Raw genomic sequence first — 113,576 nt, 5'->3', positions numbered from 1 at the left:
CCTTGTCTCTCTTGTCTGTGGGTGCCTACAGACAGAGCAGCCTGAAAAGGCTCAGCACGTTCTCGACACACGCGAGGGGGCATTCACGTCCGACGGCGTGACGACGCGCCTTCACCTCTATGATCGGGAAAATCTGAAGGCGGCCTTCGCGAATGCCGGTTTCGTGGACATCGCGTGTCGTGGGTTGGTTGTGCAGGGCGCAGCGCTCGGCCGTGCTGGCTGCGCGACCGCCATGCGAGCGGATGAGGAGGCTTTTCTCTCCCGCGACGCAGCTCTGGCGGACCATGAAGTCATGGCCGATTGCGGTCTCCATCTGTTGCTCACCGCGCGCCGCCCCTGACAACAGGGCAAGAAAAAAGCCTTTCCAGAAATCAGGAAGGGCTTTTCAAAAGGTCAGGCTGTGACCGACTTGCGTGAGAATATCGTGGCCAATCCATAGCACACGACCGCCGTACCGAGAGAGGCAAGCGCTGTCATGCGCTCGGACGGATTGGCCAGCATTGCCAGAAAGACCAGCACCACTCCGCCAATCGTGATGTAGTTGCACAGCGGAAAGAACGGCAGAGAGAAATCCGCCTTTTCCGTCCCTGCCCGACGCGCGGCATTGCGCACGACGATGTAGGACGTGGCGATCAGGCAGTAGATGAGCAGGATCAGGCCGCCGCTACAGCTCAGCAGAAACGCAAAGATCGTCTGCGGCGCAAGAATGGAGGAGAAAGCCACCAGCATGCCGGCCACGGAACTGACCGTGATGGCCATACGGGGCGCTTCATTGACGGATGCCCGTGTCAGGAAGGCCGGAGCATCTCCCTGATCGGCCAATTCGGTCAGGATGCGTGACGTGATGTACATGCTGGAGTTGAGGCAGGAAAGCACAGCACTCAGCACCGCAATGCGCATGATGAACGCCGCTCCGGGAATCCCCATCGCCACCATGGCCGCCACGAAGGGCGACTTGCCCGGCACAATGGCTGTCCATGGCAGGATCATCAGGATCAAGCCCACGGCCGCCACATAGAACAACGTGATACGCACGCCGAGGCTACGTGTCACACGCGCCACGTTCTTACCCGGTTCCGAAGATTCGGCGGCCGCCACTGTGGCGATCTCCGAGCCCATCATCGTGAAGAGAATGGTGGGAATGATCGACAGCAGCGCGATGACACCGTGTGGGAAAATCCCACCATGATGCAGGACGTTCTGAGCCACCGGCACCCCCGGCCCGAAAACATGCAGCACATAAAGAATGCCCAGCACCACAAAGGCGACGATGGTGAACACCTTGATGCTGGAGAGCCAGAACTCGCACTCACCGAAAATGCGCGGGGCAAAGAAATTGACGATCTTCATCGCTACCACGAGACCGACCGCCAGCACCCAGGCCGGGGCGTTGATCCAGTCCTGAAGAAGCAGTGCACCGGCGATCGCCTCGCTTCCCAGCACCACAACCCAGAAGAACCAGTAGAGCCAACCCGAGGTAAACCCGATCCGGTCACCATGCGCCGCGCGGATATATTCGACGAACGATCCACGTCCCGGGTCCGCCACCACCATCTCGCCCAACATGCGCATGATCATAATGATCAGCAGACCAACGAGCAGAAAACCCAGCAGGATGGCAGGCCCTGTGGCAGCGATGGCAGCGCTGCTTCCCACAAAAAGACCCGCTCCGATCGTGCCGCCCAGAGCGATCATGGCGATGTGCCGATTACGCAAGCCGCTGGGTGACGGGACCGCCGACGTGGAATTCCGTTCTGACATCAAAACATCCTCTGTTGCTGCATCATGTGCTGCTTGTGCAATGAATATCCCCACAAATCCATCAGAAATGTTTGTAGAAATACGCCTCCATGACCCCTGCGGTGCCATGAATAGGAGGCATTGGCTCGCCTCCCGGCACGCCGGATTTGGCCAGAGCCCGCCCTGACGGCCCTGCGAAGGCCACGCCACCGGCCAGTGCACCGGAGGTGTTGGCGTCGAACATGTATTCAGCCGTGAAATCGACTTCGTCCGAAATATGGCGATTGGTGGACGCCTTCAGACCCATCCCTGTCGTGTGAATCAGTGACAGATCATAGAAATGCACACCCACCTTGAGTTCGTCGTCCTTCTTGAACAAATGCACCGGAGGAATGCCTGTCAGATCGATCTGATGGATTTCAAGATCCGACAACGGTGCGAGATACATGCCCACAATTTCACCCGGCCAGTAACCGCCATACGTGTAACGACGTCCGTCATAGAGAAAAAACGTGTCATAGCCACGTTTCACCGTGCCGGTTGGATTCTTGTTTCCACTGAAACGAGTGTAGCGATAGAAAATATGCGGTTTCCACGGCAACATTGAGAACGTGTAGCCCGGCTCGAAAAACATCCCGTAAGCTTCTACGGATTTATAACCATTACCCGGATGGCGGTTCTCCTCCGCCACGAAGTCACCATAGAAAGTAAAGTTCTTGGAAATACCAAGCTGTTTGATCGGGATTGGTTTGCCACCCCAACTCAGGGCCGCCACGTTCATGCCATTACGATCCGCACGGGACGAATAATCGTATGTGGACGAGATATTGGCATCGCGCACATGGAAGTAAGTCAACGTGACATAAGCCTCGCGATCCTCATATACGGAGCCGCCTTTTCCACCCGGCTTGTTCCTGAACCACGTCACGTCGAACCCTTCGAACTTGGTCTGAGGGCGATCGTAGCCGCGATCCTGTTCGTTGTTGGTATTGTTCTCCAGCATGAAAACATCGGCGCGGAAGGAATCCGCCTCGAACTTGATGACACCGGGCCCCGCAAAAGCGTAACGCGGCGCATACCACCACGCGCCACGATCACCTGAACTGTAAGTGCCCTTACCGATCAGGAAGCCATCATCGACCTGAAAGCGCTGCCGCCCTCCCTCAATGATGAGCTTCTGATGGCCGCCTGCAATACGAAGAGGAATTTCGATGCCGCCATTGGCATCTTCCAGCGTGACCTGTCGCGGCGTGCCGGATGTCTGGGAGAGACTTTCGGCATCGCCATCGCCCAGCGTGGTCGACCCAATAGCCGAGATCAGACCAAAGGCACTGAATCCCCAGTTCGTGTCCCACTGTGCTGACAGCATGGGCTTGCCATACAGTTCGCCATAAGTGGTGTTGCTATTGCGCGTGTAGCGTCCCGATTTATGCAGGGCGTAGGAACCGCCACCGAAATTGGTGTTCGGAAGGTAAAAGGCGTCCCCACCGATATCCAACCCGCCTGAAATCGTCAGTCCCTTGACAGACACGATGGTGTGATCCGCACGCGCTGGCGTCACTTTCGTCGCAGCCAGAGCGGCCACCAGAAAACATGTGCCTTGGCGAAGCATACGACTTTTTGCAGTTTTTCCACCTTCTTTCCGGGTGCGAATCTCCCGGACGACAGAAGCATTGCGCCCGTGACGATGCACCTTTGCCTCGTTCCTGTCCGCATGCAGACCAAGCCGACCCATTCGCATTCATCCGTCAACAGTTGCGCCACAAGGCAGGTATCGTTTCTGTTTCGTTATTATTTTCACATGCCTGCCATGAATATCAACCCCTCACCTACCATATTAATCACGACAAAACATTTCTCAACACCAAGAGATGCGGTCAAAACCAAGATATTATCTGTAAATACAGAATGAAGATTCCACAAAAGTACGATAATATAAAATCAAAACCTGTTTGTTTGATAGTAATATTACAGAATATATTATTCTTATCGGAAATATTTTTCTTCATTAATTCTTCAACGAGAAACAATCGTTTTATCCAAGGCCATCTCAGCAACCACACGACGTCCACGATCACACAAAGGATTCTCTACTTCACCAGAAAGATGCATCTGCAAGGCTCTTGCCCTTCCTGCGTCACCACACCTGATTATGAAGGAGTCCAGAAACGTCTTGTCCGAGAGAATCGCCAGAAAACAGTTTGGATCACCACCTGCTGACACCAGTCGCACACCCTCCGATCGATCCGACTATCAACGAGGACAGTTCGCCATAAAATCTGTGAAATTGTGTGTCGGCTCTTCCCGTCACATGTCGGATTCCGTGGAGAAACTCCCGCATGTATCGACCCTGCAATGATCGACAGGAAAAGTGCGGGCTTCCAAAGAAGTTCACCAAAACGGGGTTTGGTGTGGCTCATATACTTCCCGACACGTTCCGAGGCTGCTTGATCTTTCCCTTATTGAAAAGCATATCCGACCCGATAGACGGAATACTGCCTCCTAAGCGTGAGTCACATTTTCTCATGCACACGTTTGCTCTCAACCTGCATCTCTTCGCGCAGTCTCAGGTCAAGCGCCGAAAGCGTTCCATCCATCAAAAGGATATGAGAATTGGAAACCATGACGCGCTGACGCTCAGATTCTGTTCATACCAAATATAATGGTGCTACTGAACACACTCAGAAATATCGAAGTATCAAAGGTACATCCTTCTTAAGATTCTCCCATATCTCAAATTGAATGACCTTCAGGATCGGCTTAAAACAAAAACGGGGAGAAACGCCTAAACGCCCCTCCCCGTTCACAAGCCATCTCCAAACCTTTACAGTTCACCCATAGCCTTTTCGAACTACACTATCAGGTCCAAAAATCTGACCTACGACGTATCGTCTTACAACCCACCCCGATAAAAGGTCTCTCCCAGTCAGTCAGGATGTAAAAACGATTGTCTTGTTGCCATTAAGGATCGTGCGCATTTCGATATGATACCGCACCGCACGTGAAAGAACCCGTCGCTCGATATCGCGCCCTTTTCGGATAAGATCTTCCGGACTGTCGGCATGCGAAATACGCTCCACATCCTGCTCGATGATCGGCCCCTCATCAAGATCGCGCGTTACATAATGCGCGGTCGCACCGATCAGCTTCACACCCCGGTTCCATGCCTGATGATAGGGGCGCGCGCCCTTGAAGCCAGGCAGGAAGGAATGATGAATGTTGATGCAACGCCCAGAAAGAGCGGCCGCCATCTCATTGGAGAGTATCTGCATGTAGCGCGCCAGCACGACCAAATCCGTGTGGCTCTCGCCGACCAGTTCGAGAATACGCGCTTCCTGCTGAGCCTTGGTGTCCTTCGTGACCGGCAGATAGTGGAACGGGATTCCGTAAAAATCCACATCCCTGTAAGTATCCTCAGGATGATTGGCAATAATGCCCACCGGATCGATCGGCAGTTCCCCAATACGCCAGCGGTAAAGCAGATCCACAAGGCAATGATCGAACTTAGAGACGAGGATCATCACCTTCGGGCGATAGGATTGGCAATGAAGCCGGTAGTCCATGCCGAACTCACGCGCCACCCCATCTACAATACCGCGAAGATCCGCTTCCGTACGCCCGCCCTTCACGACGTCGAACATGATCCGCATGAAGAAGCTGCCGCTGCCCGTATCATCGAACTGCTGCGCCTCGGTGATGTTCGCCCCAGCATCGAACAGCGTCTGGCTGATGGCGGCAACGATGCCCGGACGGTTGGGGCAACTCAGCGTGAGGAAATAGCCCTTGGTGTCAGGGCAAGGGGTCGTCATGCGTAATGGTCCGTTTCTGAAAAAGTATGGCCGTTCAGGGCGACAGAAAGATCATGAAACAGGCTGGAGGCAAAGCTCCGGAAGACAAGGAAGTCATAGGCTGGCGTCTGCGCTGTCTGCCATACGATGACGGGAATGTGCCCCGCCAGAGTGGATGCCACACAATCCGTGGAGAAAACCTGTCCATGCAGGTCGATGGGCAGCAAGCGGGTTGCGACTTCCCGTGCCCCCATGCCGGACAGCCTCAGGATTGTCCGGCTATCACCCTGCGATGTCAGCGCGCAAACATCGCCGCAACATTTTTGCAGCCGGGAGAAGAGTTCACCGCTGTCCTCCCCTACCACCAGCCACTGGGTAGGTCCGTTCCAGAGAAACGCGACGTTGCCATAGCTGGAGCGCACGGCACGCGACACATCTGGCAAATCCACGCCAAACTCCGCGCGCACGCGCCCAACAAGTTCGTCACGACCTGCGCCAGCAAATGCACCGAGGCTGACAATGCTGGTCGGTGGCACCAGTTCAAGTGTGACACCACCAACCGTCACAGGATCGGACACAACCGGTAGGGTGGCAGAAAGCAGATCAGCCATGGAGACGTTCTCCTTTGGGATCGACAAACACGGGATCGACGACACGCGCCGCAATGACCGCCCCTGCCAGTGGGTTGTGAACCGAGATGATCTCGCCATGACGGGCCGGTCCATCCGTGAGGAACCCCAGCCCGATCCATGACCCGACACTGGGTGACCACGCCACGGACGACAGCCAGCCCTGATCGGTTTCCGCCGTGGGAGCGGCACCCTGCGGCAGAAAATGCGATCCCGCCACAAGCGCATCCATCGGATTTACTGGGCGGATACCGATCAGCGTGGGCCGCTGCGGATCCGTCAAGGCTGGGCGTCGGGCCATCCGGGAGCCGATGAAATCCTTTTTCGTGGACAGCAGGCGCCCCATGCCCAGATCGTGTGCCGTGGTCTGACCGTTCAGTTCCGGCCCCGCCGGATGCCCCTTCTCGATACGCAGAACGCCTAGCGCTTCCGTACCATAAGGTGCGATACCGAACGGAGCGCCCACCTCCATCAACCGGCGGGCCAGCGCATCGCCATAGCGTGCCGGAACCGCCAGTTCATAAGCCATCTCTCCCGAGAAGGAGAGCCGGAACAGACGGGCCTTCACACCACCACAAACCGTCAGTTCGGCCGCCGCCATGTAAGGGAAAGCCTCATTGGACAGATCGAACGGCGCATCCACGATCTTGGCCAGCACATCCCGCGATTTCGGGCCTGCCACGGCCAACTGTGCCCATTCATCCGTCACCGAGATGAACTGCACGTCCAGTTCCGGCCACAGCCATTGATGACAGAACTCCAGATGCGCCATCACGCCGCCCGCGTTGGCCGTGGTGGTGGTCATCACATAGTGGTTCTCACCCAGACACGCCGTCGTGCCGTCGTCATAGGCAAATCCGTCCTCGCGCAGCATCAGGCCGTATCGCACACGCCCGACCGCCAGCTTCAGCCAGGCATTGACATAAACCCGATTGAGAAACTCCGCCGCATCCGGCCCCTGAATATCGATCTTGCCGAGCGTGGTCACATCGCAGAACCCCACGGCCTCGCGCACCGTGCGTACCTCACGACTGACCGTCTCAAGCCAGTCCTTTTCGCCCGCACGCGGGAACCACTGCGCACGCAGCCACAAGCCATTGGCCGTAAACACGGCGCCCTGCTGCTCGGCCCATTGATGCGTGGGCGGCAGACGTGTGGGCTTGAAATGACGACCACGATGCGCACCGGCCAGTGCGCCGATCGCCACCGGCTGTGTGGGTGGCCGGATCAGCGTCGTGCCAGTCTGCGGGATCGAACGTTCCGTTATTTCCGCCAGCAGCGCCAGCGCGTTCACGTTGGACGTCTTGCCCTGATCCGTCGCCATTCCCAGCGTCGTGTAACGCTTGAGATGCTCAACGGACACGAACCCTTCCCGTGCCGCCAGCCCCACATCCTTGGCTGTCACATCGTTCTGGAAATCGACGAATGCCTTGGCTTTTTTCGAAGCCGCCAAGCCCTTGAGCGCATGGAACAATGGGTGGATGGCATAGCTTGTCGGTTCTGCCTCCGGCAATGCGGGCAACGTTGCTTCGAACCCGCAGCGCACGGCAGCCCACTGACCTGCCATTGCGCCATCATGCAGCCCCTCGGCCGTGTCGAACACACCGGCCGCCGCACCAGCCGCCGCCATGCCCGGCGGCAAGGTGAATGGAAGGAAAGCGCAGAGATCATCATGCCATGTCGGGCGCGCGCCCTTATGAGTGGTCAGTGCAACATTGGGAGACCAGCCGCCCGACATGGCGACCAGATCACACGACACGGATTTCGCCTTGCCCGCCGCATCACGCACCAGAACGGCCTTCACGCCTGTCCGCCCGTAACAGTCAACAATCGCGCCCGAGGGGAAGAACCGCGCACCACATTTCGCTGCCACCTCGGCCGCGATGCTTGCTCCGCCCGGGCGGGAATCAACAATTGCTGCCACTGTCACACCCACACGATACAGATCCAGCGCCGTGCGGAGCCCGTCATCGTTACAGGTGTAGACCACCGCCCGGCGCCCCGGCGCCACACCAAAGCGGTTGATGTAGGTCCGCACGGCACCCGCCAGCATGACACCCGGACGGTCGTTGTGGGGGAATACCACCGGACGTTCGATCGCACCCGCCGCCATCACACATTCACGAGCGACAATACGCCACAGACACTGACGCGGCTGTCCGACACGCGGGACCGCCACATGATCCGCCACGCGCTCCACCGCACCATAAGTGCCGCCGTCATAAGTGCCGAACACACAGGTGCGCGTCATCACACTCACATCCGGCATCGCCTCCAGTTCGCGCCGGGCCTGCTCGGCCCACTGCCATGCGAGCTTGCCATCCAGCGCCATGTGCTCATCACGCAGACGCCCACCGACAAGACTGTCCTGCTCACACAGAATGACCCGCGCCCCCGCACGACCAGCAGCAAGAGCCGCCGCGAGACCGGATGAACCCGATCCCACCACCAACACGTCACAAAATGCCGTGGCTTTTTCATAAAGGTCCGGATCGCCCTCGTCCGCCGCACGCCCGAGACCGGCGGCCTTGCGGATGATCGGTTCGTACACCCTCTCCCAGAAAGATGCTGGCCACATAAAGGTCTTGTAGTAGAAGCCCGCCCCCAGAATGGAAGAGAACATTCCGTTCATGCCCAGAGCGTCAAAGGACAGATTCGGCCAACGGTTCTGACTGGTAGCGATCAGCCCGTCGAACAGTTCCGCCACAGTGGCACGGGTGTTTGGTTCCCGCCTTGCACCATCACGCAATTCCACAAGCGCATTCGGCTCTTCCGGTCCTGCCGAAAGCAGCCCGCGAGGACGGTGATATTTGAAAGACCGTCCGAACAGACGCACGCCATTGGCCAACAGAGCGGACGCCAGCGTATCACCCGGATGACCCGTGTAATCCTTGCCATCGAAAGAAAAATGCAGTGTTCGACTGACATCGACACCGTTGCCGCTTTTGACGCGAAAGGTCTGTCCGAAAGCAGCACTCATGAACCTTCTCCCTTGCCTTCAGGGCTCATACGTTCGGCAAGCATCACGTCACGGGCATTGCGGACATCCAGTATCTGGTGCGTGCGGGTGTCACGTGTCACCACAAGCCACGAGCGACAGCCAGCACCATGGTACCAAAGCTCCCGATGCGGGCCACAAGGATTATCGCGCAGATAGACATAATCCACCCATGCCTCTTGAGAGGCATCGGCGGAAGGACGGCGAACCGTGGCGTCACCTCTGTAGGTGAACTCCTCAAGACCACGGGAACCGCAAAAAGGGCAGGTCAGACGCATGAGAACCTCAATGCAGATTGGGCTGCGCGCCCATACCTTTTTCATCAATCACCGCACCGCGCGCGAAGCGATCCAGACGGTAGGCCACGGCCACGGGATGCGGCTCGTCACGGGCGAGAAGATGGGCAAAACACAGGCCGGAAGCAGGCGTCGCCTTGAAGCCGCCATAACACCAGCCCGCGTTCAGATAGAGACCGTCCACCGGTGTACGATCGATAATGGGACTGCCATCCATCGACATATCCATGATTCCGCCCCAATGACGCAGAAGACGCACACGACCGATACGCGGCATCAGCGCCATGCCACCCTCGCACACATCCTCGATCACGGGCATGTTGCCGCGCTGGGCATAGGAATTGTAGCCGTCGATATCGCCGCCGAAGACGAGACCGCCTTTGTCGGACTGGCTGATATAGAAATGGCCGGCGCCGAACGTCACCACGCAGTCGATGAAAGGCTTGAGTCCTTCACTAACAAATGCCTGAAGCACATGGCTCTCTATCGGCAGGCGCAACCCCGCCATCGCCGCCACACGTGAAGAATTGCCCGCACAGGCGAGACCGATCTTCCTCGCCCCGATAAACCCGCGTGTCGTCTCGATCCCGACAGCCCGCCCCTGCTCGATGCGAAGTCCCGTCATCTCGCAGTTCTCAATGATGTCCACGCCCAGACGATCCGCCGCCCGCGCATATCCCCACGCCACTGCGTCGTGGCGCACCGTGCCGCCGCGTTGTTGCAGCAACCCGCCCTTGATGGGAAAACGCGCATCATCGACGTTCAGGAAAGGAACTTTCGCGCGCACGGCGTCCTGATCCAGCAGAACGGCATCGGCCCCATGCAGGATCATGGAATTGCCGCGCCGGATATAGGCCGCTTTCTGCGCGTCGTTATGAAACAGATTCAGCACGCCACGCTGGCTGACCATCGCGTTGTAGTTGATGTCCTGCTCCAGCCCTTCCCAGAGCTTCATCGAGCATTCGTAGAACGGCTCATTGCCATGCAACAGATAGTTGGAGCGCACGATCGTCGTGTTGCGACCGACATTCCCGCCGCCAATCCAACCTTTTTCCACAACGGCAATTCGTTTTCCGCCATAACGCCGGGCAAGATAATACGCTGTCGCCAACCCATGACCGCCCCCCCCCACGATGACGAAATCATAGGCACTGGCCGGTTCGGCCTTGCGCCACGCCGGCTTCCAGCCGGTGTTCCCACGACATGCCTCCCAAAGAAGGGAAAACAGGGAGTAACGGTTGGTCTGCATGATCTTCCCACGCTCTGTCTTCATGTCGTGTAGGAAACGCATCTGCTTGAGACATGATAATTTTTTCTTATAATGCGCCATGGCCCTCTCCGACCTGCCCTTCGATCTCTCCTCCCTGAACGTGTTCCTGGCCGTTTGTGAGAATGGCAGCATGGCGGGAGCCGCCCGTGCCCTACAGGTGACACAACCCGCCATTTCCCAGACGATTTCCGAACTTGAAACACGGCTCGGCACGAAACTGTTCGACCGCAGCGTCCGCCCGCTTGCATTGACTGCCACCGGCACGGTCCTGCGTCAGCATGCAGCCGGGTTGCTGGCCGAGATGCGTCACATCGCAGTAGGCATTCAGGAGATGAAGCTGGGCCGCGTGCCGCAACTCCGCCTCGGCGTGGTGGACTCCCTTTCACGTGCCCTCTCCCCTCACCTCTCGGCCTTTATGTACGAGCGCGTGGGACGACTGGTGGTGCATGCCGGCTTGACGGAAACCCACGCAGCCGCCCTGCTGACGCGCCAGATCGACCTCGTCATCGGTGTGGACGAAATGGAGGATGTCGCCGGCCTCGAACGCTGGCCTCTGATCGAAGAGCCCTATCTTCTTCTCTGCCCCCACGACACGCCCGCACCGCAAAATACCGAAGACCTGCGCAAACTCATGCTCAGTCATCCTTTCGTGCGGTTTTCCCAACGCTCGCGCACCGGCACGGAAGTCGAGCGGTATCTGCGCCGCCTGAGAGTGGAAGTTCCCTTTCAACAGGAATACGATCTTCCCTTTGGCGTGTTTGCCGCCTGTCAGGCTGGCGGCATCGCCATCACCACGCCCCTCTGCCTGTATGAAGCCGGCTTCACGCCCAAATGCGGTATGGTCTGTCACCCGTTGCCCGTGGGTTCCTTCCACCGCCATCTCACGCTCGTCGTCCGACGACGCGAGTTTGGACGTCTGCCGCTCGATCTCACTCTCTACCTGCGCGAGCGCCTGAACACCGGCGTTCTGGCCGATCTCGCCACACTCTTTCCCGATTTTGTCGATCACATGCGGGTTCTCTCCTGATCCCGCCCACAGGACCTGACTCCGGAGACCCATCCTCATGCCCGCACCCCGCCGCAGCACCCAGCGAAAACGAACCGAGCGCAAAAGCGAAGATCTTGCCACAGGGTCTTCTGCCACGCCCACGCGCGAACTCACACTGGAAGAGTCCCTTGGCGCCCAGATCAGGGGCAAGCGACGCAAAGCCAATCTGACAGGCGCCGAACTGGCGAACGCAGCAGGCATCTCGCTCGGCATGCTCTCCAAGATCGAGAACGGCCAGATTTCGCCGTCACTGACGACGCTGCAATCGGTCTCCCACGCCCTGAACATCTCGCTCAGCCATCTTTTCGCCACAGCGGAAGAACAGCGCGATTGCTCTTTCGTGCGTGCTGGACAAGGCGTGTCCATTGAGCGACGCGGAACCAAGGCCGGCCATCAGTACAACCTTCTCGGCCATCTCCTGAGCGGTCCGGTCGTGGTGGAGCCCTATCTCATTACCCTGCATGAAGGGGCGGAACCGTATGTCAGTTTCCGACATGACGGAATCGAGGTGATCTACATGCTCACCGGCCATCTGATCTATCGCCATGGAGACCAGACCTACGAAATGGGACCGGGCGATACATTGATGTTCGATAGCCAGGCCCCGCATGGACCGGAAAAATTCCTCACCGGATCAATCAGCTACCTTTCCATCATCACCTATCCGCGCCACGTTGACTGACCAAAGATAACTTTCTTCATAGGAAAGGTTTATTCTTTTGCGTTGACAGTTACGGATCCGGTCTGTTTAGGATCGCACATCACAGACACTCTTCGGAGGTTTACACGATGTGCGGCATCGTCGGTCTCTTCATTAAAAATCCGGCTCTCCAGCCGGAACTGGGACGCCTTACGTCCCTCATGCTCAAGACCATGACCGAGCGCGGACCGGATAGCGCCGGTTTCGCGGTCTATGGCTCCCCCGCTTCAGGCCAGCGCAAGATGACTGTCCGCGGCATTACGGATGAGAATATCGGTGAATTTGAAGCCGGTTTCCTCAAAACAGCCGGCGGCACCGCCGATGCCGCCAAGCACAAAGATCATGTCGTCCTGACATATGCGTCCGAACTTGAACCGGCCATCCGGGCGTTCGTGAACAGCTTCGGACATGGCGTTCATTTCGCTGCCAGCGGTGAAAGCATCGAACTGTACAAGGGCGTTGGTCTGCCTGAAGACGTAGTGGCCCGTTTCGAACTTGAGAAAATGCAAGGCACGCACGCCATCGGTCACACTCGCATGGCCACCGAGTCCGCTGTCACCACGGCTGGCGCGCACCCCTTTTCTACCGGTCCGGACCAATGTCTCGTGCATAACGGCTCCCTGTCCAACCACAATACGCTGCGTCGGCGCCTCATCAACGAAGGTCTGACCTTCGAGACGGAAAATGACTCCGAAGTCGCCGCCGGTTACCTCTCATGGCGTCTGGCACAAGGCGACAAACTCGATCAGGCTCTCGAATCTTCCATTGGTGAGCTTGATGGTTTCTACACTTTCGTCGTCGGCACCCGTGAAGGTTTCGCCGTGCTGCGCGATCCGGTGGCCTGTAAACCCGCCGTCATGGCCGAAACCGACGACTACGTCGCCTTCGCTTCCGAATACCGCGCCTTCGCCGATCTGCCGGGCATTGAAAATGCAAAGGTTTTCGAGCCCGAACCACAGCGCGTCTATCACTGGGAGCACGCAGCATGAGCGGCACGCGCAACACACAGGTGTTCGATCTGAGCACGTCAAACCTGCGCGAACTCAACAGCAGACTTCAGAACGAAGGCCCTGACGCAGCGTGGGAGATTCAGAATCCCGTCGGTCGCCATGCATTGGCGGTCGGCCTGACACAGCCAATCTCCGTCACCATTGACGGCCACGCGGGCTACTACGCCGCTGGCATGAACCAACGCGCCAATGTCGTCATCACCGGCAATGCCGGACAGGGCGTGGGTGAAAACATGATGAGCGGCAGCGTCCATGTGAAAGGCAATGCCAGTTCCAGCGCCGGCGCAACGGCTCATGGCGGCCTGCTGGTCATCGATGGGGATGCCGGCGCACGCTGCGGCATTTCCATAAAGGGCGCGGATATCGTCGTGCGCGGCTCCGTCGGCCACATGAGCGCCTTCATGGCACAGAGCGGCAACCTCGTCGTGTGCGGTGATGCGGGAGACGCGTTGGGAGACTCCCTTTACGAGACACGAATCTTCGTTCGTGGAAACGTGAAAGGTCTCGGCGCGGACTGTGAAGAAAAAGAAATGACACCCGAGGATCTCGCCATCCTCACGTCGCTACTCTCCAAAGCGGGTGTCACAGACATTTCCCCCAGTGAGTTCCGCCTCTTTGGCTCGGCTCGCAAGCTGTACCATTTCCGCGTCGATAACGCATCCGCATACTGAGGCAGTCATGACCGAAAATCATCACGACGTGACGAAGACTTTCCCAAGGTATTCGGCCACGTTCGACGAATTCACCATCTCGCAGATCCAGCGTGCCGCCGCGACCGGCATCTATGACATCCGTGGCGGCGGCACCAAGCGTAAGCTGCCGCATTTTGACGATCTGCTCTTCCTCGGCGCGTCCATGTCACGTTACCCGCTTGAAGGTTATCGCGAGCGCTGCGGAACGGATGTCGTGCTGGGCACACGGTTTGCGAAGAAGCCCATCCACCTCAAGACACCTGTCACCATCGCCGGCATGTCCTTCGGCGCGCTGTCCGCGCAGGCCAAGGAAGCGCTGGGGCGTGGTGCGAGTGCCGTCGGCACCTCCACCACCACGGGCGATGGCGGTATGACGCCGGAAGAACGCGGTCATTCCTCTACGCTGGTCTATCAGTATCTTCCCTCGCGCTATGGCATGAACCCTGATGATCTGCGCAAGGCGGACGCAATCGAGATTGTGGTCGGACAGGGAGCCAAACCCGGCGGTGGCGGCATGTTGCTCGGCCAGAAAATTTCGGCCCGCGTCGCGAAAATGCGCGATCTTCCAGAAGGAATCGATCAACGCTCGGCCTGTCGTCATCCCGACTGGACCGGTCCTGACGACCTCGAAATCAAGATCGAGGAACTGCGCGAGATCACCAACTGGGAAAAACCGATCTATGTGAAAGTCGGTGCCAGCCGCCCGTACTATGACATTTCCCTCGCTGTAAAATCCGGCGCGGATGTCGTCGTGCTCGACGGCATGCAGGGCGGTACCGCCGCCACGCAGGAAGTGTTCATCGAGCATGTCGGTCTGCCCATTCTCGCGGCCATCCGCCCCGCTGTGCAGGCGCTTCAGGATCTGGGCATGCATCGCAAGGTCCAGCTCATTGTCTCGGGTGGTATCCGGACAGGTGCGGATGTCGCCAAGGCTCTGGCGCTGGGTGCGGATGCCGTCGCCATCGGCACCGCAGCCCTGATCGCACTGGGCGACCAGAACCCGGATCTCGCGGCTGAATATGCGAAGCTTGGCGCCAAACCCGGTACTTATGATGACTGGCAGGATGGTCGCGATCCGGCAGGCATCACCACTCAGGATCCAGAACTGGCCAAGCGCCTCGATCCGATCCTAGGTGGACGTCGCATCGCCAACTACCTCTCCGTCATGACCATGGAGGCGCAGACCATCGCCCGCGCCTGCGGCAAAAGCCATCTCCACAACCTCGAACCCGAGGATCTCGTGGCCCTCACCATGGAAGCCGCCGCCATGACGCAACTGCCACTTGCCGGCACCAACTGGTATCCCGGCAAAGCCGGTTTCTAAGGAGTTTCCCTCATCTGCGCCCTGCCCGCAGAGGCGGGGCGCGCCACTGGAAATGGATCGTATCAATGGCCGACAATCAGAAAAATGCGAGCAATCTTGCCGAAATTGCCCGTGAGAAGAACATCCGTTACTTCCTGATCTCGTTTGTGGATCTCTCCGGTGCCCAGCGCGCCAAACTCGTGCCAGCTTCCGCAATCGATGGAGCTGTTAAAAATGGCGCGGGTTTCGCAGGCTTTGCAGCCGCCTTCGATATGTCTCCCGCCGATCCCGATCTGCTCGCCATGGCGGACCCATCATCCCTCATCCAGCTTCCCTGGAAGCCCGAGGTGGCCTGGATGGCGTCCGACCTCGTGATGCACGGCAAGCTCGTCACGCAAGCGCCCCGCAATACGCTCAAGCGTCTGGTGGCCCGCGCAAAGCAGCACGGCATCGACGTGAAAACGGGTGTTGAGTGCGAGTTCTTTCTCATCACGCCCGACGGCAAGCTGGTGGCCGACGAATACGATGCCGCCACCAAGCCGTGCTACGATGCCTCGGCCTTGATGCGGCGCTACGACGTCATCGCCGAACTGTGTGACGCCATGCAACAGCTTGGCTGGGAGCCTTACCAGAACGACCACGAAGACGCGAACGGCCAGTTCGAAATGAACTGGAAGTATGCCGATGCGCTCGTGACCGCTGATCGGCACGTCTTCTTCAAGTTCATGGCCCGCTCGATCGCAGAAAAGCATGGCCTGCGCGCCACATTCATGCCCAAGCCCTTCATGCACCTGACAGGCAGCGGTTGCCACGCGCATATCTCCCTTTGGAAAGGGAGCGAAAACGTCTGCTACGATCCGAAAGATCCTCTGGAAATTTCGGCAGCGGGTTACAATTTCGTCGGCGGCCTGATCCACAATGCCGATGCACTGTGCGCCATCCTCAACCCTGTCGTGAACTCCTATAAGCGTATCAACGCGCCGCGCACGGTTTCGGGTGCCACATGGTCTCCCAACACCGTCACCTATTCCGGCGACAATCGTACCCACATGATCCGCGTGCCCGGTGGCGGCCGTTTCGAGATGCGCCTCCCCGATGGCGCCGCCAACCCCTACCTGCTCCAGGCCTCTCTACTTGCGGCCGGTCTCGATGGCATCGAGCAAAAGCGCGATCCGGGCAAGCCGCTCGACATCAACATGTACACCGAAGGGCACAAGATTACAGAAGCGAAGCGTCTGCCGCTAAATCTTCTCGACGCCATGCGCGCCCTCGACAAATCCACGGCTCTTCGTGGCATGCTCGATGACGGTCTGGTGGATCCCTACATCAAGCTCAAGCAGAATGAATGGAACGCGCATTGCGGCCATCTGTCCGAGTGGGAACGCACCGCCACCCTCGACTGCTAATTCCGAAAATTACTTCATTGGCCTCACATCATCAGTGCCCAGAACCTCTTTTTTACATATTCGTACGCGCATTTTATTGCGATATCGGAATATTATGGGCATGATGAAACAGTATCCCGCTTTCCGGCGGGACTCCTGCCGCATCCAATCTGCGGTTCGTTCTTTCCAGTTGCCTGCGCTTCTTCAGATGCAGGCCCCCACGAGGAGAAACTGCGCCCGGAGGGGCTGAGCCACCTACGGGCACCACGTCTCACCCCTTCCAGATACAGGATCACAGACGAATCATGCCCTTACGATACCTCCTGCTCTTCCTGTCCTGCTCTTTTCTTCTCGTCCCACCCGCTTTTGCCGCCGATGCGGAGCCAGCCTTCAACACTGGTGACATGGCGTGGATTCTCGCCTCCACCGTCTTCGTCTTCTTCATGCTTTTTCCGGGAATCTGCCTGTTCTACGGCGGCATGATCCGCAAGAAGAACGTGCTGAGCATGTGCATGCAGGGAATCACCGCAGGTTCGATCATCAGCCTCATCTGGTTCATCTGCGGTTACAGCCTGATCTTTACAGGCAACACACCGTTCATCGGTAGTCTCGACAAGGCCTTCATGAACGGCGTCACCCTGACATCCTTCCTTCCCGCCATTCCAAACCTGCCTGAAGTGACGTTCGCCATGTTCGAACTGACCTTCATCGCCATCACGCCCGTCATCGTTCTGGGTGGCACCGTGGAGCGCTTCAAATTCTCCACAGCCATGGTCTTCATGGCGTTGTGGGCCATCCTGATCTACTGCCCGGTCGGTCACATGGCATGGGGACCGGACGGTTTTCTCGCCTCCACCGGCGCGCTGGATTTTGCCGGCGGTCTGGTCGTGCACGTCACAAGCGGTTCCTCCGCCTTGATCGCCGCGATTATGCTGGGACGCCGCAAGGCCGACGGCGTGAACAGTCTGGCCCCGCACAACATGGTGCTTACCGTTCTTGGCGGCTGCCTGCTCTGGGGCGGCTGGTTCGGCTTCAACGGCGGTTCCGCCCTCGGCGCGAATGCGACAGCGGCCATGGCTCTTCTCAATAGCCAGATCGCGGCAAGTTCTGCTCTTGTGGCGTGGGTTCTGGCCGAGTGGAAACTGCATGGCAAACCCAGCATGCTGGGCGCAATCTCAGGTGCTCTGGCCGGGCTGGTCGTTATCACGCCGGGCTGCGGTTTCGTCACCCCCATGGGAGCGATGATCATGGGTATCCTCGGCGGCCTGGTCTGCCTGTGGGCCGTCAACTGGCCCAAGCACCGCTTCGGTTATGACGACGCGCTGGACGTGTGGGGCATCCACGGCATCGGTGGCGGTCTTGGTGCCGTGCTGACAGGCGTGTTTGCCTCCTCCTCCATCGGCGGCGAAGGCAAGGATGGTCTTCTGTACGGCAACTGGAAGCAGGTGCTCGTGCAAAGTCAGGACACCATTCTTGTGGCCGTCTACACGATGGCGATGACAGCCCTTCTGCTTTTCATTCTCGACAAGACCATGGGCCTGCGTGTCGATCCTGCCGTCGAACTCGAAGGTCTCGACCTTGCCGAACACGGCGAGACCATCCACACCTGACCCCGACGTAATGGCTGCGCCAACCCGCGCGGTCATTGCTATCATCCATAAAAAACCGGCCATAACAGGCCGGTTTTTTATCTCACACCTGAACAGCACTCACACATTCAGAGCATCGCGCACACGATACCACTGCTCGAAAAACGGTACCGTCATGGGCGCCACTGCCTGAAAAGGATGTGACGGGAACCGCAATCCGGTGAACTCCGAGAAGCCTTCCGCCTTTCCCATGACCTGCAACGCAATCTTGCGACCGAACCACGTCGAACGGGACACACCCGTACCACAATACCCCATCGCATAATGCAACCCATCGGGCGTACGCCCCAAATGCGGAAACTCATCGAATGTGTAACCGATCCGCCCGGACCATCCGTGGCTCACCGCCACATCGGCAATATGTGGAAAAACCTTGAGCAGATCGCGCGCCAGATGCGCATAGGCCCGAGGCTCCTCCTGCCCCGCATTGCGGCCCACACGCCCTCCCCAGACAATGCGCGGCTCATCGGGCGCTGTGCGAAAATAGGAAAACACGCGCGCCGAATTGCCGCAAACACGCCCTGACGGAAAAAGCGCCTTCAATCGCTCAGCTTCCATCGGCGCCGTCGCGATAAGGGCCGATGTCACAGGTACGATGCGCTTGCGGCAAAAGGCGTCGAATCCCTGTCGATATCCGTTGGTGGCGATGATGACATCCCGCGCCCACAGATTACCGCGTCCGGTCTGCACAAGAAAACCGCCCGGTTCGACCACAATGTCCGACACTGGCGCATGCGCGGCAATGCATGCGCCAGCCTGTATGACACGAGCGGACAACCCGGCGTGGTAGCGCCCCGGATGAAGAGCGGCATCCTGCGGAAGCACGGACCCACCGAAGAAGAAATCGGTAGCGATCTCCGTATGCTGCTCAGCCTTGGGCACCATGAACGACTCCACGCCGGCGTGACGACGCAGATCCTCCATGTCACGCGCCATGGCTTCGTAATGCTCCGGCCGCACCGCGCCGCGAAAACGACCGCACCGGGCAAAGAAACAGTCGATCTTCTCATCGCGCACAAGCGCATCGATATGATCGAGCATCGCCACGCCCTCACGCAGCATGGCCTCGGCCTTTTTCACCCCCATCATGTCGATGAGCGTTTGCACCCGGAATTTCTGGTTGCCCGATCCCACCTGACCGCCATTGCGCGTGGACGCCCCGAAACCCGGACGCGCCGCCTCCAGCACAACCACGGACCGCCCTGCGCGCGCCAGCGTCAAGGCCGCCGAAAGACCGGTGAAGCCCGAGCCGACAATGGCCACATCCACCCTTTCGGGCAAAAGCTCCTGAAAGCCAACATCGGCTGGCAGCGCCCGCCACCAGTAAGGTGTCATAGTGAGCGTGGAGACGTCACCCCGCGCCAGATCCGCCAACGTGGTCAGGGATTGCGATACATCCGGCACCCTAGTTTCTCCTGAATGCTTATTTCCCCACAGTAAAATAAGTTTCCAACTGTGTCTCGCCTAAATCCGTCCCTCCCGTATGCAAGACGGCCCGCTCACCTCGCCCCACGGATCAAGCTGCGCTAAACCCTCCCAAGCTTTCGTCCCACCAACCACCGGACAGTCCCCGTGAGCCTCACCGAAACCGCGCACGCCAAGATCAACCTCTACCTGCATGTCACGGGGAAGCGCCCGGACGGGTATCATCTGCTCGACAGTCTCGCCGTCTTCTCGGATGCCGCCGATCGCCTGACTTATGAAGCGTCCGACGCTCCTCTCAACCTGACCCTGGCCGGTCCCTTCGGAGACAAACTGGCCTCGGAAGCTTCCGACGACAATCTTGTAATGCGTGCCGCACGGCTGCTGGCCGATGGAACGGACGCCCGCCTGCGAGGACGACTGGTTCTGGAGAAAAACCTTCCCGTGGCCTCCGGCATTGGCGGCGGTTCGGCGGACGCTGCCGCCACATTGCGGCTTCTGGACCGGGCGTGGAACCTGAACACGTCCCGCGCGCGCCTTCTCGATCTCGCGGAAAAACTCGGTGCCGATGTCCCCGTCTGCCTCGTGCAACGCGCCACCCGTATGCGCGGTATCGGCGAACAGCTCGACCCGGCACCCGACCTTCCCCCCTGCGGCCTGCTGCTGGTCAACAGTGGTGACGCCGTCTCCACGCCTGCCGTGTTCAAGGCCCGGAATGCAGCGTTTTCGCCCGATGCCACGCTGCCCGACTCATGGCCCGATGTCGCCACCATGGCGCACGATCTCGCGCGGCTGAGCAACGACCTTGAACCCCCAGCGCGCGCCCTGTGCCCGAATATCAGCCTTGTGCTCGATACGATTGCCGCTCTTCCCGGCTGCCGTCTGGCCCGTATGAGCGGCTCGGGAGCGACCTGCTTCGGACTGTTCGACACAGCGCAGGCCGCGCAGAAAGCAGCGGAAATCCTGCACAAGCACGCCGGTCAGTGGTGGATTCACGCAGGCTCCCTGCTGCAAACTGCACTCTGAGAGATTTTCCTCGACACGCGAACGTGACGGAGCAGGTATCCGGCTGGCACACATCGTCACACGCCACCCCTCCCCTTGGATGGCGAGCGTGCCTATAGTTGCGAAAGAAGGGCTCAAGCGCACCGTTCCTGTTCGCCAGATCCTTCCGTCACAGGCTGTCGCAGGAGAACATATCGCATGACCAGGACGCCGGAGGCCAAGGACACGACCGCACAGACGGCCGAGACCACCAAGAAGCCCAGCACTCAGGCCGATCCTCACATCCATCTTGCTCCCTGTGGAGATGGCTCGCATGCCATGCTCACGCTTGAGATCGGTCGCAAGAAAATGGAAGTGGAACTTGATCAGGGAAAGATCACCGACCTGATCGTGGCACTCGGCGCCATGCGGCAGATGATGGGCGGCAACACCACCTCTTCCATTGAAGGCGCGAGCTTCACGCCCGTGCGGCACACAAGCTGGGCACTACAACTCGATCCCGAAGCGCAGGGATCAATCCTCGCCTTCCAGCACCCGGCCTTCGGTCCCATCGGTCTTGCCCTGACCGACACTGACGCCGCACGTCTGAGCAAGGGGTTGGAACTCCACCGCACGCTCAATGCCACGACCATGAAGGCCTCCGGCCCTCTCAACTGATCCACGCAAAACGACCGCACCCTCCTATTCAGAAACAGACAGAAGGGTGCGGCCATCTTCAGGTTGGAGGACGCAGAATGTCCTCCAACCCGAGCGCACAGGCTCAGAACGGCGCGTCGATATCGACGATGTTGATGAGCTTGTGGTTGACGAACTCCTTGATGCCCAGACCGATCAACTCGCGGCCATAACCAGAGCGGGCAATGCCACCGAACGGCAGATCCGCCTTGGGGGACAGCGGGTGGTTGATGAACACCATGCCCGTGCGGATCGCGTTGGCCACACGGGTACCGCGCACCTCGTCTTTCGTGAACACGGACCCACCGAGACCATAAGGCGAATCATTGGCGATGCGGATCGCGTCCGCCTCGTCCTTCGCACGATAGATCTGCGTGACAGGGCCGAAGAACTCCCAATGACGGGCCGGGTTGTTCGCATCCAGATTGGACATCAGCAGAGGCTGGAAAAAGGCGCCCGTCTCGGGAACCGGTGCGCCGATAACCTCGACCTTCGCGCCAAGATCCATGGCCCGTGTCACCTGATCGCGCAGATCGTCCACGGCCGCCTGCGAGGACAGCGGCGCCAGCGTCGTGGTCGGGTCCATCGGATCGCCCGCCTTCAGCGCGGCAACGCCTTCCTTATAGAGCGCAAGGAAACGGTCGTAGACAGCATCAGCGACAATCAGACGCTTGGCCGAGACGCACACCTGTCCCGCGTTCCAGTGACGCCCGATGACCGCCCAGCCTGCGGCCTTCTCCACATCGGCATCGTCCAGCACGATGAGCGCGTCCGCGCCACCGAGTTCCATGGTCGCCTTCTTGAGCGCCTTGCCCGCGATGCCGGCAATGACCGTGCCCGCACCTTCCGACCCTGTCAGCGCGATACCGCAGACGCGGGGATCGTTCAGGATCATGGCCGTGTGCGGACGCGCCGCATACAGGTTGCGGAACAGCCCTTTCGGCAGGCCGGCCTCTTCCATCAGGCCGTCAAAAGCGGCCGCGCACTGGGGCAGGTTCGATGCATGCTTGAGAAGCACAGCATTACCGGCCGAAAGCTGCGGCGCGAGGATGCGCACCACCTGATAGAACGGGAAGTTCCAGGGCTCGATCGCCAGAACGATGCCAAGCGGTTCATGCACAAGAACAGCCTGCCCCTCTGCCGGATCGGCCACTTCAAGCGGCTCGGGCTTGAGCAGTTCTTCGGCATTCTTGGCGTAATATTCGAAGATCTCGGCGGAAAGGATGACTTCCTTGCGTGACTCCTCGTACAGCTTGCCCATCTCCAGCGTGCCGAGACGGGCATATTTGTCGATGTCACGACGCAGAATGGTGGCCGCCGCATTCATGACCTTCGCGCGCTCGGCAAAAGACGTGTCGCGCCAGACCTCAAAGGCCGCGTGCGCTTCATTCAGCGCGGTTTGAACCTCAGCGTCGGTCGCATCGGCAAAAGTGGCGACCACTTCATTGGTGTAGGGATTTGTCGTAGCGTAAGCCATTGAATCCTCGTTCGTATTTTATATCGGCACTCGCGGGACACAGATCTGACTGTGCCCCCAAAAGAGCAGGTGAAAATCAGGCAGCGGTTTCCAGAATCCGGCGGCTCACTTCCAGCGTGACTTCGCCGTGTTCGCCCAGCGCGGTCATGTCATGCGCTTCCAGAAGCTTAAGAATATCCGTGATGCCATCGGGGCCGATGTCATAGGCCGACAGGCGCGTCGGCACGCCGAGACCTTCAAAGAAGCCCTCGGTCTTGCGAATGACCGCATCGATACGCTCGTCTTCGGAGCCTTCCGTCAGGCCCCACACGCGCTCGGCATACTGGAGCAGCTTGGCGCGCTTTGCCTCGCGGCAGACCTTCAGGAGCGCGGGGAACACGATGGCCAGCGTACGGGCGTGATCGATATGATACTTCGCCGTGATTTCATGACCGATCATGTGGGTGGTCCAATCGTGCGGCACGCCCGCGCCAATCAGTCCATTCAGCGCAAGGGTGGCCACCCACATGAGGTTGGAGCGCAGGTCATAATCCTCGGGGGCAGCGATAATCCGCGGCCCGATCTCAAGCAGACTCGACAGAAGTCCTTCCGAGAACCGGTCCTGCGCCATGCCGTCCACCGGATGCGTCATGTACTGCTCCATGACATGCACGAAGGAATCCACCACACCGTTGATGACCTGCTTCATCGGCAGGCTCATGGTCCGCATCGGATCGAGAACGGAAAAGCGTGGATAAACCAGCGGGTTTGAGAACAGCAGCTTGTCACCCGTGGACTGACGCGAAATCACGCTCAGACAGTTCATCTCGGAGCCGGTAGCGGGCAATGTGACGACTGTACCAAGCGGGAGCGCCTTCTTTGCCGCCTCACCCTTGCTGGTGAGAATATCCCACGGCTCGCCTTCGAACGGCAAGGCGGCCGCGACAAACTTGGTGCCGTCCATGACCGAACCACCGCCGACGGCCAGAAGGAAGTCGAGCTTCTCTTCACGCACCATCGCGACCGCTTTCATGAGGGTCTCGTAGGTCGGGTTCGCCTCGATGCCGCCGAACTCCCGAAAGGTGCGGCTACCCAGTGCCGCACGCACCTCATTGAGAGTGCCGCTGCGCTCAGCACTGGCGCCGCCATACAGCACCAGCACGCGGGCCTGCGGCGACAACTGTTCGTCCAGTTTCGCGATCATCCCTTTTCCGAAAATGATCCGGGTAGGATTGTAGAATTCAAAATTCAGCATTTTTTCATCCATTAGACCGGTCTATTAGATTAGACCGGTCAACTATTTAAATTCACCAGAAAGCCCGAGAAAGCTCCCTCCGAACTCCAGTTGAACTCAGATTTCCAGAAGGCGCTTCGTGGCCAGCCACGCCTGATCGAAAGGCAGGGAACTGTGGGTGATCTTCATCATCAGCGTGGTGCCAAGCCAGAGCTGATACACCGAGGCCGCCAGAATATCGGGCTCCATCGGACTGCCGACCGAACCTTCCTTCTGACCCGTACCGATCAACTTGCCCAACCGCTCGATGACGGTGGCTGTGCCCATTTCAAGAATGGACCGCATCCGCTCCGAAAGATCCGAGACTTCAGCCGCCAGTTTGACAATCAGGCATTTGTCCCCGACCTGCCCATCCAGTTGGGTGTCGCGCCAGAACCGGTAGTAGCGCGCAATCCGATCAGCCGCATTCCCTTCGGATTTGAAGAGAATGTCATCGAGCTTCTCCACGTATTCCTCGACATATATCCGGAGAAGTTCTTCACCGAAGGCCTCTTTGGATTCGAAGTAGTGATAGAAGGAGCCTTTCGGAATCCCGGCCACTTCCAGAATCTGTGAAATCCCGACAGCCGAAAAACCGCGCTGTCCCACAAGCGGCCATGCCGCCTTTAGGATATGCTGCCGGGCAGCGCGATGTTTCTCTGCGACTTTCATGAGTGTCTGTATATGAGCGGACAGAGACCGCGTCCAGAGGAAAATTAGACCAGTCGTCTATTTTCTTTCCAGCGCCGGTCGCATCCACAATTCATGACGGCTGCGGACAAGGCCGCCGCTTCACACGGCGGCCTTTTAATCCGGGCTTACTGATCGTCGTCATCGTCTCCCGGCGCGGCTGGTCCGGCATCGTTGGAGCCGTCCAGCGACACCGCCACAAACAGCGACTGTCCATCACGCAGAATGCGCAGCAGCACGGCATGACGGGCCTTGAGCGCCGCACTGACAGCCGAAACCGTAGCAGATGGTGTTTCCACCGCCTGATCGCCCACCGCCTGAATCACGTCACCCGGACGCAGACCGGCCTGATCGGCGGGAGAGCCGGGCTGGATGTCGGAGACGACCACACCATGCACGGAGCGATCGAGACCGAGCTGCTGGCGCACATCCCCCGTCAGAGGCGAGAGCGAGATGCCAAGCTTCTGTCCCTGCCCGCTCATGGAGGCATTGGCTCCACTGCCACCCGTGGCACCGGACTGACTGACGATATGCACCTTCAGATCTTTCGACACACCACCACGCAGCACGGTCACGGCCACATCCGTTCCCGGCACGATGGACGCCACCTTCACCGCCAGATGATGGGGCGTGTCCACCGGCTTGCCATCCAGCTTGACGATCACATCGCCCGTCTTGATCCCGCCCTTATCCGCCGGGCTGTCAGGCGTGACGCTGGCCACCAGCGCACCGGCCGGTGGCGCACCGGGACTGGTGGGCTTGATCCCGAGCGCGCTGGCCATGGACTGCGAGATGACCTGCGCCTCGACGCCCAGATAACCGCGCGTCACATGACCGGTTTTGCGCAACTGCGTGACGACGGTTTGAACGATGTCGGAAGGAATGGCGAAGCCAATGCCGATCGAACCACCCGAAGGCGAGAAGATGGCTGTGTTCACGCCGATCACCTTACCGTCCTGTGTAATCAGCGGACCGCCCGAGTTGCCACGGTTGATAGGCGCATCGACCTGAAAGAAGTTGTCATAGGGACCATCGCCAATATCGCGCCCCAGAGCGGAGACGATGCCCGCCGTGACCGTGCCACCCAGTCCAAAGGGATTTCCTACGGCAATCACCCACTCACCCGGCTGCACACCGTCGGATTCTCCAAGCTGCACGAAGGGCAGAGGATGACTGGAGGTGAGCTTGAGCAGTGCGATATCGGTCTTGGGATCGCGCCCGACCACACGGGCCTGCAATGTCGTGCCGTCATCCAGCGTCGCCGTCACTTTCGTCGCGCCCTTGACAACGTGGTTGTTCGTCACCGCGTAGCCATCGGCCGAAATGATGAAACCCGAACCACGCGCCTCCACCGTCTGGCGCTGCTGGGGCATCATCTGAAACGGAAAGGGAAAGGGGAAAGGCGACTGCTGCATGCCGTCTCCGCCCTCGATCGCGTCCGCCTTGATCATGGCCGTGATCGACACCACCGCAGGTTTGACCTGCTTCACCAGACTCACAAAGTCGGGGATCGTGCGGTTGGGGGTGACGGGCTGAATGGCGCCCGGTGCATCGGCGTGCGCCTGCGAAACGCCCGGTGCATCGGCGTGCGCCTGCGAAACGACCGGAACGATTCCGGATGAAGCCAAGGCAAAAATGCCCAGAGCGGCGAGAGCCCGACGGGTGGAGATACGGGACGTGCGGATCGACAGATTCTCTACTGGCATGTGTATTCCGATGATCCTCCTTGCAGCGACCGCCCACGCGGCCCGTCAAGGACATGAGGACAAACGGTGGCAACGACAAGAAGACGCCGCTCCTCCGTGACACACTACAGTGTACGGCCTTGTTGAACGGATGTCATACGCCGATATTAAACCTCTGTCAGAAAACGACATTCCAGAGGCTCACCTCTCTGTTTTCCGCTCACGTAACTTGCGAAAAAACTGCCGCAACACACGCGCAGTCTCCCGCTCGCGCACGCCTCCGACAATCTCGGGCCGATGTAAGCAGGCAGGTTGCTCCACAACCCGGGGGCCATGGACAATGCCGCCACCTTTCGGATCGTACGCGCCGAACACAACCCGCCCCACACGGAAATGCACCGCCGCCGCCGCGCACATCGGGCAGGGTTCCAACGTGACCACCAGCGTACAGCCCATAAGGCGGGATGAACCAAGCCGCCGTGCCGCCGCCCTCAACACAAGCATTTCCGCATGGGCAGACGCATCATGAGCGCCCTCCACCTCGTTGCCCGCCTGCGCCAGAATCTGCCCCGCACCATCGAGCACTACGGCCCCCACCGGCACCTCGCCCCGCTCGGCCGCTTTGCGTGCCTGTGCAAGCGCGATGTCCATGGCCGTGCAGGCCACCAGACCGCCCGGATTCTTCATGGGGAAACGCTGCGAGGGAAAGAAAACGTCATATCCGAGGTGATAGGAGGCCAAGAGAAGAAGGACAATCGACATAAAAGACCACTTTTTCGGCCTACAAAGCGTGTCTGCCCCATTTTTGCCTTGAATTGCCGAGCGCTCTCCCTCACTCTCGTTACAGAGTTGATACGCAACGTGAGAAAAGGTTCTAGCCGGGCCGATTCCACACCGCGTGAGGCTTTCGGGTCCATCGACCGAGGGAGGGTGACGTCATGCAGAGTCTGACACTGGTACTGGCCGCAGCAGCGCTCGGGCTGGCCTTCGCAGCGTCTGAACGCGTCGGCATGACGGACTCTTCTCCGCATCAGCATGGTCATCATCATGCCGCCGAATGGAAAGTGGCCGCGGCCCAGTAATACCCGTTTAACACCCGCGCCAGCCCTATGCCGGAAGAGCCGTGTGTTCTATGGGAAGCGCGATGCCGCACCCCGCTTCCCTTCCCCTGATTGGCGTGACGTCGGACCATGAATCCGGCGGCCCCGGACAGTATTCCGCGTTCCCGTGGTACGCTCTGCGTGCCAACTATATGGGAGCGGTCATCAAGGCCGGTGGCCTGCCGGTAGCGCTCCCACACGCCCCCTGTCTTGCCGATGAAATGATCGCGCGGCTGGATGGCCTGATCGTGACCGGTGGAGCGTTCGACATTGACCCGTCGCTCTACGGCGCACAACGGGATGCCTCGACCACCACACTCAAACCCAGCCGCACAGCTTCCGAACTTGCACTTTTGAATGCCGCGCGTGCGCGCGATCTTCCGGTGCTGGGAATATGTGGCGGAATGCAGCTTCTGGCCGCAGCACTCGGCGGCACACTCATTCAGGACATCGCGACCGAGCGCCCCGACGCCCTGCCCCACGAACAGCCCAACCCACGCGATCAGGCGGGACATATCGTGACCCTCACACCCGATACGCTGCTGGGCCGGATCGTGGGGAGAGCGTCCATGGCGGTCAATTCCTCGCACCATCAGGCCGTGCGCGATCCGGGACGCGCCGTTGTATCGGCACGGGCCGAAGACGGCATTATCGAAGCCATAGAAGACCCCCACGCCCGGTTTTGCGTGGGAGTACAATGGCACCCGGAATTTCTCATCGACCCGGGTGACCGGGCGCTGCTGGCCGCTTTCGTGGCGGCGGCAATCCACAACAGAACCACAGTGTCGGGAGACGGTGTATGACAGACGAGCAGACAAACGAACGCGGCGAACGCATCGCCAAATGGCTGGCCCGCAGCGGTGTTGCCAGCCGCCGCGACATCGAACGCATGATCGGTGAGCATCGCATCAAGCTGAACGGCAAGACCGTGGATCATCCCGCCACCTTCGTGACGGACACGGACGTGGTCATGGTGAACGGCAAGGTCGTGGAAGGCCCTGAGCGGACCCGCCTGTGGCGCTATCACAAGCCCGATGGACTGGTGACGACGCACCGTGATCCGGAAGGACGCCCCACGGTGTTCGACTCCCTGCCCGAAGACATGCCGCGCGTGATCAGTGTCGGGCGTCTGGACATCAACAGCGAGGGGCTGCTGCTGCTCACCAATGACGGCGCGCTCGCCCGCAGGCTCGAACTGCCCACCAATGGCTGGCTGCGCCGTTACCGGGTGCGCGTGTTTGGAGTGGTGGATGAGCGCCGTCTGGCCGATCTGGCCAAAGGCTGCGTGATCGAAGGCGTGCGCTACGGCTCCATCGAGGCCGCGCTCGACTCCCGCAAGGGCGACAATGCGTGGCTCACCGTCTCGCTACGTGAAGGCAAGAACCGCGAGGTCCGCCGTGTCATGGCCGCCCTCAACCTGCATGTCAGCCGCCTTCTGCGCACGTCCTACGGTCCTTTTCAGCTTGGGGAACTGCAACCCGGCGAACTGGAAGAAGTGCAGGCGCGCGTCATCCGCTCCCACATTCCGCGTGACGCGGAGGGGGAGCGCGGCCGAAAGCCCCGCTGATGCGGATCATCGCGGGCGCACGGCGCGGTCGGACACTCATCGCGCCACCGGGCAACACCACGCGCCCCACCTCCGACCGCGTGCGTCAGGCTCTGTTCGATATGCTGCTGCACGCACCATGGGGCGGACGGGATGCGCTCGAAGACGCGCATGTGCTGGATGGTTTCGCGGGCACCGGCGCGCTGGGGCTGGAAGCCCTCTCGCGCGGGGCGGCCTTTTGCAGTTTCTTCGAGACCGACCGCGCTGCCCTTGCCGCCCTACGCGCCAACATCACAGACTGCCGGATGAAGGACAGCACGCGTGTTCTGCCCGGAAGCGTCCTCCGCCCGCCCAAGGCCTCGCATCCCTGCTCGCTGGTTTTTCTTGATCCGCCCTATGGTCACGCCCTTCCTGCTCAGGCACTGGCGGCCTTGACCCCGGCAGGCTGGATCGCACCGCAGGCACTGATCGTCACCGAGACGGGGCGTGAGGAAGAGCAACCCGTGGCGGATGTGGACATCCTTGCCGAACGCACACACGGCGCCGCGCGGTTGTGGATCTGGCGCGCCCCCTGATGGTCGAGACGCTGACAGGACCAGCGGAATTCGAAAAAGACATCCGCAAGAGCCTCTTTCTCGCCCGCGCCATGCCGGTGAACACGGAAGAGGCCGCGAAAGCCTTCATCGCGGAGGTTTCCGTGCCGGACGCCACGCATAACTGCTGGGCATGGAAGATCGGCCCGCGCTATCGCAGCGATGACGCGGGCGAACCGGGGGGCACCGCCGGACGCCCCATCCTGCAGGTGATCGAGGCACAGGGGCTGGACCGGGTGGCCGTGGTGGTGACGCGCTGGTTCGGCGGCGTGAAACTCGGTGCCGGTGGGCTTGTCCGGGCCTATGGCGGAACGGCGGCAGAATGCCTGCGTCTGGCCGAACGCACGGAACTGATCGAACGCGCGCGCCTGACTTTCCACTGCGCCTTCAGCGATCTGGCGCTTGTCACCTCCCGCCTTCCGGGCTTGGGCGCGTTGGTGGAAAGCGAAGAGTTCGATGCCACCGGCGCAACCTTCATTGTGGCCGTGCCAGTGGCCACCCTCGATCCGGTCATCACGGCGCTGGCCGATCTGACGAGCGGGCGCAGCGTGGCGAAAGTGGTGATGGAAGAGGAGCCGTCGGAAGACTGATCCCCCGTCAGCCTATCTCTCGCTCCGATCGTACGGCACACCAAGCGCTGCAGGAGCGGCCATGAGACGGCGCATTTTCTTCCACAGCACCACAGGCACAATGATGAACGCCAACGTGCCGAGATAGGGCAGCATGTTCAGCACCGGAGCCGCGATCGGCCAGTTCTGGGCCTGTCCAAGATAACCGATGGCGCTGACAAGACCGAACAAAAGCCCGGCACCCGCGGCATTGAACGGCCGCCATCCGGCAAAGATGACAAGCGCCACGGCAATCCAGCCACGCCCTGAGACCATTCCTTCCGACCAACTCGGTGTCACCGCCAGACTGAGATAAGCCCCCGCTCCACCCGCCAGCGCCGCGCCGATCACGACATAGAGAAAACGAAACTTCGTCACCGGAATGCCCACCGCATCCGCCGCCGCAGGGTTTTCACCCACGGCGCGCAGATTCAACCCATGGCGCGTGTGAAACAGCATCCACTGGCAGACCGCAGGCAACAGCACATAGATGGGAATGACCAGCAGGTTCTGTCCGAAAAATGCCGGTCCAATCACAGGAATATCCCGCAGCACAGGAATGGCCACCGGCGCGAAAGTCGCGGCCACCGGCATGCCCGCCACCGAATGTCCGATGGTCGCGGAAAGCCCCAGTCCCAGAAACGTCATGGCCAGCCCGCAAAGAATCTGACTGGCCCGCATGATGACGGTCGCCAGAGCAAAGACAGCCCCTCCAGCGCTCCCCACGGCCATCGCCGCAAGCAATCCCAACCACGGGTTGACGGTCTTCATGTCCACTAACACGGCCGTGGCCGCGCCCAGCGCCATCAGTCCCTCCACACCCAGATCGACCACACCCACACGTTCGGCCAGAACCTCGCCCTGCGCCGCCAGCGCCAGCACGCCTCCGGCCAGAACCGCCGTGGACAACAGGCCCGTCAGCAACACGATCATGAGGACACTCCGGGCGCAGAACGCCGCACAGGTTCCGCCACAACAGGCCGGTAATGCGCCAGTTCATCGGCAATGGCGACCAGAAGCAGAACCAGTCCAGTGATGGCCAGAACGGCCGTGGCCGCAAGTTGCTGCGTCTGCAACACGATGCCCGCATCAAGGATGAGCGCCATCAGAAAAGCCGCCGGAATCACCGCAAGGCAGGACCGGCGCGCCAGCACCGCCACGACAATGCCAAGATAGCCGAAATTGTCCGACATGCCGCCCTGAAGCCGGTGTACCGTTCCCGCCACTTCGAACATGCCAGCCAGAGCCGCCAGCGCGCCCGACAGCAGCATGACGGCCACGATGCGGGCCCGCGTGGGCATACCCGCATACCGCGCGGCACCGGGATTGGCGCCACTAACACGCACCTCATACCCCCAACTCGTGCGGCTCATCAGCAGCGAGAGACCACAGGCCACCAGGATCGCCACCGGAAAACCCCAGTGCACCACGCCCCAGATTTCCGGAACGGCCACAGGCAGCCGCTCGGTGGAAACCAGCGCCCCCGTCACCCGGTCGCGCCATGGCCCCGTGGTCAGCCAGTACGTCAGCAACTCCGCCACAAAGTTGAGCAGCAGCGTGGTGATGATCTCGTTCACGCCCGCAAAGGCCCGTGCCAGCGTCGGCACGGCAATCCACGCCATGCCGCACACCATGGCCACAACCGCCATCAAGGGCAGGATCACCACCGCAGGTCCATGAACGAACAGTCCCACCGCCGCAGCGCCAATGGCTCCAAGATAAAACTGTCCCTCACCGCCGATGTTCCACAAACCGATCCGGCTGGTCACTGTCACGGCACTTCCCGTGAGCACCAGCGGAGCCATGAACAGGGCGAGATCTTCCAGCCCGAACCGTGAACCGAGAGTGGAGCGCGCCACCAATGCGGCCAATTCCCCTACATTACGCCCCGACAGCGCAAGCAGCAGGGCGACAATACCCATCGCCACAACAAAGGCCAGCGCACGCCAGACCAACACATATCCGGCAGTGGCCGTGGAGAAACGCTGGAACCGCATCATTGCGCTCCCCTCTCTTCCGTCCGGCCACCCATCATAAGCCCCAGCCGCTCCACATCCGCCTGCGCCGCATCGAGCACACCCATGATCCGCCCATGAAAGAGAACCCCAATCCGATCCGACAGGTTGAGAAGTTCCTCGAGATCCTCGGAAACAATGACAAGCGCACGGCCTTCGTCGCGCAACTGCGCGAAATACCGATGCAGCGTGGCAATCGCGCCAATATCCAGCCCCCGGCTGGGATAGGCCGCCACAAGCACCTTTGAGGCGATCCGCATCTCACGCCGCGCCACCAGACGCTGCTGGTTTCCACCGGAAAGATTACGCACAGGCATGGAATAATCAGGGATTTTCACCCCGGCTACGGTCGCAATATCCTGTGCAAGCCGCAACGCCGCGCCTGCGTGATAAAGCCCGTTTCCACCGATGGGCGCGCGATCGTATTCGCGCAGCGCCATGTTGTCGGTCACACCAAGCGAAGGGACAAGCGCGCTCTGCAGACGGTCTTGCGGAATATGCCCCACGCCCGCCCGCGCCACGGCGACGGCATCCGCAGGCAACGCCTTGCCCTCCAGCAGCACGTCCCCGCGATCCGGAGCGCGCAATCCCGTGAGCAGTTCAGTCAATTCCCGCTGGCCGCTCCCCGCCACACCAGCAACACCGAAAATCTCCTCGCCCATCAGATCGAGCGACACATCCGAGAGCGTTTCCACACCGCGTCCATCACGCACGCTGACATGCCGCAAACTCATCACCGGCTTCGCACTACGCGGCACGGCATCGGGCGCCCGGACACGCAGATCCTGCCGCACGATCTCACGCCCCACCATCGTGGCCGCCAGCATCTGCGGCGAACAGTCCTTCGTCGCCCATGTTCCAACATTGCGCCCGCCACGAAGTATGGTGACGCGATCGGACGCTTCCATCACCTCATCGAGCTTGTGGGTGATGATGATGACGGCATTTCCCTCCGCCCGAAAGGCACGCAAGGCGCGGAAGAGATCGTTTGCCTCGGCCGGGGTGAGCACGGCCGTCGGCTCGTCAAGGATCAGCAATCGGGCCTTGCGCGCCAGCACCCGCACGATTTCCACGCGCTGCTGTTCGCCGGCCGAAAGATCCTCCACGCGGGCGGCAGGATCGAGAGGCATCCCAAAACGCTCACCCAGTTCACGGGTGTGAGCCTCCAGAACACCCGCTGGGATATGACGCGGCGTGTCGCTCCAGCCAAGATGAATGTTTTCGGCAACAGTAAAGGCCGAGACCAGTCGGAAATGCTGATGCACCATGCCGATCCCGGCGCGGATCGCTTCCTGTGGGCTGGAAAACGCCACGCCATAACCGTCAAGAATCATCTCGCCACCGTCCGGCTGATAGATCCCGGTGACAATGTTCATGAGGGTGGATTTACCCGCGCCATTCTCCCCCAAAAGGGCGTGGATCTCGCCTGAGCGAATGGTGAGCGACACATCCTCATTGGCCGCAACGCCGGGGAAATACTTGCATATTCCGACAAGTTGCAGAACAGGCGGCGTGCCTGACCGCATTACGGGCGGATGCTGGCCCGCCATGACGTCGTTTTCAGACAAGACCCGTCATCCCCTGCACGGCCCAGTCCCATTGATAGATCGCCTGATCGTCCATGATCTCTCCGGCCGCCACACGGATGCGTCCACTCGCATCACGAATAGGTCCACGAAATGGTGTCTCGCCCGCCAGAATCCGATCGCGCACGGCATCCGCCCTTGCCGCGATCTCCGGCGGCACGGTGGCCCCCCAGACATCGCGGTCCACTCCGTGACCGAGAGTGAGAAACGTGCCCGCCGCCTTCCATTGTCCGGTCAGGCGCGCGCGCACCTGTTCGATATAGAAATGTGAAAAATCGAGCACGACTGAACTGACATAAGAATCAGGACCGAAACGGCGCATATCGAGATTCCACATCGCCGCTTTCAACCCTCGTGCTTGCGCCACGCGCAGATAGGCCGGGTCATCCGTGATTCCACATAGAAAATCGCATCCACTGTCCGCCAGCGCACTTGCAGCCTGCGTTGCCGCCTGCGGATCGAACCATGAATTGATGGAAATCACGTTCATCGTGCAGGCCGGATTGACCGACTGCGCGCCCAGCAATGTCGCGTTGGCGCTCGCGATGACAGAAGGGACGGGAAACGTCCCGACATAACCAAGACGATTTGTTTTCGTCATCAGACCGGCCGCCACACCGATGATGTAGCTGGCATACCAGTGCGTAATGTAATACCAGCCCAGATTGTCCGTCACCCGTGTACCGTCGCACTCAAGAAACGCCACGTCAGGCGCCCGGTCCGCCACATCCTTGATGAAATCGCCATAGTTTGAGGTAGCGATAACCATTTGCGCACCTTCCGCCACGAACTGGCGAAAAATTCGGGTCGCATCCGCAGAATACGGCACCGTCTCGACATAGATGGTGCGCAGCTTTGGAAAGACACGCTTCATCTTCTGGATGCCAAGTTCATGCGCGGTGGTCCATCCACCATCCGTAATAGGACCGACATGCCCGAAGGCGATCAGCGCCTCTTCTTCCGCCAACGGCGCGAAGCGGGTCTGTCCGGGGGCTGCCTGCGCAGGCAAAAGCCCGCAGCCTATCCCTGCCCCAACGCCCGCCAGAAGATGACGGCGCGTGAGTAAACCATGTCCCTTCATGCTCCTAGCTCAGCAGACAGAAGAAGCGGAATGCCGGCTTTTCTCAGTTCCTTCGTCGCATCCGCGCCTGAAGCAATCCCCCGACACGCATCCTCCACCACCAATGTTGCAAAACCGGCCTTCTGGGCATCACGAGCGGTCTCCGTAACGCACACATCCAGCGCCAACCCCGTGACAAACACACGCGCCATACCCATGGCGCGCAGCCATCCCTCAAGACCTGTCGTGGCTGCACCACTGTTGTCGCGAAACGCCGAGTAACTGTCTGCTGAGGGAGACAACCCCTTGCGAAGAATCAGGGCTACGTGACGTTGATCCAACCCGCTTGCCAGCTCCGCGCCAGTCGTCCCGGCGACACAATGCGTCGGCCATTGGCCGCCCTGTTCACGGAACGAGCAATGCGTGGGGGGATGCCAATCCTGCGTCGCCACAACCGTTCCAAACGGCAACGCCGAGAGACGGTTGATCACAGGAATGACGGCGTCCCCTTCTCCAACCGGCAGCGCGCCACCGGGCAGGAAATCGTTCTGCACGTCCACCACCAAGAGGGCGTCATGGGAAGAAAGCTTCATCATGGCAGCACGATAGCGCGTGACGCGCGCGCTGTCTTTACTTCGATAACGAAATGACATCCCAACCCACATTGCCTCCCTTTCATGAGGGGACTATGGCTTTGTGCGCGATGAAAAAGGAGGTGGCGGCATGTTCCTGATCGGCAAGTTGCTGACCATGACGATGATGCCAACAGCGCTGCTTGTTGAGCTTTTGCTGCTGGGCCTTCTTTTCCGCCGTCACCGCACTGGCCGTATGCTGGTCGGGGGTGTGGCCGTCCTTCTTGCCCTCTGCCTCGTCTGTCCCGTGGATCAATGGGCTATCCGCCCGCTGGAAGACCGTTTTCCACAGGTTCGCACGCTATCTCCCCATGTGGACGGCATCATCGTGCTGGGAGGCTCGATCGACGATCTTCTCAGCGAAGACCGTCAGACCCCTGTCACGGGTCAGGCCGGTGACCGTCTGACAGCCTTCGCCACGCTGGCACGACATTACCCGGACGCAAAGCTTATCTTTACAGGAGGCTCCGGTGACGTGACGCAAGGCGTCACGAATGAAGCGAAATGGGCAAAAATCCTGCTCGCAGGCATCGGCCTGCCGCCTGAGCGGGTTGTGTGGGAAGACCGCTCTCGCACCACACGGGAAAATGCCACCGACAGCTTCACCCTTGTTCATCCCAAGCCAGATGAAACGTGGCTTCTTGTAACATCGGCCAGCCACATGCCGCGTTCGATAGGCGTCTTTCGCCGTATCGGATGGAACGTAACCCCCTACCCGGTCGGTTATCTTTCACGCGAGCATCTGCGCGCCTACTCCCTGTCGCTGGGCTCACGCATGGCCGTGCTCGACTGGGCCGCTCATGAATGGATCGGCCTTGCCGCTTACCGCATGCGGGGCTGGACCGACAGGCTCTTCCCCGCCCCACTGGACATGCCGGAAGCACGATGATCCTTTCCGAAACAAACAGCGCGCTACAGCGTCTTTCCCCCATCCGTGATCTGACGTCTCAGCAGAAGGAACTGGTGACCACCATCATACGCTTCTGCGAAACGCACCGAGCGGACAAACACGCGGTCCTCGTGATCGAAGGCGATGCGGGAACCGGGAAAAGTCTCGTCCTGAACACAGCGTTCACGCGCATACAGGAGGAAGCACGCAGTCGGGACACCAAAAGCTGTCTGCACGGGACAAACAACATTCTCCTCGTCAATCATCCCGAGATGATCAAACTCTATCGCAACATAGCCGCCGATGTCCCGGCCCTTCGCAAACGCGACTATGAACGACCAACCACCTTCATCAACGCCGCCCACAAGAACGGCGCACACACAGACATTGTGTTCGTGGATGAAGCCCATCTCCTGCTCACCCGAAGCGATGCCTACAATCATTTCCGACAGAACAACCAGCTTGATGAAATCCTCAAGCTGGCCCGCATCGTCGTGATGGTCTTCGACCCGCGCCAGACACTCAAGTTCAAGGGATACTGGGATCTGGACCGTCTGGAGAAACATCTGGGCGACATCCCGCATGAAACCGTGCGACTGACGGAGCAATTCCGGGTTCGCGCCCACCCCGATGTCATGCGCTGGATACGCGCCCTGTGCGACGGACGACTGCTTCCTCTCCCGGCAAAACAGGATTTCGATTTCCGAATCTATGACGACGCTGAAACGATGTATCACGACATCCGCACTCTGGACGCGCGCTACGGCCTGTGCCGCATTCTTGCGACCTATGACTTCCCCTACACGCTCAACGGCGCAGACCACATGGTGAAGGCCGGCTCCTTCCACCTGCGCTGGGACCGCAACCAGCCCAATCATCCACTGCCATGGGCTGAGCGTGCAGATTCCATCGATGAAGTGGGATCGGTCTACACCGTTCAGGGTTTCGACCTGAACTGGGCAGGAGTGATTCTCGGTCCCTCTGTCAGCTACGATTCAAAGTCAGATCGCGTGATCTTTCTGCCTGAGCATTATGAGGACAGCGCCGCTTTTATCGGTCGTGAAGGAGTAGCCGACGTCACGGCGGCAAAACGCCACGTCATGGCCAACGCGCTGTTTGTCATTCTCACGCGCGGTGTGCACGGCCTGTATCTGCACGCGACCGATCCCACTCTGGCCCACAGATTGCACGAACTGACCGCCGCACGCAGCTGAATGTCAGATATGGATCACGTCACGGCAGACGGACGCGGCGAACAGATCTGACGAGATGGTGTCAGGCAAACGACCGATCAGCTTCAGTTCATCGGCATATTGCGCCATCTGATCGCGCAACCAGCGGCCCAGCAAATGCACAGGGGCTGGTTCATGCGCCAGCATGTCGGTCACATCCGCCAGTTCCATGTCCACCAGATGGGGCGCAAGCAGAGACGCTACATCCTTGCGGTGTTTTTCAATCCACCGGCACGCATCGCGCAGCGCCAATGTCAATGCCGCCGCGCCCTGTGGGTCGGTGTCGATGAAACGGTCGGACAGCCCCAGAACCTGATTGACGCGCTCGGCGTAATGTCCCGTTGTGGAACCGAGCAATTCGAAAAGTGTGGCGGTGTTGTCCATGCGTAACTGCCACCCCAACGTGTCGTGGGTGATGATCGCGTCCATGTCCGGCGCGGCCACTACGCGATCGAGATCTGCCTCCGGCACGGAACGCCAGTGCACATCGCCCGGGTTAAGCCCCTTGCGACGCATCTGGACCGAGAGAAAACAGCGATCGGACGAATCATCATTCGGAACAATGACCGTGCGTCCGATCAGGTGCTCCAGTCGCGTCATCCCACTGCGTTTGCGCACCAGCAACCGAAATGTCCCCGCACTCAATCCGGCAACAAGACGAGCCGGAACGCCCGCGTGCAGTCCCGGCAGCCAGGATAAGGCCGGCGCAACCGCCGCTGCGAAATCGTCATGCGTAAGCGCGGAAATGGCCTGATCGCCCGTCACCATCGGACGGATTGTCACATCGAGATTATAGCGGGTGAAAAATCCACTCTCACGCGCCACGATCAGAACCGGATCAACCTCCGGATCGGGCCATGCGAGGGTGAGACTACGCGGCTGACCGTCGAGTGGCAGATGCGCACGATGCGGGCGATGCCCCTTCCACCACAGTCCGCCACCGAGAAATGCCAGTCCACAGGTACCTCCGGCAGCTACAAGCAGACGTCTCCGACTGCGCTCTTGCCGGACGTACGCTTCTGCCTTCATTCCTCGCCCCTTTGTCCCTGTTTTCCGCACCGAAGCACAAGCCAGCTCAGTCAGTGCCGTATCGCTATGCCCTTGCTGCCCTTCGGTTTATGCGATGTCAAAACCATGTGCGAAAAATCTTCCTCTAAAGGCTTTACGACGCTGCCAAGGTTGAGTATACGGTCGCCCACGGCTGATCCCGAATAGCTCAGTTGGTAGAGCAAGCGACTGTTAATCGCTGGGTCGTAGGTTCGAGTCCTACTTCGGGAACCACCGCCGCTTATTTTTCCATACAAAATCAAATAGTTACAACATTCTTGTTGATGTTCGCCCTGCATGTTGTCCCTCTTGCGGACCGACATTCAGAGCGCCGTTCTGAGGTGTTGTGAGACTATTTCCGCGCTCGACATGCGTAAGCCCCGATCAGCGCGGCCTCTGCCCGCCCGTCGTCCTTCACGCGCTTGAACTGATCGGCAGCGGTCGGGAAAAGCTGCATTGCCCTAACTCTCGCTCCGCCCTTGTCGGCAGGGCATCCGGTGGCCTTCTTCCAGACGGCTGGCGTCACGGTCGAAAGCGGCTTACCAAGAGCAGCGGCCACACCCTCGATAACACCAACGCCACGACCGAACGCGAACGCTCCGACGGCACCCTCGCCCGGTCTGGTGCTGACCTTCTCAAGCCATATCTCAGCCGGGTCATGCGCCCTCAGCATTGTCGCCAGTAGCGGAGCAGACACGACGTTGCGCTGCTTCTTCGCCACGGTGATGGCCACGGTCGGCATGTCGAAGACCTCAATCAGGTCGCCAGCATCGGACAGGATGGCGATTGCGCCGCTGTTGCCGGGGTCGATTGTGGCAATGGTCATCGGCCCATACTCCATTGAATGGGTGGTCGCGGGCGGATGCGCTGCTCTCCACCCCACACCGCCAGCGCTGTGGCCAGCACGAGGTCGTCATGGATGCCTTCACGCCACGCTTCCATCGTCTCATTCCCGTGCGCGGTCTTCTTCACTCTGAACCCCTGCAATTCAGATTTCAGAGCTTCGGACGCGGTGGCCTGCGATGTGAGTTCGAGCCGGTCCTCGGAAAACGCAATGTCCAGCGCAGACGCCAGCACCGACTTCGGAACATTCGCCTCGCGGGAGTTCGGCCTGTTCACCTTCGAGCCGCCAGTGATCGACACGCCGACAAGCGCCAGTCCCATTTCACGCATGGTATCGACCACCGGTGCGCCGACGCCCGTACGGTCCACGAACAGAGCGGGCGGCACGGGTGCCGCAGGCAGTTGTCCGATAACATTCTGAACAGATCTGGCAATATCGGGATAGGATGTGCCCCGTGGATAGCGATGCACGTTGCGGATGCGGTAGCGCCACGTCACCCGACGCTGCGCGGTCTGCGCCGCAGGCTGGAACTTTGTCCGCTGCCAGCGCTGGCGCTCGCAAAGATAGACTTCCGCCACGCAGATCGCCGTAAAATCCTGCGACTTTCCGAGATCGAGCCCGATGGAATAGCCGTCAAGCTGCCCTTCGGTGATGACGCGGCGGTCTTCCACGATCTCCGTGTAGGAACCGATCATCACAGGCTGACCGTAGCAGCCGGGTGATCAGCCGGATCTTCGAAACCTGCGTAATGCAGCGTGCCCGGCACCACGGTGAAAGGGCCGCCCTGATACGTGACACCAACAGTGCCGATACAATCGGTCAGCACTTCCTGCGCGCCCGGCTGAATGGTGATGCGGCCGCCGTTTGCGCGTGCTCCATCCGGAACAGTGGGTGCCTCGGTTTCTCCAGACGCGTACCAAAGAGAAAGTGGAGCAGAGCCGTCATTGCTGACCAGCAGGCCGGCACCGGCATCACACTCAGGGAAAGTCACGCTTGCCAGTCCATGAATGGGCACCGCTGGCACTGAAATTGCACCGCTCACACCACTGGGACCGGTTTCAGTCGCAGCGAGATTCATTGCCCCCGATAAGAAAAGACGCCGTATCTGCATGGATTACCTCAGAAATTGAGTTCGAGCAGAGGCACATCACGGGAGAACGCCCGCTCGATGGCCTCATCGGAAAAAAACTGGTCGTCAGCCTCGACAAACCGGCACATGAACTCCTGAGCAAACTTGTGCGGTCCGTATTCGGATTTCATGTCTTCGAGGTAGTCAGCGCTGATTCGTGGCACCTGAAGGGCTGTGACGCTCTCCCGCTGCCACTTGGGATCGCCACCGGCCCAGGCATGATAGAAATGGCCGCGCTTGCCGTTGGGCGTGCTCATGAGCACCAGACGCCCGTTACTGGTCGCCAGCATCGGCAGGAAAGCCTCATACAGACTGTCGTGAACGAACGCAGCCTCATCTTCCACGATCAGGTTCGGAGCGGAATAGCCACGGATGCTGTCGCCGTCACCCGGCAGACTGACGATGCGGGAACCATTGGCGAGCTTCAGCTCGGTCGCCGCCTCCTTTACCAGCCGGGGCGGGCCTTCCATCGTGTTGATGTGGCCATAAATCTTGGCAAGCAGTTCCGAACTCTGACGTTGAGCCTTGGAGAAAAGCAGGATCAGGGAATTAGGATGATACATGCCCGTATGAAGCCCCAGCACGGCGGTTGTGCTGGTCTTGCCCGCCTGCCGGGTGCAATTGAGCAGGATCCGGTTGCTGGTCGAGTTCAGTACACTGCCTTGCCATGGGTCGGGCTCAAACCCCAGACGCTCACGGGCGAACAGCACAGGGTCGAGGCCATGCCGGATGTCGCGGGCCATATCCTGCGCCAGATCAGTCATCAATCACCTGTCCGAGCGCCTGCACCACAGCGGCACGGGCATCGGGGAACGGAGCCAGCGCCGTGAGGATACTCCCCTGCACGACCGTCCAGCCGGGCGCGTTGACGATGTTGATCTGCACGCCAGCACGGGAGCCTTCGCCGGTCACACGGGCCTGACTGTCCAGCACGCCACGGGCTTCACGGATGGCGGCGATGGCGTCCTTCAGCTTGCCGGCCTTCTCCGCCCGGTCGAGCAGCGACATGGCACGACCACGCAGTTCTTCAAGCTGGGCGACAATGCCAAGCGTCGGCTCGATCTCATCAGAGGCCAGTCCAGTCGCCTTTTCCAGCCGAGGCAGGAGATGGTCCGTGTAGTGTCTCTGGAGGGCACGGGCCGTGACGCCGGGGAACGCCTCCGCAACCGAGGCGCAGGACGTATCCGGGTTGATGAGAGCCCGGTCGATCTCCCGTGCCAGAGTGTGGGTGCAGATGCTGCACGGACGGCCTCTTTTGCCTGCCGTTTTTTTCGTCGCGCTCACCACGGTTGGAGCAATTTCGCCACCATTTTCGTCCGACGGTTCTGCGGCGTTTTCGGGAGGGATTTTCACTCGCAGACCCATACCCCGTTCCGCTCCAGCCATGCCGCTGCCAAGGGCACACGCAAGGTCGTGAGACGGGTCTTGTCGCTGTCAGTCAGAAGGTGGGCTGGGCGCACGCTGACAGTGACTCCATCACGCCTGATCTCATCGACCAGCATCCGGCCATCGTCCTCGGGTGTCTCCAGCTCATCCGTGTGAAAGGATGTCTCACGGATCCAGACCATGGCAGCCTGCCGGATTTTTTCGAGATAGCTTCTGACCAGATGCGGCTGGATGGCATCGCAGGATCGAAAAACCTTCTCGATTTCGGCAAGAGGTTTATCGAGTGCCGCGATCTTCTGTCCGGCGTCGAGTCCGCGATCAGTCAACCCAAGAGCGACATCAGCGCCAAGCGCTGCAAGATTCAGGCGAAAACGTCCGTCAGTTTCGTTCCAAGCCCAGGGATCGCCGGGAAGTACATCGCCCAGATCTGACAGCATAACATCGACAGTCATCTCTTCAGGAGTGAAGAATTTCGGTCGCTCCGGGCGGGTATTATCTGAAACAGTGCTGTCATGAATCGCAGCAAGGCGATGACAGGTCTTTCGTGCCTGTTCCAGATCGCCAAGTGGGCCGACCATCGCCCACGTGTCGTCGAAGAACACGACGCAAGGCGCGAAAAGCGGGTTATTATGCTGATCGTGCATTCCGTGAACCCATAGATGCAGCGCAGACGTCCAGTCGATTAGACCATCGGAAACGATATACTCCGTCGCGGTGCATTTCCCCGATTTGATGTGCGGGACCGGCAGTTTCTTCTCAAGGATTGCGTCATTCATGCCCGCACCTCCTCATTACGAGAAGCCGCGAGTGCCGCAGCAACCGTCCGGAATACGGACGGATGACGATCACCGGGCCATATTAAACCGACGCGTGGCTGACCGTCCGATCCGAGAGCGTCAGTCAGGAAGACAAGGCGTGGAACTGGGTGGATTCGTACATAGCTCGGGCGTTTACGCTTTTGCAGGCGCATTTTCAGCACTTTCTATAGTGCCGCTACAATTTTCTTATGGACAGACGGATCCGAAAACCGCTATCAGGAGGGTGTTGATTTCCTCTTGATGCTGATTTTCAGATCGCCGTCCTGTCTAATCGCAGGCGGCGTTTCTGTTTTCAGGCAGCTTTTGGGCGCAGGGATGCGATCCAGCGTTCGTAGCTTTCCACTGTGATCAGCGTCCGGCTTCCGACCTTCACGCGCTCAAGCATCGTGTTCCGGTAAACGGTGGCTCGGCTTAGGCACGTTTCGTGCATGACGTCTTCAATTCGCAGGAAGCGGCGTCCCTGACTGTCTGGCTGTGGAATGCTCATCTTGAAACTTCTCCGTTCGCTGTGTGCGTCGTGTTCTCTCTAGACGAAGCAGTCTGACTGTTCGTAGGGGGACATTTTTTTATTTCTGTGATTTTCCCCCTCACGCGGAATTCTCTATTTTGTCGTCTGCCAGAAGTTGGCGAATCAAATCCGCTATCGCATCATGGTTGCGTCCATCATTTGGCAATCCCGCCCATTGAGTCAGCCTTTGCAATTCAGGTAGAAGATCTGTGCTATCTTTTCGATTTACGCTCTGGCACACTTTCGAAATAATCAGCTGCATCCAACGTATTGATAAACTTGTGCGTTCAGACCCATTAACAGTATTTACTGAAATATCTTTCCCATAAATTTCATTTAGGAATGTCCTCAACTTCAAAATAAGCGCTCTCTTTGACCAATCCTTTTTTGCTCCTCGCTTTATGGAAATATTATTTATTTGCTCTAATCTATTAGATATCAGATCGTTAATAATATCTATCGACATAGGAAGCCGAGCAATTATTCCTTGGATGTTATTTTTGATTTCATGGCTGTCAGCATCAATTGATGTGCTTCCTGATGCTTGAAATTGCTTGACCCATAAACTGACTGGGTCAGAAGGGATCCCTAAAGACAATTGGCTGCAAAGAACGGGAAGTATCTCTCTCGCGTCTTGTGATTCAGAAGAATCTCCTGCACATAGTAATTTAAGGCCGCGTTCTGACCATTTTTGCATCTCCACAAGCCACTTTTTTAATTTTATTATTTCTGATTTTCGTCCTTCATCTTCATTTGAATAATTTTTTCGTTCCGAGAATATATATTCAATAAATATATGATTTATAACGCTGGAGAGATCAACGTTACATTTCTGTATACGATTTATATTTAATTCTTTTTCGATGAAAAAAAGAGTTTCATTTGAGACGTTAGGTTGATTTCTAATTTGAATCGGGCCCGTTTCTTTTGGGATATGAATTTTACGCATTGAAATCTCGCTTTTCCTTCATCCTAAGCACCTCGACTCAGTACCGCGAGCATGAGATGTGAAACTTACCGACGGCAACGCCGATCTCGCGCCACGATGCGCCAGCCTGTCGCATCGCAATCAGGCGTTCCACCGTGGAACGGGGCCATTGCTTCCGAGGGCGCCCCATTACGGGGCACCTTCTGAGGTGACGCGGTGTTCGGGGTCACCAACCTCGGGGGCCTGTGCAGATTTGCATTCTGCCCTCCCTTGGGGTGCCTCCTTTACGGAGACGCCCTTTGTGCCGGCAATGGCGATGGATGCCGTGAGGATCTCGTCGTGTGCCTCTTTTGCCAGAGGCGTGATGTTACCTTTGGCGGTTTCCTGCGGACTCATCGCACGGCCTCTACGGCATAAGCGTGGCCTGCGGTGACGGGATCAGGCGATCCGAGCCCATAGACAGACAGCGCAATGAGGAATGAAACGAGGATAGCCGCCAGAATGTTGGCGTGTGCTTCCTCTGCCTGCTTTGATGCAGGCGTGCTATGGGCGTTCTCAGTCATGTCCGAAACTCCGGTTCGGTTGTGGTTAGGCCGGGTTTGAGAGCTGCAACTCTCTACCCGTCCGATGTTGGCCTTTCAGCCAATGTCAGATATAATGACTGACATAGCACAAAGTCAACTGTGAGAACCAATGTTGGATATAAAACCTGAGCAATGCCTGGGAGCCCGCGCCATGTTGAGGCTGACGCGGGGCGATTTGGCTGAGGCTGCTCAAGTAGCAATCGCGACGTTAGCAGACTTTGAAGCTGGCAAGCGCACCCCTCATCCCCGCACCCTCGCAGCTATCCGCTCCGCCCTGGAATCCGCCGGTGTGGAGTTCATTGCTGAGAATGGCGGCGGCGCCGGAGTGCGACTGAAGAAAGAACGCGGTGAGGCCTAAACCCCCCACTCCATTCGTCTCTTGATGTTCATTACCGTTGACGGCGCGACACCGATCTTCTGAGCCACTTGTCGCAGGGTCATTTTCTTTCCTCTGGCCGTGCTCAATATCCTACGCACTGCCGCACGTCGTTGAGCGGCCGTGGTCAGGTTTGATGGCAGAGTGGCCCGCGTCGGTCTCTGGTGAGTCTGCCTTTTCCTTTGAATCCATCATCATGCACCTCCGCCGCCAATCGTCGGAGGCTTCAGTAAACGAATAGTTAATAATTAATATCCTTTCACGCACCGTTTACCGGCTTGCAGGCCCCCCAACCCCCTCAAATCTGAGGAGGTAGAACACCGCCCTTTCAAGACGGTGGGCATAGGTGCGGACAATCAAACACTGTGTTCGGGACGCATGGGTCGGGTGCGCATGCCGCTGGTGTCGCGTTTCATTACAGAGAGCGGTCTGGGTGCTGGAATTAAGCTGAGGAAAGAGCCTCCTTCCCCCTCTTAAATTAAGGCTACTGGCACTACCGATACCCTCTGGAGTGCTTGGGGAAAGCTTTTTTTCAACGTTCCTAAAGTAAAATAAAAATCTACATAGGGCATCAATTACGTTTATTTGATTAGTGTAATTAAGAACTTCGATTTCGTGTGCGATAGCTCCATTAATGCGCTCCCAATTATTATCTCTCACCGAAAATTCCTCAAAAAAAAGAGGCCCCACGGGCCTCCAAACATATGGGTACAATCAATATTATTAATTATTCGCGGGATGCTGAGTGTTCTTCGTCACCATACCCTTCTACAGTATCTAAAACCTCTCCAACAATTTCTCGCGTAAGTGTAGACCCCTCTCCCCGAAGCCCCATTACCAAACTGACTCGCTGCAACCGCTTCTCTGACGAGGTCATAACGTGCTTGCGAGCACGGTCGACTAAAGCCCCGTAATCCAACACTTCCATGACATCTCCCCTAAGAACGCAACAACAAAACAAGAACACCTTGACATGCGATACCAAACGTGAATCGATAATCGTGTCGTCAAACAAACTACGGATGAAAAATCTTCTTGACAACACATATTGAGCATTGCGCTCTTAACATTTGGTTGAAATGAATTTAGTGTAATAATACCACGTCTCTATCATCTCCCGCCGCTTCTCGAACAGATCCCCACGTCGATAAGCGGCTTCGACCTTGTTGCTGATGGCGTGCGCCAGCGCCATCTCAGCCACTTCGCTGGGGTAATCCGTCTCTTCGGCCGCCCAGTCGCGGAACGTGGACCGCAGGCCATGGACGGTGACGTCCTTCGTGCCCGCTGCAATATGAAGCGCCTTCGATAGAGCTACGTCTGACAACGGCTTGGCTCGCTTCTGGCCGGGAAACACCAGATCACCGGCACGCTCATCACGTAGAGGCAAGACCTCCTGCAGAACGGCCACAGCGCCGTCAGACAGAGGGACGCGGTGCTCTTTCCCCATCTTCATCCGGTGCGCCGGGATCGTCCACATACGGGCGTTCAGGTCGATCTCTGACCATGTTGCGTTGCGAGCTTCTCCAGACCGGCCAGCAGTCAGACAGGTGAAGCGTACGGCCTTGGCGGCCATTCCCTGAGATTCGGCCAGAGCGGCCATCACACGCCCAATATCTTTACGATCAATGGCCTTGTGGTGCTCCACCTTGGAAACATTCGAGGGCTTGGGGAGAATCGCGGAAATGTGGCCTTTCCATCGTGCTGGGTTCTCGCCTGCCCTCCAGCCATGGGTGCGAGCGTAGTCGAGAATGCGCTCCATCCGACCACGGAGCTTGTCCGCGGTTTCCGTCTTCTCCACCCAGATCGGGCGAAGAATGGAAAGGATGTCGCCAGTCTCGATCTTGGCGACGGGCTTATCACCAATCAGGTCATAGGCATGCAGTTCCAATGACCGCCGCCAGTTCTTCGGACGCAGTGGATCACGCCAGCCAGCCGCTTGGTCGGAGATGTATCGCTCAGCCACATCACGGAATGAGATGCCCGCCTCTCGCTTTCTGATAGCGTTTTCGCTCTGACGCTGCTCCAGTGGATCAACCTTCTGGTTAAGCTGGCGTCGTGCGTCCGATGCGAGCATACGGGCCTCGGCCAGAGATATGTCATAGCCAGACCCGAGGCTCATCTCCCTGCGTTTGTCGGTAACGGGGCTTTTATAGCGGAAGGTCCATATCCGGGATGCGCCACGAACGACCAGCCAGAGGTTCCCACCGTCACACAGATCACCCTCTTTGTGGGCTGTGATCTGTCTGGCCGTTAAACGGTTTGGTGCAAGCCGACTCATAACCTTATCCGCCCCTCTTTTTGCCCCTCTTAAAACATGCGTTTAGCAGAGTCGCGGCGAGAAGTACAGAGATAATGAATATGACAACTCACTGTATTTTATAACGATTCTTGACGCTTCCAGAGACATTAAGAGACGCAGGTTTCCTTCCTACTTCGGGAACCACCGTCTTTCTCCTGAAAATATCGTTCTATCGGCCGTTCACTTCGGTTCGAACAGGTATTCCGCCCACGTTTGGTAGAACGCCCCGCTTCATAAGCGAAAATGACAAGGTTGGCTTGCATCCACCTTGATCCCCTCCCGGGTCCAGAAGGTTATAACCCTCTCGCGCAAGCACCGTGTCCCACACGTCTGCCGAGGAAAGACCCGATGAACAAGCTCTTCGCCCTCCTTATTGCCGGAGTCGCTCTGACTGCGAGTCAGCCGATACTCGCTGCGGAAACACAATCCTGCACATCCGGAGTCTGCCAATCCACTGAAAAAGGATGGAAAACCGTTCGCAATGGAACGGTGAATGCCGCACATTCCACCACCAAATGGAGCGAAAAGACCGGAAAGAAGATCGGCACATGGGGAAGCCACACCACCCATAACGTGGGACAATGGGGTTCGCACACGGGCCACAAAATCGGACAGTGGGGCTCAAATGCGACAAAAGACACCAAGCACTTCTTTACGGGAAACTGACGTTCACACGCGCCACGTCTCTCTGCTCTGAGAGCCGCAAAAACCGTTTCCATCCACGAAGGACATGACGATGAGCGAATATCGCATTGAGGAAATCAAGGACACGGGCGGCAAAACTGTTCGGTGGGAAATCTACCACGAAGACACACTGATCCGCTCCTTCACCGATCAGACCGAAGCCGAACGCACCCTTGCCGACTTGCGGAGCAAGGAACAATTCCCGTCCACCTGAAATCACTTCGGGTTTGAGCCGAAAAACCGTCTCATTGAGGCGGTTTTTTTATGTCCGCATCCTCACCGCACGGGCCAGGGACCCTGATGATTCCCTTTGCACGCATCCGCCTTGGCTTGCCCGTCAGAGGATTGATCCGCGCAGGCCGATTTGCCTGCGTCGTGTCGGGCACGACATGACATGCCAGACCTTCCGCCCGTCGGGCCGCAGCAAATCTTTCGGCATGAGAAAGCTGCGCTGCCTGATACAGCACCTGCTCACCAAGCATGACCTTGTGCTGTTTCATGATTCTTCCTTTTTCGATCCACGAACAGAAAAGCCTTGGACGGCTGTCGTCATTCACCGCCTCGCGCATCCGTTTCATGTTAAGAATGCCGATACCTTCTGCCTGAATATGAAAAAGGGAAAGCGATGTCAGCGCAAGATGAACCGCGTGGCCCCGGCGATCCGTTCACGCGCGAAGCTACGCGCCTTCGGAAAAATTTTCTTGAGATGAATCTCTACGAGGGATTCGAACTGGCCATCATGCTCGTGCTGACGGCCCTCATCATGCTCGTAACACTGTTCGCGACATGGAATCTGACCAAGGAAGTCTGGCAACTCGTTCTGGCGCAACGGATCGACCCCGGCGACATGCCCACTTTCCAGACCGTTTTCGGCAATATCTTCACGGTCATCATCGCGCTGGAATTCAAGAGTTCGCTGCGTATCAGCCTGTCTCCCAACAAGGATGTCGTGCGCGTGCGCACCATTGTCCTCATCGCCCTGCTGGCCGTAGCGCGGAAATTCATCATTCTCGACCTGCATGAAGTCAATCCAGCCGAGATGTTCGCCTTCTCTGCCGCCGTTCTGGCGCTTGGCGTGGTGTACTGGCTGATCCGTGAGCAGGACATCCGCGTGGCGAGCCGCACCGAGCCAACCGTTCCTCTCACACCGCCCCATCAGGATGCCGGACACGGATAAGGAACTCCAACGAAAAAGGACGGCTCCGAAGAGCCGCCCTTTCCTGACAGACAAGTCGAGGCATCCGAAAACGCCTCACTCCTGATACGAGATCAGTTGTTGTTGTCGTCTTTGTGGTGCTTGTGGTGATGCTCGCCGGACTGGTCGTTCTGACCACGGTCACCGTCGCGACGATCGCCTTCACGGTGCTCACCATCGCGACGATCACCGTCACGACGATCACCATCGCGGTGCTCGCCACCCTGCATGCCACGATCGCCCTGCGGACCGTGGTCGCCCTGCGGGCCGCCACGATCGTCGAACTGACCCGGACGGTTCTGATTATCGTCCTGAGCGTGCGCTGCGAGCGGAGCTGCGAAACCAAGAGCCGCAACGAGCAGAAAAGCCTTTTTCATTTACCATCTCCATCTGGTGGTTGAGCGGCAACATGCCGGAGAGAAATGCCCAAAACATGACCACCGTGTAACAGAGTGAGACATTGATCGGCACCGCCGTTACATGTCCTACTCCGTCCTCTCCATGGGGGAACGTCATGAGCGAAATCGGCTCTCCTGTCGCCCCCTTATCTGGCATATCCCTGCCGCATTCCCGGCTCCTACGGCACAAATAGCCTCCACCCCCAGCCGAAAGCCGCAGAAAATACGTATGACCTTTTCATGACAGGGCCGCATGGGCACATGGCAGCATTGACGCTTGAACATATAGCCCCCCACATCGAGTCATCCTCTCCCCTATCGTAATCACAAGGAACGAAATTTCATGCCCCTGCCCTCCATCTCTCTGCGCCACGCTCTCTTTATAACGGCCGGCAGCCTCCTTCTCGTCGGCTGCGCATCTGCCTCTCATCCCCCACATCGGATCGGTATGCCTAACCCCGCCTCGGCTTGGTGCATCAAGCAGGGAGGCCATCTTGAAATCCGCAAGGAAAGCAGCGGCTCGGTAGGCTATTGCCACCTGCCGGACGGACAGGTGGTGGAAGAGTGGGCCCTGTTCCGCGCAGCCCATCCGAGCGACGGCATACCGCGCTAAAAGCAAGCGAGGCGCCCACACTCATTGCGGGAATGCGACACATCATTGCCGCTTCCCGCATCAGAAAATACCATTCGCAGTGTATTGCGTGCGCCCCAGAACGAATGTCCCGAGAGGACGTTATCTGGATACGCTCCCTTTCACTTTTCGAACAGGATTCCTCTCCATGAACACTCTCGCGGGAAACCGCTGGCTCCTCTTCGTCCTACTCGGCCTGGCCAGCATCGCTCTGGGAGCCGTGGCGTGGATCGACGCCATCTCGGTCACGCTCGCCAGCACCGTCATCTTCGGCGTCCTGTTCATCATCGCAGGCGCGTTCCAACTGGTTCATGCTTTCGCATTGCGTGACTGGGGCAGCTTCTTGTTCACGCTCCTTCTGGGCGTGCTCTACATCGTCGGCGGCGGTCTTCTGATCGAGGAACCCGCCACAGGCTCCGTCGTCATCACGGTGTTCATCTCCATCTGCCTGATTATCGGTGGCGCAATCCGCTGCGTCATCGCCTTCCAGAACCGTATGCTTCCGGGCTGGTGGCTGATGCTGCTCGGCGGTCTCGCCACGCTTGCCATTGGCGTCATGCTCTACGCTACGCTGCCATGGTCAGGACTATGGCTGGTGGGCACACTGATCGCCTGCGAACTGATCTTCGCCGGTGTGGGCTGGATCCAGTTCGGCCTCGCCCTGCGTCGTGGCTCGGCCATCATCGAAACACGCACGTTCTGAACCGTCCCGCGTGACAGCGGCATACCTCCTCCGCTGTCACGGTTTCGCGAGAGGTTCGCAACAACCCGTCTAAAAATGTCAGGGTGCGCCCGCCATTCCATACGGGAGGAAGACATGAGCGAATCCCACACCCTGCGCGACATCCCCATCGGTATCGACGCCACCGGCAACCGCACCGAGAGTGACTCGATGGGCAAGATCGAGGTGCCGGCCGATCATTACTGGGGCGCGCAGACCCAGCGCAGTCTCATCCATTTCTCGATCGGCCGCGATGTCATGCCGATCGAAGTCTGTCGTGCCTACGGCATCGTCAAAAAAGCTGCTGCCCTCGTAAATCTGGCCGACGGGCGCCTGCCGAAATGGAAGGCGGACGCCATCATCCGCGCGGCCGACGAAGTACACGCAGGCAAGCTCGACAGCGAGTTCCCGCTCTTCGTCTGGCAAACCGGCTCTGGCACCCAGACGAACATGAACGTCAACGAAGTGATCGCCAATCGCGCGATCCAGCTTCTGGGCGGCGAAATCGGGTCCAAGACACCCGTCCATCCGAACGATGACGTGAACATGGGGCAGTCGAGTAACGACTCCTTCCCCACCGCCATGCATGTCGTCACCCTGCTGGAAATCGAGAACACCCTTCTTCCCCGCGTGGAGGAACTGATCGCCGCCATTCGCAAGAAAGCCGATGGCTGGATGGATGTGGTGAAGATCGGCCGCACCCATCTTCAGGACGCCGTGCCGCTCACCGTCGGGCAGGAGTGGTCCGGCTGGGCACAGCAGCTTGAGGATGCGCTGGATGCTCTCAAAGCCTCACGCGGGGGCCTCGCCCAGCTTGCCGCAGGCGGCACGGCTGTGGGAACCGGGCTGAACGCCCCGCAAGGCTTCGGCAAAGCGATTGCAGAGCAGATCGCAAAGCTGACAGGCAAACCTTTCGTCACAGCCCCCAACAAATTCGCGGCTCTTGGCGGGCTGGACGCCATGGTTCGCGCCTCCGCCGGTCTGCGCGGACTTGCTGTCGCACTGATGAAGATCGCCAACGACATGCGTTGGCTCGGTTCTGGCCCCCGCTGCGGTCTGGGCGAGTTGCATCTGCCCGAAAACGAACCCGGCTCCTCCATCATGCCCGGCAAGGTGAACCCCACCCAGTGCGAAGCGATGGTGATGATCGCCACACAGGTGATGGGCAATGACACCGCCGTCGCCTTCGCCGGCGCACAGGGCAATCTCGAACTCAACGTGATGCGCCCTGTCATCGTCGCGAATGTGCTGCACGCCGTCCGCATTCTGGCCGATGGATGCCGCAATTTCCGCACGTTCTCCGTGGAAGGCACGGAACTTGACCGCAAGCGCATCGCCCGCAATGTCGAGGAATCGGTCATGCTGGTCACGGCGCTCACCCCCGCCATCGGCTATGACAAAGCGGCTGCCATCGCCCATCGCGCCATGGAAAAGGGCGAGACCCTGCGGGAAGCCGCACTTGCCTCCGGCGTGGATGAGGCGACGTTCAACCGCTACGTAAACCCCAAGGATATGGTGGGACACGGCTTGGCGGGAGCCTGAATGGACAGCGTGGTCTCTGGCCGCGCCCCGCCATCATCGGTAGGAAGACAAGGCGCGTCGTGCGGACGCGCCTTTCGTCGTTTTCCGCCCCGCCGCCCGCAGGTTTTGTTCATGACCGTTCCCGAAATCGATCCGTTTCACGCCATCGCCATCAGCAGTCTCGCGCATCGGCTGGCGGCTGAGGGGCGCAGCATCATCCATATGGAATTCGGTCAGCCTTCCACCCCAGCGCCAGCACAAGCCATAGCCCGCGCCCAGCATATCCTTGCCACGGACCCGATGGGTTATTGGGAGAGCGAGCCATTGAAGGCCCGCATCGCCCGGCATTATCTGGAGTGGTATGGCGTCACTCTTGCACCCGAGCAGGTGATCCTCACCAATGGGGCGTCCACCGCGCTCGTGCTGGCCCTGACTTCCTGCTTCACACCCGGCGCCCGCGTGGCGCTCGCGCGTCCCGGTTACGTGGCCTATCGCAACACGCTGCGCGCCCTGCACATGAAGCCGATTGAGCTTCCCTGCGGGGAAGAGACGCGCTTTCAACTGACGGCCGACATGGTGGCCGCACTCGATCCTGCGCCCGACGGCCTGATCGTGGCCAGCCCCGCCAACCCCACCGGCACCATCCTGCCCGACAGCGCATTTCGCGCGCTGATGGACGTGTGCCGCGCCCGCAACATCCGCGTCATTTCAGACGAAATCTATCATGGCCTGACCTACACCGAGGCCACACACAGCGCGCTGGAATACACACACGATGCGCTGGTGGTGAACAGCTTCTCCAAATATTTCAGCATGGCCCCATGGCGGCTGGGCTGGCTGGTCGTGCCTGAAAACCTGATCCACACAGCCCGCGCCCGGATGGGCAATCTGTTCCTCACCCCGTCTTCCCTGAGCCAGCACGCCGGTCTGGCCGCCTTTGACGGCACTGACGAACTGGAAGCCCATCTGGCGACCTATCGCCGCAACCGCGAGTTGATGCTCGAAGCCCTGCCGGAAATGGGGCTGGCCCACATCGCGCCACCCGATGGCGCGTTCTATATCTATGCCGATATCGGTCACCTGACCGATGACAGCCTCACTTTCTGCGAACGGCTTCTGCGCGATACAGGTGTCGCCACGGCACCGGGTGTGGATTTCGATCCGGTGGATGGTCACCGTTTCATGCGCTTCAGCTTCGCCGTTTCGACCGATCAGGTGCGTGAGGCCATCGCGCGGATGCGTCCGTGGTTTACTGAGCGCGGGAAAGAAGTTGCACAGGCGAGCGATGAGTAAATCTTGAAAGAAGAATTGGCCGTTCTTCAGAGAGCGGGAGATTATCACGCTCACGACAAAGACCGCCTTTGTTTTCATGCTTTTACGTGCAGCATCTTTTCAAAACTCATCTTTGTCGTATCGTGATTTTTTCTTGCCGGGCCAGTGACCTCTCCAGCCCGCCGGGCCTCTTGTATTGGCCTGCCGCACATCGCAGACCCTATCCTATCGTTGAGCATCGCACAGGAGCACGCATCCCATGCAACAGAGAGAACTCGGACGCACGGGCATCATGGTCAGCGAGATCTGCCTCGGCACCATGACATTCGGACAGCAGAACACCGAAGCCGAAGGGCACGCACAGCTCGATCTGGCGCTGGATCGCGGCGTCAACTTCATTGACACGGCCGAGCTGTATTCCATTCCCCCCAAGGCCGAGACCTATGGCTCGACCGAGCGCATCGTCGGAAGCTGGCTCAAGCAGCGCGGCAGTCGCGACAAGGTCATCCTCGCCACCAAGGTGGTGGGTCGAAGCACCATGGACTGGTTCCGTCCCAACGGGGAAGAAACGCGCCTTACGCCGCACCAGATCCGCTACGCGCTGGAAGGCTCCCTGCGTCGCCTCGGCACGGAGTATGTCGATCTCTACCAGCTTCACTGGCCCGATCGCCGTGTGAACCTGTTCGGAGAAGGCGGCACGACATGGAGCCGAACCGACAGCCGCGACGAAGTGCCGCTGGAAGAAACACTCGGCGTGCTGGGCGATCTGGTGAATGAGGGCAAGATCCGCCATGTCGGCCTGTCCAACGAAACACCGTGGGGTGTCGCGAAAAGCCTCGAAGCCGCGCGACAGGGTGCTCCGCGTGTGGCGTCCATCCAGAACGCCTATAACCTTATCAACCGCACATTCGAGTGGGGTCTGGCTGAATTCGCACAGCGCGAACAGGTCGGCCTTCTGGCCTATTCCCCGCTCGCACAAGGTTATCTCACCGGAAAATATCTCGACGGCGCGCGGCCTGCCGGTGCCCGCACGACACTGTTCAACCGTGGCCAACGCTATCAGAAACCCGGTGTGGACGACGCTATCCGGGCCTATCTCGCTCTTGCCAAGGACACGGGACTGAACGCCGTACAGATGGCGGTAGCCTTCGTGACGTCACGCCGGTTCGTTACGTCCAACATCATCGGCGCGACCAGCATCACCCAGCTTGAGGAAATTCTCGGCTCAGTGAACGTGGCGATCACGCCGGAGCTGGAAACACGGATCAACACCATCCATCAGGTGCATTCCAACCCGGCCCCCTGAACGGCCGCGTGTCCCGGCATAATGAGCCGGGACAGGCACATCAGGCAGTGCGTGGAGCCAGCAAACGGAACATCGGTCCCGTCAGCACAGTGGAAATCACCGCCAGCACCATCAGCGAGGCAAAGGCAAACTCCGAGATCATGCTCTGCTCGTGCAGGATGGTCGCCGCCACAATCTCCATCACCCCTTTGCACTGAAGCAGCGCCCCCAGCCCCAATCGCTGCCGAGGAGCCAGTTTCGGCGCAGGCGGGAAGATATACACCGACACCATCTTGGCGATGATCGACACCGCCACAAGCGCAAGCGACGCGACAACGGACGGCCATGTCAGGGCATCGCCATTGATGCGCAACCCGCTATGCCCGAAGAACATCGGCGCCAGCCAGATCAGCGCGAACGTGCCAACCTGTTCCACCGGCAGCCTGCGCACCCAGCTTGGCGGCATGATCGCGCCCGCGAAATACGCGCCGATCAGTTCATGCAACCCCAACTGGTGGCTCGCCCACGACCCGACCGCCATATAGATCGGGACCGTCACCCAGATGACCCATGTGGGCGGATGGCGGAAATGCTTTGCTGCCCACAGGCCGCCCGCCGCCAACCCACCCAGAAGAGCGACGGCCAGAAATTCAAGCTCCGTCCAACCGTGCAGGGCTTCCGATCCACGCTCCGCGAACTGCAGGAACGCAAGCCCGATCCACAGCGCCGCATCATCGACAACCGCAAGCTGAAGAGCGAGTTGCCCAAGAGGACGCTGCGCCGGTTCCAGTTCGCGCACCACGCCGATCAGCACAGGCAGGGCGCTGACAGAAATACACAAGCCGATAGAGGCCGCCGCCACCCACGGAGCGGCGTGAGGTGGGTGCCATCCTTCAAGCGGGAGAAAGAATGTCCACGCGAGATAGGACCCGACCAGCAGCGGGCCACCCAGCGCCACCGCCGCCCCGGCCAGCAGCCGTCCCCACGTTGTGGGCGGCAGAGCGTGTTCCGCTTTCACGTCGTCCTGCTGCTGCCACATCTCCAGACCCGCCGTGAACGCCAGCACCAGAACCGCGACCCAGCCGATCTCATCTCCATACGCAGAAGGAATACGCACGTCATGCACGGGCACATGCCATACGGCGAACAGTATTCCCAACAATATCGGCAGAATGACAATTGGAATACTGCGTCCGATCAGCCGCCAAACCAGCCATGGAAACAGTACAAATACCGAAAAATCTGCGATAAGCGCCAGTATATTTTCCATTATTATGTCCTTTCGCTTATCAGAAGACGATACAGCAAACACTCCTCCCTATTTTCCGGTGCTTATATCGTATTTGTTCATGATCTGTCGAACTGTCATTCAGAAAACGTATTTCACATTTCTCTCAAGAGATTGCTCGGACAACCCGCACAAGAAAAAAGGCCGCCCGTTGCCGGACGGCCTCTTCCCCAAACCTGATGATGCAACGGGCGATCAGGCAGACGCCGCCAGTGTCTCCGGCTGTGCAAAACCGATGATCCGCGCGTAATCCTTCGGCACCACCTGCCAGAAACGCGGCAACACCTCGTCCCATTTGTGCAGCAGCATCGCCGCATAGGAAGACTGGGTTTCGGCCACATGCGCCTCCACCAACCCACGCAGCTTCGCTTCCCATTCCGGCTGCGTCACACGCACCCAGAACACGTTGTCCGGGTTCACCTTTTGCTCGAAAGAGTTGTCTTCATCATAGACGAACGCCATGCCCCCGGTGAAACCGGCACCGAAATTGTCACCGGACTCACCCAAAATCACCACCGTACCACCGGTCATGTATTCGCAGGCGTTGGACCCGCACCCTTCGACCACAGCCGTAGCGCCCGAGTTGCGGACCGCAAAACGCTCGCCCGCCAGTCCCGCCGCAAACAGAGAGCCTGCTGTGGCGCCATACAGCACCGTGTTGCCCACACTCGCATTGGTGTTCGACGCCAATGTGCTGGACGCCGATGGACGCACCACAATCGTCGCACCCGACAGCCCCTTGCCCACATAATCGTTGGCATCGCCATGCACTTCGAGCTTGAGACCCTGCACCGCGAACGCACCGAGCGACTGACCGGCCGAGCCACGCAGACGCACCGTAAGATGCCCCGGCGCCAGCGTGTTCATGCCGTATTGCCGCACGATCAGAGACGAGATGCGCGTACCGATGGCGCGCATCGTGTTCTGCACGTTGTACTGCAGTTGCATTTTTTCGCCGTGATCGAACAGTGGGCGCGCGTCCGCGATCATCTGAGCGTCCAGCGTGTCCGGCACCTCGTTGCGGCCTTCCAGCGTGCTGTAGCGCGCATGCGGACCGGGGTCCGCCTGCACCAGAAGCGGGTTCAGATCGAGATCGTCCAGATAGTCCGAACCGCGCGACACCTGATAGAGCAGGTCCGTGCGACCGATCACCTCATTGAGCGTGCGGAAACCCAGCGATGCCAGAATGTTGCGCACGTCCTCGGCAATGAACGAGAACAGGCTGATGACCTTCTCCGGCGTGCCCTCGAACTTGGCGCGCATGGCCGGATCCTGAGAACACACGCCCACGGGACAGGTGTTGGAGTGGCACTGACGCACCATGATGCAGCCCATGGCCACAAGGCTGGCCGTGCCGATGCCGAACTCTTCCGCGCCCAACATGGCCGCGATCACCACATCGCGCCCGGTCTTGATGCCGCCATCGGTGCGCAGAGTGACACGGTGACGCAGGCGGTTGAGCATCAGCACCTGATGCGCCTCCGCAAGCCCCAGCTCCCACGGCAGACCGGCATACTTCACCGAGGACAGCGGGCTTGCGCCCGTGCCGCCCGAATGACCGGAGATGAGGATGGCGTCCGCCTTCGCCTTGGCCACACCCGCTGCAATCGTGCCGATGCCTGAACGGGCCACCAGCTTCACCGTGACCCGCGCATCCGGATTGATCTGCTTGAGATCGTAGATGAGTTGCGCCAGATCCTCGATCGAGTAGATGTCGTGATGCGGCGGCGGCGAGATCAGCGTCACACCCGGCGTCGCATGACGCAGCTTGGCGATCAGTTCCGTCACCTTGAAGCCCGGAAGCTGGCCACCTTCACCGGGCTTTGCGCCCTGCGCCACCTTGATTTCGATCTCGCGGCAGTCATTGAGATACTGTGCGGTCACACCGAAACGCCCTGACGCCACCTGCTTGATGGCGGACGAGGCATTGTCACCGTTCGGGCGCGGCTTTGCCCGTGCCGGATCTTCGCCACCCTCACCGGAATCCGACTTCGCGCCGATCCGGTTCATGGCGATGGACAGTGTCTCATGCGCTTCCGGACTGAGCGCCCCCAGCGAAATTGCCGGCGCGATCAGCCGCTTGCGCAACTGCGTGATGCTTTCGACCTCTTCCACCGGAATCGGCTCATTGGTGCTGCGGAAATTCAGCAGATCACGCAACGCCACCGGTGGCTGCCGCTGCACAGCATCGGCGTAACGCTTGTAGATGGTGAAGCTGTCCGTGCCCACCGCCGTCTGAAGCATGTGGATCAGCGTGCCATCGAAAGCGTGCGTCTCCCCACTCCGGCGCATCTTGTACAGACCACCCACCGGCAGCACAGCGGTGGACGTGCCCCATGCCTGCTCGTGGTAGCTCAGAACATTGCGGGCAATACCGGCCATGCCGATGCCCGAGATGCGCGACGCCATGCCGGGGAAGAACTCCGCCACCAGCGCACGCGACAGGCCGACAGCCTCGAAATTACAGCCGCCGCGATAGGACGCCATGATCGAAATGCCCATCTTGGACATGATCTTGAGCAGACCCTTGTCGATCGCCTTGCGATACCGTTCGACCGCCTCACGCAGCGTCATAGTGCCGCATAGGCCACGACGGATGCGATCCGCGATGCTTTCTTGCGCGAGATATGGGTTCACTGTCGTTGCGCCCACACCCAGCGTCACCGCAATGGCGTGAACATCGAGCACGTCGGAGGCTCGCACATTGAGTGAGGTGAAGGTGCGAAGCGAATGACGCACCAGATGCGTATGTACCGCCGCCGCCGCCAGAATGGTCGGGATACCTGCCCGCTCCGCAGACTGCTTCTCGTCGGTGAGGAAGACATGCGTGCATCCCTCCCGCACACGCTCCTCCGCCTCACGGCGGATACGGGAAATGGCTTCACGCAGGGCCGCTTCACCGCCCTCGGCCGGGAAGGTCGTGTCGATGGTGCTGCCACGCTCGCCACAGAACTTGCGCAGCGCCTCGAACTCGCCATTTGTCAGAACAGGACTGGGAAGCTGAAGCAGATCGCACTGCTCTTCGGACTCTTCAAGGATATTGCCCAGATTGCCCAAGCGGGTGACGAGGCTCATCACCCGCGCCTCGCGCAGGGAATCGATGGGCGGGTTCGTCACCTGACTGAAACCCTGACGGAAATAATGCGCCAGCCCGCGATAACGCTCGGACAGCACCGCCAGCGGCGTGTCATCGCCCATGGACCCCACGGCCTCGGACGCTTTCTCCACCATGGGCTGGAGAATCTGCTCAAGTTCCTCAAGCGTGGTGCCGACGGAAAGCTGCCGACGACGCAGTTCTTCCGGTGAATAGAGCACCGGCTCGACCACATCGTTACGCACTACCGATCCGATCTTCTGGATCTTCTTCACCCACTGGCTGAAGTCCTGACGGCCCGCCATAAGATCGAGAAGCTGATCGTTGTCGTAGAGCTTGGCCTCATCCAGATCGATGCCGATGGTCTCTCCCGGACCCAGCCGCCCACGGCTGACAACCTCGGCTTCCGGCACCTTCACCATGCCCGCTTCCGACCCCACGATCAGCAGATCGCTCGTCGTGCGGGTGTAGCGCAGCGGACGCAGGCCGGAACGATCCAGCCCCGCGATCAACCAACGCCCGTCGGTCGCGCACAACGCCGCCGGCCCATCCCATGGCTCCATCACCGCGTTGCAATACGCAAACATGTCGCGATGCGCGGGCTTCATGGAAGAGTGCGCGCCCACACTGGCCGGGATCATCAGCGCCTTGGCCGCGGGCGCATCACGTCCGGCATGGGTGAGAAGCTCGAACACGTTATCGAGTGTCGCGGTATCGGAACCGCCAACCTGCACGATGGGCTTGATGTCGTTGATGTAGGGATCAAGTTCCGGATCGGCCAGTCGCGTCTCGTGACTGCGCATCCAGTTCACATTGCCCGAAATCGTGTTGATCTCACCGTTATGCGCCACCCGGCGGAACGGCTGCGCCAGCTTCCACGTGGGGAAGGTATTGGTGGAATAACGCTGATGATAGATCGCAAAACGGCTGATGAAACGCGGATCGAGCAGATCCGGGTAGAAGTTCGTCAGATGCTCGGCAAGGAACATGCCTTTGTAGATCAGCGAGCGGCACGACAGCGAGCAGATATAGAGATCCACCTGATTGGCGATCGCCGCCTTCTCGATGCGGCGACGGATCACAAACAGATCGCGCTCGAAATCCTCTTCCTTGCGGTCCTTCTTGCCACGAATGACAATCTGCTCGATCTCGGGGCGTGTGGCGTTGGCCTTCTCACCGATGCAGGCCGTGTCGATCGGCACCTGACGCCAGCCATGGATGCTGTAGCCGAACGCAAGAATCTCGGTCTCGATGATCTGACGGCAGCGCTCCTGCGCCGCGAGGTCGGTCTTGGGCAGGAAAACCTGACCGACCGCAAGTGGTACACCGGCAGCAAGCTCGTGTCCCGCACCCATCGCATCTGCAAAGAAATCCTGCGGAATCTCGACATGGATGCCCGCGCCGTCACCGGTCTTGCCGTCGGCATCGACCGCGCCACGATGCCAGATCGCCTTGAGCGCCTCGATCCCCGCCTCGACCACATCGCGGCGCTTGCGGCCATCGAGTGCCGCGATCAGACCCACACCGCAGGAATCCCGCTCGTCCTCGGGGCGATACAGGCCTTCCGTCAGCGCCTCGCTGTTGCGCTGCCAGGTCTGGACAAAATCCTCGCCACTCTCGATGGCGGAAGAGGTGCTGGAAAGATGGTCCATCGTCATTACTCCGCCGCCACACAAGAAGGGGAGAGCGCACGCTCACGGATCGTACGGTCGATCTGTGCCGCCGCGTCCCGGCCATCACGAATGGCCCACACCACGAGGCTCGCGCCCCGCACAATGTCACCGGCCGCAAACACGCCGGGAATGGAGGTCTCGAACGTGGTGCGCTCCACCTGCACCGTGCCCCAACGGGACACTTTCAGATCGTCCGCCTTCCACATCTCCGGCAGCGGCTCGGGATCGAAGCCCAGCGCCTTGATGACAAGATCGGCCTTGATCGTGAACAGGCCATCCGGCTCCGGCTCGATCGACTGGCGGCCGCTCGCATCCGGCAGACCGAGACGCATCCGCTGCGCCCGCACGCCCGTCACCGTCCCGTCACCCAGAAAGCCTTCAGGGGCCGCGAGCCACACGAACTCGACACCTTCTTCCTCGGCGTTCTTCACTTCACGCACCGAGCCGGGCATGTTCGCACGGTCACGACGGTAGAGACACTTCACCGAGCGCGCGCCCTGACGGATGGCCGTGCGCACACAGTCCATGGCCGTGTCACCACCACCGATGACGACCACATCGCGATCTTTCGCGTCCAGTTCGCCTTCGGGCACCACATCACCCAGCGAGCGGCGGTTCGATGTCGTGAGATAGTCCAGAGCCGCCACGATACCGCCAAGCCCTGAACCCGGTCCACCGATCTCGCGCGCCTTGTACACGCCCGTTGCGATCAGCACCGCGTCATGACGACGACGCAACTCGTCCAGCGTGATCTCGCCCTTTCCGCTGCCAATGCCCTGCTTGAGATGGAACAGGACACCCTGCTCCTCCAGCAGCGCCTGACGTCGGGCCACGATGTCCTTTTCCAGCTTGAAGCCGGGGATGCCGTAAATCAGCAGCCCGCCCACGCGGTCATGACGGTCATAGACATGCACCCGGTGGCCCGCAGCCCGCAGCCGCTCGGCGGCGGCCAGACCGGCCGGACCCGCACCGATAATCCCCACGGAACTGTCCAGTTCTTCCACCGGCATGGCGGGCTGCACCCAGCCATTCTCAAACGCCGTGTCGGTTATGTAGCGCTCCACCGCACCGATGGTGACGCTCTCGAAGCCTTTCTCGATGACGCAGTTACCCTCGCACAGGCGATCCTGCGGGCAGATGCGGCCACAAATCTCGGGAAACGTGTTCGTCGCCTGCGAGACGGCGTAAGCCTCTTCCAGACGCCCTTCCGCTGTCAGCATCAGCCAGTCGGGGATATTGTTGCCCAAAGGGCAGTGCACCGAACAGAACGGCACGCCGCATTGCGAACAACGGCTGGCCTGAGTCGCCGCCTGCTCACGCGCGAAATCCTCATAAATCTCATTGAAGTCCGCGCGCCTCTCAGCGGCCTGCCGCTTGGGCGGCTGCGCCTGCGGAACGGAAACGAACGAGAGCATCTTGGCTGACATGCGCGGCACTTCCTTCTGGGCGCGAACCGGGCCTGCCGTCAGGGCGCGACTATTCGCCCGGAGTTCCGGCAGGACACATTCAGCGATACAGCACGTCTCACGCCAACAAAAGGCAGCATTGCTGATCTATCAACCGAAACGATTTTTCATTCCCATCACAAGCACCCCGCAAGACACCAAAATATGGTCATAAATGCTGTCCAATATTACGCAACAACCTGATCTACAACGCTATCTCGCCCACCCCCCGGCGCATACCGCGCCATATAGGCAGGCGCCACGAGATCAAGAGAAACAGGCGCCATACCGAGTTCGCGGAAACCCGGCGCCTGTCCACTCACGACATTATCCTGCGAGAGCATCTTCAACTGGTCACGTGTGAGAAACTGACCAGGCAGACGCTCAAGCACAGCCGCCTGCAACGCCGCCAGCCCCGACGGCACGACAAAAACCGGCTTGCGACGTCCCGTCATAGCCAGCACACGCTCCGCGATCTCACGCATGGTGAGTACGTCCGGACCCCCCAGTTCGCACAGACTTCCCTGATCGGGACGCATGGCCACGCTGGCCGCCACAATCCGCCGAATGGCTTCCGCCACATCGCCCACATGCACGGGCTGAAGTTTCGTGCCCGCGCCATAGACCGGCATGACAAACGGCACGTACCGCGCCAGACCGCCCAGCATATTGAGGAAATGATCTTCCACCCCGAAAATGACAGAGGCCCGCACGATGGTGGCGGTCGGAAAATGCCGCGCTACAGACGCCTCACCCGCCGCACGACTGCGGCCATAAAGAGAGGCGGCCGAGTCGGAGGCCCCCAGAGCGGACATCTGCACGAGCACCTCAGCATTTTCTTCTGCGGCAATCCGGGCAACGCGCTCCGCTCCCTCCACGTTCACGCTCTTCAGCCCTCTACCACCGAGAACGGCCGCAAGGTTGACCACCACGGACGCCCCACGAATCGCCGCCCTGACATCACCCTCCCTCTCCACCGGCGCGAAAAACGGCGTGACCTGCCCGACATCGCCAAGCTGGCGCATTGCATTGGCCAAATCGGTGCGACGGCAGCCCACACGCACGGCATAGCCATCCTGAGCCAGACGGCTGACGAGCTGCCTGCCCACAAAGCCGGAGCCACCGAAAACCGTTGCAATCCGCCAGCCACCCATCACTGTCATCTCCCTGTTCCGCCGGACGCCTCGCATCCGTCCCCACACTTCATGCCCGACGATACAACGACCGTCCGATCCGTCCATTCATGCCCGCGCGAGGACGGACCCGCCTTGATTCATGTCCGGGTCCGCCGCAGACAAAAAGATAACGACGCCCTCTTGACCGCCTCTTCCCAGCCCTTTAAACGCCTGCTCCACCAGCCCGGTGCGCCGGGTTGTCATCTTGCCCAGATGGCGGAATTGGTAGACGCGCAGGTTTCAGGTACCTGTGGCCGAAAGGTCGTGGAAGTTCGAGTCTTCTTCTGGGCACCATTACTCTCGACAGCATGGACAGGCCATGAGCGGCAAGATCACGGCCGGTGGGCCAATCACGCTTCATCGCAACGATCTCCCCGACGGTCTCGACCTCGGCAAGCGCGTGGCGGTCGATACCGAGACCATGGGTCTCAACCCCCATCGTGACCGGCTCTGCCTCGTGCAGCTCTCCTCAGGCGATGGCACCGCGCATCTGGTGCAGATCATCCCCGATGCGCCCGGCGGCAAGCCCGCCGACTGCCCCAATCTGAAAAAGCTGCTGAGCGATCCCTCTGTCGAAAAGCTGATGCATTTCGGTCGCTTCGATGTGGCCGTACTCCAGCACACCTTCGGCATCACGGTGGCGCCCGTGATCTGCACCAAGATCGCAGCCCGTCTTGTCTGCACCTTCACGGACCGTCATGGCCTTGCCGCCCTGTGCCGTGAAATGCTCGGCGTGGAGATCAGCAAGCAGCAGCAGAGTTCGGACTGGGGCGCGCCGGAACTCACGCCGGAACAATTGGCATACGCCGCCTCCGACGTGCTGTATCTGCACGCGCTGTGGGACAAGCTCGAAGCGCTTCTGGTGCGCGAAAACCGCCGAGAGCTGGCGCAGGCGTGCTACGATTTCCTGCCCACCCGCGCACGTCTCGATTTGCTGGGCTACGAAGACCCCGACATCTTCTCCCATCGTTCTGCCTGATTCGCCCGCTCCATTCGGCACGGCGATTGACCGCCGCCCCCGCTCGGACGATAGAGAACGGCATGAATCACCCCGATCCCTCCGGGCCGCCCCTTCCGCGTTCCAGCGCCGTGGAGGCTGCCCGGCGCGTGCTGAACACAGAAGCGGCCGGTCTGGTCGCTCTCGAAGCCGGACTGCGCGATGAAAACGGTCTGGCGCAGGCGTTTGCCCGGACCATCGACCTGTTTGCCACCATTCCCGGTCGCATCGTGGTCAGCGGCCTTGGCAAATCCGGGCATATCGGACGCAAGATTCAGGCCACACTCAGTTCCACCGGCACACCCGCCATCTTTGTGCATCCCGTCGAGGCCTCGCACGGCGATCTCGGAATGATCGCACCGGGAGACGCAGTGCTGGTGCTCTCCAACTCGGGCGAATCCTCGGAACTGGCCGACATCGTGGCCCACAGCCGTCGCTTCGGGCTGCCGCTGCTCGCCATGACCGCGCGCCCGGCTTCCACGCTCGCACGTGCCGCCACCATCGTCCTGCAACTCCCGCAGGCGCCCGAAGCCTGCCCGATGGGACTGGCGCCCACGACCAGCAGCCTTCTCCAACTGGCGTTGGGAGACGCGCTGGCCGTGGCCCTGATGGAACGGCGCGGGTTCACGGCTGGTGATTTCGGCGTGTTCCATCCGGGAGGCAGTCTTGGCGCGCGACTGCGCAGTGTGCGCGATCTCATGCGCACGGGCGAAGCTCTGCCCATCGTCCCGCCCGGCACCATCCTGCGTGACGTGATCGTGGAAATGACCTGCAAGGCCGTCGGCTGCGTGGGCGTCCTCACACCTGAGGGCAAACTGGCAGGTATCATCACCGATGGCGATCTGCGCGGCGCGCTGGACCGCGATCTGACAACCACGCCCGCGGAAAGCGTGATGAATCGCACTCCCATGACCGTGGCGCCCGACCGTCTTGCGGCCGAGGCGCTGCGCCTGATGAACGACCGCGCCCGCCCCGTGACGTCCACCTTCGTTCTCGACGAGTCTCATCGACCGGTGGGTGTCCTGCATGTGCATGACCTGCTGCGGGCCGGAGTGGCCTGATGGCCGACGAAACGCCCCCGCCCCCATCCGAGAACGATCGCGCCGAACGCGCTGATTTCAGCCGCTCCAGTGACACGATCAAACGCCAGCGCGCGGTAATGGAAGCCTCCGTCGTCGCCAAGCGCAAGGCGCCGGGACGCGCGGAACTGGCGCGCCGTCAGACGATGCTGCGCTGGGCGAAATATGTCCTGCCCTCGCTCGCGCTGCTGCTGCTGGCCTCCATCGCGGTCTGGCCGGAAATCGACCGTCTGATCAACGCCAACCACACGGCGCTGACCGAACTGACACGGCTGAAGATGGAAAGCGGCAATCTGGAAGGAGCGGTCTATCGGAGCGTGGATTCCCATGATCGGCCCTACATGCTCACGGCAAAGACCGCCCACCAGATCGACGAAGACCGTATCGACCTTGTGGGACCGGCGGCCGACACGCTGACAGAAGGTGGCGCGTGGCTGTATCTCCAGTCCGAAAACGGAACCTATATGCAGCATGAGCAGCTTCTCGACCTGACCGGGGAAGTCATGCTCTATCGTGATGACGGCCTGATGATGCGCAGCCCGATCACCGGCGTGGCCCTGCATGACGGTATCGTCACCGCTGATTCGTGGATCCACGCGGAAGGACCGTTTGGCGTCCTCGACGCGGCAGGGTATTGGCTGTCCGAGCATGAGGGCATTGCCCAGTTCCGTGGTCCGGGACGCCTGATCCTCAATGATGACCAACACGGATCGCACGACAAGGCCAACTGAATGGTATCGTTTCGTCCCACTTCCCCCGCTGTCATGGCCACAGCCCTGCTTGCCCTGTGGGTGAGCGGAAGCGGGCGGGCCCACGCGCAGGCCATCGACCTCTCGCATGGCGGACAGATCACCGTTACGGCGGTGGGCGGCTTCGACTGGGATCAGAACGCGCAGAAAGTCATCGCCCGCGATCAGGCACAGGCGGTCCGTGGCGATGTCACCGTCACCGCCGACACGCTGATCGCCTATTACCGCAAGAAGGCCGCAGCGCCCGCCGCCGCAGGTGACAAAACCGCGGTCCCGGCGACCGCGACTCCCAAGGACCAGCCAGCCCCGGTGCCAGCATCCCCTCCCCAGCAGGAAGGCGGCGACGCACAGGCAGGGGGCACGGACAGTTCCGGTTCCAACGAGATCTACCGCCTTGAAGCGGAAGGCCATGTCCATATTTTCACCCACACCGATCAGGCGTGGGGGGATCGGGCCGTCTACGACATCGATCAGGCCACGCTGGTCATGACCGGTCATGCGCTCAAACTGACCACTCCTCAGGATGTGCTGACCGCCCGCGACTCGATGGAATATTATTCCCAGCCCCGCATTTCCATCGGACGCGGCAACGCCACCGTCACCACCAATGACGGCAAGCAGATCCGGGCGGACGTGTTGGTGGGCTACAGCGCTCCACCTGACAAAAAAGAAGAGCCGTCCGCCGTCAATCCGGGTGGGAGCGAACCGAAGAAAGAGGGCGGCGATCCGCTCAGCAACGGTTCGGGCAAGCTGGAAAAGGTCAACGCCTTCGGACATGTCTGGGTACGCACGATCAATAACGAGATCATCACCGGTGCACGCGGCGTCTATGTGCCCGACACCGGCATCGCTCGCATTGTGGACAATGTTCACATCACACGCGGACAGAACCAGCTTCAGGGCTCGGCCGCCATCATCAACATGAAGACCGGCGTGGCCACCATGACGGAACGGCCCGGCAGCCGCGTGAGCGGACTGGTCGTTCCCAACAGTGGCGGCGACAAGGGCGGAAAGGGGAACTGAGGATGAACGAGCAGGACTTCGCCCCCGATTTCATGCAGACCGACCTTCGTCCGGGCGTGGACACCCCCATCCTGCGGGACCGCGCCCACGGCCTGTTCGCGGACGGGATCGGCAAATCCTACAAAAAACGCGAGGTCGTCCGGAACGTCTCGATTGAGGTTCATCGCGGCGAGGCCGTCGGACTGCTTGGGCCGAACGGCGCGGGCAAGACCACCAGCTTCTATATGATCGTGGGGCTTGTGCAGCCCGACACCGGCTCCATCACGCTCGATGGTGCGGACATCACGCGCCTGCCCATGTATCGCCGTGCCCGTCTGGGCATCGGCTATCTGCCGCAGGAAGCCAGCATCTTCCGTGGCCTCAATGTCGAGCAGAACATCATGGCCGCGTTGGAGGTGGTCGAGTCGGACCCTAACAAGCGCGATGCCATGCTGGACGGTCTGTTGGGGGAATTCGGCATCTCGCATCTGCGCCGCTCACCCTCCCTTGCCCTTTCGGGCGGCGAACGTCGTCGTCTGGAAATTGCGCGCGCACTGGCCAGTCAGCCGAACTACATCCTTCTGGATGAACCGCTGGCGGGCATCGATCCCATTGCCGTGGGCGAAATCCGCGATCTGGTCTCACATCTGAAGGATCGCGGCATCGGCGTGCTGATCACCGATCACAACGTGCGTGAAACGCTGGAAGTGATCGACCGCGCCTATATCATGCACGGCGGTCAGGTGCTGATGCAGGGCCTGCCCGAAGAGATCGTGGCCCACGAGGACGTGCGCCGCGTGTACCTTGGAGAAAGTTTCACCCTCTAATCTCCGGCCTTATGGCCGCAGCACGACCGAGACTTCAGCTCCAGCAAACGCACAACCTCGTCATGACGCCCCAGTTGCGTCTGGCGATCCGCATCCTGCAAATGACCAGCGCGGAAGTAAACGAGTTGGTCGAGCAGGAGCTTCTGGACAATCCCTTGCTCACGCGCGTGGAAGACGCACCTTTTCCGGCCGAGCGCCCCGCCCCGGACCAGACACTTTCTCCGCCAAAAACTTCCGCTTTCCCAGACAGCACCACCTGCGCCGCCGATACACTCATCGGAGACGCAGCGCTGGATACGGAGCCTGCCACCATTGCTGAAGGAGCAGGCTTCGACGACACATGGACCACCGAGAGTGCCCCACGTGATTGGCGCACGACGGCTTCTCTCTCCGGCGACACAATGCCCGATCCTCCCGCCGCGCTTTCCCTGCATGACCGTCTGGCAGAACAATTGCGCCTGACCGTATCCTTTTCTCCCGTGCAAAAGCTGATTGGCGCGGCACTTCTGGCCGATCTCGATCCCGCCGGACGTCTTTGCACCGTACCTGTGGAACTGGCCCGGATGCTGGACGTATCTCACGAGGATCTGGAGGTCGTGCGTCACTTGATGATGACGCAATTCGACCCGCCGGGGCTGTTCGCCACATCCCTGCGTGAGTGTCTTGCCGCACAACTGGCAGCCCGCAATCACCTCGATCCCGCGATGGAGATTCTGCTCGATCATCTCGATCTGATCGCGCACCACAAAACCACCCAGTTGCCCGCCCTGTGCGGAGTGGATGAAGCCGATCTGGCGGACATGCTCACGGAACTGCAGCATCTCGACCCCAAGCCCGGCTTCGAGCCGGACAGGCTGGGCATGATCGTGCGCATACCGGACGTCATTGTGCGTCAACAGCCCGATGGTGTGTGGCGCGTCGATCTGAACGATGAGGCCCTTCCCCGCCTGCGGATCGATACGGGCCTTCAGCAGCGTGCTTTCCGCAGCTTACGTGCGAACGACAAGGGCTTTCTCAAGGAAAAGATTTCGCACGCCTCATGGCTTCTCAAGGCACTCGAGCAAAAAGAGCGCACACTGCTCAAGGTGGCGAGAGAAATAATGAGACGACAGGCTGCTTTTCTGGAACACGGTGCAATCGGTCTTGTTCCTCTCACCATGCGCGAGATTGCTGAAGAGACAGGACTGCATGAAAGTACTGTAAGCCGCGCTACGGCTGGCAAATATGTTGCAACTCCACGCGGTCTTCTGGAGATGAAATACTTTTTCACAACAGCTCTGAAAGGGCAGCGTGGAAAAGAAAATCACAGTGCAGAAGCAATACGTTTCCGCATACGCCGTCTGATCGATGCCGAGGATAGGACAGCCGTCCTGTCGGATGACGACATCGTGCGAAACCTTCGCAAGGAAGGCGTGGACATCGCCCGCCGAACCGTGGCCAAATACCGGGAAGCGTTGCACATCGAAAGTTCCGTGCAGCGCAAACGGAAGAAAGCCGCCTCCGCCTGACGGCGCACGGGCGTCGTCACAGGCTTCAGGCGACAGGTTTCCTCAAGGACAAGGAGCCCGTCAGAATGCAGATTCACGTTTCCGGCAAACAGATCGATCTCTCGGCTGCACTTAAGGAGCGCGTCACATCCCACCTTGGAAATATCGCGAACCGATATTTCGATGACGCATTCGACGCCAGCGTGACATTCAGCAAGGCTCGCGCCTTTTTCACCTGCGACATCAACGTTCATGCCGGACGCGGCCTGACGCTGCGCGGCGAAGGCGAAGCGGCCGATGCCCACAGTGCTTTCGATGACGCGGCCGAACACATCGCCAAACGCCTGCGCCGCTATCGGAAGCGGGTGACCTCTCACGCGCGCGGATCCGCGCCACGCCACACGCCTGAAATCGGGCGGACCTACGTGCTGCAGCAGCAAAGCGAGTCTCCAGTCGCCGACACTGGCACAGAGCTTCTGGCCGACAAGGAAACAGAAACCGCCTTCGCAACCGTCATCGCAGAACAACCCACTGAGATCGCATACCTTACGGTGAGCGAAGCCGTCATGCGGTTAGATTTGGCGGATCGCCATTTGCTGGTCTTTCGCAATAGCGCCAGTGGCGCGATCAACATCGTTTACCGACGTGATGACGGGAATATCGGCTGGGTGGAACCGGGCTCAAAATAAGAGATTTTCCCGGATATAATCCCCACAATATCCGGGAGCCTTTCGTTTACTTTCAAGTTATACGAGAATTTTAGTATATTTAAATAATTATTATACAATTCCAAACATATTAAAAGGCATCGAACATTCTTCGATTTTCTTTCTCTACTACGAACGGTGCACATAAATGAATATTACACCTTTACCTTCTGGTGATATTGAAGGTACGATTCGCTTTATTCAAGAAATTCCTTTCGAAAAATTACAAGACGCCGCTTATATTGAACATGTTATGCTTCCCACTCTTGGATTCAACAACGAAATTTTGGAAGAATTTCCTGTCAGTCTTCTTCCATGGTGTGGGCATGGCAATACCCTAAGCAATTCTCGAAATACCTTATGTCCCTATCAAAGAAAAACATAAAATCTTACGCGGAAATCGGCTGCCGTCATGGCGGAACGTTTATTATAACACTCGAATACCTAAAACGATTTAATCCTATTGAAAGCGCTCTCGCTATCGACATCGCACGAAGCGATATCATGCAGAATTATTGCCACTCTCACGAAAACACAAAATACTTAATCTCATCGAGCCGTTCAGAGGAAAGCATTTCTGAACTACAATCCCGTCAATGGGATCTTGTTCTCATTGATGGCGACCATAGCACAGAGGGTTGTCTTCACGATTATATCGCCACCAAAAATCATGCAAAGTATCTTGCTTTACACGACGTCATCAGCGATGCCTGCGTCGGCGTAAAAAATATCTGGAATTTAATAACCTCTATATTGCCGGACCGCAAAACAGGGGCTTTCACAGAACAATATGATGAAGTCATCACACGCACAGGAAAGAAGTTCTTGGGACTTGGGATTGCAATCCTTGAATAACCCTTAAAAAGTCACGCTCACCTTTGGTGTTTCCCAACAAAGATGAGCGTGCATTCTCTTCACTCGTCCCCAATGCTCCGCACCGTCTTGGGAACAGTCGTCGCAGGAGTGATCCCGCTGCCATTCACCCCACTGGCGCGCCCGGCCGGACCGTTCGCACTCCCCGCGCGAATATCAATTCGCCTCACGCGCACTTCCGGCTGCGGACGGTAAAGATCGATATTGAGAAGCCCGTTATCCAGCCACGCGCCACCGATGTCGATCCCTTCCGCCAACACAAAGGACTTCTGAAACTGGCGCGAGGCGATGCCACGATGCAGGAACACACGTCCCTGAAAATCCTCGGTCTGACGCCCACGGATGACGAGTTGATTGTCTTCCTGAGTGATCTGAAGATCGTCCATCGTAAAGCCCGCCACCGCTAGCGTGATCCGCAGTGTGGACGGCCCGATCTGTTCGATGTTGTAGGGCGGATATCCATCCCCGGACGTTTTGGACGCCCGTTCGAGCATAGTCTCAAGATGATCGAACCCGAGAAACATGGGTGATCCAAACACTCTGCCTGACATGCAGCCTCCTCCCTGTGAGCGAGACAGTGGGGACGGCCCCGCAACGGCAACCGCCCATTTGCTGGATATGGCGCGCGATCAGCCGGTTGCAAGAGGCAGCGTCATGTCAGGGAGCCGAATGGTGACGTGAACCCGCATGCCCTTTCGTCGCAAGAAATGGCCGCAGCACGTCCATCTGTGGCTTCTCCGTGCCGTCTTTGGCAGGCTCGATGGAATACATGTAAGGCCCCCACAGCGGTCCGCCCGCCCAATAGGTCCAACCGTAGATCACGTCCGGCTGAGCATGGAGATACGTCATGGCCGCCTTCAGGTCCGCCAGACATTCCGGCGTCTGACTAACACCGAACTCACCCAGAATCCCCTGCGCATGATGCGTCTTCAGCCAATCGACAAACGGCGAGAGCTTGCCCACCACCTGATCCTGCGGGATGCAGTTGGGCGAACGCCCTGAAGAGTCCGCATCGAAATACTGGTGGGCCTGATAGAGCAACGGTCGCACCGGATCATGCAAACGCGCGAGCGCCGCGCCATTGTCCTTCTCGAAATTATGGGCACCGTCCCATTTCACGCCGGAGACAATGATGCGGTTTTTCACTCCCGCCTTGCGTAGCCCATCGATGACAGCTTGCTGGATGTCCACCCATTCGTCCGCCGAGCCCTGCTGCGGCTCATTCATCAGATCGAACAGAACGTGCCGGTCGCGCCCGAACTCACGCCCCAGCCGCACCCAAAGATCGACAAAGGCCGCTGTCGGCACATCCGGGGTGCCAATAAATTTCCCGTGGAACTTGCCATAATTGTGGATGTCGAGAATGACCTCAGCACCCGCTTTTCGTGAAGCTTCGACGAAATCCTTCACCTCCCGGAGATAGGCGGCATCCAGCTTTCCCGAAAGCTGCGGCTGGATGCGTTCCCACAGGATGGGCAGGCGGAACAGGCTCATGCCCTGCTGCGTGTAGTACTCAATCTCCCCCTGTTTGGGGAACATGTAGTCCCAGTTCAATCGACCGGGAATCTTTCCCGATGCAAATCCCGGTCCCGCTAGATTGACGCCGCCCCGTGGCGTCGCTGCCTCCGCAGCAGTCGCTCCCAACGTGAGACCGCCCAGAGCCACAAGCGCGAGAATGTCATGGAGGCGCATGTTCAGCTTCCTTTTCCGCTTTTCATGGTCACGTCTTTCACCCGCTGCCTCCACTGGCTCGGATGAATTATTCAACCCCACAGCAGCCCTGCGCGTTTCCGTGAGATTGCCCCGTTGATAAACAAGCCGTTAAACGCGATCATCCCGCACCGATCGCAAACCTGACGCAGCACGGAGGCGCGCACCCTGATGACCAACTTTCTTGTTCTGTCGGTGCATGATTTCCGGTCGCGTCGCAAGGCAAGCGTCCATTTCATCACTGCCGAACTGGCCCGTCGTGGCACGACACGCTTCTATTCCACCGGGCTGAGCCGTCTGTCCGAACATCGTGGCGATACCCGCGCCGATCTGGCCGCACACGCCAACCATGTGGAAGTGGTGGACGGTGTGGAATGTTACCTCCAACGCGGTCTGTGGCATCCTTTCCGCCTGAAAAACTCCAAACTGTGGCCGCTTGAAGCCGCCATGTTCAAGTTTTACAGACTGACAATGCCGTCCATTCTCAAGAAATGGATAAAAGAAGCGGACGTGGTGTTCGTCGAATCCGGCATGTCCCCGATTTACATCGCGGATGTGAAACGACTGAACCCCGCAGCCCGCATTGTCTATCTCGCCTCCGATGACCTCTCCGTCATTGGATCCGCCGAGACGATCCGTCGCGACTTTGCGCGCAATTTCGACAAGATCGACCTCGTGCGCCTGCCCTCTCCCCTCCTGCTTGAAGGCATGCCCCACGGGCAAAGCGCCATTTTCGCACCGCATGGCATTGATCGCGACATGATGGAGCGCCCGCGCCCATCGCCCTATAATGGCAAGACCGCCTGCGTCTCGGTCGGCTCAATGCTTTTCGATGCATCGTTTTTCAACCTTGCCGCCCCAGCCTTCCCGGACGTGGAGTTTCATGTCATCGGCGCTGGACGCGCGGCCGAAGCGCTGGAAAAGCATCCCAACATCGTCGTTCATGACGAAATGCCGTTCGAACAGACACTGGGTTACGTGCAGCACGCTGCCTTTGGCGTCGCGCCCTACCGCGATGCCGATACACCGCGCTACCTCCTCGATACGTCCCTCAAGCTCAAGCAGTTCGCTTTCTTCGGCAAACCCGCGGTCTGCCCGGAATTTGCCGTGGGCACCGTGAAGGGACGCTTTGGCTACGTACCGGGCGACAAGGCCTCGATCGTCACCGCCATCCGGGACGCTCTAGCTTTCCACGAACCCATCACCATCGACATTCCTTCGTGGAAAGAGGTGGTGGACCGTCTGCTCATGCCGGAGCGCTTCCCGCAACATCGCCTCGCCGCACGCACCGAAGGCAAAACCGTCGCCATTTACCGCACGGAAATCCTGCCGCTTTCCGAAACATTTGTGCGCGATCAGGCAAAGATGCTCAAACGCTGGAAAGCCGTGCTGATCGGCGAACGTGAGATCGGCAAACTGCCGCTCGAAGGTCTTCCCGCCTTGGCCGTACATCAAGGCTCTGCCACCTTCCTCCAGCGCGTGCAGGGCGTGATAGCGCGCACATTGGAACGCCCCTATCCGGGCATGATGCCTATTGCCCGCTCGCTCGCCCCGCAGCTCATCCACGCCCATTTCGGCTTTGATGGCGTGGAAGCCATGCCTGTCGCGAAACGGCTGGGCGTGCCGCTGGTCGTGACCCTACATGGATCGGATATTTCTACCCACATGGACTGGTTCGCCGCCGGACATGGGGGACGTCGGTGGAAGAGCTATCCACGCCGGCTTGCCCGACTGGCACGGCAGAAGCATGTCAGCTTCGTCGCCGTTTCAGGACCGATCCGTGACGCCGCCATCCGCTGCGGCCTGCCCGCCAATCGGATTTCCATCTGCCATATCGGGATCGACGTCCGTCGTTTTCAGCCCTCCGAACCCGCACCGGGCAAGCGCAGCCGCACGATCCTGTTCGTAGGCCGTCTGGTGGAAAAGAAGGGGGCGTCCATCCTGCTGGAAGCGTTCGCACGGGTGCGTAATGCCGTGCCGGATGCACGACTCATCATTGCGGGCGATGGGCCGCAGCGAGCGGCACTCGAACGAAAAGCCGCCAATGTGACAGACGTGACCTTCGCAGGTGCCGTCAGCCGTGATGCGGTGCAAACGTTCATGAAAGAAGCCCGCGTGTTCTGCCTGCCGAGCATTACCGCCGAAAACGGCGATATGGAGGGACTGCCTCTTGTGCTGCTCGAAGCTCAGGCCAGCGGCGTGCCGGTGGTGACTTCCGCCAGTGGCGGTACAACGGAAGGCATGATTGATGGCGAAACGGGATTCGCCTTTGCGGAGCATGATATCGATGCCCTGACCCGCCATCTCATCACGCTGCTGACGGATGACGAACTCGCCACCCGTTTCGGAGCAAACGCCCGCGTCTATATCGAACAGAACCACGACATTCACACCTGCACACAACGTCTGGAAGCTGTGTACGATCAGGCGCTGGCATCATGAGCACCTTCTCCGTCATCATCCCCGTCTATAATGCCGAGGCTTTTCTGGAACGCGCAGTGCGCTCCGTGCAGACACAGACACAGCCTCCCCTTGAAATCCTGATGGTGGATGACTGCTCCACGGATAACACGCGCGAAGTCGTGAAACGTCTCGCAGCCGAAGATCCCCGCATCAGACTGTTCCAGACACCCAAAAACGGCGGCCCATCGGCGGCGCGCAATCTCGGGATCGCCAACGCCACGGGCGAGTGGATTGCCATCCTCGACGCCGATGACGCGTTCGCACCCACGCGGCTGGAAAAACTGGGCGCCATCGCCAGCCGACGCGGCGACATCGACATGCTGGCCGATGACCTGCTGTATTTCGATGCCGATGCCAACTGCATCAGTGGACGCGCCAATGCAACCGCAGGGCTTTCCGGGCATGTCGTGACGCTGGATGACTTCCTGCGCCACAATCAGGTGGATGGCAGCGGCATGGATTGGGGGTTGCTCAAGCCCTGCTTCCGCCGCGCGTTTCTGGAAAAGACCGGCCTGCACTACCGCGCCGACATGCGTCACGGCGAAGACTTCGCTCTCGTTGTCAGCCTGCTGCTGGCAGGCGCCATGTTTGTGCTGCTCGACGACGCGCTCTACCTCTACACCCAACGCTCAGGTGCGGTGAGCGGTCGCCTGTCTGCCCTCTCACGCACCTCCATCGCCTATGGCGCTCTGGCACGTTCCGCACTTGAACTGGCCCAACAACCCGAAATCGCCCGCCAGCCCGAACTCGTGCAGCTTCTGCAATGCCGGGCCGAAGGACTGATGCGGCTGGATGACGCGCACTTCTTCTCTGTCGCCGTGCGCAAGGGCGACGTCGTGGGGCTGGGACGTCGCGCTCTCGAGCGCCCCTCCTTTCTGACGCAAGTGGCCAGTCAGGTCGGCCGTGCCGTCAAGCGCAGGCTGGCACGCCATTGAGCAGCGCCATGACCCCGGCCGAGCGCCTGTTCGCATGGCGACGGGACGTGCGGCATTTCCGACCCGATCCCGTCGCGGCGTGGGAACTGGACCGTCTTCTGGAAACCGCCAACCGCGCGCCTTCCGTGGGCCTGAGTGAACCGTGGCGTTTCGTGCGTGTGGACACCCCGGCACGCCGCAACGCCATCCGCGCCAATTTCCTGGCCAGCAACGCTCAGGATCTTGCCGGTCGAGAGGGCGAGGACGCGCGGCATTACGCCACTCTCAAACTGGCGGGACTGGACGAAGCGCCACACCATATCGCTGTTTTCTGTGAAACCGACCCGGCTCAGGGGCGTGGGCTGGGGCGCGCCACCATGCCCGAGACCACGACATGGTCCGCCGTCATGGCGGTCCATACCTTCTGGCTGGCCGCAGCCGAACGTGGCATCGGCGTGGGCTGGGTGTCCATTCTGGACCCGACAGACGTGCGGCGCACCTTGTGCGTCGATCCAGACTGGCAGTTTCTCGCCTATCTCTGCGTGGGCTATCCCAAACAGCCTTCCGATACGCCGGAACTGGAACGTCTGGGGTGGGAGCATCGCAACCCGGCGCGGCGACGTTGGATCTGGCGATAAACTCTCCCTACCCCTTCAGCCGTCCCATCTGTTTCAGGCTGGCCCACTGGCCACCACGCAAGGCAAAGACGTCATGCACGGTGATGGCCAGAAGTTTCCCCGCCCTCTGCAATTCGGTCGCCAGCACTTCATCCCCACGGATCACAGCCTCCGGCTTTTGTCCGTCGGGGCAGGGCCGAATCAGGATCAATGCCGTGGCGTGCAATTCCAGCGCACGGGTAAAAATCAGCCGCGTCTCGGCCACGGCATCGCGCACCTCCGACACGCTCTCAATCGCCTCATCACCCAAAAGACGGTTGCGATTATCGAGAAACAGCGCCCGCAGCTGCCCGGGCACAGCACCGGCTAGCGCCGTATCGAAATAGGCCAGAAGCTCTTCCCAGTTTCCCAGAGAAGGACGCTCCAGCCGATCCGCCTCCCCCATCCGACGCGCCGCATGCGTCACCAGCCGCAAGGCCGCGAGGGCATCCGTCTCCAGCCCCTCTTCACGCAACGCCGCATCCGAAGCCTCCAGCACACCGGCGAATGTCGTGAACCGGTTGATCAGCGCCTTGGCCCGCGGCTTTGTGTCTCCACGTGGAAAACCGAAATAGAGCAGCATTTCCAGCAGTTCGTAATCCGCCAGTGCTCCCGCACCTTTCGCCACGACACGCTCACGCATCCGCTTGCGGTGTCCTGTCGGCCCCGTGCTGACAAACGGCAGCGCCGGAGAGGTGTCATTCCCGATGGAAGGCGTTGGTCCGGATACCGTCACGTCGTCTTCTCCCGCGCTCAATGTGCGCCTTTGGCAGGGCCGCCTCCGCTACGAATGGGCGAAAGCAGGAAGCAGAACGGTACGATACAGAAAGCCGCAATACCAAAGATCATGAAGGCTTCGTTATAGGCCAGCATCGCTACCTGCTGCGAGAAATCCAGAAACAGCCGATGCTGGGCCACCGCATCGGCGGCCGGTCCCAGCCCATGATCCACGGCGGCCTGACGGCCCTGTGCAAGGTAATCGTTGTAGGGCTGATGATACGGCGTCATCCACTGCACCATGTCCGACTGATGCGCCTGACGCCGCTCGATAATGAGCGCTGTCGCCCCGGAAATACTCAGGGAGCCGAAGAAGTTGCGCACCATGGCAAACAGCGCCGAACCATCCGCATTCATCTCACGCGGCAGGGTGGCATAGGCAATGGTCGAAAGCGGCACGAACAGGAACGCAAGGCACGCGGTCTGGCTCATGCGGAAGAAAACAAGGTGGCGGAAATCCAGCGTCGGCACCAGATGCGCCGACCAGAACAGGGCGATCCCCATCAGTCCGAACCCCAGCGCGATCACAGAGCGGATGCTCATGAACGTCATCATCCGCCCCACAATGGGAATCAGGAAAATGACCGCGATACCTCCCGGTGAAAGCACCAGACCCGATAGCGTGGCGGTATAACCGATGACCTGCTGCGCGAACTGCGGGACGATGATGGCGGAGGAATACAGCAGCGCGCCCATAGCCCCCATCAGGAATGTGGCCACAGCAAAATTGCGGTCCTTGAAAACCCGCAGATCCACGGCCGGGGATTTGGCCTTGATGAGCCAGAAAACCGCCCCGATGATCCCGATCGCCGCCAGCACGCCCATCACGCAGATGAAGGTGGAGCCGAACCAGTCATCGTCCTCGCCACGGTCCACCATGACTTCCAGACAGCCGAAACCCAGTGTGATGAGGCTGATGCCGATCACATCGATCGGCTCCCTGCGCCGCTTGGCCCATGGCGGATCGTCCACCAGAAAGCCCACGGCCATTGTTGTGAGAATGCCGAACGGCACGTTGATGAAAAAAATCCAGCGCCATGAATAATTGTCTGTGATCCACCCGCCGAGCGTCGGGCCGAGCACCGGCCCCACCACGGCGGCAATGGCCGTCAGACCGAAGGCCGCCGCCCGCTTCTCGGGCGGAAAGACGTCGAGAATGATGGATTGCTGGTTGGGCTGAAGGCCGCCACCGAAAAAACCCTGCAACAGCCGGAAAAGAATCAGTTCGCCCAGACTGGTGGAGATGCCGCACAGAAAGGACGTCACGGTGAACATCGCGATGCACACCATGAAATAGAGCTTGCGCCCGAACAGTTTGCCCAGCCAGCCCGAAATGGTGAGCACGATACCATTGGCCACGAGATAGGACGTGAGCGTCCATGTCGCATCGTCATAGGTGCTCGAAAGACTGCCGGCGATATGGGGAAGCGACACATTCACGATGGTCGTGTCGAGAATCTCCATGAAGGCCGCCATCGTCACCACGAAGGCGATGAGCCACGGATTATGGCGTGGCTTCCAGCTTTCGTGGTGTTGCGTGGCGTCGCCGGCCGCCGCGCTCATGGACGCGACACCGTTTCTTCACCCGGCGCGCGATCCACGATACGACCGTCCGGCCCCTTGGTGGCCGCCGTGTCCGTATGCACCACCGGCACCACCGACAGACCGAGCGCCAGTGGCACCTCGGGATCGAGACCGCTGTCGATGCGGATCTTGACCGGCACGCGCTGGACGATCTTCACATAATTGCCCGTAGCGTTTTCAGGCGGGAAAGCGCTGAACGTCGCTCCTGTGCCTTTCTGCAACGAATCGATATGCCCGTGCAGTTCATGCGAGGGATAGGCATCCACACTGATGTCCACCTTCTGGCCCGGCCGCATGTTGGTGATCTGCGTTTCCTTGTAATTCGCAATCACCCACACTTCCGGCGTGACGATGGAGAATAGGGACTGTCCGGTGGTGACATAGCGACCGCGTTCGACGTTACGCTGTGAAATCCAGCCATCCTGCGGCGCACGAATCTCGGTCCATTCCAGATTCAGTTCCGCGCGCACAAGAGCCGCCTTGGCGCTCGCCAGCGTTGCGGCATCGCCCTGCACCGCCGCTTGCGCATTGGCGATGTTGGGTTTGACCGGCATGGCGATCATCACCTGCGCCTGCGCCTGCGCGACGCGGGCGCGCGCTTCGTCCAGACCGGCCTTGGAATAATCGATGTCCTGCTGGGACGTCGCCGCCCGCATGACCGAATGCTGGCGGTTGTAGTCCGTGCGGGCGCGGAACTCCTGCGCCTTCGCCACGAGAAGGTCGGCCTGCGCCGCTTCCAGACGACCGGGGAAGTTTTTCTCGGCCACGGCCAGCAGCATCTGGTGCGCCGCCATCGTGGCTTCGGCCTCCTCTACTGCGGCGCGGGCGCGATCACGCTCCGCCGTCCAGTCACGCGGATCGATACGTGCCAGAAGCTGACCAGCATGGACGAACTGATTGTCGTCCACCAGCAGTTCCGTCACATAGCCACCGATATGCGGCGCGACGGTCACAGCGCGTCCCTGCGTGAAAGCATCGTCTGTTTCGACCTCAAAGCGGTGCAGAAACCAGTAGATGCCCGCTCCCACCACCACGAGCAGCAGCCCAACGATGAGGATGATCCGCACCAGCGGATTGCGCTTTTTCTTCTGCGTGTCCGTGTCGCCCTTGCCGGCGTCGCTGCCACCCGCCTGCGTATCCTGTTCGTCGGCCATGCCTTCTCCGCTGCCTTCACCCGGTCCTGCGCTCACTGACCGACCGGTTCGGTCATTTTTCTCGCATGGGTTCATGATCTCGATCAACCCGCGAGACCGAACCACATGACGCTTTGTTGCGAATCAGGCTCCCGGATCGCCCGGCTGTGTCTCCCAGCCCAACCCGATAATGGCTACGCGGCGGCGCCCGGCGCCGTCCATGCGGAGCACGACCGCATTGCGCTCCTCCAACCAGCCAAGAATGCGCCGCGCCCGTCCCGTCGAATGCGTGCCATAGATCCGCGCAATCTCGGCATCCGATGGACAGGCCAGTCCATCGCGGGCTGTGCGGGCGAGATAGAGAAACACGCCCTGCGTATCCTCCGGCAGTTCCGAGGCAATGGCTTCCGCCTCCTGCCATTCGGGCGATTCGGCGTCTTCCGTGTTGACCCCGCTGCGAGCCGTGGCCAAAGCGCGCCGGAACGCACGCATATCCATCGCCTCACGCCCAAGGCCCGCAATCCGACAGCGCACGAGGAAATCCTGATAGAGCGAAGCGGGTGGTCGAAATCCGCCATCATCTTCCACCAGAACCTGCCGCAGGATATCGGCCAGTTGCCGCCTGCGCTCAGCCGGATCGACAGGCTCTTCCACCTCTTCCGATTCCGCCAGAGCCGCCCCATGGGTGGCAAGCTGGGTGATAAGATCGGGCGCAGGAGGGGCCACGGGCCTGCGCGGTCGCACCATGATTTCCGGCTCGGGCAACGGTGCCAGAATCAGTTCCGCCACCGGTTCGGATGGTGGCGAGAACGGCGCCAGCACCGGCCCGGCCGAGCGGCTTGCTGTTGTCACCTCACCAATGCGAATGGTCGTGGGACGACGATACAGAGCCGGACCGAGAGCCACGAACGTGCCACGCTCCAGATCCCGGAATGCCTCCGCCTGCCGCCGCTCCATACCCAGAAGGTCGGACGCACGGGCCATGTCGATGTCGAGAAAGGTGCGCCCCATGAGGAAATTGGAGGCTTCCGCCGCCACGTTCTTGGCCAGTTTCGCCAGACGCTGGGTGGCGATCACCCCCGCCAGTCCGCGTTTGCGGCCACGGCACATCAAATTCGTCATGGCCCCAAGAGACGCGCGCCGCGCATCATCGGACACCTCACCGGCTGCGGCGGGAGCAAAGAGCTGCGCCTCATCCACCACGACCAGCACTGGATACCAGTGCGCACGCGGCACATCGAACATGCCCCCCAGAAAGGCAGCCGCACGTTTCATCTGCTGGTCCGCGTCCAATCCCTCCAGATTGAGCACGACCGAAGCGCGATGCACCCGCATCCGCTCTCCCGCCGCCTGAAGCGCCGCTTCCGTATGCTCGGCGGCGTCGATCACCAGATGGCTGAACGCATCCGCCAGACTGACGAAATCGCCCTCCGGGTCGATGATGGCCTGCTGCACCAGATTGCCGGTCTGCTCCAGCAGACGCCGCAGGAGGTGGGACTTGCCCGAACCGGAATTGCCCTGCACCAGCAGGCGCGTCGCCAACAGTTCGGCAAGATTCAACGTCGCCGGTCCACCGCCGACGATCTCTCCCATTTCGATTCTGCTGGTCATGGGCGGGAGATACAGTCCCGACTCCCGATCAGGCAACAGGCTCGGGCCACCTGTTTTTCTCTCTTCCCCAAGCCAGAGCACCTTTTCCCGCCGCACGTCCTGTCGCCATCACAGCCTGCAGGAGATACCCCCCGGTCGGGGCCTCCCAGTCCAGCATTTCCCCACAGACAAACACACCCGGCAACGCACGCAGCATGAACCGTTGATCGACCGCCTCCTGTCTCACACCGCCAGCCGTGGAAATGGCGCGATCCAGCGTATCGGTGCCCACCAGACGTACAGGCAACGCTTTGATTTGATGAGCAAGAGCGCCTGTGTCCGACGGCACCTCACCTGCTTCTCGTAAAAGCCCCACAGCCACCGGCGGCAGAGGCAAGGCCTTGCGAAGACGATTGCTCAAACTCTCACGGGCACGAACACGCGAAAGCCGTTCCGCCACTGTCGTCACATCCATGTCAGGCCGCAGATCAATCCGCAGAACGACCTCTCCATCCCGCTCAATAGCCTCCCGCAAAGGTGCCGCCAGCGCGTACAGACCGCCGCCCTCCAACCCGCGTTCCGTGATGACGGCCTCCGCCCGGCTCTTTTCGCCACCGAATGACAGCGTGACGCGCTTGAGAGGTGTTCCCGCAAACCGCTCGCGGAACGCAGACGACCACTCTACCCGGAAACCGCAATTGGCCGGACGCAGAGGCGCCACACTCACACCCCGCGTCAAGAGGACCTGCGTCCAGTGCCCATCGGACCCAAGTCGCGCCCAGCTTCCACCTCCAAGCGCCAGCACCGTCACGTCCGGTGTCACGCACTCCTCACCCGTCGGCCCGTCAAACCGAAGCGCGCCCTGCGCATTCCATCCTGTCCAGCGCAAGCCAGTGCGAAACTGCACGCCCTGCTCCGCCAAACGCCTCAACCATGCCCGCAAAAGTGGGGATGCCTTCATGGCGTCTGGAAAAACCCGACCGGAACTGCCCGTGAAACACCGCTGCCCCAGCCCTTCAGCCCAGTGCACCATGTCGGACGGTGAGAACGCAGCGAGCGCAGGCGCAAGCCATTCCGCCGCCGCGCCATACCGTCCGAGCAAAGACGGACCCATTTCCACATTGGTCAGATTAAGGCCGCTGCGGCCCGCCATCAGCAGCTTGCGCCCCATCGTGGGCATGCGATCAATCACGGTCACGTCGCACCCCGCGTCCGACAGGACTTCTGCCGCCGCCAGACCGGACGGACCGCCACCGATCACCACAACATTCATCAATCCGCCCATTCCTGTAATCACCTCACCCCGCTCATGACCCCGGAACGCCGCATCCGGCAAGGCGGGCGGACCTTACATGACAGGTGGGCTCCCGCCCCCGGCCGGTTTTTTAAGGCGCCATACATAGGCGATGACGGCGGCCACGGCCTGGAAATAATCATACGGAATTTCGGTGTCTTCGGGCAGTTGGTAGAGCGAACGGGCCAGCGGTGGGTTCGAGACAATCGGCACCTTTTCCTCCCACGCAAACTCCCTGATGCGCGCGGCCAGTTCATCCGCACCTTTCGCCACGATACGCGGCGCACCCGCTGAGCCGGGTTCGTAGGCCAGAGCCACGGCGTAATGGGTCGGGTTGGTCACCACCACCGTCGCGGAACGGACGGCCTCGCGCACGCGCTTGCGTGTCCGCTGCATGCGCATCTGCTTAAGTTTGGCGCGTATATGCGGATCGCCCTCGCTCTCCTTCATTTCCTCCTTGATGTCATGGCGGCTCATTTTGAGATCCTGAAGCCGCTTGTACCGCGTCCAGGCTTCATCGAGGACCACGATAATGACCTGCACGATCAGCACCGCGCCGAGCGTGCGCACCACCAGAGCCGAGAGTTCACGGGCCAGACGCTCAGGCGACCATCCCATGGCTCCGGGTGCGAGAGCCAGCGTATCGCGCACGATTCCGTAGAGAATGGCGGAAAAGATGATGATCTTGGCAATGGATTTCGCGGCCTCCACGAGATTCGTGACGCCGAATATCTTCTTGAGTCCCTTCAATGGATTGAGACGACCGATATCGGGAACCAACGCTTCCATGCGCACCAGAAAGCCCGATTGAAGCAGCGCGGTCGCCACACCACCGGCGGCCGTCGCGGCGACAACAGGGAAGGCCAGCACCACGAGAAGATGAAGGCAGTGCGTAAGAACATGCCCGACCGTAGGCGGATCGAGACGTACTTCGCCCGCATTGTCGAGCAGGGCGCTCATTTCATGAATGAACTCACGCACACCCGCCGGCATCGCCATGGTCAGAACGAGAGTGGCCAGTCCAAGCCCAGAGAAAAGATGCAACTCCCGTGACTGCGCAATATTTCCCTGTTCCCGGGCGCGTTCCAGCCGCCGCCCAGTCGGGGCTTCCGTCGTATCGCCAGTATCGGAATCAGCCACGGATGATCATCCAGCCCAGCTTCACCCGATGCAGAGTTGGGAAAACGCTCGGCATTTAGCCTCCTCCACCCGGCAATCCTTGCAGAGCTGCGTCCACCCCATTGCTCCAGGTTCCCAGCATGGTGCCAAGCAAAAGCGCGAAAAGCAGAATGCCTCCCAGAATCTGAGCCGGCATGGCGAGCATGTACACCTGCAAGCCGGGCGTAAAACGGCTCAGCAAACCGAGCATGATCGGCCAGATGGTGCCGATCAGCACGAATGGCATCGCAAGCTGGAACGCCAGAAGAAACATGCCCCCCGTTGCCTGCGTCACACTGTGGGCCACATCTCCCATCAATGGAAAATGCCCCGGAGGGAACACGTCGTAGCTTCCCACCAGCGCATGCAAAGGCAACACATAAAGATCCGCCGCGAACACCGTGACCGTCATCAGAAGTTCGGCCACATGACTCAGCGGCGTACTCTGCGCCCCCAGTTCCGGATCCGGCTGGAGGACATTTGAAAGGCCTATGAAAGTTGAAATGATCTGGGCTGCCACGGGAAACGACTGCAACATCAACTGCGCAAGCCAGCCAATCAATCCTCCACAGATAACTTCCGAGGCGATGAACACGATAAGACGCGCCGGATTGAGCACATCGTCCGACGATGCTCCTTCAAACCGCGGCAACAACAAAGGGAAAAGCAGAAAACTCACGCCAATGGCAAACGCCGCCCGCACACGTGTCGGCGCCGACTGCGAATTCAGCCCCGGCATGGTGATCACCAGCGCCGCAACCCGGCACAAAATGACCATGAACACCACCATCCATGTGGGAAGATGCGCAATCAGAGTGGCGGTTTCAGCGTTCAAGATGCCCCGGCCACAATGACCTGATCAAAAATGTAGCGTGTGTAGGCCAGAAGAGTCGAATACATGAACGAGCCGCCGAACAGGAGAGCGGCCATGGACGCTAGAAATTTCGGCAGAAACGCCAAAGTGGATTCGTTAATCTGCGTCACGGCTTGCAGGATCGAGACCAGAAGGCCAGCCCCCATGGCTGCAATCAGACTGGGCGCACCAACCTTTACAGCCACGAAAAGCGTTTCGCGCAGAATGTGCGCCACATCAATTGAATTCATAAAAATACCTTTTCCTGTAATGCAGGAAGAAAAAACTCCTCAGATCGTCATACGCATGATGTCCTGATAAGACTGAATGACACGGTCGCGCACAGTGGATGCCGTCTGCATGACGATCTGAGCCTGCGAGACCGACGTAACGATGTCCGTCAGATTGCCCTGTCCATGCAGACCGGTTGCGGCCTTTGCTTCCGCCTGTTCGCCCGTATTGACGACGCCATCAATGGCACTTTGCAGAGCATCCCCAAAACCAGTCGCTTCCGTGCTCCCGGATACGGAAGCATCGGCTCCGGAGGTGGAGAGGGCCGACTGGGTCCGCGAATAGGCTGCGGCCGCTTTCGAAGAAGAAATCATCATTTCAGGAGATCAATCGTCCGGGTAATCATGGAACGGGTTGTCTGGAACGTGTTGAGGTTGGCCTCATAGGAACGCTGTGCCTCATGGGAATCCACAACCTCCACCATCGTGTTCACGTTCGGGGTTTTTACATAGCCGCGCTTGTCCGCCGCCGGGTTTGCCGGATCGTAGCGCTGTTCGAAATCCGACATATCCTTGCCGACTTTCTTCACACGCACTTTGGAAACACCCGTTTCGTGGTCGATGACATTCTCGAACGTGATGGTCTTGCGGCGATAGGGATCGGCACCGGGTGTCGAGCCCGTCGTGTCCTGATTGGCCAGATTTTCCGCAACAACACGCAGCCGATCGGATTGCGCCTGCATGCCCGCTGCGGAAACGGACAAGGTTGAGTTGATATCCATCCTGATGTCCTGACGTTATTTCCCGAGCACGTTGTTCAACATGGTGCGGTAGGTGGAATAGACACTCGTTGCCAGACGCTGCTGATCGCTGGTCTCGGCCACCAGTTGCATCTGCGTCTCCAGCGAAACGCCATTGCCATCCGGGGAACGCTCACCATCCGAACTCTCGGTGCGGGCACGACGTTTTGCCGCCATGGGGATATGACGCGAAGACGTTGTGGTCAGTCCGACATCGAACTCCGCCAGCGCGCTTTCAAAAGGTGTCATATCGGAAGCCACATAATCCGGCGTATCCGCATTGGCGATGTTGGACGCCAGTGTCTGCTCGCGCTGCTCCAGCCACTGCATTCGCCGCTGCGACAACCCGAAGATATCGACGCCGCCCGTAGCGGGACGTGAGGGATCCATCATGTCTCAGTCCTGAACCATCCAACGGCACCGACGACAATGCCGATGCGCTCCCGCAGAAATGAACGCGCAAAGACTGCGATATGGTTAAGGCAACCGCCGAAACAGCACATTCGTTTACGGCGAGGTCGAAAAGACATCTCATAAAGACGTTGTTTACTTTTCCGCCGCAAATGTGAGGCCGTCCGCAACGCATCATGGAATGCGCCCGCTTATGGCTTCCCACGACATCCTGTCCGCCGCCCTCGCCCTCATCGCCGTCCTCGCGATGATCCTGCTCAGCCGCTACGGATGGCAGGTGGCGGCTCGACTGGGCATCGGCACGCCGCGCCGTCGCAAGGGCGCACTCGGTCTGGAAGAGACACTGACCCTCGATTCGCGCCGTCGGCTTTCTCTGGTGTCCTGTGAAGGACGACGCCTTCTCCTGCTGACGGGCGGTGCTTCAGATGTCGTGGTGGGGTGGTTGCCTGAACAGACACACCCGGGAGACGCGCCATGAAGCGCCTTTCCTCTGCGCGTCGTCTGATTCTGGCAACAACCGGCTCAGCACTTCTGCTTGCCGCTCTGTTCTTTCCTTTTGCGGCTCATGCGCAGTCGCTCAGCGTCGATCTTGGGCAGAACGGCGGACCGGGCACGACCAGCCGCCTGATCCAGCTTTCCGCGCTCATTACAGTTCTTTCTCTGGCGCCCAGCCTGCTGGTGATGGTCACGGCCTTCACGCGAATCATCATCGTGCTCTCGCTGCTGCGCAGCGCCATCGGCGCACAGGGCACGCCACCGAACACCGTGCTGATCGGTCTGGCGCTGTTCCTGACGCTCTTTGTCATGCAGCCCACATTCGAACAGTCATGGCGGGCAGGAATCCAGCCGCTGATGGAGGGACATGTCAGCGAAATGGACGGCTTGCGCGCAGCCGCCGAACCCTTTCATCACTTCATGCTCGCCAATGCTCGGCCTGCCGATCTCGCGACCTTCACGCATCTGGCCAACGTGCCGCCCCCTGCCAATGCCGCCGACACACCGTGGCGCGTCCTGATGCCCGCCTTCATGATCGGGGAACTGCGCCGCGGATTCGAGATGGGCTTCCTGCTCTATCTGCCCTTTCTCGTGATCGACATTGTCGTATCCACCGTGCTCATGAGTCTGGGCATGATGATGCTGCCGCCAACCACCATCTCGTTGCCGTTCAAGCTGATCTTTTTCGTGATGATCGACGGCTGGCAGTTAATGGCCGGCAGTCTTGTCCGCAGCTTTGGCGGAGGATGAACCTCCGCCTCCACGCAGGTTCAATCCTGTGTCGCGCCTGTGCCATACCCCGAGCCGCGCGGATCGACCCAACTCTGGCAACGTCGTCCATCACCGGGCAGGCCGCCACGACAGGCGATTACGTTAGCCCGCCCCATGGACGTGGTCGCCTTGATCTGTCCATGCAAACCATTCGCCAACGCGGCGGCGGCGGCATCTGCCGCATCGGCCTGACCGGACGCCGTGGCCGTAGCAAGAAAACGACCATCCTCATGCGCGATAGCCGCCGACAGTATTGGACGTGGACGATGCAGGGCCGATGCCCCCAGCACGATCCCTGTGGAACCGGCCACCCGTCCCGTCCCGAACAGATTGTCCATGCTGATGGCGCACGCGACTGCGCCTCCTTTCCGGTCCGCCACGGCAAAGGAAGTGGAGGCCGGAAGATCGGGCAGGCTGCCGCCACCCGTTGGAATATGCCCGGACTGAAGCAGGCTCTGCGCCCGGGCCGTCAACGTACCCACGGACGCCTTGGCCTCGCTGGCACGCCAGCCCGCAACAGCCTGACGCCCGAGATCGGAAGACGAACGCCCATTCATGAGCGCTTTCCATGCCACCGCCATACCGTAACCCCCATCGGCGGGAGGCGGCACGAAGGAAACCTGCATCTCCCCGACAGTGACGGTCAGCGGTGTGGCCACCACAGGCACAGATGTCCGCATTCCAGCCATGGTCAAGCCCGCTCCCGTCGTCGCGTTGGCGGAAATCACAACCTGCGCGAGAGAGCCTGTGTAGAGGTCACCCGGCCCGGCCGAACGAATACGTTCCAGCGTCCCCGCCAGATAGCGCTGGAGCAGCATGTCTCCCGCTTTCATGACCGTGCCGTTGGGTCGCGCGAAAATCTTTCGCGCCCCTTCATCTGCCAGCAGAGGCGACTGCACGACATCCAGATCGGCGGCAAGCTGGCTGCCCACTTCGATTCCGTTGCGGGCCAACTGGATGGCTGGACGTGTCAGTTCCGCGAAATCGACACTGCCATGACTGAGCTGCATCAGGAACAGGCCACGGGCCAGCATGGGAACAGAGGCGGGACGGTCGGCATGGGCCGTAGTGCCCTGCACCCGGTCCGCCGGAGCATCGCCTGTGGGCAGGAACAGGAAGGCCTTGCCGCCGTCACGGTCGCCCGGACGCCATGCCACACATGCGCCACCGGCCCCCAGCGACGCACGCGAAGGAAGAGTCACGGAGAGCGCAAGCCCAAGAGCGGTGGCGGCATCGGCCGCATTACCGCCGCGCTGAAGCACCGTCATGGCGGCAAGCGCCGCCTGAGGCTCGTCCGCCACCACGTTGCCGACATAGCCCGAAATCATTTTCGAGCCGCTGCCGAACAGCGACAGGACGGGTTTTTCATCGCCCTTGTTGCCGTCATCGGTGCCGAATATCCATGAGCAACCGGAGACCATGCCGGTCATGGCCAGCAGAACGCCTGCCCGTCGCAAAACGCCGCCACGGCGCAAGACAGACCGCTCCCGCGCCGACACGCGCGCAGCAGGACGAGAACTCACGGAACGCTCACGCACGCGACAGACACTCCCTACGATTCACTCGCCAGCCCGCAGGCAGATTCCAACCGATCTGGCTGCTTGCCGGGAAACAGATGACTACCCCGTTAGCTTTCTTCCGTCGACGCGGCAACGCACGCATCGGGGGAACCCGGATCATTGGGCGTCGAAGGACGCAAGGATGCCGTGCTCACGGTTATAGGCCAACTGGGTATGGCTGAGCTGGAAGCCGACCTCGAAATGATAATCGCTGGCATCGGTCGTGGGGCGGATCGGCAAATCCACCGTCACGAGACGGGTGTCCACCGCCATGGCATCCTGTCCGCTGGGGAACGTGACCGTCTGGCTGAACACATGCTTGCCCACGATCTTGTCGTTGTGGACGACGGCCAGGAACCACGGAAACACGAACTCGTCGCTGGTAGCGCCCGGTCCACGACGCACAAGCATGCGGATAGCGACGCGGGTGCGCAGCGTCTTCTTGCCGGCCGCCAGACAGTCCCCGGAAAGCTTCGTGATGCTGGCATGTGTGACAAGATGATTAAAGCTCGGCCCCTTGGCGGAGTAATTGTAATAATCGCCCACTTCCGCCGGGATGTGCATGGCCGGACAGCTTGGCGCGAAAGTCGTTTCATCCTCACCGCTGCATCCCACAAGCCACAGAGGCAGGGAGAGCGCCATGGCCACACCGGCAAACCGCATCAGGGGCAACCTGCGATTCGGAGAAGACCGGTGCGCCGACGGTCGGGAAAAGCGCGAACACAGGGACGAGAACCGAATCATGCGGCAATCCAGACTTGCATGACACGCCTCTCCTCCATCAACCGAGGCGAAACGTGTCATCGAACGAGACAGGGGGTGGAGTATCGGACAGAAATGCGTTTGCGCAAACCGGCAGCCGGAGAATTCCTCTCCGCGCCACATTTTCAACCGCTTTCTCCGACCACTTCCGCCATAAGTGACCCATGACGCAGGTCATGATACGGCTTGCACGAACGACGTGTCTTGCGTAGGGCGAGACGAATCCAATGTACGACCTTGGTCGGAGCGGCGCGTGCTTCGGCCCTTCGCCGCCAGAAAGTCTGGGGAACAGCATGCCCGATCAGTCCACTCTCACCTCTCCTTCCGAAACCTCCGACAACTCGACCCGTGCGCTCCGCGTCGTGCTTGCCGGTCCGCGCGGTTTCTGCGCCGGAGTGGATCGCGCCATCCGCGTGGTGGAAGAAGCCATCCGGGCCTACGGCGCCCCCGTCTATGTCCGCCACGAAATCGTGCACAACCGCACCGTGGTCGAGGAACTGGAAGCCAAGGGCGCAATCTTCGTCGAGGAACTCGACGAGGTGCCCGCAGACGGCCATGTCGTCTTTTCCGCTCACGGCGTGCCCAAGACCGTCCCCGCCGAGGCCGAACGCCGTAACCTGCTCTATCTCGATGCGACCTGCCCACTCGTCTCCAAGGTTCACCGTGAGGCCGAACGGCATTACGCCAATGGCGGTCCCGAGAGCCGCCATATCCTGATGATCGGCCACGCCGGCCACCCGGAAGTCATCGGCACGATGGGACAGCTTCCCGCAGGAGCGGTGACGCTCATCAACGATGCCGAGGAAGCCCGTACGGTCCAGCCGGAAGACCCCACGCGCCTCGCTTTCATCACGCAGACAACCCTGTCGGTGGACGACACCGCCGAGATCGTGGAAATTCTGCGTGAGCGCTTTCCCCTGATCGAAGGACCGAAGCGCGAGGACATCTGCTACGCCACCACGAACCGCCAGGAAGCCGTCAAGGAAATCGCGCCCGAATGCGATCTGGTGATCGTGATCGGTTCGCCCAACTCCTCCAATTCGCAGCGCCTGCGCGAAGTGGCCGAGCGGTCCGGCACGAAGCGGGCGCTCCTTGTACCCAAGCTGGCCGCCCTCGACTGGTCGGTGCTCGACGGCGTGCAGACGCTGGGCATCACAGCCGGCGCTTCGGCACCGGAAGCACTGGTGCAGGAAATGGTGGAAGAACTGGCCCGCCGATACACACTGAAGATCGAAGAGCGCACGGTGAAGGAAGAGAATGTGACCTTCCGCCTCCCCGCTCCTCTCGGCTGAACACAGGGTAGCAATGGCCGTCTATACCGAGGTCGGGGACGAGGAACTCTCCTCGTTCCTGACCGACTACGACATCGGGCATCTCGTGGCCTTTCGCGGCATCGCGGAGGGCGTCGAGAACAGTAACTTCCTCCTCCGCACCGAAAAAGACGGCGTCGCCCGGGATTTTATCCTCACGCTTTACGAACGGCGGGTGAACCCGGCGGAACTGCCATGGTTCCTCGGACTGATGGAGCATCTCGCCACGCACGGCGTGTCCTGCCCTCTGCCTGTAGCGGGACGTGACGGCAATGCCCTGCGTGAACTGGCGGGGCGTCCCGCCGCCATCACTACCTTTCTTCCCGGCGTCTGGCCCCGGCATGTGCAGGTGGAGCATTGCGGCCCACTGGGTGAGGCGCTTGCCCGATTGCATGAGGCCGGCACGACCTATGCGCCAACCCGCGCCAACGGCCTCGGTCCTACCGCATGGCAGCCTTTACTGGACAAAGCCGCCGCTTCGCAGGGAACGGAAGAGACGTTTCCAGGCCTGACCGCCGAGCTTCGCCTCGCTCTGAAGCGCATTCTGTCCGCATGGCCCCCATCTTCCGATCCGGCAGTACTGCCACGTGGGCAGATCCATGCCGACCTCTTCCCAGACAACGCTTTCTTCCTCGATGGCCGCGTATCGGGAATCATCGACTTCTATTTCGCCTGCACCGATCTGCTGGCTTATGACGTTGCTATCTGCCTCAATGCTTGGTGTTTCGATGAGACTGGGCATTTCGACACGGCTCGTCGCGACGCGCTGCTGGCAGGATATGAGAGCGTGCGTCCCCTCACCTCAGCCGAACACGATGCCCTTCCTGCCTTGTGTGCGGGTGGCGCTCTCCGTTTCGCCCTGACACGTCTGTATGACTGGGTGAACACGCCTGCTGGAGCGTTGGTCACCCGCAAGGACCCCATGGATTACGTCAAAAAGCTCCGCGTTTTTCTGTCCGACATGTCTGTGAACCCCGTTCATGTCTGACATCGAGAAAGGTTCCGACGAATCTCCTCTCGTCGAAATATGGACCGATGGCGGCTGTCGGCCCAATCCCGGCCCCGGCGGCTGGGGCGTGCTCCTGCGCTGCAAGGGACGCGAACGCGAGCTTTCCGGCGGTGAGACGGAAACCACCAACAACCGCATGGAACTGACAGCCGCCGCAGAAGCGTTCGAAGCGCTCACTCGTCCCTGCATCGTGGCCATCCACACCGACAGCGAATACGTCAAGAACGGCATCACGCGCTGGCACACGGGCTGGGTGCGTCGCAACTGGCGCAATGCCTCGGGCGATCCGGTGAAAAACATGGATTTGTGGCGCAGGCTGCTGGACGCCGTAAAACCGCATGACGTCTCGTGGCATTGGGTGCGGGGACATTCCGGTGTGCCTGAGAACGAGCGCGTGGATCAACTTGCGACGGAAGCCCGTATTCGCATCGAACAGGGCTGAACGGGTCAGACTGGCCGTAAAGGCCGGCTCTCAGCGCGCCCATAACGCAGATAATGCCCCACCCCGTCCATGGAGGCAGCCCGCACATCGGGATTGGCCAGCAGATACGCCTCAGAGTCGAAGTTCCGCACCAGCGCTTCAATCGGGGACGGATGGCGCGTGGTCAGTTCAGCAAACTCGGACAGGAAAACGCCCCTCTCCTGTTCCGTGTGCCATGCCGGACACCAGACAGGTGTTTCGTACTCTACGGGAAGAGGCGTCGTTTCGCTGAACTCCGGCACCCGAGCAATGCCGCCCGAGATCGCCAGAAACCACGCCTCGCGCGCCAGCATCACACCGCCATAACCCGCCCTGACCTGCCGAATCATGTAATCTTCATGCATGCTGACCGCCGAAGTCATTCGCGTATCCATGAAGCCCACCGCACCGAATGCCTCCCGGCTGACGGCGAAACACGCGCCATGCACGCTACGGAGCAGGCCGGGTTCTTCTGCCGTGCAGGCTCCACCTGTTTCCCAGACGGGGACATCAGGCGGAACCAACCCGATGACGCCGTAACGCAACGCCCCCTCCAGCCATTCCAGTTCCCATCCCTGAATGGCCGGCACGACTCCCTCTTCCATCAGCAGAACAGCATCGACGTCGGTAAAGGTGAAAAGCCCATAAAGCCCGCGATTCCGGTTCCATGCCGCCTCACGGGCCGCTCCGCCCACCCAACGCACCCTTTCATCATCCAGCATGCTCAGAGCTTCCGGGGGAAGACCGTCATCGCAGACCAGAAGATGAGGGTCTGTTGCGCACATCCCTCCAATGCGTCCGATCTGCTGATGCAGAGCATCACCACCCTGCCGCGCCGTAATGGCAATCCCTAACTTCCTGCGCATTCCGTCCGCCGAAAAAGATGAACGACGTTCTGTGACACAGAGAAATGCAGGAAAAGTTAAGGATTCGACCGCGCCACGCGGCACTCTCCTGCATGGCAGGGCTGCCGACATACCAGACAGGGTCTTGTTCTTTTGCTTTCCGTTCCCATATCGTTTTCATGATCAAGACCAAAGCCACGTTGCCTCCGGGAGGGACGTTGGACGAGGCCTGACCGTCGCCTGAAACATTAGGGACACACAGGAATATGGACATACAGAAATTTACCGAACGGTCGCGCGGCTTTCTTCAGGCTGCCCAGACCATCGCGCTTCGCGAATACAATCAGCAACTGACGCCCGAGCATCTGCTCAAGGCGCTGCTGGATGACAATGAAGGGGCAGCCTCTTCTCTGATCAAGGCCGCCGGCGGTAACCCTCTCGGTGCCCTCGCCGCTGTGGAGCAGGCTCTTGCCAAGCTGCCGAAAGTGCAGGGCGGTGGCGCTGGACAGCCGCAGGCCACGCCGGATCTCGTGCGCCTGCTCGACAACGCCGAACAGGCCGCCCAGAAGGCCGGCGATTCCTTCGTCGCTCAGGACCGTCTACTTGTGGCTATCGCCGCATCGGACACGGATGCCGGACGTGCGTTGAAAGATAACGGTGCGTCCGCCGAGGCTCTTGAAAAGGCCGTCACCGCTGTCCGCAAAGGCCGCACCGTGACCAGCGAGAACGCTGAGGCCGGATTCGACGCGCTCAAGAAATACGCCCGCGACGTGACCGCCGTGGCGCAGGCGGGCAAACTCGATCCCGTGATTGGCCGTGACGAGGAAATCCGTCGCGCCATTCAGGTTCTCGCACGTCGCAGCAAGAACAATCCCGTGCTGATCGGTGAGCCGGGTGTGGGTAAGACCGCTATCGTAGAAGGGCTGGCCCAGCGTATCGTCAATGGCGATGTGCCCGAAGCCCTGCGCAACAAGAAGCTGCTCTCGCTCGACATGGGCGCGCTGATTGCCGGCGCGAAATATCGCGGTGAATTCGAGGAACGCCTGAAAGCCGTCCTCAAGGAGATCGAAGCCGCCGAGGGGCAGATCATCCTGTTCATCGACGAGATGCACACGCTGGTCGGTGCAGGCCGGTCCGATGGTGCGATGGATGCGTCCAATCTCATCAAGCCGGAACTGGCACGCGGCACGCTGCATTGCATCGGTGCGACCACGCTGGATGAGTATCGCAAATACATCGAGAAGGACGCGGCCCTTGCCCGCCGGTTCCAGCCGGTCTTCGTGGGTGAGCCTTCGGTGGCAGACACGATCTCGATCCTGCGCGGCATCAAGGAAAAGTACGAACTTCACCACGGGGTACGTATCGCGGACGGCGCACTGGTGGCTGCCGCCACGCTGTCGAACCGCTACATCACGGATCGCTTCCTTCCCGACAAAGCGATCGATCTGATCGACGAGGCTTCAAGCCGCTTGCGGATGCAGATCGACAGCAAGCCGGAAGAACTGGACGAACTGGATCGCCGCGTCATTCAGCTCAAGATCGAGCGTGAAGCACTCCGCAAGGAAGACGACTCCGCGTCGCGCGAGCGACTTGAAAAGGTCGATGCCGAACTGGCCGACCTTGAAGAGAAGTCGGACGCTCTGAACGCCGCGTGGCACGCCGAAAAAGATCGTGTGAACGCTGTTCAGAAGCTGAAAGAACAGTTGGACGAAGCGCGTTCGAATGTCGAAGTCGCGCAGCGTCAGGGTAATCTCGGTCGTGCGTCCGAGTTGATGTATGGCGTGATCCCGGATCTGGAAGCCAAGATCGCCAAGGCTCAGGAAGAAGAAGACCAGAGCGGTCCCTCGGGCGATCTCGTTTCGCAGGCCGTGACCGAACAGAGCATTGCCTCCGTCGTCTCTCGCTGGACCGGCGTGCCTGTAGATCGCATGGTGGAAGGCGAGCGTGCCAAGCTGCTGCGGATGGAAGATGAACTCCGCAAACGTGTGGTCGGGCAGGAGCCCGCGCTCAAAGCCGTGGCCAACGCGGTGCGTCGTGCTCGTGCCGGACTTCAGGATCCGAACCGTCCGATCGGCTCGTTCCTGTTCCTCGGCCCGACCGGCGTGGGCAAGACCGAACTGACGAAGGCTCTGGCCGAGTTCCTGTTCGATGACGAGAAGGCGCTTCTTCGTATCGACATGAGCGAGTTCATGGAGAAGCACTCCGTCGCCCGCCTGATCGGCGCCCCTCCGGGCTATGTCGGTTATGAGGAAGGCGGCGTGCTGACCGAGGCTGTGCGGCGCAGACCCTACCAGGTCATTCTGTTCGATGAGATCGAGAAGGCCCATCCCGATGTCTTCAACATCCTTCTTCAGGTGCTCGACGATGGCCGTCTGACCGATGGTCAGGGACGCACGGTGGACTTCCGCAACACGCTGATCGTCCTGACCAGCAACCTCGGCTCCGATGTGCTGGCCCACCAGCCGGAAGGCGAGAGCACCGACATGGTGCGCGCGCAGGTGATGGAAGCGGTACGGGCGCATTTCCGTCCCGAGTTCCTCAACCGGCTGGATGAGATCGTCCTGTTCTCGCGTCTGCAGAAGAAGGACATGACTCACATCGTGGATATCCAGATCGCGCGTCTGCAAAGCCTGCTCACAGACCGCAGCATTACGCTCAAGCTGGACGATCTGGCGCATCAGTGGCTGGCCAACGAGGGCTACGATCCGGTCTATGGCGCGCGTCCGCTCAAACGTGTCGTGCAGCGCAGCTTGCAAAACCCGCTGGCTGAACTTCTGCTGGAAGGCAGCATTCATGACGGCGAAGAGGTCAATATCTCCGCCAACGGCGATGGGCTGACGATCAACGGACGAGAGGCGGCAACGGTTCTCGCCTGATCCTTCCACCATCGGCTCACAAGAAAGGGATCGCGGAAACGCGGTCCCTTTTTTTATCCAACGCATACTGCCAATTCAAAATTATGAGTACTTATATATTTTTTAATTCCTTTCTCAATCATGACACCATAGCGTTATATTAAGAATGCCGCGTCCTCCCTTTGGGCTTTTAAGCAACGTGATTGTCCCTTCTTCCTCAATCATGAACCGGAAGAAGGGACGGCATTACCTTAAGGGGATGTCATGATGATTACGGATACCGTCATTATAGGCGCTGGTCCCTACGGACTTTCACTCGCCGCTCACTTGCATAAAAAAGGCGCTGATTTTCGTATATTCGGCCGCCCGATGGCGTTCTGGCGCGATCATGTGCCTTGTGAATTACCACTCAAGGCCGAAGGCTTCGCTCTCGACCTCTTCGATCCCGCCAGAACCAGCACATTGAACCGGTTCTGCGCAGAACATGGCTATTCTTACGCGCCTATCGGCGTCCCTATTAAGGCGAAGGTATTTGCGGATTACGGAGAATACTTCCAACGCCAACATGTGCCCGAACTTGAATTGATGCAGGTGACGCACCTCGTTCGGACACGCACAGGCTTTAATGTCGCACTCGAAAACGGCGACACCGTCCGTACAACCAACGTCGTCATAGCTGTTGGGATCGGTCCTTTTGCACAACGCCCCCAACCTCTTCAGGCTCTGCCTTCCGAAAGAGTCCATCACACATTCGATCTTCTCTCATACGAACACTTCTCTGGGAAAAAAGTCGCTGTCATCGGAGGAGGCTCCTCCGCTGTCGATGCAGCTTACTTCCTGCATAAAGCGGGAGCCAAGGCTGCCCTATTTACCCGACAGCCCAAAATCTGGATCAATAATCCACCCCGCTCCCTGAGTGGTCTTCAGCGTGTAATCACACGCATCAAAAAACCCCGCTCAGGACTGGGAACAGGCTGGCGCTCGCGGCTGGCATGCGACTTTCCTGACGTCTTCCATCTTCTGCCTTCCCATCTTCGGCTGCGCATCACACATGGACATCTCGGACCTGCCGCCGGCTGGGTTACGGGAGCGACCGTGCGCGAGCATGTACCCATACATCTTAACCTGATGCTGAAGGATGCCACCCTCGATAACGGGAAAATTCGTCTCCAGTTCGAGAACTCCACGACAGAAGAAAGACAGTTAATAGAAGTCGATCACGTAATAGCTGGAACCGGTGCACGGATCGACCTTTCGCGTCTCCCGTTCCTAGATCACGACCTACTCCCGGACATCGAAACGGAAGACGGCATGCCGGTTCTTTCCAGATATTTCGAAAGCACTGTGCCGGGACTTCATTTTATTGGGCCTACCGCCGCTGCAAGCTTTGGACCATTGCTCCGTTTTGCATGGGGAGCGCGATTCACGGCCCGTAGACTGACAGCCCGCTCAAGTCCGCTCTTACCGTTGTCCTCAACAACACACTCTCCTCGCCCATTTTCAAAGAGGTATCCCCTCACCGCATCCTGACACACAAAATCTGAATGGAAGGCTCCTGTCATGACAACAGACTTCTCTGTCCTGCTGATCTCATCGGTAAGATGGTCTTCCGTCACACGCCTTGCCCTGACCTTCCTTGAAGAAGAGGTAAAAGTGCATGCCGTGTGTCCTCCGGGACATTCCCTGCACTGTCTGAAAAAGATTGCGACATTCCGCACCTATCCTGTTTTTCAGGCCGTGCCTGTTCTGGCCAATATCATTTCTGAACTAAAACCAGATCTGGTCATTCCGGCAGATGATCGAAGCGTTCTGGATTTGCACCAAGTCCATCAGCTTGCCGATATAAAAACAGAAAAAGGGAAGACATGCCGAGAGATTTTGGAAACTTCTCTTGGAAACTCTTCAGCCTTCTCTTTGATAAAGACCCGCCTGAGACTGATCGAAGTCTTGCGGGCAGAAGGCATTTCCACCCCGAAGGCTGCGAATATGAAGAGTCTGGACGATGTGAAAACATGGTGCGCCCATACCTCAGGCCCATGGGTGCTGAAACGGGATCGCAGTTGGGGTGGTTCAGGCGTAGCGATTGCTGACACCTACGCCGAGATGGAAAACGCCTTCACCCGTCTTTCCAGTCCTATTCGATCAAAAAGCGCTCTGCGTCTCTTGCTGGCAGATCGAGACGCCCATTCTTTCCTTGACGCCACTCTACTCCGTCAGCCTTTCCCCGTTATGGCGCAGGCTCATGTTGAAGGCAGTCCCGCGAATATCATGGTGGCCTGTTGGCAAGGAAAGGTGCTCGATACGCGGGCGGTAAATGTCCTAGCCCATCAAGGACGCACGGGTGCCGCCACCATCGTGGAGATAACGCAATCCGATGAAATGGAACATGCCGCCCGCATTACTTGCCAAAAACTCGGACTGTCGGGATTTTTCGGCCTTGATTTCATGCGATGCGCACGCACGGGCACGTATCATTTCATCGAACTGAATCCGCGTCTCACACAGATTGGCCATCTTTCTCACAAAGGCAGCACCCTTGCCCACAGCCTGCTGCACCACATAAGGAAAAATACTCGCCCCGCCTTTTCTGGCACACCGGACCCAACCGTCATCGCCCTATTTCCCCAGATCCTTCGCGCCGGAATGCAAAGCCACTCCACCATTCCGGCCTTCATTGATATACCTTGGAAATATCCAGAACTGGTCGAAGAACTTCTGCAACGCCCATGGTCCAGACGTGGCTATATCGCACGCCTGGAAGAACGGTTCCGTCGCAATATCCCTTACGGCAAGAGTTTGGGAAAACATGAGGCCATGGCCTGTCTTTCCACACTGGCCCGCTATGGCATGACCAATTTCTCACCTATTGCCACGCTCGCCTGAACACTGCGAACAAAGCACGTCTTACGCCGTGAAGAACCGGCTCAATCCCATGCTCCGAAGCGCACGGCGGTAAGCGATTGAACTGCGGTCTGCCATTACATGCGCTTCCAGCGTCGGATCGAGTGGCAGATTTTCCGGTTTCTGTGCCTCGACCAAAGCCCGATCTTCTTCAAAGACGCGACGATTAAATTCGTACACATCCTCGACCGGCACATCCTGTCCAAAGTTGCGGCAGATGGGCGCGAACATCCGCGTCTTACGGGCCGAGACAGGTGATGCAGCATTCATGATGACCAGCCGCCCATTCTCGGGAAAATGGATTTCCAGCGTGGCGACAAACGGCACATGCACCCGAAAATGCCGCAACCACACAAACCCCGGAGGCGTGGGTTTCTCATGACCGATGGGATAATTGGCGACGCTACTGCGATACTCCGCCTCAAACCCGTCCGACGTCATTTTCGGCACATAAGCAGGCACGACCGCATTGCTCGGATCGGCAAAAGTGGTGGTGTGCACGAAAGCGAAATGCGCAACGTCGATAAAGCCTTCCACCTGCCGTCCGGCAAATCCTGCGATATCGATCCAAGGGCAGTTGATCTGCTGAAATCCGCTCTCATCCCAATGCGGCATGGGCGGAATGACCGCCTCTCCCTCCGGTGCGAGACAGGTCCAGATCAGACCATAGCGTTCCACAGCAGGATAAGTGCGCAGATTGAGCTTGGATGGAATGGCATTATCGGGGTGGGCCGGGACATGCACGCAACGCCCTCCCACCCCGAAACGAAAACCATGATAGGCGCAGGCGATGCTGTGTCCATTGCCCGTGCCCATGCTCAAAGGCACACCGCGATGGAGGCACAAATCGTCCGCCACCACGATTCCTCCTTCCGCGCGATACAACACGAGTGGTGCATCCAGAAGCGTGACGCCCAGTGGTTGCTCATCCAGTTCCCGACTCAGAGCGACAGGATACCAGCAACGCGCAAGAATCTGCCAGTCAGCCACATCGAACGTGCAGTCACGTGGCAATCGTGAAGTGGTGGCAAGCTGGCCAGCGGTGGACATGATGGATCTCCCTCATGATCTTCCGCTTTCATTCTGTTCCATCTTCGACACGATAGACCATCCCCCGGATCGCTTTTTTCCGGGGGAACACTCATTCACTGAGAAAGAATGTGTCTTTCATTGCACCGAGTGTGACAACGCGGCGCAACCGGGAAGCCTCTCAGGACGTTGATCTTTCAACATCATCGGAGTGATCTCAATGGACCTGATACGCTGGACTCTTATCTTCCTGATCTTTGCCCTGATTGCCGCCGTTTTCGGCTTTACGGGCATCGCCGCCAACTTTGCCTATATCGGCAAAATCCTGTTCTTCATCTTTATCGTGCTGTTCGTCGTCAGCCTGCTGTTCGGCCGCCGTCAGCCCTAAGGAGAAGCCCAAGCAATAGCGTCAGCACAACAAAGGCAGCCAGCCCCTCCATCACCGTGAGGGATACTGGCAGCCAGTCGAACAGGTAAGTCGGCGTATCGCACGGCTTACCGGGCCGCAGCGGCATGGACGCCAGGCGCTCCGCCATGGTCTGTCCCTGCAAATGCGGCCCCATACATTCCGGCAGCGGACTGGGCCAGAACTTCCATTCCACCCCTGCGTGGATCACACACAGAACCAGATCGGCAACCAGCGTAGGGACACCCATCCACGCCACCAAACGTGCCCAGCGGCGCGGAACCAGCAGCGACAGCACGCCCAGTCCGAGCACGACCCGCCATGGCCAGCGCTCCCACAGGCACAAAGCGCACGGCATGATGCCGAGACCGTCCTGCACCCACCAGACCATTCCCAGCGCTGCCACACCAGCCAGCACGAGAAGAAGGCCCGGCAGGCGCACAGGCCCCCGTTCCACTCGAGTGAAGATACGACGACGCGGTGCGAGACTCATCCACGCCCCTTCGCCTGTCCTGCCACAACGGTCAAGCCGTCGCTTCCCGTCGCGAGGAATGAAGCGCGTGTAGGAAGTCCCGCGACCATGTCTCGGCCGTGGTGCTGCACACTTCGGTGTTGAGTCCCGTCCAGCGCTGCTGGCGCTCTTCCCGTGTCATGGTCAACGCCCGATGCAGGGCTTCGGCGATGTCATCCGCATCGTGCGGATTGACCAGCAACGCCTGACTCAATTCCGGCGCCGCACCCGCCAGACGGGACAACACCAGAACACCCGGATCCTGCGGATCCTGTGCCGCGACATATTCCTTCGCGACCAGATTCATCCCGTCACGCAGGGGCGTGACCAGCCCCACATCGGCCAGACGATAGAACCCCGCCAGAACCTCCCGTGGCACAGGACGCGTGAGATAACGGATGGGGGTCCAGTCGGACGCCGCAAAGGCTCCGTTGATGCGCCCCACCGTCTCATCGAGTTGGCGACGCAACTGCCGGTATTCCTCCACTTCCCCGCGCGAAACCGGCGTCACCTGAAGATAGGTCACATGCCGATGGTGTTCGGGATAACGGGTGAGCAACCGCTCATACCCAAGGAAACGCTCCTCCAGCCCTTTGGAATAGTCCAGTCGGTCCACGCCGATGATGAGCGGTTCATCGTGCAGGCTGCCCCGCAGGCGCTTTATCGGCTCTCCCTCATAGGCCTTGGCCGCCGTCTCCCCGAACTTTATGGGGTCGATGCCGATCGGACAGGCGACGACGCGGGCGGGATGATTGTAACCCGCCGCCTTCAGGTTCTCGCGCAGATTGCCCGCATCCTCATCCGTCTGCACACCAATGAGATCATAGGCCTGCATGTCATGGAGGAGGGCTGTCGCCGGCGGAAGCGCGCGGAACAGGCTCCATGGTGGAAAGGGAATGTGCAGGAAAAAGCCGATGGGCACATTCACGCCCAGATTGCGCAATTCCTGCCCCAGCGGAAAGAGATGATAATCCTGCACCCAGATGACATCGCCCGGCTTGAGCAGCGGCTTGAGCTGCCGGGCGAACATCCGGTTGACCTCCAGATATTCCTGCCAGTCCTTGCGGGAATAGTTCATCAGACCGAGACGGTAATGGCACAGCGGCCAGAGGATGGCGTTGGAGAACCGCTGATAATAGCCGTAATGCTGCGCGGGCGTGAGCGGCACGGTGGCGTAGGTCACCTTGCCATATGTCTCAAGCTGGGGTTGCGTATCTCCCTCTCCAGCCTCGCTCTTGTGTCCCGACCAGCCGAACCACAGCGTGCTGGGCTCATCGCGCAGCGCATCCGCCAGACCGACGGCCAGACCGCCTGCCGGTTGATTGCGCTCGCGCGGATCGGGCACGCGATTCGATACTATGACCAGTCGTCCCATGTTCACTCCTTGCCGGTGCTGGCCGGAGCCGGCACGAGGGATGCAATCCACGCGCGAAACGCAGCGGGTGTGGGGAAATCGGTGCCGATGCGATATCCCGCACCACCAAGCCGGACCGCCTCGCGGATGCCGTCTTCATCGGTCACATCGTCCCCGACGAAGACCGGCCTGCGACCTGCGAACGGAGCGTCCTCCATGAGAACCTCCACGGCATATCCCTTGTCCACGCCCGCAGGTCGGATTTCCCAGGCCATCTTGGCGGCCTGCACATGGAACTGCCCGCCGGTCGGCTCCACCCACGCGTCAGCAGCCTTTTTGAGCTGCCCCTGCGCCTCGGGCGCGGCACGATAATGTAAAACGAAGCCGCCGACTTTTCGTTCCAGACGTGTTCCGGGAAAAGACGCCACGAGGTCCTGCGCCTGCCGGATCCACTCGCTTGGCACAGCCGGAAGTGCCGCGCGCTCGATCGGTCCGTCCGGGCGATGCCGGATGGCGATGCCATGCTCCCCGGCCACGGCAAACGGAATGTTCGGCAGGAAATGATCGACCTGATCGATCGGCCGTCCGCTGATGACGGCCAGCGCCCCCCCACAGGCATCCCGCAGACGCACAAGGGCTTCCTTAAGGCCGGGAGGCACCACGACGGACTCCGGCGTGGGAGCGATATCCACCAGCGTACCGTCAAAATCAAAAAGAAACGCCACCCGGTCGAGTGGCAGATGTTCCCGCGACAGAGGTGGCTGTGGGGGGGGAGGCGTATCTTGCGTCGAAACGACCACGGATCGAGTGCTCCTCTGCGTGCCAGTCATGCCACCACGGCGAAACCGTTCGCGCCTTCGCGCTTCACGGGTCCCGGAACGAGCCGGGGATTCGTCGCAGCAGGAGAGCGGCCAGCATGCCGGACACCCCCGATGGCAGCAAGGGCGTTACCGCAACCCCGCCCCGCCTTCACCAGAACGAGAGATCATCACATCTTCACTGTCATTACGTAAACAGGCCGCATTTCCATATCCCGCATCACGGCGGCGCGTCGCCACCCGTATCGTTTTCATTGAGTTCATTGGCAGAAGAACCACTCTGTGGTGAAGGAGCGGGCGCGACCGATGTGTTGTCCTCTGAACCCGCCTCCTTACCCGGCAGAGAGGGAACCTTGGGCTGCTCCAGCGGCGGAAGCGGAGGGGGCGCCTCATTACCCTGACAGCTCACAATCCGGACATCGTAGATCGGACTTTCGAGAACCCCCACCGACGGTTCTCCGGCCAGCATCCACCCATGAAAGACCGCGCCCTGCGGTCGTGTGTCCTGAATATCCAGCCACGCCGCAGCATCGGGCCGTAACGTGGGCGCCTGCTGAAGACAGCGCGCAACACCGATCTCCAGTGTTTCATAGTGCGTCGTGCTCCCCGCCTGAACAGTGAGGGTCTGCACATGGGAATCCAGCCGGTTGAGCACCCGCAGCACAGCCGTGTCCCGTCCCTGCCACGTATCCGCAGGATACATCGCCGGAGGTGCCAGCGGTGCGGCCGCCAAAGCCGGTCCCATGTTTCCAGCCAGCGTCAATGCCGCCAGAGCCGCCCGTCGTAGTGCGCGCATCGTGTTCCGTTTCCTTACTGCGATCCGGCACGGGGGCTGGCCAACCCGGCCACCATGTCCCCGAGCAGACGCCGCATCGCCGCCTCATCGACACCCATAAGCACCGCGTCCTCAAAAGCGTCGCGCATCACGTCACGCAACTCTTCCCAGTTTTCCCGCAGGACCAGCAGTTTTTCCGTGCAGGAAACGGGCGTACCATCGGACTGGGGCCAGATTGTGGGTGTGTCCATCAGGGCAGGTCTTCCCCATCCCCCGCGGGAGCAGCACCTGCCGCCGCGCCCTTCGCCTTGTTGGCCTGCGTGAGCGTGTCGGTCACGGAGAAGATGAACTTGCTCAGAAGCTGCTCAAGACTGATCGAGCCTTGGGTCTCGGAAAGACTGCCGCCATCTTTCAACAGCCGCGTGTCTCCTCCGGGAGAAAGCGCGATATACTTACCGCCCAGCAGGCTGTCGCTCGTGATGATCGCCGCCGTATCGACCGGAAGCTGCACATCGGGCCGCACGGTAAAACTCACGCGCGCCTGAAAGGTCTTCGGGTCCACGGTCTGCGCCATGACATGACCCACCGTGATGCCAGCCAGCCGCACGTCGGAACCGACATCCAGCCCGTCCACATGGGAGAATCCGGCCGTAAGCCGATAACCCGCGTCACTCTTGCGGCCAGTTCCCAGCACCGCGAACGCCAGCATGATGACAAGAACGGCCATCGTGGCAAAACCTGCCAGCAACTCCAGCGTCGAACGCGAAGAGCGCAACGGCGCCGCTGCGACGGCGGAACTGGAAGTGGTTGAAACGGACATCATCACGCTTTCTACAGTACCCGATGGGCCGCATCATCCACGGAGGCGGCCCAAAGAGCAACGCAGAAGCCCGACCTTTCAGCCGCAAGCCGGAAAGCGGCTCAGTCTTCGGGAGTCCACGCTTCGTAATCGCCGGTCGCGGCGGGGCGCTGGGCCTGCGCATACAGACTGCCAGGCGGACGATAGGCCGCAGCGGTGCCTGTCAGATTGGGCTGCGCGGGCAACTGCCACGGCTTACGCGCCTCCATCGGGATTGGCTTGTCCTCGACGTGATGTATCCAGTTCCACCACTCCGGCGGAACAGCGGAGCCATCCTCACCTTTGTTGTAGATCACCCAGCGCTCGTAGCGCTCCTCGCCACCACCCTTGCGGGTCGGGCGGCGCGACTCATAATAGGCGCGTCCGTCGTTATCCTTGCCCACAAGGCGTCCATGCAGGCGCGTATGAAGAAGAGTGCCGAGCGTCGTCATATCTCAACCATACGACCGCAGGGCAAAGACGTCCATCTCCCGGCCTTCTGGGCACGTTCACGTTCTGCCGAGCGGGGACGACGAAAGTTATCCCCCATATCCCCGCTTTGCGGAGCATCCTCTCCCCGCAATCCTCCACTCCTCCTCCTTCCGGGAGGCCGGAGGGGAGCGATAAGCTCTCTCTCATGAACGCTCGACGCTACTGGGATGGTGTGCCCCTGCGCACCGTCATGGCCACCCCCGATCCCGATGCCCCCGCACGCGAGGTCACGCTGCCCGAGGACTGGGAGGATGAAGCCGCATCGGCCTTGGCCGGGATGATTCCCGGGACCGGAGCCATACGGCTGCCGGACGAATCCGCCCGCTGGATCGAGCGCTTTGCCGCCGATATCGCGAGCGAAAACGGTGGGACCGCTGGAAGCAACGCGATCAGCGGCCGCTCGCTCGCATGGCTGCTCATGCTGCGGCAGGCATCGCCCACACTTGCAGTGTGGCACGGAGCGCTCGACCGCCGACCGGGCTTCGTCATCAACCTTGCCGCCTTTGTCCTGCCGGATCAGGGTTTTGCGGGGGACGCTTTTGTCGCGGCACTGCGCCTGCTCTGTCTCGCACTACGCACGGACTCGAAAGCTCGGGCCGACCGCCGCAATGGCGAACTGCCGCTCGATCTGTTCACAGCGGCGGAACAGCGGACACAGCCCGACGACGCGCTCGGCCTCCCGTTGGGTGAGCCTCAGCCGGTCGCGGGCGAGTTGCTGCTGACCAATCTCGACGCCTGTCTCGCGGCCCTCGGCTTCGACTACGACAGCGATCAGGGGCGAGACGCCGCCTGCTCCCTGACGGCGCTCACCACGCTGGTGGCGCGCGAAGGCACGGGTGGCGACAATCTGCCGCTGACACCTCATCGTCAGGTCATTCCCGGCCTCGCCGCCGTGATGCGCGATGCGTGGTCGCGCGCCGCCGTGGAAACCGACACGCCGGAAGCCCGTGTCGAGACCGGGTTTTCCTCACCCGGTCCAATCGACGCCCTCCTCGGCTGCGAGGCCTGTGGAATCGCCCCCGTCTTCTCGCTGCTGCGATCAGACGGACAACTGGCCGTCAGCACGCTGGCCCGCCTCGCCGCGCGCGGCCTGACGGTCGAAGCCGCCCTCGCCTCCGCTCTGGCAGGGGACATGCCGCTGCCATTGCCCGGCCCGGACGCACATATGCGGATGTATCGTGCCCTCGCCGGTTTCGTGGATCGTGTGCCCGCCCGACCCGATCCGGTCAGCAGCCCCATGCCGCGCGTTCTGCCCCGTGGTGTCATTCGCCCTCTCCCCGAGCGCCACACCGGCATTGCCCAGAAAACCTCCGTGGGAGGGCATCGCCTGTTCCTGCGCACGGCGGAATATGAAGACGGTACGGTGGGTGAAATCGCGCTCACGCCCGCACGCGAAAGCGCCATGGTGCGTGGCCTGATGGAAAGCTTCAGCGAAGCGGTCAGCGTGGGCCTGCAATATGGCGCGCCGTTGGAAGAATATGTCGAACGCTTCGCTTATTCCTGCTTCGGACCCGCCGGCACCGTGGAAGGCGACCCGGTCGCGGCCTATGCCACATCCATTCTGGATTATGCGTTTCGTGCGCTGTCCAACATCTACCTGCACCGCCGGATGCCGGATGCGCCGCACGAGGACGCCGAACACGCCGCCTCTCCTTTCCTGCCCTTCGACGAACCGCCTCCCGACGGTCCGGGCGGTCCGCGTTCACCGGGAGATCGACGGCGCGGCCTGCGTCTGGTGAGCTGACTTTTCGGCTGGAACGGCAGAGGCCTCCCTTGCCATTCCAGCCATATACGTCATCGTGTTCGTTTCGAATCCGAATGAAAATTAGACACGATGACTCTCTCCCTGACAATCCGCGATGCCCAACCCGCCGATGAGACGGCATGGCGTGGCCTGTGGGCCGGTTACAACCGGTTCTACGAATCTTCCGTTCCCGAAGATGTAACGACCTTTACATGGAAACGCCTGCTTTCGCCGGAATCCGCGCTTTTTTGTCGTGTTGCGGAAGCCTCCGGGCAGGTCGTGGGCTTCACCAATAACGTCCTGCACGAAGGCACATGGGTAAAAGACCCGCTGTGCTATCTGGAAGACCTGTTCGTCGATCCCGCTTCACGCGGTCAGGGCATCGGACGCGCCCTGATCCGTGACCTGATCGATCTGGGGACCAAGTGCCATTGGTCGCGCCTTTACTGGCACACCCGCAACGACAATCCCGCACGACGGCTTTATGACGAATTCATCAAAGCCGATGACTTCGTGCGTTACCGCATGTCTCTCTGACAGACAGGCTGGCGTTCAGGCCCGCAGTCTTCATGCCCACGTCCAGTTCCGGATTTCGGGCATGTCCTGCCCGTGGCTGTCCACGTAGCGCCGGTGCGCGACCAGTTTGTCCCGCACCGCCTCCTCCGCATACGCCACCTTGGAGGCCAGCGAGGGGATCCGCCGCACGATGTTGAGCACCAGATGGAAGCGATCCAGCTTGTTGAGCACCGTCATGTCGAACGGCGTCGTGGTCGTTCCCTCTTCCTGATAGCCATGGACGTGGAAATTGGCCGCATTGACCCGTTTGTAAATCAGGCGATGCACAAGCGCAGGATAGCCATGGAAAGCAAAGATCACCGGCTTGTCGCGTGTGAACAGCGCATCGAACGTTTCGTCCGGCACGCCATGCGGATGCTGCTCCGGCGTCTGGAGCGTCATCAGGTCCACCACATTCACAAAACGAAGCTTCATATCGGGAAGATATTCGCGGATCAGCTTCGTAGCCGCCAATGCCTCGAGCGTCGGCACGTCGCCCGCACAGGCAATGACCGCATCCGGCTCGTTGCCCTTGTCGTTGCTGGCCCACTCCCACAGCCCCAGTCCCTTGGTGACGTGCGTGATGGCCGCATCCATGTCCAACCACTGAAGCTCCGGCTGTTTGCCGGCCACGATCACATTGATGGTGTCGCGCGTGCGCAGGCAATGATCGGCCACGCACAACAGGGTGTTGGCATCGGGCGGCAGATAGATGCGTGCGACCTCGCCCTTCTTGGTGGCGATATGATCGAGGAAACCCGGATCCTGATGACTGAACCCGTTATGATCCTGCCGCCAGACATGCGAAGTGAGCAGATAGTTCAGCGATGAAATCGGCTGTCGCCACGGCACCTCACGCGATGTTTTCAGCCATTTGGCGTGTTGGTTGACCATCGAGTCCACGATGTGGGTGAACGCCTCATAGCACGAGAAGAAACCGTGCCGCCCCGTCAGAAGGTAGCCCTCCAGCCAGCCCTGGCAGGTGTGTTCACTGAGGATTTCCATCACACGCCCGTCAGGCGCAAGATGGTCGTCATACGGGAAACGCTCGGCCTCCCATGCGCGATTGGTGGCGTCCAGCACCGCGTTCAGACGGTTGGAATTGTTCTCATCGGGCGACAGCACCCGAAAGTTGGCCTGATCGCGATTGGCGATCATCACATCGCGCAGCCAGTTGCCCAGATTGCGCGTCGACTCCGCGCAAGTCTTGCCCGGTTCGGTGACGGCAATGGCATGTTGCGTATAATCCGGCAGTCGAAGGGGACGCCGCAACAGGCCGCCATTGGCATGGGGCGAAGCGCTCATCCGCTTGGTGCCCTCGGGCGCAAGAGCAAGGATGTCCGCATGCGGCCGGCCCTGTTCGTCAAACAGTTCTTCGGGCCTGTAAGAGCGCATCCATTTTTCCAGAATGGCCAGATGGTCCCCCTCCGCCAGATCGGACACCGGCACCTGATGCGCGCGCCAGTAACCTTCCGTGCGCAGACCATCCACCGTCTTGGGGCATGTCCATCCCTTGGGACTGCGCATGACGATCATCGGCCAGACGGGACGCACTGTCGGCTGATGGCCGCCGCGCGCCTGTGTCTGGATGTCACGGATCATGGCGAAGGCGCGGTCCATGGCCACCGCCATCGCCTGATGCATCAAGGTCGGGTCGTCACCTTCGACAAAGATGGGCTCATGCCCATACCCGCGCAGCAGAGCTTCAAGCTCGGCATGCGGAATACGTGCCAGCACTGTCGGATTGGCAATCTTGTAGCCGTTGAGATGCAGAATGGGCAGAACGGCCCCATCCCGCGCGGCATCAAGGAACTTGTTGGAATGCCATGACGTGGCGAGCGGCCCCGTCTCGGCCTCCCCATCCCCGATCACGCAGGCGACAACCAGATCCGGGTTATCGAACGCGGCGCCATAGGCATGGGAAAGAGAATATCCCAGCTCTCCGCCTTCATGGATCGAGCCGGGCGTGGTCGCAGCCGCATGACTGGGAATGCCGCCGGGAAAGGAGAACTGCTTGAAGAGCCGGCCCATGCCAGCTTCGTCGCGCGTGACTTCCGGAAACACCTCGGAATAGGTGCCTTCCAGCCATGTGCTGGCCACCACACCCGGCGCACCATGCCCCGGACCGGCAATAAACAGCACGTCCTGCCCACTGTGGCGGATGATGCGGTTGAGATGCAGCCAGAGAAAATTGAGACCCGGCGTGGTGCCCCAGTGGCCAAGCAGACGAGGCTTGGTGTGATCGAGGGCCAGCGGCTCCCGCAGCAGCGGATTGGCAAGCAGATAGATCTGACCAATCGACAGATAATTCGCAGCGCGCCACCAACGCTCGAACGCGGTCAGTTCATCCTGCGTCAGGGGAATCTGAGTCTCTGTCATTGCCTCTGGCCTCCTGTGGAGCATGGAACCGCCGGAGCATGCCCCCATGATTGAGGGAGCAGGCGCGATGGCGGTCATGCGGACACAGGCGGAAGGCGGCGTCAAGAACCTGACAAAAGGGTCAGGTTCCCGTCACATCAGGGTGTGAAAGATCGCAACCGTCACACCGGCTTTGCGAGATCGTGATAGCTTTGCTCAAGCAGGAAATGCCGCGAATACGCCGGATCGTACCGGTAGAGCGGGTTCTCGCTCCAGCGATCGTGCATGTACTGCGTTTCAGCAAAAAAGCGCGCTTCATGCTCGGGACGATCATCGCTGCCACGCGACAGGCTCTCATGGTGAATGGCCACGAAATTGTTGCACTGGATGATGCGCCAGCCCGCCTCACGCAGACGCAGGCAGAAATCCACATCGTTATAGGCCACGCGCAGATTGACTTCATCGAAGCCTTCCATTTCCCGGAAGGCATCCGCGCGCACCAGCATACCCGCGGCCGTCACAGCCGACACTTCATGGCAAAGCAGCGCCCGCGCGATGTAACCGTAGTCATTGCCAGCCAGACCGCGATGCACATGCGCCGCCACGCCATCCGGCCCGACCGCGACACCCACATGCTGGATCGTCCCGTTGGGGTAGAGGAACTTGCCGCCAACAGCACCAATATCGTCCGCAGCCCGGGCTTCTCCCAGAATCGTCCGCAACCATGAGGCATCTTCCACGAACAGATCGTTGTTCATGAAGAACAGGAACTCGGACCGACAGGTGGCCGCCGCGAGATTGTTGAGACGGGAGAAGTTGAACTCCTCCTTGATGATCAGCACCCGCACACGCTCATCGCGCACGATGTCCCGGCAGAAATCCAGCGTCTCGGGTTGCGAGGACCAGTTGTCCACCAACACGATCTCAAACGCCGGATAATCCGTGCTGCTCAACAGACGATTCACACATTCACGGGTGATCTCCACCTGATCGCGGAACGGAATGATGATGGACACGGAAGGCGTGTCCTCCAGCTTCCATTTCACATTGTAAATCGTGATGTCGTTGATCGACTCTACAATGGCGTCATGCCCGACACGGGCCAGATGGTCTGACACGCAACGTACGCCCGCATCGACGGCATACTGCTTGTTCGCCACAGTGGACGCCGTGGAATTGGGCGTCTTGCGCCAGTGATACAGCACTTCCGGCACATGGAGAAAATCTTCGCGCGGCACGATTTCCGTCAACCGCAGCATCAGGTCATGGTCCTGCGCGCCATCGTATTTCGCGTGCAGATCGCCCGCTTCCGCCAGAACATCCGCGCGCACCATGGTCAAGTGGCAGATGTAGTTGCAGCCCAACAGGTAGCGGTAATCGAAATCGGGTTTGAAATTCGGCTCAAGGAAGTACCCCGCCTGATCGATCTTGTCCTCATCGGAATAGATCACCAGCGGCTCAAGCCCCTGCGCGGCCTGAAACATGGCTTCCAGAGCGACATCCACGAGAAGATCATCATGATCGAAAAAGGCGATCCATTCACCTTTCGCAGCCTTAATCCCTTCATTGGTCGCCCCCGCAATGCCCAGATTTTTCTTCAGGCGCACAAGACGGATACGGGAGTCATTGCGCGAATATTCCGCAATGCGGGCCGCCACCTCGGGCGATTTGCTGCCGTCTTCCACGACGATCAGCTCCCAGTTGCTCCATGTCTGGGCCACGACCGAATCGACGGCGGCGATAAAATCCGTCATGTCCGGTTTGTAGGTGGGGCAGATTACACTCACGAGCGGCTGTTCTTCGGGCTTCAGCATGCCCGGCTGTCGTCGGCGCTCGGCCACACGGGCCCGCAGCGCATCGAAATAACGGCGCGCCCATGCATCGTAATCGTTGAGGCTGTAGCGCTGCTCAGGCAGCAGATCAAGCATCTTCGCACGCAAACGAGCAATCTCGCGATGGAGATTGGTCACCGTTTCGCTCATGGACAGCAGGTGCTCTTCCAGCCGGTCATCCACCAGTGCCGTGGTCAGCGGACTGCCCTGAAGCTCCACATCACCGGGCGTCACCACAAAGCGGATGCTCCGCTGACCGGTGCCCCGTCGCCGCTTGGGGATGACAACCTCAAACCCGCAGTTCGGGTCGCCCCCTATAGCCGCCGC

The 113,576-nt window shown here is 60.0% G+C and carries 111 protein-coding genes and 2 tRNA genes (2 of these 113 cut by a window edge); 52 read left to right on the top strand and 61 right to left on the bottom strand.

Annotated elements, in window-relative coordinates; all coding sequences use genetic code 11:
- On the top strand, positions 1 to 340 hold the final stretch of the coding sequence (locus tag GOB87_RS02905) for a class I SAM-dependent methyltransferase (protein ID WP_166313038.1). 443 nt of this gene lie to the left of the window's left edge; the window shows 340 of its 783 coding nt (coding positions 444–783); its start codon lies beyond the left edge, outside the window; its stop codon occupies positions 338 to 340.
- 53 nt (positions 341 to 393) lie between these two features.
- Here GOB87_RS02905 and GOB87_RS02900 read toward each other — a convergent pair whose 3' ends face one another.
- Entirely contained in the window at positions 394 to 1,761 is a 1,368-nt protein-coding gene (locus GOB87_RS02900; protein WP_166313037.1) for an amino acid permease, read from the bottom strand.
- Positions 1,762 to 1,822: 61 nt separating this feature from the next.
- Positions 1,823 to 3,352: an alginate export family protein gene (locus GOB87_RS02895; protein WP_166313060.1), complete on the bottom strand. Its 1,530-nt coding sequence runs from the start codon at positions 3,350 to 3,352 to the stop codon at positions 1,823 to 1,825.
- Between GOB87_RS02895 and GOB87_RS02890 the strand changes: the two genes are divergently transcribed.
- Positions 3,334 to 3,960 (top strand): hypothetical protein, encoded by a 627-nt coding sequence (locus tag GOB87_RS02890; protein WP_166312894.1) that lies wholly within the window; start codon positions 3,334 to 3,336, stop codon positions 3,958 to 3,960. The two genes, GOB87_RS02895 and GOB87_RS02890, sit on opposite strands and share 19 nt — an antisense overlap.
- Before the next feature lie 710 nt (positions 3,961 to 4,670).
- Here the strand turns inward: GOB87_RS02890 and purU are convergent.
- Genes purU through GOB87_RS02865 form a run of 5 tightly spaced genes read right to left on the bottom strand, consistent with a single transcriptional unit; the run spans position 4,671 to position 10,700 of the window.
- A complete protein-coding gene (purU, locus tag GOB87_RS02885) occupies positions 4,671 to 5,549 on the bottom strand; it encodes a formyltetrahydrofolate deformylase (RefSeq protein ID WP_166313036.1) in 879 nt (292 codons plus the stop codon).
- Positions 5,546 to 6,139 carry a sarcosine oxidase subunit gamma gene (locus GOB87_RS02880; RefSeq protein ID WP_166313035.1) on the bottom strand — a complete coding sequence of 198 codons (594 nt, stop codon included), beginning with the start codon at positions 6,137 to 6,139 and terminating at the stop codon, positions 5,546 to 5,548. The genes purU and GOB87_RS02880 overlap by 4 nt, the downstream gene beginning before the upstream one ends.
- Complete coding sequence (locus GOB87_RS02875; RefSeq protein ID WP_166313034.1) at positions 6,132 to 9,137, bottom strand: sarcosine oxidase subunit alpha family protein; 3,006 nt, start codon at positions 9,135 to 9,137, stop codon at positions 6,132 to 6,134. The genes GOB87_RS02880 and GOB87_RS02875 overlap by 8 nt, the downstream gene beginning before the upstream one ends.
- Positions 9,134 to 9,433: a sarcosine oxidase subunit delta gene (locus tag GOB87_RS02870; protein WP_166313033.1), complete on the bottom strand. Its 300-nt coding sequence runs from the start codon at positions 9,431 to 9,433 to the stop codon at positions 9,134 to 9,136. The genes GOB87_RS02875 and GOB87_RS02870 overlap by 4 nt, the downstream gene beginning before the upstream one ends.
- 7 nt (positions 9,434 to 9,440) lie before the next feature.
- Complete coding sequence (locus GOB87_RS02865; protein ID WP_166313059.1) at positions 9,441 to 10,700, bottom strand: sarcosine oxidase subunit beta family protein; 1,260 nt, start codon at positions 10,698 to 10,700, stop codon at positions 9,441 to 9,443.
- A gap of 79 nt (positions 10,701 to 10,779) precedes the next feature.
- Between GOB87_RS02865 and GOB87_RS02860 the strand changes: the two genes are divergently transcribed.
- The 7 genes from GOB87_RS02860 to GOB87_RS02830 all read left to right on the top strand — a co-directional run bounded on the left by GOB87_RS02860 (position 10,780) and on the right by GOB87_RS02830 (position 18,469).
- Entirely contained in the window at positions 10,780 to 11,748 is a 969-nt protein-coding gene (locus GOB87_RS02860; RefSeq protein WP_166313032.1) for a LysR family transcriptional regulator, read from the top strand.
- 37 nt (positions 11,749 to 11,785) lie between these two features.
- Complete coding sequence (locus tag GOB87_RS02855; protein ID WP_166313031.1) at positions 11,786 to 12,451, top strand: helix-turn-helix domain-containing protein; 666 nt, start codon at positions 11,786 to 11,788, stop codon at positions 12,449 to 12,451.
- A 107-nt stretch (positions 12,452 to 12,558) separates the two neighbouring features.
- A complete protein-coding gene (locus GOB87_RS02850) occupies positions 12,559 to 13,458 on the top strand; it encodes a class II glutamine amidotransferase (protein ID WP_166313030.1) in 900 nt (299 codons plus the stop codon).
- On the top strand, positions 13,455 to 14,150 hold the full coding sequence (locus tag GOB87_RS02845) for a GltB/FmdC/FwdC-like GXGXG domain-containing protein (RefSeq protein WP_166313029.1): 696 nt from the start codon (positions 13,455 to 13,457) through the stop codon (positions 14,148 to 14,150). Before GOB87_RS02850 ends, GOB87_RS02845 begins: the two co-directional genes overlap by 4 nt.
- A 7-nt stretch (positions 14,151 to 14,157) precedes the next feature.
- A complete protein-coding gene (locus GOB87_RS02840) occupies positions 14,158 to 15,495 on the top strand; it encodes an FMN-binding glutamate synthase family protein (protein ID WP_166313028.1) in 1,338 nt (445 codons plus the stop codon).
- A 65-nt stretch (positions 15,496 to 15,560) separates the two neighbouring features.
- On the top strand, positions 15,561 to 16,880 hold the full coding sequence (gene glnT, locus GOB87_RS02835) for a type III glutamate--ammonia ligase (RefSeq protein ID WP_166313027.1): 1,320 nt from the start codon (positions 15,561 to 15,563) through the stop codon (positions 16,878 to 16,880).
- Between the two features lie 284 nt (positions 16,881 to 17,164).
- Entirely contained in the window at positions 17,165 to 18,469 is a 1,305-nt protein-coding gene (locus GOB87_RS02830) for an ammonium transporter (RefSeq protein ID WP_166313026.1), read from the top strand.
- A gap of 99 nt (positions 18,470 to 18,568) precedes the next feature.
- Here GOB87_RS02830 and GOB87_RS02825 read toward each other — a convergent pair whose 3' ends face one another.
- A complete protein-coding gene (locus GOB87_RS02825) occupies positions 18,569 to 19,912 on the bottom strand; it encodes an NAD(P)/FAD-dependent oxidoreductase (protein ID WP_264806498.1) in 1,344 nt (447 codons plus the stop codon).
- 168 nt (positions 19,913 to 20,080) lie between these two features.
- Between GOB87_RS02825 and GOB87_RS02820 the strand changes: the two genes are divergently transcribed.
- Together GOB87_RS02820 and GOB87_RS02815 are read left to right on the top strand one after the other, a co-directional pair.
- Entirely contained in the window at positions 20,081 to 20,956 is an 876-nt protein-coding gene (locus GOB87_RS02820; protein ID WP_166313025.1) for a 4-(cytidine 5'-diphospho)-2-C-methyl-D-erythritol kinase, read from the top strand.
- A gap of 177 nt (positions 20,957 to 21,133) precedes the next feature.
- Complete coding sequence (locus GOB87_RS02815; RefSeq protein ID WP_166313024.1) at positions 21,134 to 21,592, top strand: hypothetical protein; 459 nt, start codon at positions 21,134 to 21,136, stop codon at positions 21,590 to 21,592.
- Between the two features lie 103 nt (positions 21,593 to 21,695).
- Here the strand turns inward: GOB87_RS02815 and GOB87_RS02810 are convergent, their stop codons facing one another.
- The 5 genes from GOB87_RS02810 to GOB87_RS02790 form a co-directional block, all read right to left on the bottom strand.
- Complete coding sequence (locus tag GOB87_RS02810) at positions 21,696 to 23,087, bottom strand: NAD-dependent succinate-semialdehyde dehydrogenase (RefSeq protein WP_166313023.1); 1,392 nt, start codon at positions 23,085 to 23,087, stop codon at positions 21,696 to 21,698.
- Positions 23,088 to 23,163: 76 nt separating this feature from the next.
- Positions 23,164 to 24,321: an iron-containing alcohol dehydrogenase gene (locus GOB87_RS02805; RefSeq protein WP_166313022.1), complete on the bottom strand. Its 1,158-nt coding sequence runs from the start codon at positions 24,319 to 24,321 to the stop codon at positions 23,164 to 23,166.
- A 96-nt stretch (positions 24,322 to 24,417) separates the two neighbouring features.
- Positions 24,418 to 25,011 (bottom strand): TetR/AcrR family transcriptional regulator, encoded by a 594-nt coding sequence (locus GOB87_RS02800; protein WP_166313021.1) that lies wholly within the window; start codon positions 25,009 to 25,011, stop codon positions 24,418 to 24,420.
- A 146-nt stretch (positions 25,012 to 25,157) separates the two neighbouring features.
- Positions 25,158 to 26,735, bottom strand: coding sequence for a trypsin-like peptidase domain-containing protein (locus GOB87_RS02795; protein ID WP_166313020.1), 1,578 nt, complete (start codon positions 26,733 to 26,735; stop codon positions 25,158 to 25,160).
- Positions 26,736 to 26,915: 180 nt separating this feature from the next.
- Positions 26,916 to 27,401, bottom strand: coding sequence for a nucleoside deaminase (locus GOB87_RS02790; RefSeq protein WP_242006125.1), 486 nt, complete (start codon positions 27,399 to 27,401; stop codon positions 26,916 to 26,918).
- Between the two features lie 251 nt (positions 27,402 to 27,652).
- Between GOB87_RS02790 and GOB87_RS02785 the strand changes: the two genes are divergently transcribed.
- The 5 genes from GOB87_RS02785 to GOB87_RS02765 all read left to right on the top strand — a co-directional run bounded on the left by GOB87_RS02785 (position 27,653) and on the right by GOB87_RS02765 (position 30,543).
- Positions 27,653 to 27,796, top strand: coding sequence for a hypothetical protein (locus GOB87_RS02785; RefSeq protein WP_166313019.1), 144 nt, complete (start codon positions 27,653 to 27,655; stop codon positions 27,794 to 27,796).
- 62 nt (positions 27,797 to 27,858) lie between these two features.
- Positions 27,859 to 28,617 (top strand): gamma-glutamyl-gamma-aminobutyrate hydrolase family protein, encoded by a 759-nt coding sequence (locus GOB87_RS02780; protein ID WP_166313018.1) that lies wholly within the window; start codon positions 27,859 to 27,861, stop codon positions 28,615 to 28,617.
- On the top strand, positions 28,614 to 29,381 hold the full coding sequence (locus GOB87_RS02775) for a pseudouridine synthase (protein WP_166313017.1): 768 nt from the start codon (positions 28,614 to 28,616) through the stop codon (positions 29,379 to 29,381). Before GOB87_RS02780 ends, GOB87_RS02775 begins: the two co-directional genes overlap by 4 nt.
- Positions 29,381 to 29,935: a 16S rRNA (guanine(966)-N(2))-methyltransferase RsmD gene (gene rsmD, locus GOB87_RS02770; RefSeq protein WP_166313016.1), complete on the top strand. Its 555-nt coding sequence runs from the start codon at positions 29,381 to 29,383 to the stop codon at positions 29,933 to 29,935. The genes GOB87_RS02775 and rsmD overlap by 1 nt, the downstream gene beginning before the upstream one ends.
- Positions 29,935 to 30,543 (top strand): IMPACT family protein, encoded by a 609-nt coding sequence (locus tag GOB87_RS02765; RefSeq protein WP_166313056.1) that lies wholly within the window; start codon positions 29,935 to 29,937, stop codon positions 30,541 to 30,543. Before rsmD ends, GOB87_RS02765 begins: the two co-directional genes overlap by 1 nt.
- Positions 30,544 to 30,555: 12 nt before the next feature.
- Here the strand turns inward: GOB87_RS02765 and GOB87_RS02760 are convergent, their stop codons facing one another.
- Genes GOB87_RS02760 through GOB87_RS02740 form a run of 5 tightly spaced genes read right to left on the bottom strand, consistent with a single transcriptional unit; the run spans position 30,556 to position 35,815 of the window.
- Positions 30,556 to 31,494 carry an ABC transporter permease gene (locus GOB87_RS02760; RefSeq protein WP_166313015.1) on the bottom strand — a complete coding sequence of 313 codons (939 nt, stop codon included), beginning with the start codon at positions 31,492 to 31,494 and terminating at the stop codon, positions 30,556 to 30,558.
- Positions 31,491 to 32,561: an ABC transporter permease gene (locus GOB87_RS02755; RefSeq protein WP_166313014.1), complete on the bottom strand. Its 1,071-nt coding sequence runs from the start codon at positions 32,559 to 32,561 to the stop codon at positions 31,491 to 31,493. The genes GOB87_RS02760 and GOB87_RS02755 overlap by 4 nt, the downstream gene beginning before the upstream one ends.
- Positions 32,558 to 34,102 carry an ABC transporter ATP-binding protein gene (locus GOB87_RS02750; RefSeq protein ID WP_166313055.1) on the bottom strand — a complete coding sequence of 515 codons (1,545 nt, stop codon included), beginning with the start codon at positions 34,100 to 34,102 and terminating at the stop codon, positions 32,558 to 32,560. Before GOB87_RS02750 ends, GOB87_RS02755 begins: the two co-directional genes overlap by 4 nt.
- A 34-nt stretch (positions 34,103 to 34,136) precedes the next feature.
- A complete protein-coding gene (locus GOB87_RS02745; protein ID WP_166313013.1) occupies positions 34,137 to 35,243 on the bottom strand; it encodes a BMP family ABC transporter substrate-binding protein in 1,107 nt (368 codons plus the stop codon).
- Complete coding sequence (locus tag GOB87_RS02740; protein WP_338421415.1) at positions 35,240 to 35,815, bottom strand: nicotinamidase; 576 nt, start codon at positions 35,813 to 35,815, stop codon at positions 35,240 to 35,242. Before GOB87_RS02740 ends, GOB87_RS02745 begins: the two co-directional genes overlap by 4 nt.
- A gap of 103 nt (positions 35,816 to 35,918) precedes the next feature.
- On the opposite strand from GOB87_RS02740, the gene GOB87_RS02735 reads away from it, so the two are divergent.
- Complete coding sequence (locus tag GOB87_RS02735; RefSeq protein WP_264806497.1) at positions 35,919 to 36,743, top strand: YdcF family protein; 825 nt, start codon at positions 35,919 to 35,921, stop codon at positions 36,741 to 36,743.
- Entirely contained in the window at positions 36,740 to 37,957 is a 1,218-nt protein-coding gene (locus tag GOB87_RS02730; RefSeq protein ID WP_166313011.1) for a DUF2075 domain-containing protein, read from the top strand. Before GOB87_RS02735 ends, GOB87_RS02730 begins: the two co-directional genes overlap by 4 nt.
- A gap of 3 nt (positions 37,958 to 37,960) precedes the next feature.
- Here the strand turns inward: GOB87_RS02730 and GOB87_RS02725 are convergent, their stop codons facing one another.
- Entirely contained in the window at positions 37,961 to 39,004 is a 1,044-nt protein-coding gene (locus GOB87_RS02725) for an ABC transporter substrate-binding protein (protein WP_166313010.1), read from the bottom strand.
- Positions 39,005 to 39,180: 176 nt separating this feature from the next.
- Here GOB87_RS02725 and GOB87_RS02720 point away from each other — a divergent pair.
- Positions 39,181 to 39,256, top strand: a tRNA-Asn gene (locus tag GOB87_RS02720).
- Positions 39,257 to 39,374: 118 nt separating this feature from the next.
- Here GOB87_RS02720 and GOB87_RS02715 read toward each other — a convergent pair.
- The 9 genes from GOB87_RS02715 to GOB87_RS02675 form a co-directional block, all read right to left on the bottom strand.
- Entirely contained in the window at positions 39,375 to 39,848 is a 474-nt protein-coding gene (locus tag GOB87_RS02715; RefSeq protein WP_166313009.1) for a RuvC family protein, read from the bottom strand.
- Positions 39,845 to 40,561, bottom strand: a complete 717-nt coding sequence (locus GOB87_RS02710) for a hypothetical protein (RefSeq protein WP_166313008.1) — start codon at positions 40,559 to 40,561, stop codon at positions 39,845 to 39,847. Before GOB87_RS02710 ends, GOB87_RS02715 begins: the two co-directional genes overlap by 4 nt.
- Positions 40,561 to 40,908, bottom strand: a complete 348-nt coding sequence (locus tag GOB87_RS02705) for a hypothetical protein (protein WP_166313007.1) — start codon at positions 40,906 to 40,908, stop codon at positions 40,561 to 40,563. The genes GOB87_RS02710 and GOB87_RS02705 overlap by 1 nt, the downstream gene beginning before the upstream one ends.
- Positions 40,909 to 40,985: 77 nt before the next feature.
- Entirely contained in the window at positions 40,986 to 41,759 is a 774-nt protein-coding gene (locus GOB87_RS02700; protein WP_166313006.1) for a terminase large subunit domain-containing protein, read from the bottom strand.
- Positions 41,752 to 42,360 (bottom strand): hypothetical protein, encoded by a 609-nt coding sequence (locus tag GOB87_RS02695; protein ID WP_194303178.1) that lies wholly within the window; start codon positions 42,358 to 42,360, stop codon positions 41,752 to 41,754. The genes GOB87_RS02700 and GOB87_RS02695 overlap by 8 nt, the downstream gene beginning before the upstream one ends.
- The gene (locus tag GOB87_RS02690; protein WP_166313005.1) at positions 42,345 to 43,157 is read right to left on the bottom strand and encodes a hypothetical protein; all 813 of its coding nucleotides are present in this window, start codon (positions 43,155 to 43,157) and stop codon (positions 42,345 to 42,347) included. Before GOB87_RS02690 ends, GOB87_RS02695 begins: the two co-directional genes overlap by 16 nt.
- Positions 43,158 to 43,491: 334 nt before the next feature.
- Complete coding sequence (locus tag GOB87_RS02685) at positions 43,492 to 43,686, bottom strand: helix-turn-helix transcriptional regulator (protein ID WP_166313004.1); 195 nt, start codon at positions 43,684 to 43,686, stop codon at positions 43,492 to 43,494.
- A 100-nt stretch (positions 43,687 to 43,786) separates the two neighbouring features.
- Complete coding sequence (locus GOB87_RS02680) at positions 43,787 to 44,656, bottom strand: hypothetical protein (protein ID WP_166313003.1); 870 nt, start codon at positions 44,654 to 44,656, stop codon at positions 43,787 to 43,789.
- A gap of 371 nt (positions 44,657 to 45,027) precedes the next feature.
- Positions 45,028 to 45,198, bottom strand: coding sequence for a hypothetical protein (locus GOB87_RS02675; protein ID WP_166313002.1), 171 nt, complete (start codon positions 45,196 to 45,198; stop codon positions 45,028 to 45,030).
- Between the two features lie 172 nt (positions 45,199 to 45,370).
- Between GOB87_RS02675 and GOB87_RS02670 the strand changes: the two genes are divergently transcribed.
- A complete protein-coding gene (locus GOB87_RS02670) occupies positions 45,371 to 45,577 on the top strand; it encodes a helix-turn-helix domain-containing protein (RefSeq protein WP_198911702.1) in 207 nt (68 codons plus the stop codon).
- Positions 45,578 to 46,658: 1,081 nt separating this feature from the next.
- Here the strand turns inward: GOB87_RS02670 and GOB87_RS02665 are convergent.
- Positions 46,659 to 47,873 (bottom strand): tyrosine-type recombinase/integrase, encoded by a 1,215-nt coding sequence (locus GOB87_RS02665; protein WP_166313001.1) that lies wholly within the window; start codon positions 47,871 to 47,873, stop codon positions 46,659 to 46,661.
- Positions 47,874 to 48,242: 369 nt separating this feature from the next.
- Here GOB87_RS02665 and GOB87_RS02660 point away from each other — a divergent pair, with 369 nt between their 5' ends.
- Both GOB87_RS02660 and GOB87_RS02655 read left to right on the top strand, forming a co-directional pair.
- Positions 48,243 to 48,560, top strand: coding sequence for a hypothetical protein (locus GOB87_RS02660; RefSeq protein ID WP_166313000.1), 318 nt, complete (start codon positions 48,243 to 48,245; stop codon positions 48,558 to 48,560).
- A 70-nt stretch (positions 48,561 to 48,630) separates the two neighbouring features.
- The gene (locus GOB87_RS02655) at positions 48,631 to 48,792 is read left to right on the top strand and encodes a hypothetical protein (protein WP_166312999.1); all 162 of its coding nucleotides are present in this window, start codon (positions 48,631 to 48,633) and stop codon (positions 48,790 to 48,792) included.
- A 31-nt stretch (positions 48,793 to 48,823) separates the two neighbouring features.
- Here GOB87_RS02655 and GOB87_RS02650 read toward each other — a convergent pair whose 3' ends face one another.
- Positions 48,824 to 49,078, bottom strand: coding sequence for a hypothetical protein (locus tag GOB87_RS02650; protein WP_194303176.1), 255 nt, complete (start codon positions 49,076 to 49,078; stop codon positions 48,824 to 48,826).
- A gap of 125 nt (positions 49,079 to 49,203) precedes the next feature.
- Here GOB87_RS02650 and GOB87_RS02645 point away from each other — a divergent pair, with 125 nt between their 5' ends.
- Positions 49,204 to 49,755 carry a phosphate-starvation-inducible PsiE family protein gene (locus tag GOB87_RS02645; RefSeq protein ID WP_166312998.1) on the top strand — a complete coding sequence of 184 codons (552 nt, stop codon included), beginning with the start codon at positions 49,204 to 49,206 and terminating at the stop codon, positions 49,753 to 49,755.
- A 92-nt stretch (positions 49,756 to 49,847) separates the two neighbouring features.
- On the opposite strand, the gene GOB87_RS02640 is transcribed toward GOB87_RS02645, so the two are convergent.
- Positions 49,848 to 50,150, bottom strand: a complete 303-nt coding sequence (locus tag GOB87_RS02640; RefSeq protein ID WP_194303175.1) for a hypothetical protein — start codon at positions 50,148 to 50,150, stop codon at positions 49,848 to 49,850.
- 364 nt (positions 50,151 to 50,514) lie between these two features.
- Here GOB87_RS02640 and GOB87_RS02635 point away from each other — a divergent pair, with 364 nt between their 5' ends.
- The 5 genes from GOB87_RS02635 to GOB87_RS02615 all read left to right on the top strand — a co-directional run bounded on the left by GOB87_RS02635 (position 50,515) and on the right by GOB87_RS02615 (position 55,622).
- On the top strand, positions 50,515 to 50,784 hold the full coding sequence (locus GOB87_RS02635) for a putative hemolysin (RefSeq protein WP_166312997.1): 270 nt from the start codon (positions 50,515 to 50,517) through the stop codon (positions 50,782 to 50,784).
- A 166-nt stretch (positions 50,785 to 50,950) separates the two neighbouring features.
- Entirely contained in the window at positions 50,951 to 51,505 is a 555-nt protein-coding gene (locus GOB87_RS02630) for an HdeD family acid-resistance protein (protein WP_166312996.1), read from the top strand.
- A 114-nt stretch (positions 51,506 to 51,619) separates the two neighbouring features.
- Positions 51,620 to 53,065 carry a class II fumarate hydratase gene (fumC, locus tag GOB87_RS02625; protein WP_166312995.1) on the top strand — a complete coding sequence of 482 codons (1,446 nt, stop codon included), beginning with the start codon at positions 51,620 to 51,622 and terminating at the stop codon, positions 53,063 to 53,065.
- A 111-nt stretch (positions 53,066 to 53,176) separates the two neighbouring features.
- Positions 53,177 to 54,337, top strand: a complete 1,161-nt coding sequence (locus tag GOB87_RS02620; protein ID WP_166312994.1) for a pyridoxal phosphate-dependent aminotransferase — start codon at positions 53,177 to 53,179, stop codon at positions 54,335 to 54,337.
- A gap of 238 nt (positions 54,338 to 54,575) precedes the next feature.
- Positions 54,576 to 55,622 carry an aldo/keto reductase gene (locus GOB87_RS02615; protein ID WP_166312993.1) on the top strand — a complete coding sequence of 349 codons (1,047 nt, stop codon included), beginning with the start codon at positions 54,576 to 54,578 and terminating at the stop codon, positions 55,620 to 55,622.
- Between the two features lie 40 nt (positions 55,623 to 55,662).
- On the opposite strand, the gene GOB87_RS02610 is transcribed toward GOB87_RS02615, so the two are convergent.
- The 4 genes from GOB87_RS02610 to GOB87_RS02595 form a co-directional block, all read right to left on the bottom strand.
- Positions 55,663 to 56,871: a cation:proton antiporter gene (locus GOB87_RS02610; RefSeq protein ID WP_166312992.1), complete on the bottom strand. Its 1,209-nt coding sequence runs from the start codon at positions 56,869 to 56,871 to the stop codon at positions 55,663 to 55,665.
- Positions 56,872 to 57,084: 213 nt separating this feature from the next.
- On the bottom strand, positions 57,085 to 61,641 hold the full coding sequence (gene gltB, locus GOB87_RS02605; RefSeq protein ID WP_166312991.1) for a glutamate synthase large subunit: 4,557 nt from the start codon (positions 61,639 to 61,641) through the stop codon (positions 57,085 to 57,087).
- Positions 61,641 to 63,083, bottom strand: a complete 1,443-nt coding sequence (locus GOB87_RS02600; protein WP_166312990.1) for an NAD(P)-dependent oxidoreductase — start codon at positions 63,081 to 63,083, stop codon at positions 61,641 to 61,643. The genes gltB and GOB87_RS02600 overlap by 1 nt, the downstream gene beginning before the upstream one ends.
- Before the next feature lie 206 nt (positions 63,084 to 63,289).
- Positions 63,290 to 64,255, bottom strand: coding sequence for a complex I NDUFA9 subunit family protein (locus GOB87_RS02595; RefSeq protein WP_166313050.1), 966 nt, complete (start codon positions 64,253 to 64,255; stop codon positions 63,290 to 63,292).
- A 228-nt stretch (positions 64,256 to 64,483) separates the two neighbouring features.
- On the opposite strand from GOB87_RS02595, the gene GOB87_RS02590 reads away from it, so the two are divergent.
- From GOB87_RS02590 to GOB87_RS02545, 10 genes are all read left to right on the top strand, one after another.
- A tRNA-Leu gene (locus GOB87_RS02590) sits at positions 64,484 to 64,570 on the top strand.
- Between the two features lie 25 nt (positions 64,571 to 64,595).
- Positions 64,596 to 65,255 (top strand): ribonuclease D, encoded by a 660-nt coding sequence (locus GOB87_RS02585; RefSeq protein WP_166312989.1) that lies wholly within the window; start codon positions 64,596 to 64,598, stop codon positions 65,253 to 65,255.
- 62 nt (positions 65,256 to 65,317) lie between these two features.
- Positions 65,318 to 66,334: a KpsF/GutQ family sugar-phosphate isomerase gene (locus GOB87_RS02580; protein ID WP_166312988.1), complete on the top strand. Its 1,017-nt coding sequence runs from the start codon at positions 65,318 to 65,320 to the stop codon at positions 66,332 to 66,334.
- On the top strand, positions 66,334 to 67,083 hold the full coding sequence (locus GOB87_RS02575; protein WP_166312987.1) for an LPS export ABC transporter periplasmic protein LptC: 750 nt from the start codon (positions 66,334 to 66,336) through the stop codon (positions 67,081 to 67,083). The genes GOB87_RS02580 and GOB87_RS02575 overlap by 1 nt, the downstream gene beginning before the upstream one ends.
- A complete protein-coding gene (locus GOB87_RS02570) occupies positions 67,084 to 68,124 on the top strand; it encodes an LptA/OstA family protein (RefSeq protein ID WP_166312986.1) in 1,041 nt (346 codons plus the stop codon).
- A 32-nt stretch (positions 68,125 to 68,156) separates the two neighbouring features.
- A complete protein-coding gene (lptB, locus tag GOB87_RS02565) occupies positions 68,157 to 68,930 on the top strand; it encodes an LPS export ABC transporter ATP-binding protein (RefSeq protein WP_194303181.1) in 774 nt (257 codons plus the stop codon).
- Positions 68,931 to 68,941: 11 nt separating this feature from the next.
- Positions 68,942 to 70,438, top strand: coding sequence for an RNA polymerase factor sigma-54 (rpoN, locus tag GOB87_RS02560; RefSeq protein ID WP_166312984.1), 1,497 nt, complete (start codon positions 68,942 to 68,944; stop codon positions 70,436 to 70,438).
- A 65-nt stretch (positions 70,439 to 70,503) separates the two neighbouring features.
- Positions 70,504 to 71,106, top strand: coding sequence for a ribosome hibernation-promoting factor, HPF/YfiA family (gene hpf / locus GOB87_RS02555; protein ID WP_166312983.1), 603 nt, complete (start codon positions 70,504 to 70,506; stop codon positions 71,104 to 71,106).
- Positions 71,107 to 71,272: 166 nt separating this feature from the next.
- Positions 71,273 to 71,509 (top strand): hypothetical protein, encoded by a 237-nt coding sequence (locus GOB87_RS02550; protein ID WP_166312982.1) that lies wholly within the window; start codon positions 71,273 to 71,275, stop codon positions 71,507 to 71,509.
- Positions 71,485 to 71,979: a class I SAM-dependent methyltransferase gene (locus GOB87_RS02545; RefSeq protein ID WP_166312981.1), complete on the top strand. Its 495-nt coding sequence runs from the start codon at positions 71,485 to 71,487 to the stop codon at positions 71,977 to 71,979. Before GOB87_RS02550 ends, GOB87_RS02545 begins: the two co-directional genes overlap by 25 nt.
- Positions 71,980 to 72,038: 59 nt before the next feature.
- Here the strand turns inward: GOB87_RS02545 and GOB87_RS02540 are convergent, their stop codons facing one another.
- Together GOB87_RS02540 and GOB87_RS02535 are read right to left on the bottom strand one after the other, a co-directional pair.
- On the bottom strand, positions 72,039 to 72,548 hold the full coding sequence (locus GOB87_RS02540) for an Hsp20 family protein (RefSeq protein ID WP_242006115.1): 510 nt from the start codon (positions 72,546 to 72,548) through the stop codon (positions 72,039 to 72,041).
- Between the two features lie 106 nt (positions 72,549 to 72,654).
- Positions 72,655 to 73,689: a glycoside hydrolase family 5 protein gene (locus GOB87_RS02535; RefSeq protein ID WP_166312980.1), complete on the bottom strand. Its 1,035-nt coding sequence runs from the start codon at positions 73,687 to 73,689 to the stop codon at positions 72,655 to 72,657.
- A 189-nt stretch (positions 73,690 to 73,878) separates the two neighbouring features.
- Here GOB87_RS02535 and GOB87_RS02530 point away from each other — a divergent pair, with 189 nt between their 5' ends.
- The 3 genes from GOB87_RS02530 to bluB are packed head-to-tail and all read left to right on the top strand — an operon-like array spanning position 73,879 to position 77,722.
- Positions 73,879 to 76,149, top strand: coding sequence for a GumK N-terminal domain-containing glycosyltransferase (locus tag GOB87_RS02530; RefSeq protein WP_166312979.1), 2,271 nt, complete (start codon positions 73,879 to 73,881; stop codon positions 76,147 to 76,149).
- On the top strand, positions 76,146 to 77,105 hold the full coding sequence (locus tag GOB87_RS02525) for a glycosyltransferase family 2 protein (protein WP_166312978.1): 960 nt from the start codon (positions 76,146 to 76,148) through the stop codon (positions 77,103 to 77,105). The genes GOB87_RS02530 and GOB87_RS02525 overlap by 4 nt, the downstream gene beginning before the upstream one ends.
- 8 nt (positions 77,106 to 77,113) lie before the next feature.
- A complete protein-coding gene (bluB, locus tag GOB87_RS02520) occupies positions 77,114 to 77,722 on the top strand; it encodes a 5,6-dimethylbenzimidazole synthase (protein ID WP_166312977.1) in 609 nt (202 codons plus the stop codon).
- A gap of 7 nt (positions 77,723 to 77,729) precedes the next feature.
- Here bluB and GOB87_RS02515 read toward each other — a convergent pair whose 3' ends face one another.
- The 11 genes from GOB87_RS02515 to GOB87_RS02465 all read right to left on the bottom strand — a co-directional run bounded on the left by GOB87_RS02515 (position 77,730) and on the right by GOB87_RS02465 (position 87,552).
- Positions 77,730 to 78,476, bottom strand: coding sequence for a JAB domain-containing protein (locus GOB87_RS02515; RefSeq protein ID WP_264806495.1), 747 nt, complete (start codon positions 78,474 to 78,476; stop codon positions 77,730 to 77,732).
- A 17-nt stretch (positions 78,477 to 78,493) separates the two neighbouring features.
- On the bottom strand, positions 78,494 to 80,080 hold the full coding sequence (locus GOB87_RS02510; protein WP_166312976.1) for a DHA2 family efflux MFS transporter permease subunit: 1,587 nt from the start codon (positions 80,078 to 80,080) through the stop codon (positions 78,494 to 78,496).
- A complete protein-coding gene (locus GOB87_RS02505) occupies positions 80,077 to 81,255 on the bottom strand; it encodes an HlyD family secretion protein (protein ID WP_166312975.1) in 1,179 nt (392 codons plus the stop codon). Before GOB87_RS02505 ends, GOB87_RS02510 begins: the two co-directional genes overlap by 4 nt.
- A gap of 123 nt (positions 81,256 to 81,378) precedes the next feature.
- Positions 81,379 to 82,845 carry an ATP-binding protein gene (locus GOB87_RS02500; RefSeq protein WP_166312974.1) on the bottom strand — a complete coding sequence of 489 codons (1,467 nt, stop codon included), beginning with the start codon at positions 82,843 to 82,845 and terminating at the stop codon, positions 81,379 to 81,381.
- A 28-nt stretch (positions 82,846 to 82,873) separates the two neighbouring features.
- Positions 82,874 to 84,109 (bottom strand): TIGR03862 family flavoprotein, encoded by a 1,236-nt coding sequence (locus tag GOB87_RS02495; protein ID WP_373320748.1) that lies wholly within the window; start codon positions 84,107 to 84,109, stop codon positions 82,874 to 82,876.
- A 63-nt stretch (positions 84,110 to 84,172) separates the two neighbouring features.
- Positions 84,173 to 85,258, bottom strand: a complete 1,086-nt coding sequence (locus GOB87_RS02490; protein ID WP_166312973.1) for an EscU/YscU/HrcU family type III secretion system export apparatus switch protein — start codon at positions 85,256 to 85,258, stop codon at positions 84,173 to 84,175.
- 55 nt (positions 85,259 to 85,313) lie between these two features.
- The gene (locus GOB87_RS02485; RefSeq protein ID WP_242006114.1) at positions 85,314 to 86,111 is read right to left on the bottom strand and encodes a flagellar biosynthetic protein FliR; all 798 of its coding nucleotides are present in this window, start codon (positions 86,109 to 86,111) and stop codon (positions 85,314 to 85,316) included.
- Complete coding sequence (locus GOB87_RS02480; RefSeq protein ID WP_166312972.1) at positions 86,108 to 86,380, bottom strand: flagellar biosynthetic protein FliQ; 273 nt, start codon at positions 86,378 to 86,380, stop codon at positions 86,108 to 86,110. The genes GOB87_RS02485 and GOB87_RS02480 overlap by 4 nt, the downstream gene beginning before the upstream one ends.
- A gap of 39 nt (positions 86,381 to 86,419) precedes the next feature.
- Positions 86,420 to 86,737 (bottom strand): flagellar hook-basal body complex protein FliE, encoded by a 318-nt coding sequence (locus GOB87_RS02475; RefSeq protein WP_166312971.1) that lies wholly within the window; start codon positions 86,735 to 86,737, stop codon positions 86,420 to 86,422.
- A complete protein-coding gene (gene flgC / locus GOB87_RS02470; RefSeq protein ID WP_166312970.1) occupies positions 86,734 to 87,141 on the bottom strand; it encodes a flagellar basal body rod protein FlgC in 408 nt (135 codons plus the stop codon). The genes GOB87_RS02475 and flgC overlap by 4 nt, the downstream gene beginning before the upstream one ends.
- Before the next feature lie 15 nt (positions 87,142 to 87,156).
- Entirely contained in the window at positions 87,157 to 87,552 is a 396-nt protein-coding gene (locus GOB87_RS02465) for a flagellar basal body rod protein FlgB (protein ID WP_166312969.1), read from the bottom strand.
- 211 nt (positions 87,553 to 87,763) lie between these two features.
- Between GOB87_RS02465 and GOB87_RS02460 the strand changes: the two genes are divergently transcribed.
- Positions 87,764 to 88,048 (top strand): hypothetical protein, encoded by a 285-nt coding sequence (locus tag GOB87_RS02460; protein WP_166312968.1) that lies wholly within the window; start codon positions 87,764 to 87,766, stop codon positions 88,046 to 88,048.
- A complete protein-coding gene (fliP, locus tag GOB87_RS02455; RefSeq protein ID WP_166312967.1) occupies positions 88,045 to 88,815 on the top strand; it encodes a flagellar type III secretion system pore protein FliP in 771 nt (256 codons plus the stop codon). The genes GOB87_RS02460 and fliP overlap by 4 nt, the downstream gene beginning before the upstream one ends.
- Positions 88,816 to 88,835: 20 nt before the next feature.
- Here the strand turns inward: fliP and GOB87_RS02450 are convergent, their stop codons facing one another.
- Positions 88,836 to 90,266 carry a gamma-glutamyltransferase gene (locus GOB87_RS02450; protein ID WP_166313046.1) on the bottom strand — a complete coding sequence of 477 codons (1,431 nt, stop codon included), beginning with the start codon at positions 90,264 to 90,266 and terminating at the stop codon, positions 88,836 to 88,838.
- 246 nt (positions 90,267 to 90,512) lie between these two features.
- Positions 90,513 to 91,058, bottom strand: a complete 546-nt coding sequence (locus GOB87_RS02445; RefSeq protein ID WP_242006113.1) for a hypothetical protein — start codon at positions 91,056 to 91,058, stop codon at positions 90,513 to 90,515.
- A gap of 392 nt (positions 91,059 to 91,450) precedes the next feature.
- Between GOB87_RS02445 and ispH the strand changes: the two genes are divergently transcribed.
- From ispH to rnhA, 3 genes are read left to right on the top strand one after another with little or no spacing between them, the layout of a single operon-like run.
- Positions 91,451 to 92,449 carry a 4-hydroxy-3-methylbut-2-enyl diphosphate reductase gene (ispH, locus tag GOB87_RS02440; protein ID WP_166312965.1) on the top strand — a complete coding sequence of 333 codons (999 nt, stop codon included), beginning with the start codon at positions 91,451 to 91,453 and terminating at the stop codon, positions 92,447 to 92,449.
- A 13-nt stretch (positions 92,450 to 92,462) separates the two neighbouring features.
- Entirely contained in the window at positions 92,463 to 93,455 is a 993-nt protein-coding gene (locus GOB87_RS02435) for a homoserine kinase (protein ID WP_166312964.1), read from the top strand.
- A complete protein-coding gene (rnhA, locus tag GOB87_RS02430; RefSeq protein WP_166312963.1) occupies positions 93,448 to 93,918 on the top strand; it encodes a ribonuclease HI in 471 nt (156 codons plus the stop codon). The genes GOB87_RS02435 and rnhA overlap by 8 nt, the downstream gene beginning before the upstream one ends.
- Positions 93,919 to 93,923: 5 nt before the next feature.
- On the opposite strand, the gene GOB87_RS02425 is transcribed toward rnhA, so the two are convergent.
- A complete protein-coding gene (locus GOB87_RS02425; protein ID WP_166312962.1) occupies positions 93,924 to 94,802 on the bottom strand; it encodes a hypothetical protein in 879 nt (292 codons plus the stop codon).
- Positions 94,803 to 95,047: 245 nt separating this feature from the next.
- Here GOB87_RS02425 and clpB point away from each other — a divergent pair, with 245 nt between their 5' ends.
- From clpB to GOB87_RS02410, 3 genes are all read left to right on the top strand, one after another.
- On the top strand, positions 95,048 to 97,657 hold the full coding sequence (gene clpB, locus GOB87_RS02420) for an ATP-dependent chaperone ClpB (RefSeq protein WP_166312961.1): 2,610 nt from the start codon (positions 95,048 to 95,050) through the stop codon (positions 97,655 to 97,657).
- 246 nt (positions 97,658 to 97,903) lie between these two features.
- The gene (locus GOB87_RS02415) at positions 97,904 to 99,166 is read left to right on the top strand and encodes an NAD(P)-binding domain-containing protein (protein ID WP_166312960.1); all 1,263 of its coding nucleotides are present in this window, start codon (positions 97,904 to 97,906) and stop codon (positions 99,164 to 99,166) included.
- Positions 99,167 to 99,196: 30 nt separating this feature from the next.
- Positions 99,197 to 100,519 carry an ATP-grasp domain-containing protein gene (locus GOB87_RS02410; protein ID WP_166312959.1) on the top strand — a complete coding sequence of 441 codons (1,323 nt, stop codon included), beginning with the start codon at positions 99,197 to 99,199 and terminating at the stop codon, positions 100,517 to 100,519.
- 21 nt (positions 100,520 to 100,540) lie between these two features.
- Here GOB87_RS02410 and GOB87_RS02405 read toward each other — a convergent pair whose 3' ends face one another.
- Positions 100,541 to 101,587 (bottom strand): aromatic ring-hydroxylating oxygenase subunit alpha, encoded by a 1,047-nt coding sequence (locus GOB87_RS02405; protein WP_166312958.1) that lies wholly within the window; start codon positions 101,585 to 101,587, stop codon positions 100,541 to 100,543.
- 199 nt (positions 101,588 to 101,786) lie between these two features.
- Between GOB87_RS02405 and GOB87_RS02400 the strand changes: the two genes are divergently transcribed.
- Positions 101,787 to 101,954, top strand: a complete 168-nt coding sequence (locus GOB87_RS02400) for a DUF1328 domain-containing protein (protein WP_166312957.1) — start codon at positions 101,787 to 101,789, stop codon at positions 101,952 to 101,954.
- On the opposite strand, the gene GOB87_RS02395 is transcribed toward GOB87_RS02400, so the two are convergent.
- The 7 genes from GOB87_RS02395 to GOB87_RS02365 form a co-directional block, all read right to left on the bottom strand.
- Positions 101,923 to 102,465, bottom strand: a complete 543-nt coding sequence (locus GOB87_RS02395; RefSeq protein ID WP_166312956.1) for a disulfide bond formation protein B — start codon at positions 102,463 to 102,465, stop codon at positions 101,923 to 101,925. The two genes, GOB87_RS02400 and GOB87_RS02395, sit on opposite strands and share 32 nt — an antisense overlap.
- A 31-nt stretch (positions 102,466 to 102,496) precedes the next feature.
- Positions 102,497 to 103,858, bottom strand: coding sequence for an alpha,alpha-trehalose-phosphate synthase (UDP-forming) (locus GOB87_RS02390; RefSeq protein WP_166312955.1), 1,362 nt, complete (start codon positions 103,856 to 103,858; stop codon positions 102,497 to 102,499).
- A gap of 2 nt (positions 103,859 to 103,860) precedes the next feature.
- On the bottom strand, positions 103,861 to 104,592 hold the full coding sequence (otsB, locus tag GOB87_RS02385) for a trehalose-phosphatase (protein WP_242006121.1): 732 nt from the start codon (positions 104,590 to 104,592) through the stop codon (positions 103,861 to 103,863).
- 283 nt (positions 104,593 to 104,875) lie between these two features.
- Positions 104,876 to 105,451 (bottom strand): DUF2155 domain-containing protein, encoded by a 576-nt coding sequence (locus GOB87_RS02380; protein WP_166312953.1) that lies wholly within the window; start codon positions 105,449 to 105,451, stop codon positions 104,876 to 104,878.
- Positions 105,452 to 105,465: 14 nt separating this feature from the next.
- Positions 105,466 to 105,681 (bottom strand): hypothetical protein, encoded by a 216-nt coding sequence (locus GOB87_RS02375; RefSeq protein ID WP_166312952.1) that lies wholly within the window; start codon positions 105,679 to 105,681, stop codon positions 105,466 to 105,468.
- Positions 105,681 to 106,253 carry an outer membrane lipid asymmetry maintenance protein MlaD gene (gene mlaD, locus GOB87_RS02370; RefSeq protein WP_166312951.1) on the bottom strand — a complete coding sequence of 191 codons (573 nt, stop codon included), beginning with the start codon at positions 106,251 to 106,253 and terminating at the stop codon, positions 105,681 to 105,683. The genes GOB87_RS02375 and mlaD overlap by 1 nt, the downstream gene beginning before the upstream one ends.
- Before the next feature lie 98 nt (positions 106,254 to 106,351).
- Entirely contained in the window at positions 106,352 to 106,720 is a 369-nt protein-coding gene (locus GOB87_RS02365; protein WP_166312950.1) for an NADH-ubiquinone oxidoreductase subunit NDUFA12 family protein, read from the bottom strand.
- 185 nt (positions 106,721 to 106,905) lie between these two features.
- Between GOB87_RS02365 and GOB87_RS02360 the strand changes: the two genes are divergently transcribed.
- Positions 106,906 to 108,504, top strand: coding sequence for a TSCPD domain-containing protein (locus GOB87_RS02360; RefSeq protein ID WP_166312949.1), 1,599 nt, complete (start codon positions 106,906 to 106,908; stop codon positions 108,502 to 108,504).
- A 90-nt stretch (positions 108,505 to 108,594) separates the two neighbouring features.
- On the top strand, positions 108,595 to 109,041 hold the full coding sequence (locus tag GOB87_RS02355; protein WP_166312948.1) for a GNAT family N-acetyltransferase: 447 nt from the start codon (positions 108,595 to 108,597) through the stop codon (positions 109,039 to 109,041).
- A 30-nt stretch (positions 109,042 to 109,071) separates the two neighbouring features.
- On the opposite strand, the gene GOB87_RS02350 is transcribed toward GOB87_RS02355, so the two are convergent.
- Together GOB87_RS02350 and GOB87_RS02345 are read right to left on the bottom strand one after the other, a co-directional pair.
- The gene (locus tag GOB87_RS02350; protein ID WP_166312947.1) at positions 109,072 to 111,438 is read right to left on the bottom strand and encodes a phosphoketolase family protein; all 2,367 of its coding nucleotides are present in this window, start codon (positions 111,436 to 111,438) and stop codon (positions 109,072 to 109,074) included.
- Positions 111,439 to 111,599: 161 nt separating this feature from the next.
- On the bottom strand, positions 111,600 to 113,576 hold the 3' portion of the coding sequence (locus GOB87_RS02345) for a glycosyltransferase family 2 protein (protein ID WP_166312946.1). 540 nt of this gene lie beyond the right edge of the window; the window shows 1,977 of its 2,517 coding nt (coding positions 541–2,517); the start codon falls outside the window, past its right edge — the gene reads right to left on this strand; the stop codon is at positions 111,600 to 111,602.

The organism is Acetobacter estunensis, assembly GCF_011516945.1.
GTDB lineage: Bacteria > Pseudomonadota > Alphaproteobacteria > Acetobacterales > Acetobacteraceae > Acetobacter > Acetobacter estunensis.
Note: the sequence above shows the minus strand (reverse complement) of the source record. Positions and strands in the feature narration are given on the sequence as shown.

Excerpts from the sequence above, each read along its gene's own strand:
- GOB87_RS02785 (WP_166313019.1), top strand. The coding sequence starts at position 27,653 with ATGCAGAGTCTGACACTGGTACTGGCCGCAGCAGCGCTCGGGCTGGCC.
- GOB87_RS02740 (WP_338421415.1), bottom strand. The coding sequence starts at position 35,815 with ATGAAGCTTTCTTCCCATGACGCCCTCTTGGTGGTGGACGTGCAGAAC.
- GOB87_RS02475 (WP_166312971.1), bottom strand. The coding sequence starts at position 86,737 with ATGATGATTTCTTCTTCGAAAGCGGCCGCAGCCTATTCGCGGACCCAG.
- GOB87_RS02465 (WP_166312969.1), bottom strand. The coding sequence starts at position 87,552 with ATGATGGATCCCTCACGTCCCGCTACGGGCGGCGTCGATATCTTCGGG.
- GOB87_RS02530 (WP_166312979.1), top strand. The coding sequence starts at position 73,879 with ATGACCAACTTTCTTGTTCTGTCGGTGCATGATTTCCGGTCGCGTCGC.
- GOB87_RS02410 (WP_166312959.1), top strand. The coding sequence starts at position 99,197 with ATGACAACAGACTTCTCTGTCCTGCTGATCTCATCGGTAAGATGGTCT.
- GOB87_RS02615 (WP_166312993.1), top strand. The coding sequence starts at position 54,576 with ATGCAACAGAGAGAACTCGGACGCACGGGCATCATGGTCAGCGAGATC.
- GOB87_RS02715 (WP_166313009.1), bottom strand. The coding sequence starts at position 39,848 with ATGACCATTGCCACAATCGACCCCGGCAACAGCGGCGCAATCGCCATC.
- GOB87_RS02395 (WP_166312956.1), bottom strand. The coding sequence starts at position 102,465 with ATGAGTCTCGCACCGCGTCGTCGTATCTTCACTCGAGTGGAACGGGGG.
- GOB87_RS02700 (WP_166313006.1), bottom strand. The coding sequence starts at position 41,759 with ATGACTGATCTGGCGCAGGATATGGCCCGCGACATCCGGCATGGCCTC.
- GOB87_RS02880 (WP_166313035.1), bottom strand. The coding sequence starts at position 6,139 with ATGGCTGATCTGCTTTCTGCCACCCTACCGGTTGTGTCCGATCCTGTG.
- GOB87_RS02650 (WP_194303176.1), bottom strand. The coding sequence starts at position 49,078 with ATGAAACAGCACAAGGTCATGCTTGGTGAGCAGGTGCTGTATCAGGCA.
- GOB87_RS02790 (WP_242006125.1), bottom strand. The coding sequence starts at position 27,401 with ATGAAGAATCCGGGCGGTCTGGTGGCCTGCACGGCCATGGACATCGCG.
- GOB87_RS02600 (WP_166312990.1), bottom strand. The coding sequence starts at position 63,083 with ATGTCAGCCAAGATGCTCTCGTTCGTTTCCGTTCCGCAGGCGCAGCCG.
- GOB87_RS02545 (WP_166312981.1), top strand. The coding sequence starts at position 71,485 with ATGTCCCTATCAAAGAAAAACATAAAATCTTACGCGGAAATCGGCTGC.
- flgC (WP_166312970.1), bottom strand. The coding sequence starts at position 87,141 with ATGGATATCAACTCAACCTTGTCCGTTTCCGCAGCGGGCATGCAGGCG.
- GOB87_RS02575 (WP_166312987.1), top strand. The coding sequence starts at position 66,334 with ATGGCCGACGAAACGCCCCCGCCCCCATCCGAGAACGATCGCGCCGAA.
- GOB87_RS02480 (WP_166312972.1), bottom strand. The coding sequence starts at position 86,380 with ATGAATTCAATTGATGTGGCGCACATTCTGCGCGAAACGCTTTTCGTG.
- GOB87_RS02875 (WP_166313034.1), bottom strand. The coding sequence starts at position 9,137 with ATGAGTGCTGCTTTCGGACAGACCTTTCGCGTCAAAAGCGGCAACGGT.
- GOB87_RS02730 (WP_166313011.1), top strand. The coding sequence starts at position 36,740 with ATGATCCTTTCCGAAACAAACAGCGCGCTACAGCGTCTTTCCCCCATC.
- GOB87_RS02495 (WP_373320748.1), bottom strand. The coding sequence starts at position 84,109 with ATGGGCGGATTGATGAATGTTGTGGTGATCGGTGGCGGTCCGTCCGGT.
- GOB87_RS02755 (WP_166313014.1), bottom strand. The coding sequence starts at position 32,561 with ATGATGCGGTTCCAGCGTTTCTCCACGGCCACTGCCGGATATGTGTTG.
- clpB (WP_166312961.1), top strand. The coding sequence starts at position 95,048 with ATGGACATACAGAAATTTACCGAACGGTCGCGCGGCTTTCTTCAGGCT.
- GOB87_RS02710 (WP_166313008.1), bottom strand. The coding sequence starts at position 40,561 with ATGATCGGTTCCTACACGGAGATCGTGGAAGACCGCCGCGTCATCACC.
- GOB87_RS02535 (WP_166312980.1), bottom strand. The coding sequence starts at position 73,689 with ATGCGCCTCCATGACATTCTCGCGCTTGTGGCTCTGGGCGGTCTCACG.
- GOB87_RS02855 (WP_166313031.1), top strand. The coding sequence starts at position 11,786 with ATGCCCGCACCCCGCCGCAGCACCCAGCGAAAACGAACCGAGCGCAAA.
- gltB (WP_166312991.1), bottom strand. The coding sequence starts at position 61,641 with ATGACGATGGACCATCTTTCCAGCACCTCTTCCGCCATCGAGAGTGGC.
- GOB87_RS02830 (WP_166313026.1), top strand. The coding sequence starts at position 17,165 with ATGCCCTTACGATACCTCCTGCTCTTCCTGTCCTGCTCTTTTCTTCTC.
- GOB87_RS02610 (WP_166312992.1), bottom strand. The coding sequence starts at position 56,871 with ATGGAAAATATACTGGCGCTTATCGCAGATTTTTCGGTATTTGTACTG.
- GOB87_RS02505 (WP_166312975.1), bottom strand. The coding sequence starts at position 81,255 with ATGGCCGACGAACAGGATACGCAGGCGGGTGGCAGCGACGCCGGCAAG.
- GOB87_RS02585 (WP_166312989.1), top strand. The coding sequence starts at position 64,596 with ATGAGCGGCAAGATCACGGCCGGTGGGCCAATCACGCTTCATCGCAAC.
- GOB87_RS02780 (WP_166313018.1), top strand. The coding sequence starts at position 27,859 with ATGCCGCACCCCGCTTCCCTTCCCCTGATTGGCGTGACGTCGGACCAT.
- GOB87_RS02620 (WP_166312994.1), top strand. The coding sequence starts at position 53,177 with ATGACCGTTCCCGAAATCGATCCGTTTCACGCCATCGCCATCAGCAGT.
- GOB87_RS02655 (WP_166312999.1), top strand. The coding sequence starts at position 48,631 with ATGAGCGAATATCGCATTGAGGAAATCAAGGACACGGGCGGCAAAACT.
- GOB87_RS02595 (WP_166313050.1), bottom strand. The coding sequence starts at position 64,255 with ATGGGTGGCTGGCGGATTGCAACGGTTTTCGGTGGCTCCGGCTTTGTG.
- GOB87_RS02805 (WP_166313022.1), bottom strand. The coding sequence starts at position 24,321 with ATGCTGAATTTTGAATTCTACAATCCTACCCGGATCATTTTCGGAAAA.
- fumC (WP_166312995.1), top strand. The coding sequence starts at position 51,620 with ATGAGCGAATCCCACACCCTGCGCGACATCCCCATCGGTATCGACGCC.
- glnT (WP_166313027.1), top strand. The coding sequence starts at position 15,561 with ATGGCCGACAATCAGAAAAATGCGAGCAATCTTGCCGAAATTGCCCGT.
- GOB87_RS02510 (WP_166312976.1), bottom strand. The coding sequence starts at position 80,080 with ATGAGCGCGGCGGCCGGCGACGCCACGCAACACCACGAAAGCTGGAAG.
- GOB87_RS02900 (WP_166313037.1), bottom strand. The coding sequence starts at position 1,761 with ATGTCAGAACGGAATTCCACGTCGGCGGTCCCGTCACCCAGCGGCTTG.
- GOB87_RS02725 (WP_166313010.1), bottom strand. The coding sequence starts at position 39,004 with ATGAAGGCAGAAGCGTACGTCCGGCAAGAGCGCAGTCGGAGACGTCTG.
- rpoN (WP_166312984.1), top strand. The coding sequence starts at position 68,942 with ATGGCCGCAGCACGACCGAGACTTCAGCTCCAGCAAACGCACAACCTC.
- GOB87_RS02890 (WP_166312894.1), top strand. The coding sequence starts at position 3,334 with ATGTGCCTTGGCGAAGCATACGACTTTTTGCAGTTTTTCCACCTTCTT.
- GOB87_RS02680 (WP_166313003.1), bottom strand. The coding sequence starts at position 44,656 with ATGCGTAAAATTCATATCCCAAAAGAAACGGGCCCGATTCAAATTAGA.
- GOB87_RS02860 (WP_166313032.1), top strand. The coding sequence starts at position 10,780 with ATGGCCCTCTCCGACCTGCCCTTCGATCTCTCCTCCCTGAACGTGTTC.
- GOB87_RS02400 (WP_166312957.1), top strand. The coding sequence starts at position 101,787 with ATGGACCTGATACGCTGGACTCTTATCTTCCTGATCTTTGCCCTGATT.
- GOB87_RS02745 (WP_166313013.1), bottom strand. The coding sequence starts at position 35,243 with ATGAAGGGACATGGTTTACTCACGCGCCGTCATCTTCTGGCGGGCGTT.
- GOB87_RS02675 (WP_166313002.1), bottom strand. The coding sequence starts at position 45,198 with ATGACTGAGAACGCCCATAGCACGCCTGCATCAAAGCAGGCAGAGGAA.
- GOB87_RS02360 (WP_166312949.1), top strand. The coding sequence starts at position 106,906 with ATGAACGCTCGACGCTACTGGGATGGTGTGCCCCTGCGCACCGTCATG.
- GOB87_RS02665 (WP_166313001.1), bottom strand. The coding sequence starts at position 47,873 with ATGAGTCGGCTTGCACCAAACCGTTTAACGGCCAGACAGATCACAGCC.
- GOB87_RS02750 (WP_166313055.1), bottom strand. The coding sequence starts at position 34,102 with ATGCGGTCAGGCACGCCGCCTGTTCTGCAACTTGTCGGAATATGCAAG.
- GOB87_RS02460 (WP_166312968.1), top strand. The coding sequence starts at position 87,764 with ATGGCTTCCCACGACATCCTGTCCGCCGCCCTCGCCCTCATCGCCGTC.
- GOB87_RS02390 (WP_166312955.1), bottom strand. The coding sequence starts at position 103,858 with ATGGGACGACTGGTCATAGTATCGAATCGCGTGCCCGATCCGCGCGAG.
- purU (WP_166313036.1), bottom strand. The coding sequence starts at position 5,549 with ATGACGACCCCTTGCCCTGACACCAAGGGCTATTTCCTCACGCTGAGT.
- ispH (WP_166312965.1), top strand. The coding sequence starts at position 91,451 with ATGCCCGATCAGTCCACTCTCACCTCTCCTTCCGAAACCTCCGACAAC.
- GOB87_RS02580 (WP_166312988.1), top strand. The coding sequence starts at position 65,318 with ATGAATCACCCCGATCCCTCCGGGCCGCCCCTTCCGCGTTCCAGCGCC.
- GOB87_RS02810 (WP_166313023.1), bottom strand. The coding sequence starts at position 23,087 with ATGGCTTACGCTACGACAAATCCCTACACCAATGAAGTGGTCGCCACT.
- GOB87_RS02355 (WP_166312948.1), top strand. The coding sequence starts at position 108,595 with ATGACTCTCTCCCTGACAATCCGCGATGCCCAACCCGCCGATGAGACG.
- GOB87_RS02695 (WP_194303178.1), bottom strand. The coding sequence starts at position 42,360 with ATGGGTCTGCGAGTGAAAATCCCTCCCGAAAACGCCGCAGAACCGTCG.
- GOB87_RS02540 (WP_242006115.1), bottom strand. The coding sequence starts at position 72,548 with ATGTCAGGCAGAGTGTTTGGATCACCCATGTTTCTCGGGTTCGATCAT.
- GOB87_RS02865 (WP_166313059.1), bottom strand. The coding sequence starts at position 10,700 with ATGCAGACCAACCGTTACTCCCTGTTTTCCCTTCTTTGGGAGGCATGT.
- GOB87_RS02635 (WP_166312997.1), top strand. The coding sequence starts at position 50,515 with ATGCCCCTGCCCTCCATCTCTCTGCGCCACGCTCTCTTTATAACGGCC.
- GOB87_RS02660 (WP_166313000.1), top strand. The coding sequence starts at position 48,243 with ATGAACAAGCTCTTCGCCCTCCTTATTGCCGGAGTCGCTCTGACTGCG.
- GOB87_RS02795 (WP_166313020.1), bottom strand. The coding sequence starts at position 26,735 with ATGCCAGTAGAGAATCTGTCGATCCGCACGTCCCGTATCTCCACCCGT.
- GOB87_RS02445 (WP_242006113.1), bottom strand. The coding sequence starts at position 91,058 with ATGCGGTTTGCCGGTGTGGCCATGGCGCTCTCCCTGCCTCTGTGGCTT.
- GOB87_RS02850 (WP_166313030.1), top strand. The coding sequence starts at position 12,559 with ATGTGCGGCATCGTCGGTCTCTTCATTAAAAATCCGGCTCTCCAGCCG.
- GOB87_RS02690 (WP_166313005.1), bottom strand. The coding sequence starts at position 43,157 with ATGAATGACGCAATCCTTGAGAAGAAACTGCCGGTCCCGCACATCAAA.
- GOB87_RS02450 (WP_166313046.1), bottom strand. The coding sequence starts at position 90,266 with ATGACCGGCATGGTCTCCGGTTGCTCATGGATATTCGGCACCGATGAC.
- GOB87_RS02895 (WP_166313060.1), bottom strand. The coding sequence starts at position 3,352 with ATGCTTCGCCAAGGCACATGTTTTCTGGTGGCCGCTCTGGCTGCGACG.
- fliP (WP_166312967.1), top strand. The coding sequence starts at position 88,045 with ATGAAGCGCCTTTCCTCTGCGCGTCGTCTGATTCTGGCAACAACCGGC.
- rnhA (WP_166312963.1), top strand. The coding sequence starts at position 93,448 with ATGTCTGACATCGAGAAAGGTTCCGACGAATCTCCTCTCGTCGAAATA.
- GOB87_RS02380 (WP_166312953.1), bottom strand. The coding sequence starts at position 105,451 with ATGCGCGCACTACGACGGGCGGCTCTGGCGGCATTGACGCTGGCTGGA.
- GOB87_RS02365 (WP_166312950.1), bottom strand. The coding sequence starts at position 106,720 with ATGACGACGCTCGGCACTCTTCTTCATACGCGCCTGCATGGACGCCTT.
- hpf (WP_166312983.1), top strand. The coding sequence starts at position 70,504 with ATGCAGATTCACGTTTCCGGCAAACAGATCGATCTCTCGGCTGCACTT.
- GOB87_RS02630 (WP_166312996.1), top strand. The coding sequence starts at position 50,951 with ATGAACACTCTCGCGGGAAACCGCTGGCTCCTCTTCGTCCTACTCGGC.
- GOB87_RS02640 (WP_194303175.1), bottom strand. The coding sequence starts at position 50,150 with ATGAAAAAGGCTTTTCTGCTCGTTGCGGCTCTTGGTTTCGCAGCTCCG.
- mlaD (WP_166312951.1), bottom strand. The coding sequence starts at position 106,253 with ATGATGTCCGTTTCAACCACTTCCAGTTCCGCCGTCGCAGCGGCGCCG.
- GOB87_RS02525 (WP_166312978.1), top strand. The coding sequence starts at position 76,146 with ATGAGCACCTTCTCCGTCATCATCCCCGTCTATAATGCCGAGGCTTTT.
- GOB87_RS02435 (WP_166312964.1), top strand. The coding sequence starts at position 92,463 with ATGGCCGTCTATACCGAGGTCGGGGACGAGGAACTCTCCTCGTTCCTG.
- GOB87_RS02405 (WP_166312958.1), bottom strand. The coding sequence starts at position 101,587 with ATGTCCACCGCTGGCCAGCTTGCCACCACTTCACGATTGCCACGTGAC.
- GOB87_RS02760 (WP_166313015.1), bottom strand. The coding sequence starts at position 31,494 with ATGATCGTGTTGCTGACGGGCCTGTTGTCCACGGCGGTTCTGGCCGGA.
- GOB87_RS02845 (WP_166313029.1), top strand. The coding sequence starts at position 13,455 with ATGAGCGGCACGCGCAACACACAGGTGTTCGATCTGAGCACGTCAAAC.
- GOB87_RS02800 (WP_166313021.1), bottom strand. The coding sequence starts at position 25,011 with ATGAAAGTCGCAGAGAAACATCGCGCTGCCCGGCAGCATATCCTAAAG.
- bluB (WP_166312977.1), top strand. The coding sequence starts at position 77,114 with ATGACCCCGGCCGAGCGCCTGTTCGCATGGCGACGGGACGTGCGGCAT.
- GOB87_RS02775 (WP_166313017.1), top strand. The coding sequence starts at position 28,614 with ATGACAGACGAGCAGACAAACGAACGCGGCGAACGCATCGCCAAATGG.
- GOB87_RS02645 (WP_166312998.1), top strand. The coding sequence starts at position 49,204 with ATGTCAGCGCAAGATGAACCGCGTGGCCCCGGCGATCCGTTCACGCGC.
- GOB87_RS02500 (WP_166312974.1), bottom strand. The coding sequence starts at position 82,845 with ATGACCAGCAGAATCGAAATGGGAGAGATCGTCGGCGGTGGACCGGCG.
- GOB87_RS02415 (WP_166312960.1), top strand. The coding sequence starts at position 97,904 with ATGATTACGGATACCGTCATTATAGGCGCTGGTCCCTACGGACTTTCA.
- rsmD (WP_166313016.1), top strand. The coding sequence starts at position 29,381 with ATGCGGATCATCGCGGGCGCACGGCGCGGTCGGACACTCATCGCGCCA.
- GOB87_RS02425 (WP_166312962.1), bottom strand. The coding sequence starts at position 94,802 with ATGCGCAGGAAGTTAGGGATTGCCATTACGGCGCGGCAGGGTGGTGAT.
- GOB87_RS02550 (WP_166312982.1), top strand. The coding sequence starts at position 71,273 with ATGAATATTACACCTTTACCTTCTGGTGATATTGAAGGTACGATTCGC.
- GOB87_RS02350 (WP_166312947.1), bottom strand. The coding sequence starts at position 111,438 with ATGACAGAGACTCAGATTCCCCTGACGCAGGATGAACTGACCGCGTTC.
- lptB (WP_194303181.1), top strand. The coding sequence starts at position 68,157 with ATGCAGACCGACCTTCGTCCGGGCGTGGACACCCCCATCCTGCGGGAC.
- GOB87_RS02570 (WP_166312986.1), top strand. The coding sequence starts at position 67,084 with ATGGTATCGTTTCGTCCCACTTCCCCCGCTGTCATGGCCACAGCCCTG.
- GOB87_RS02765 (WP_166313056.1), top strand. The coding sequence starts at position 29,935 with ATGGTCGAGACGCTGACAGGACCAGCGGAATTCGAAAAAGACATCCGC.
- GOB87_RS02685 (WP_166313004.1), bottom strand. The coding sequence starts at position 43,686 with ATGAGCATTCCACAGCCAGACAGTCAGGGACGCCGCTTCCTGCGAATT.
- GOB87_RS02815 (WP_166313024.1), top strand. The coding sequence starts at position 21,134 with ATGACCAGGACGCCGGAGGCCAAGGACACGACCGCACAGACGGCCGAG.
- GOB87_RS02375 (WP_166312952.1), bottom strand. The coding sequence starts at position 105,681 with ATGGACACACCCACAATCTGGCCCCAGTCCGATGGTACGCCCGTTTCC.
- GOB87_RS02870 (WP_166313033.1), bottom strand. The coding sequence starts at position 9,433 with ATGCGTCTGACCTGCCCTTTTTGCGGTTCCCGTGGTCTTGAGGAGTTC.
- GOB87_RS02840 (WP_166313028.1), top strand. The coding sequence starts at position 14,158 with ATGACCGAAAATCATCACGACGTGACGAAGACTTTCCCAAGGTATTCG.
- GOB87_RS02670 (WP_198911702.1), top strand. The coding sequence starts at position 45,371 with ATGTTGAGGCTGACGCGGGGCGATTTGGCTGAGGCTGCTCAAGTAGCA.